The organism is Cytobacillus sp. Hz8 (assembly GCF_042263505.1).
In the GTDB taxonomy this organism is placed as follows: Bacteria; Bacillota; Bacilli; order Bacillales; family Cytobacillaceae; genus Bacillus_BE.
Genome location: NZ_JBHKFI010000014.1, coordinates 1 through 115,343, shown reverse-complemented (window position 1 = coordinate 115,343; position 115,343 = coordinate 1). Strand labels below are relative to the sequence as shown.

Here is a 115,343-nt window from a genome sequence, read left to right as displayed (position 1 = left end):
GCCAATAATTGTATTTGCAAGCAATTAATTCATGTTAAAATCGACTCTTAATATTCTGGAGGATTTATACTATTAATCTTTCCAATTGATCTTCTGTAAACAGATTGTCTTATTTTCAAGAGAAGAAAAGGGAGTCCTTCAAGTGAACTCCCTTTTCATAACAACATTATTTCAATTCAACTTCTGTTAATGGCTCAGTACCAGTTGGATGTGGAACGTAGCCAGAAACGGACTTCTTACCTGCAATAACAGGTGTTGAGTGAACAAGTGGAATCCAAGGAGCTTCTTCTTTAATAATTTCTTGTGCTTTCTTATATAATTTATCGCGTTTTGCTTGGTCGTTTGTTGATTGAGCTTCAATAAGTAATTTATGCATTTCATCGTTTTTGAAATATGAATAGTTATTGCTTCCAATGCTGTCTTCATCTAATAATGCATAAAGGAAGTTATCAGCATCTCCATTATCACCAGTCCAGCCAAGCAAGAACATATCTGCCTCACCTTTACTAGCTTTATCTAAGTATGTTGCCCATTCATAAGAAACGATTTTCGTTTTCACACCAACATCTGCAAAGTTCTTTTGTAGAGCTTCTGCCACTTTTTGTCCATTAGGCATATAATCCCTTGGAACCGGCATTGCCCATAGCTCAAGGGTTTGACTATTGTCATAGCCCGCTTCCTTAAGTAGAGCTTTTGCCTTTTCAGGATCATATGGATAATCTTTAATATCATCATTATAGCCATCAATTGTTGGAGGTATTGGGTTTTTAGCTGGATCAGCAGCACCGGCATAGAATGCATCGATTAATGCTTTTTTATCAACAGCATAATTTAATGCTTGACGTACCTTTTTATCCTTTAAAGGACCACGAGTAGCTGTTAATCCTAAGTAACCAACATTTAAAGATGGTCGATAAAAAATTTGCAAATCTTTATTAGCTTTAATGGATTCAACATCACTAAAATTGACGCCATCAATTAAATCAACTTCACCAGCTGAAAGAGCATTTAAGCGTGCTGAGTTATCTGGAATTGTACGGAAGACAACTTTATCTAGCTTAGGAAGACCTTTTTGCCAATAATCTTTGTTTTTCTCTAGAGTAATCGTGTCATTGCGTTTCCATTCAACAAATTTAAATGGACCTGTTCCAACTGGGTGCTCTTTATATTTATCCCCATATTTTTCAATGGCAGCTGGACTTGAGATACCAAATGCAGACATCGCTAAGTTTTTGTAGAATGGTGCGACAACGCGGTTTAAAGTGATTTCAACCGTATAATCATCAACCGCTTTTACTTCCTTAATGTTGTCACCAAATTGGGAAACATAGTAAGGAAATTCTTCTGCGGGGCCTTTTTTCCAGCGGTCAAAGTTGAAAACGACAGCATCTGCATTAAAGTCTGTACCATCGTGGAATTTAATACCCTTTCTTAAATGAAAGGTATATTTTAAACCATCTTTGGTAGACTCATATTTTTCAGCAAGACCCGGTTCAATTTCGGTATTATCTTTACCAAAGCTAACCAAAGTATCAAATACATTGTCTGTAATTTTAAAGGATTCACCATCTGTTGCATTAATCGGATCAAGTGCAACAGAGTCTCCGCCTCTTCCAAAGATAAGCGTGCCGCCTGCTGTTTTTTCTCCAGAGCCATCTTTTTCCTTGCTATCGCTGCTAGTAGATTTGTTGCAACCAACCAACGCCATAGACAAAACTAAGACGAATGCTAGGAACCAAATACCTTTACTCTTTTTCATTATTTTCCCCCTTCTAATCTAGGAAGTATTTCTTCCGGTTTTTAACATTTATCGTCAACGCCAATCATGTACATATGTATTAAAGGGATTCATCCTTACGATACAAATGACATGCAGCATAATGACCAGGTTCAATTTCCTGTAATTCAGGTCTTTGAATTTTGCATATTTCCATACATTCCTTACATCTTGTATGGAATGCACACCCTAATGGCGGATTAGCCGGACTTGGCAGATCCCCGGTTAGGATTTCTCTTTCATGCTTCAAGTCTGGGTCTGGAATGGGTACAGCTGATAATAGAGCCTTTGTATATGGATGAAGCGGTTTATCGTAAAGCTTTTCTGCTTCTGTGATTTCAACTAATCTACCTAAATACATAACTCCAACTCGGTCGCTAATATGCTTTACAACCCCAAGGTCATGCGCAATGAATATATAGGTTAATTGAAAGTCCTTTTGCAAATCCTCAAGAAGATTCAATACTTGTGATTGAATAGATACATCCAGAGCAGAGACAGGTTCATCTGCGATAATTAGCTTTGGCTTTGTCATCAAGGCTCTTGCAATCCCAATTCTCTGCCTTTGCCCACCGCTGAATTGATGAGGATAACGTTTAATATGATAGCTGCTTAAGCCAACTACCTCCATCATCTCTTTAACTAATCGTCTTCTTTCTTCTTTATCAGAAACACCGTGTACGATGAGCGGTTCCTCGAGAATTTTTTCAACTGTATGGCGAGGATTAAGTGAGGCAAAGGGGTCTTGAAACACCATCTGCATTTCTTTCCGCATTTTTCGCATCTCTCGCTCATTTAATCTCGTAATATCTTTTCCCTCGAAAAGAATTTCCCCTTCAGTTGGTTCTATTAGGCGCATCAGCATTCTGCCAGTTGTTGATTTTCCGCAGCCTGATTCTCCAACGAGTCCTAAGGTTTCCCCTTTATTAACATGAAAGCTAACATTATCAACTGCTTTCACATCCCCAACATGCTTGCCGAAAAGCCCTCCTGTAATCGGGAAATACTTCTTAAGATGATTCACTTCTAATAGCACTTCAGTCATTTATTATTCCCCCTGACTCATGTAAAAAGCAGCGAACATATTGATCATGGCCATCTACCTTGTAAAGTGGAGGAGTATCCTTTTTACAGCGTTCTTGCACAAATTCACATCTCTCAGCAAACCGGCAGCCTTTTTTAACGGAACCAGGCTTAGGTACATTGCCCGGAATGGAGTAGAGCCGCTCTTTCTTTTCACTAATATCCGGAATAGACTTAAGCAGACCTAATGTATATGGGTGCTTAGGGTTTTTGAAAATATCATGGACGTTTGCTTCTTCAACCACTTTTCCGGCATACATAACGATGACACGCTGACATAGCTCGGCAACAACCCCCAAATCATGAGTAATCATAATGATGGCTGTTCCTAGCTTTTCATTCAGTTCTTTCATTAAAGAAAGGATTTGTGCTTGAATGGTAACATCTAATGCCGTGGTTGGCTCGTCTGCAATCAGAACCTTAGGCGAACACGATAAGGCCATTGCAATCATGACCCGTTGCCGCATACCACCTGAAAGCTGATGCGGATACTCCTTCATAATTTGTTCTGCTCTTGGCAAGCCTACAAGCTTAAGCATTTCAACTCCTCGATTGAAAGCTTCCTTTTTGCTGACCTTTTTATGTATGTTAATCGCCTCAATTAACTGATCTCCTATCGTAAATAAGGGATTAAGTGAAGTCATCGGTTCTTGGAATATCATGGCTACTTCGTTTCCACGAATTTGTCTCATTCTTTTTTCAGGGGCCTTGACGATATTTTCTCCGTTTAAGAGAATTTCACCGCCAACAATTTTCCCTGGAGGCTGCGGAATGAGCTTCATAATGGATAAGGATGTTACGCTTTTTCCACACCCTGACTCGCCAACAATTCCTAGGATTTCCCCTTTGCTAACAGAAAAACTGATTTCATCGACAGCAGGGACTTCTCCATCTGAGGAAAAGAAAGAGGTTCTCAGCTGCTTTACGTCCAAAATTGGTGCCTGAGTCATATTGACCCTCCTCTCTTCGTAGTTATAAGAAAATTAAATACTTTCAAAAATGTATATTAATTATTTTAGTAAAAAAGATTGTATCCGTCTACTGATTTTTCTAAATAATTTAATTATATAAAATATTTTCTATATTTAATCCCTTATACATCAATGATTTAAAGGACTAACGGAATATTTATGAATCAATTTAAATAAATATTAACAACATTCAAAATAATCATAAATATCAGGATGTTATATTTCTAATATAGTATTTTCTTAAAATATTATTTTTCGTAAAAAAAACACCTACTTATTCAACATATCGAATAAGTAGGCGTTTTTTATTTGCTTATTGGATCTTCCGTATTAAACAACAGGATATTTTTCCTAATTCTTATGATCTATTTGCTGCACTTGGAACAATTTATAGTAGTTTCCCTGCTTAGCCATTAATTCATCATGTGTTCCAACTTCTATGATTTGGCCATGCACAATTAAGACGATCCGGTCTGCATGTGTAATCGTTGAAAGTCGATGGGCAACAATAAAAGTTGTCCGATCCTTAGCAAGTCTTTCAATGGAATCTTGAATTAGTGCTTCGCTTTCTAAATCGAGTGCTGACGTAGCCTCATCAAGAATGAGAATAGGTGGATTTTTCAAAAATACCCTTGCAATCGCAATTCTTTGTTTTTGCCCTCCGGATAGCTTGACTCCCCGTTCTCCAACTCTAGTATCATATCCATGAGGAAGATTCATGATAAATTCATGGGCACTAGCAGCTTTTGCCGCTTTTATCACTTCTTCATCTGAAGCGTAAGGATTCCCCAATAATATATTTGATTTCACTGAGTCACTAAATAAAATTGTATCTTGTAAAACCATCCCTATTTTATCTCTTAAAGTGCGAACCTTAAAATGACGAATATCAACCCCATCAAGTCGAATTTCACCATTTGAAACATCATAAAATCTTGGAATAAGACTTACTAAAGAAGACTTTCCTCCTCCACTCATTCCAACTAAAGCAATGGTTTCTCCTTTTTGAACATGCAAGGAAATATCCTTTAGAACTTCTTCTTTCTTCTCATCATTATAAGAAAAAGAAACATGATCAAACACAAGATCCCCCTTTACATTTTTACATTCTATGGAATCTGGACCATCTTGAATATCATATTTCTCATCAATTAATTCAAATACCCTATCCATGGAAGCAAAGGATTGTGTTAATGTGGTGGATGAATTAACGAGTCTTCTTAATGGATCATAAATTCGATCGATATAGGAAATAAACGCAACCATTGCTCCAATTTTCATATCCCCATATATGACTTGATAAGCGGAATAACTGATAACAATGAGTGGGGCAATATCTGTAATTGTATTGACAACGGCAAAGGATTTAGCATTCCATTTCGTATGATCCAATGCTCTTTTTAAAAAGTTTTGATTGTGGGTATCAAATTGTGTTTGCTCATAATCCTCAATCGCAAAGCTTTTAATAACAGACATTCCGGAAACTCTCTCGTGTAAATAGCTTTGCACTTCAGCAAGTGCCTGGGATCTTTTTCTTGTTAAAGATCGTAAATTTCCAAAAAAGAATTTTACGGAAAAAGCATACAACGGTAGTAGGATTAAGGAAACAATGGTTAATTTCACATCCATGGAAAACATAATGACAACGGCGATGATAATCGTCGATACATCAAGCCATAGATTCATCAGTCCTGTCACGACAAAGGTTTTAGTCTGCTCTACATCATTAATGACCCTTGAAATAATTTCCCCCGTCTTTGTATTAGAGTAATATTTAAAGCTAAGCTTTTGGATATGAGTAAAAAGCTGGTCGCGAATATCATATAATACTTTACTGGAGGTCCATTGGGCAAAATATTGTCGATAATATTCTACTGGTGGTCGAATAATGACAAATATGACCATGATGATAGACATCACCCAGATAAGATGATTTATTTTCGCATGGTTTGTTAATGAATGATTTCCAATAATATCATCGACCACATATTTGATTAGCAGTGGGATAATAAGTGGAATCGCAAACTTAATTATTCCAATAATGATCGTTCCGATAATTTGCAGACGATATGGCTTTACAAAGTGAAGATATCTTCTTATGCTACCCAATGCTGCACTCTCCCTCTAATTTAGTGTCCAATACTAGTATAGAGAATCTATCATGATTTTTGTACTAAGTTACCTTTTCAAAATAGGTTGTTTTCTCAAAGTTTGTTGATTATTACACAAAACATTGTAATAGTAAGATTTCACGACAACTATACGAAAACAGCTCCAAAAAAAAAAAAGAGACTCATGTCATGAATAAGACTTTGAGTCACCTTTTTTAATCTAGGCAATTCAGATCTCCAATTTCTAGCGTCTATACGTTAAATAACGCTCATACCATATGTCAATAAAATCTGGTGCAAAGGGACCTTTTCGTTGACGAATCCAACCAATAAGGTTATCAACATTTGTTTTTAAAATCTTATCGATTACATCTGGATAATTCATTTCCTGTCTGTGTCGTTCATATTCATCCTCATCTAATAAATTAAATGTCATATCAGGAAATACCTTGATATCCAAATCATAATCTATATACTTTAATGCTTCCTCATCACAGATAAATGGGGAACTTAAGTTACAATAGTAATATATACCATCTTCTCTGATCATTCCAATTACATTGAACCAGCATTGAGTATGAAAATAACAAATAGCCGGTTCCCTCGTAATCCAAGTTCGCCCATCAGACTCTGTTACAATGGTTCGATCGTTTCCACCTATCACTAGACTTTGAGTCCCTTTTAATACAGTTGTTTCTTCCCAGACGCGATGGATGTGCCCATTATGTTTATAGCTATGAATTTGAATTGGTTCACCTACGATGGGTACGCCCATATCTCTCCCTACTTTCTGTTCGAAAGCTTTGTAACCTAGCGGGGTACAGAGATTTTTTCTCCTTAACTAAAAATAAGTCTAACCAAGGCAACAAAGAACATTTCCTATTTTCTACTATTATAACGGTAAAAGGAAAAATTTAAAACAAAGAGCCATTGAAAAATCAATGACTGTTAAAAAAGAAATTTAAATTTTCCTTTTAAAAACTGCTAGAAAATTTCAAAGCCCCAGTTTATACTGGAATATTCCACTGCTGATAGGATCGGATCACTTCTTCTGTTTGATTCTCAAAGGTTTTGTGAATAGCTAATAACTCTTCTTTCATTTTCGTTATTTCCATTTGAATCGTTTCTAATTCTGTTTCTTGTTGGATAAGCATTAATTCCTTCTCTATCTCTTGACATCGCTCAAGCTCTGACTGTAAAAGTAATAGTTTTTCCATCGTTTTCATTTGTTCGCTTACTAATTGATTAAAGTTATTCAGCACAATCACCGTCCCTTTTTTTACTCATTAACTTATTCGAGATTGCACTATTTTTTCCTTTGACAACATATGTAGACTAAATAGAGATTTTGTCGAAGCACAAAAAAACAGGTGTTTTCCCCAGTTTGGAAACGAATACTTTCCTCCTAATCAGACACCTTAGGGCAAAAAGAAAGACACTCAACCGAATATGAGTGTCTTTCTTATCATTTATTAACCTTTGAAGCCAGAATTTTGGCTTTTGCGAGCTTCTGCTTGTTGGTTTTGTTGTTTTACTTCTTGAGCGCTTGTTTCGCTAGCAAATTCAGTACCAAATTGACCTTGGCTACCTGCAGATGCAGATTGTGAATTTTGTTGTCTCACTTGTTGGATGTTAGTTCCAGATTGAGATTGGTTTGGTTGTTTTGCCATTGTTATCACCTCCACGATATTAATGTTACCGAGAGGGGTGAAAACTATCCTGTATTTTTTTTCCAAATTAATTTTTTGAGTGACCACTACTATGTCAATCTTTTTGAAAGGCTTCTCCTATTGAGATGAGAAAAATCCACTTTATTTTATGTAAAAATTTTAAACCAGAAGTGAAATACCGCCATCTACAATAATCGTTTGCCCGCGGATCATACTCGCTTGATCGCTTAAGAGAAACATGATTGTATTGACCATATCATCAATCTCGACCATTCTTCCTGCCGGTGTTTTTTCCTTGGCCTCCGCTAAAAGTTCCTCTCGATTAGGAAAATGCGTTAAGGCCGCTGTATCAATGGCCCCACCTGATACTGCGTTTACCACAATATTCTTTGGTGCAAGCTCAATGGCCAAATACCTTGTGAGTGCTTCAACCGCTGCTTTGGAAACTCCAACTGTCGTGTAATTTTCCAAGTACCGAATAGCCCCTAAAGAGCTGATACTCACAATTTTCCCTCCTCCATTAAGCTCCATTAATTTGGCTGCTTCTTGAGCACAGAATAACAAAGCTTTACTATTAATATTCATTGTCCAGTTCCAATGAGATTCTTCAAGCTCCATGATAGGTCGCAGCACTCCTGATGCCGCATTGCTAACGAAAACATCAAGTCTTCCAAAAGTTTCTTTAATCTCCTCAAACATGGATTTAATCTTTGCAACATCCCCGACATTGGCTTTCACGACTAACACCTTTTGTCCAAGTGCCTCGATTTCGGCCGCTGTTTCCATTGCTTGTGATTTGCTTCTTGCATAATTAAGAACGATATCATAGCCTTCCTTTGCTAAGCGAAGTGCTGTTGCCTTCCCAATTCCACGACTTGAACCTGTAATTAATGCTACTTTTTGTGTCATAAACCCTTTCCTTTCCTGATTATCCTCTTCATTTTAGCTTTTCTAGGAATAGTTCGCAATTGAAGGAAAAAACTATCCTTATATTAACGAATAAAATAAGCCATAAATCACGAAAGGAAGTTCCATATGTATAATGGCCGAGATATGACAGAGCTTTCAATGATTTCAAAATCAGAATGGTCAAAGGAGGAATTAGCCTACTATCATCATTCCTTGCAACAAATGACTCCCTATTTAAATGTAGAAGGTCAAACAATCCATCGGGAAATTATAGAGGAAATTATGAATCGGGGAGGACTTACCCCATAACTCTCCAATAAAAAGGGACTTTTCCTCAAGAAGAAGTCCCTTGTTCAATCATTTTTATCATTTTTTGATGAGAAACTGGAAAAGCAAATTGTTCCATTTCTGTTCGATTTACAAGTCTCAAATCCGGCTTTTCTAAGACTTGATTTTGGATTATTCCTTTATAAACATGTATGAACCATTTTAAATGAGAAAAAACATGTTCAATTTGGCCAACCATTTCGGTTAATTCGATATCCGCACCGTATTCATTTTTTATATACCTACAAAGCTGATTTTTTTCACCTACTTGCTTAAGGTTAATTTCTGTATTGGGAAATTCCCATAAATTTGCTAATAATCCATTCTCAGCTCTCTTGTGAATGAGATATTGCCCTTCCTGATTGACTAAAACGACTGCAGCAAGATGGACATTTTTTTGCTTCTTGTTTTTTGTTTTTACTGGCAAATCTTGTGTCGTTCCCTCATGAAATGCCATACAATGCTCTCTAACAGGACATAAGAGACATGAAGGAGAGGTAGGCGTACAAACGATTGCGCCTAATTCCATTAATGCTTGATTAAAGAATGAAGGATTTTCTTGAGAAATCATTTCACGAATCGCTTTTTCAAAGATTTTTCTTGTCGCAGGTTTTGCAATATCATCCCAAATTGATAAAATGCGTGAGATGACACGCATCACATTTCCATCAACAGCAGGTTCAGGCAACCCGTAGGCGATGGACAGAATCGCTCCAGCCGTATAGGGACCAACTCCTTTCAAGGAAGAAATCTCATCAAGGCTATTCGGAACCTTTCCACCATATTTCTCATTAACCTCTTTCACAGCAGCATGTAAATTTCTCACTCTTGAGTAATAGCCTAATCCTTCCCAAAGCTTTAAGACTTTTTCTTCATCTGCCTCCGATAAATCCCGTATTGTCGGATACTGATCAATAAAACGATTAAAGTAAGGGATTACCGTATCAACTCGAGTTTGTTGGAGCATTGTCTCTGATACCCAAACTTTGTATGGATTCTTATCCTTTCTCCATGGCAAATCTCTTTGTTCGACTTCAAACCAAGTAATTAGATTACGTTGAAATTGCTCAATATCTAGTTGTTCAAGATTGCGAAGCATTACTTTTTCCAAAATATTTCCTCCAACTGCGTATTCTATATGTTTAGTACACTAAATTTTAATGAGAAATATATCCATATTATTTTTCATTAATCCTTCTTAAATAGGGAATACTATGAGATAAACTTTCATAAATAAAACCCTTTACTGATTTATCTCATTAATATGAACAATATGTTTCAATTATCGGAACTCTTATCCATTAAACCACTTTTTACTGTTAATACAAGGATTTAATTGATAAAATGAAGACGAATCAGATATAATTTTTTTCCTGATGAAGGAGGTCCTTCCTTTGGATACTGGAACTCATGTTGTAATGGGGCTAGCATTAGGTGGACTTGCTACGCTTGATCCGGTCGTAGCCAGCAGCTCTGTGACAGCAACGAGTGTATTAATTGGCACCATTATCGGGTCACAGGTACCTGATATCGATACTATCCTAAAATTGCGTAATAATGCTGTATATATAAGAAATCATCGGGGGGTAACTCATTCTATCCCTGCTGTTTTACTTTGGCCATTAGGGATTCTTGCCGTTTTGTATCCATTTTTTCCTGAAGCAAATTTATTTCATTTATGGATATGGACCTTTGTTGCTGTTTTCCTACATGTGTTTGTTGATATCTTTAACGCATATGGCACCCAAGCTTTACGCCCTTTTACTTCTAAATGGATTGCCTTAGGAATTATCAATACATTTGACCCGATTATTTTTGGGTTACATGTGATTGGCTTAGTTATATGGGGCTTAGGGGCAAACCCAGGATACATTTTCCTTACGGTCTATGCCGTATTAGTTGCTTATTATATCATTCGCTTTATTACTCAGCGAAAGGTTTTAAGTGCTGTTAAGGAAATCATTCCGGACGCAACAGATATTATCATTGCACCGACTCTGAAATTCCATCAATGGAAGCTGGCGATCATGAATAAAAACCAATTCTTTGTGGGGCGTGCAACCAATAATCAAGTAGAAATCCTTGACCAATTTAATCGAAAGCCCATACCGGAGACTCCAGTAATAGAAGCAGCGAAAAAGGATAAAAATCTTTCGGCCTTCTTGTCCTTCTCTCCAGTCTATCGCTGGGAAGTCGATGAGTATGATACGTATTATGAGGTCCGATTTATCGATTTAAGATATCGAAGCAACGGACACTATCCTTTTGTTGCAGTTGTGCATTTAGACCATGAATTAAATGTCAAAAACTCATATACTGGCTGGATATTTAGCGAAGCAAAGCTACAAAGGAAACTGAACGAACTGCCAAATTAAAAGCGATGCGCCATTTGCATCGCTTTTTCTAATGAAGCTTGGATAAATCTTGATCAAGTAAATGCTTATACTTCGGATTATTCGAAGAAAATTCATGAAGCTTTTCCCCATAATGATTGATCCACTGTCGAACAACCTTTTCAGTCATTTCGCTGCCTCTGTATTTCTCTCCTGCCTTTGCATAAGTTGTTTCAAAATCATCCCATAATAATTCCACCCAGTTTTGAGCTTGGCTATAAGAAATATTGTGGTTTTTTTCAAGCAGCAATTCAATCAGTCTTTTTTGATATTCATTCAACATTCTTCCCTCTTTTCCAGTCGATTTAAGCAAGCTGATGAACATAGTATCAGCGAAAAAGTCTGATACTAAATATTGTGAAAGACCAATTAAGGTTTTTCCCAAAGATTCTTTTCTTTTATCCTTCAATAGGGTGGTGTTTTTCTTGCGAAATAAAGTAAAAGGATTTCCATATGGTCATGATAATAAGCTTGAGGGCGAGCCTCGAGCTAAAACGGAATTTACCTCGAGACGAGCTGATGGAACAATAAACACACATCCTCAAGAACGAATGTATGCCTCTTCCCATAGAAACAAATAGTGCAAAAAGTCGGAAAGGAATTCTAAAGGATAACTACTTTAGAATTCCTTTAATTTTTTTAACATAGAAATTGGCAGTGCCTCTTCCTTATCCTTGCCTTGCAACCGGAACCCCCATGCAAATACGCCATTTATATAATCAATTTTGAAATATGCTAAAGGATCCCCTTCAACTTCATATATTTCACCTGACTTAAAATCAGCTGGATTGAGCAAATAGGACTTAGCCATTACTGCCTTTCTTTCCAATACAGAAAATTCATTAACCATCCCCATTTGCTCTGCCTTACGGGCCTTTTCATTTAGCTTTGCAATTTCTTGTTGAAGTTCATATGGTGTCATTTCACTAAATCTTTTCTCTTGTTCCATCCATTCTCACCTTCATATCTAGATTATTAAGGATGATTTATTCCTCTGAACTTATTAACTCATTTAAGTACCGTTCAACTAATTCTAAGGAAAAACCTTTCCTATATAAAGTCTGCTTCATTTTTTGTTCAAATTCATAGCCACTAAGCTTTGAAAATTTTCTAACTGCCTTCTCCCCTTGAACCTGAATAGCTTGGAAGTCACTGTCTTCCTCATCATCTTTTTTGATCTCTTCAAGCACTTGCGCTATTAAATCTAACCCATACCCCTTTCTTATAAGGAGCTGTTCAAGCTTTTGCTTCACAATCCTTAAAGAATCCTTCTTATTTTTTTGATAAAATTTCGCACTAATTCCTTTAGCCTTATCAAATTCGAAATCAGAAGAGTACTCTCTCATTGCAACATCGATATTAGCTTCAGATATGCCCTTCTCCTTCAATTCTCGTCTTGCTGACACAGAGCCTTTATCTGTCGTATTCATCAAAGTGCGAACATAGGCTTTCGCGTATTCTTCATCATCTAAGAATTGAAATTCATATAACTTATGAATAACTTCTTGAATGATTGGTTCATCAGTTTCTGCTTTATGCAAATACATTCGAACTTCATGCTCAGATCGGATTCGCCTTGCTAAGTATTGAACAGCAAGATTGTAAGCCTTGCGGATATCATCCTGATAGGTAATCTCTGTTATGGAAAACGGGTCCAGTTCTAATCCCTTTTTCAGATGAGATTTAATTAAAACATCCTCATCCAGACTAAAGGCATATTCTTCGCCTTTCCCATAATCCATAAAAATATTATAGCGGTCACTTTTATTTTTCTGTACGGTGATCTTTGTAATAATAGCCAAACGATTCACCTCCATTAATAATTTAGCATATTTTCTTTCAACTTGCTGATTTTAAAGACCATTCATGTTTTTCTGTATGAATTGTACCATTTAGGGAAAAATGTGCATGACTAGTTTCGATTTAAATCACGAAAGGATGTTTTAAATGGAAAAGAAGAAGAAGGAAAAAAGAAGAAGAAATTTATCTAGTATGCAAGAGGTTACATACAGCAGGGAATTCAGAAGAGCCGATCAAGCTGGGGGATTTAAGACTAGAGAAATTAAATAAGTTTATCAGTCCTTTCCAGTCAAACAATTTGTTCTTTAATACCCAAGAAACGAAGTGAAAAACATTTCCAACATATATCAATGTGTTAATGTGCACTATAAAATTGCGGACCTTTTGGCATTCCGTACTTTTTCAAGTGAAAGGGGTTTTTCTCTTGGGTCGTGCTCAAGGACAAAAAACGCGAGATCGCAACAAGGCATCTCTTCCACAAGTTCCAAAAAATTTAAAATCTGACGGTTTAGATGTGGAATTTGATCGGGATTTGGCAGATCATGAGGATCTAGAAGCTATGGCACGTTCTAAAGCAGCGGACGAAAGAGGAAAAAGGAATAAACGATAAGTAAAGGTATTCTTCACATAAAGCAGCAGTAAATTTTTTCTGCTGCTTTTATGTGAATCTGTGAATAACATTATCCACAGAACTGTTGATAATGTGGATAATATCAATAAACCCTATTAATCCAACTATTAAAAAAATCTAATTTCACGTAAGTAATTCGTCGTAAATCTGTGGATAATGTTAATAAACCTGTGGAAACTTTATATAATAACGTTTGAGCTTGTGGATAATTACCACTACTTATTCACAATTTATTCGATTTATTCAGAAAAATAAAAGAAAAGCACACTATTCCATATTGAATCGATGCTTTAAAGAACGAACAATATCCCCTCTGCTTATCATTCCTGTTAAAATTTTATTCTTCACAACAGGTACTTTTTTAATTTTTTTTCTTCCTAAAATTTCTGCAACTTTTTCAATTTCCATATTTTCATCAACGGTAATGACATTTTTTCTTGCCACTTCCATGACATTTTTGCGGATTAGTCTTTTAAATTTATCCTCTAAGCTTTCTTCATCTTCAATCACCGTTGTAAAATAAAAATAATCAATAATAACTGGATCATGTTTTCCTAACCACTTCATAATATCTCCGTCACTTACATAACCAACTAACTCATTTTGCTCATTGACTACTGGTATACCACTAATGCGATACTCTACAAAGCGATCAAGTACATCTTCGATTAACTGATTTTCTTTCACTTTGATGACATTTCTGACCATGATATCTCTGGCCTTCATTCCCCTCACTCCTTTGAACTCGATTATAATTTCATTTTACCCTTCTATTTTCCATTTGTTTATACTCTCATGAAGTTTAGCTGATTATAATTATAGAATACTCCAATTGTGTCATAATTCCTATATGAAAAGGACCTATCCAAAACGATTGATGAAATATGATTATTCATCAAGAATCATTTTCGATAAGCCCTTTCTTTTTTATACTTAAATAAAGCATAAATTGGCATCAATGATGAAAATTCGACGTAGAAGCCAATTTTAGGAATTACGTATAAGCGCAACTACGCCTAATCTTCGCCTGAAGGCTCGCCAATCAGCGAGTTTTCTTTATCCTTCTATTTCTGTGCGCTGATTATTTGCACTTTCATTAGTAGGTAATTCTTCATTTAGAGAATTTTGCTTTGGTTTTTGTAAGAAAAATGATAAAACCGTTGCAACAAATGCTAGAATAGTTGCGATTAAAAAGGCATCATTAATCCCATGTATCGTTGATGTTTTTGCTGCTTGCGCATAAATTAAACTTGTAGAAACTGTATCAGAGGCACCTGATGGTATACCTAGAGCCGCGGAAACCCCTTGACCAATTTGGTTAAAACTATTGGAAAGAATCAAATCTGTTTTCGTTAAGGCATGACCATAATCATCCAAATGATTAGTGGTTTGTTGCGTCATGATCGTTACGAGTAAAGCTGTACCTATTGAACCAGCGACTTGGCGAATCGTGTTTGAGAGAGCCGTTCCATGTGAGATTAATTTCATTGGCAATTGGTTCATCCCAGCTGTCATAATTGGCATCATAATCAAAGACATTCCAAAGGAACGAATGATATAAAACGTCAATATGGTTTTATATGGTGTTTGACCGGTAAGCTTTGTAAATTCATATGTGGCAATCGTCGTAATGGATAAGCCTACAATGGCCAGAACCCTTATACCATGCTTGTCGAAGATTTTCCCTGCAATTGGACCCATAAAGCCCATCACAAGTGAGCCTGGCAATAACAACAGCCCTGATTCAATAGGTGTAAATCCGCGGATATTCTGCAGATAAATCGGTAACAGAAGCATCCCGCCATACATGGCCATCGTAACAATCGAGTTAATAATCAGAGTGAAAGTATAAATATTAAATTTAAAAACATGCAAATCTAATAACGGTTTTTCTATTTTTAATTGTCTCCATGTAAAGATAACTAAAAATATAACCCCAATAATTAATGAAACTATAACTTTTGCACTGCCCCAGCCATCCGTTCCTGCTTCACTAAAACCATAGAGCAGGCTTCCGAATCCTAGACTTGAATAAATAATCCCAAGTATATCAGGGGTAGGCTTTGACAATTGGTTGTATATTTTGAACCATCTAATGGCAAATAAAATATCAATAACGCCAAAAACAACCATTCCATAAAACATGATGTGCCAATCAAAATTTTGCACAATCCATCCGGAAAGGGTTGGCCCAAGAGCTGGTGCCAAAATCATCGCAATCCCCATGGTTCCCATTGCCGCACCACGCTTTTCTGGCGGAAAAACAGTCATAAAGATATTCATTCCGAGTGGCATTAATATCCCAGCACCAATTGCTTGAACAACACGGCCAACCATGATAAGGACAAAGGTCCCAGAGACTGCACAAATCAATGACCCAAGCGTAAAAGAAACCATTGCAGCAATAAAAAGTTTACGAAAACCAAATGTTTCAACCAAAAATGCACTAATCGGAATTAACATCCCATTTACGAGCATAAATCCTGTCAATAGCCATTGTCCTGTTGTTGCACTTACATTTAAATCCGTCATCATGACCGGTAACGCAACATTCAAAACCGTCTGATTTAAAATTGCCACAAACATCCCAAATAGGAGAACAAACATGATTTTTCCAACACTCATCTGTTGTTCTTCAGATGGTTCCTCATTTTCAATCGCTCTTTTAAATTTTGGCTTTTTTATATAAAAATAATTAATCGTTGACAATACAATTATGGCGAATATGATATAACTGACTAGATAGGTTGTGGACATGAAACCACCTTCTTTATTTATGAATTCTTACGGATACATTCATTCCTGGTAAAATATCATATCCTTCAGCATCGTCAATCGAAATTTTTACAGGTACTACTTGAGTGACTTTTGTATAATTGGCGTCAGAATTTCCTGTTGGCAGTAATGAGAATACACTTGCAGAGGTTAAGCCAATCTCATCTACTGTTCCTTTTAGCGTGGCATTTTCATACGCATCCACATAGATGTCAACCTCTTGCCCTTCCTTAATATCCTGTATGGCAGTTTCCTTAATATTGGCGGTTACCCATAAATGTTTAAAATCATAAGCATAGGCAAGTGGAGTTCCGGCTGCCACTAAATTATTCGCAATCGCTTTATTGGCAACAACTGTTAAATTTGTAGGTGCTTTAATATCCACTTTAGTTGTATTCGTTGGATCCTGTGGTGTTGGAGCAGCTACTTGAACCTTTCCAAGAGAACCGTTTTTCGCAAATGAATGATTGGAGAATCCCTTCCAATCCACTAATTTTCCTGTTGCAGGTGCAGAGATGGCAATTTGCTGTCCATCGATTTTCGCATTATCCGTTTTTACATAATTAGATGCCTGATTTATGAAATAAAAGCCTCCAAATCCAGCTCCAACTAAAATAATCAAGGTAATGATATTTAATACGACCATTCTTCTCATATTCATGATTCATCCTCCATTCAAAACTCCAAAGTTTATAGCCTTCACATCACAAATAACTACTTTACTTCCTCCCTAATCCCAAAATAGTCATTCCCAATCTTAAATAAGATTAATAGTTCACTATATTAACTATTAATTTAATGAAGGTAATTTTAACTAGTTTTTTAGATAATGTCAATCAAAAACACCTTAGTTAGGAGATAACTAAGGTGTTTCTATTGGAAATATTTATCATAATTAATGAACCAATATAGCAAGAGTATTTAGGATACCGCTCCAATTCAAAGCATCAAATAGACAAAACATAATTGACGCTTAACTAAACTCCCGTTTTTTATATATAATTAACGAAATAAAGATGGAAATAATCATGAGCACCATGGTTGGCACCATTAATAATAAATAGATTTCATTCGAACTCATACCAGCAACAATCCATTTTTCCAGCCATTGATGGTCCTTCAAATAGCTGACTAAATTTCCTCCTCCAAAGAAAAAGAGAAAATAAAATGCAATACTAACAAATCTTGATTTGACATAGCCATACTTAAAAATAATCGGAAAATTTATGGAAGATAATAAAGCAACAGCTATTATCGATCCCATCACTCCTTCCACTGTAAATGGAACCACCTCAACATGCAATTCTAATGTTTTTACAATATAGTAAACTAGAAAGCTTGCAAGTAAATTTATGACCGTATAAAAAAACATCGCCACATATCTGGATAACACAATCATCGATCTTTTTATAGGGAAGCTATTAAGTAAGATTTCAACCCCATATTTATCTTCAATTGCGCTTGCGCCAAAGGTAATAATGTAAGATAACGCTAAAACACCCGCCGTTAATCCTCCTGGACCTAAAGAATGAAAACTGAATACGAAGAATATAAAGAAAGCAAGTGCGATTAATACCATTCGTTTTTGAATGACGATATCCTTCCAAATTAGTTTAAACACTTTGACCACCTCTTGTATAAAATAGCATAATATCCTCAAGATTCGGTTTTTCTAAAATAATATTAGAACCAAACATCTGCTTACATTGATTTATATCCTGTATGAGCCCTTCAAAACCAAATTCATTCTCCTTAATACCTATGAAAAATGGTCTGGTTTCAGCGGTAAGAAGATCTTTCCTGCCTTTAAATACTCTATATTGCTCAAAAATATCATCCTTTTGCTTACTAAAAATCAATTCGCCATTATGAATGAGTGTAATAAAATCCGCAACTTTATCTAAATCAGAAGTAATATGAGTGGAAAAGAGAATTCCCTTTCGCTCATCCTGAATAAATTCCATCAAAATATCCAATAGTTCATTCCTCACCAGTGGATCTAAGCCTGATGTCGGTTCATCCATGATTAATAATTCAGGATGATAGGATAGAGCAACAGCTAAAGAGAATTTCATTTTCATCCCTTTTGACAAATCCTTAATTTTTTTTGAAGTCGGGAGATTGAATTTTTGAACATATGCATAAAAAACGGTATCATCCCAATTTTTATAAAATAAGCGAACGGTATTTTTCATTTGCTGAATAGTGAGATCCTCATAAAAATGACTGGAATCATAAACGATTCCTATTCTCTCCTTGATTTCCATTTCATGCTTGAGATGATCCATACCAAAAACTTTAATTTCTCCACTATCCTTGGCAATTAAGTTCATAATTAATTTAATCGTAGTACTTTTCCCTGCCCCATTTGGACCAATAAACCCCATAATAAATCCTCGATCTAAGGAAAGATTTAAATTTTTCAAAGAAAAATCCTTATAGTGTTTACTTAAATTGGTGATTTCAAGAATTTTGTCCATTATTCTCCCTCCTCATATAAAAGAATAAGTATGTCCTTTAACTCATCGAGGGTGATTCCAACCAATTTAGCTGTTGAAACTGCCTCGCCCATTTTTTCCTCCACTTCTTTAATCCTTGCTTCACGAAAGAGTTCTTTATTTTGTGCGGCAATAAATGACCCTTTCCCAGGAACCGTCACAATAAACCCTCCCCTTTCAAGCTCATCATAGGCCCTCTTAGTCGTTATGACGCTTATTTGAAGCTCCTTAGCTAAATTTCGAATGGAAGGTAAGGCTTGGTCTGGAGTAAGTTCTCCCCTCATTATTAATTGTTTAATTTGACTCACAATTTGCTCGTAAATAGGTTCTTGTGCCACATTCGAAATAATGATATTCACAAACAAACCATCCCCTAAAATATTTGTTAGATGAACATGATAACAGGAGACTATTTTTCATCACGGTTCATACTGTTCATATACAGTATATACAGTATGAACAGACAAGTCAACCTGGCTTTTTATGTCCATTTTGCAACAAAGTGAAAAATTCAAATTATCACCGAACTTTTCTATTTTCCTTTTTCATAAATAGGATTAAAATGAGTTCATGTTAAGAAATGATTGGTAGGACTAGTAAGAGGAGACTTATAAATTGACAGAACAACCTAATAACTATCAGGAGCAAACTCTTTTTAATATTACTTGGCCTCTTTTTATCGAATTGGCCCTTCATATGGGCTTGGGGATCATCGCCACCTTCATCCTCAGCCATTATTCTGATGATGCGGCAGCAGGAGTGGGGGTTGGGAATCAGTTATTAAATATTTTTATACTTGTGTTTAATGTCACGGCAGTTGGAGCAACGATTTTGATCGGTCAAAATTTAGGAGCGGGGCATTTTCAAAAAGCCAAACAACTAGCTCAGTCTGCAGTTGGCCTTAATTTTTGGTTTGGTCTTATCATTGCTCTTGTTGCTTTTACTTTTGGTAAACCGCTTTTAAGCTTGTTTGATATTCACGGGAAGATTTTAGAATACGGTTTAATCTTTATGCGAATTTGTGGTCTGTCACTCCTCCTTGAATCTCTTTCACTTGCATTAAGCTCAGTGCTTCGAAGCCATGGGTATACAAAGGAATCGATGATTGTCACGGTTCTTATGGATATCATAAGTGTTAGTGGAAATATGATTGCCATATTCGGATTATTTGGTCTGCCTGTCACTGGGGTAACTGGAGTTTCGTGGGCAATCGTCGGAGCAAGAATTTTTGCTGTTGTCAGCCTCTTCTTTTTAGTTCATCGCAAACTTCATTTAAAAATTAGATTCATAGATTTTTTTACGATTAGACGAGAAAATATTCGTGGATTGCTTTCGATTGGCATTCCATCTGCTGGCGAAAATTTATCCTATCAGTTCTCGCAGTTGATTATTACTGGATTTGTTGCCTCAATTGGCGCTGCTTCTCTTGCAGCAAGAGTCTATATTCTTAATATTTCGATGGTGTGCTATTTATTTTCGCTTTCCATTGCGATGGGGACTCAGCTCCTTGTCGCTCGCTATATTGGAGGCCGGCTATTTAGCCGGGCATTCCAACGTGGACTTCGGACATTAAAAATTGCGATACTTGCCTCTTTTGTTACTTCATTAATCATTGCTTTCATTGGAGAACCGGTTTTAGGCTTTTTCACTGACAGTAAGGACATTATTTCGATTGGACTGCCGGTATTATGGGCGATTGTATTTATCGAGCCAGGCAGAGCGATGAATCTTGTCTTAATGAGCTCCTTAAAATCGGCTGGTGATGTTCGCTTTCCTGTAATGATCGGCATTATCTCGATGTGGGGCGTTAGTGTCATCCTTAGCTATTTTTTCGGCATTCATTTCGAGCTTGGCTTACTAGGGATTTGGATTGCTCAAGGACTTGACGAATGGCTAAGAGGATTATTTGCCCTCAGACGTTGGCTGAAAAAGCCTTGGGAAAGAAAAGTAAGGGTAAAGATGGTTTCTTAAAAAATGGGCTCCAGCTATCCCACCTTCCTTGGTGAAATCTGGAGCCCATTTCTTAAACTTTAATTCTTTTCTATCTCTCTTTTCACCTTTTCAAGCCGTTCTTGTATTTCCCGCATTTTTTTAAGCCTTTGCTCATCCTTTTCCAGCTCATTTGTCTCCTCACTCATAAGTTCCATGAGCGCTAATTCTAATAACTGTTGTTCGTTTTTTAAGGACTGAACATAAGGGGATACCTCTGAATGCTGTTCCCATTCCCTATATCCGCCTAAAAATACAGTTGCTTCCCCATTTTCAATATGAATCACCTTATTGGCAATTTTTCTTAATAAGAAAGGATCGTGGGAAACCATAACAACCGATCCAGGATAAGATGCAAGGGCATCTTCTATCCGCTCTCTTGTCATTATATCGAGATAATTGGTTGGCTCATCCAGAACTAATAAATTAGCATCCGAAAAATAGAGTTTCACAAAGGCAACTCGGCATCTTTCCCCCATGCTCAACTGCCCGATTTTCTTAAAAACCTCCTCTTTTCGGAATAAAAAACAGGCTAATATCGTTCTTGCATCCGATTGCTTCATATTGGGAAGGGTTAAAAGCTCATCTAAAATAGAATTTTCATTATTTAAGTTTTCCAATTCTTGAAAAAAGTAGCCCATTCGTAATTGTGGATTATGGATCACTGTACCATGTAATGGAGCCAATTTTCCGGTCATTAGCTTTAATAAAGTGGTTTTTCCACTCCCATTTTTGCCAACAACCGCAACTCGATCACCTCGATTGATTTCAAACTTCACATTTCGAATCACAAGGTTAGTATTTTTTTCATAGGTAAAATCCACTTCCCGCAGCCCCAGCATTCTTCTTCCTTCAAAGTCATTAGTCTCAAAGCCCGCTTGAATCACAGCCTGCTCTTTAGGTTTCTCAATTCTCCCTTTTTCCAAACGCTCCAGTGCCTTTTCCTTCACCTTATATTTTGTCGCTTGCTTGGCTGCTTGCTTTTGTGCATACGGATTTCTTACACTTGCAGTTGCACTCGCCTGCTGATGCCAATTCTTATAGGTTTGAATTGTTTCAAGCAATTTTCTTTTTTCTTGTTCCTGCTTTTCATATAACGCCTGCTCCGTCTTCATTTCAAGTTCCTTTTGCGCTTTATAAAAGCTATAACCTCCAGCATACTTCTTCGTGCCTTTTTCCGTTAATTCATACGTTATATTAGCGACTTTATCGATAAATTCACGCTCATGAGAGATGAATAATACACTTCCTTTAAAACGATTTAACCATTCCTGAAGCCATTCGACCGTTTCAAAATCTAAATGATTGGTTGGTTCATCAAGCACTAACAGCTTGGGTGAATCAATCATCACTTGGGCAAGCTTGACCCGCGTTTTCTGTCCTCCACTTAAGCTTGAAAATGGCTTATCCCATAAATGATTGGGGATGCCAAGCTTGGACAATGTCCGTTCCACCTCAGTTTCCCATTCATAGCCACCAAGATCCAAATATTTTTGTAAAACCTCGTTATATGGGGAAATAAATTCATCGCTCTCATAAATCTTTTTTGTTAGATCACTTAATTGTTTTTTTAATTGATATTTCTCTTGATTATGAGCCTCCACCCATTCACGGGTATTCCAATCATCCCGATTAGTACTTTCCTGTTCCATCCATCCAACTTCATCAGGATTAATTCCAAACATAATATTTCCTTCTATATAAGGTGCTTTTCCAAAGATGGCTTTTAAAAAGGATGTTTTTCCTACACCGTTTTCTCCAATGATGGCAACTCTTTCTTTTGGCTTTATTTCCAATGAAGCTTCCTCAAATAAAATGACGCCGTTATATTCCATTTTTAAGTGTTCCACTTTTAATAAAAACATCTATATCACTCCATTTTTGCATACAAAAAGGGCACAGGAATCAAACCTGTGCCCATAATTGAACCGTAAAAAAGAAAGAAAAAATTCATCTATGCCACAAATTAGGCATAAATGTCTCCAAATTCACATTCATTATTTCAAAATGGCATCATAAAATTAGACACAGGTATCCTGTTCTTTGCATATGCAAAGTTATTTTTTTGCACTCAATTAGCGAAAAAAAATTAGCGGATATCCATTGTGTTATTTATTGATGCCTCCTTAGCTTTATTGATACATATTCTAACAATTATTATGGGAATCTGCAAGTAGGTATCCGATAACGGAATGATGTATTTTGCTGTAAGCAATTGCGTCTTCCCAATTAGATTTTTCCACAGTCTAATTCATATAAATGGCGGTATCTTTCATTTTTCACCAGCAATTCTTGGTGATTTCCCTTCATCACCATTCTTCCCTTTTCCATGAATAGAATGGTATCCATCTTTTCCATGCCAATTAAATGATGGGTAATCCAAATAACCGTTTTATCCTTCAGAGTATGAAATATTGTAGCAATTAAATCATTTTCTGTTAACGGATCGAGTCCAACTGTTGGCTCATCTAAAACAACGATTGGAGTGTTTTTCAATAGTATCCTTGCAAGGGCAATTCTTTGCCTTTCTCCTCCAGAAAATCGCTGTCCGGCTTCTTCCATTTGCGTGGAAAGTCCGTAAGGTAATGAATGGATATATTGATCAAGCTTTACTTGTTTAATTACCCTTTCTATATCTTCCTTCGCAGCATCCTCATTTCCTAGGCGAATATTGTTTTCAAGCGACGTTGCAAATAAATATGGTTTTTGGTTCAGTACTCCCATTAGGGAATAGATCCCTTCCCCCCAATCTTTAGGTGAATGCCCATTAAGAGCAATCTCCCCTTTTAATGGAGTCAACGCTCCTATCATTAATTGGAGAAGAGTTGATTTTCCCGCCCCGCTTTTTCCTAAAAGGGCAACCTTTTGACCTTGGTGTACATGCAAGGTAAGCTCATTAATAGCATCCATCCTTTTATTTGGATAACGAAAAGAAACCTGGTGAATCACAATTTCACCTTTAGATAAAGGTAATGGAGTGCTTTTTATACCGGTGGATGGAATGGGAATGAATTTTTGAATTTGATCAATCCTTTTCCATGATTCTGAATAGGTTGGAATTCTCTCAATCGCTCGGGAAACAGGAATTAACCCTTCTATTATCGGTAAAATCACTAAAGTAAAGGCCGCAATATAAGCAGGAGCAATCCTTCCACTTTGTGCCATCCCTCCTGCCCATACTCCGATGGAAATTAAAATAACACCCGAAAGGAGGCGCATTTGAAACTCACGTGACTGATTCCAATCATGCATCTTTCGTTCAATTTCTATGTTCTTTCTGCTCTCTCTATTAAATTGATGAAGGAAACTGGCGTACTGCCCGCTAATCATCCAATCCCTTATCCCAAAAACCGCATCAGTAAATGTTGAGTACAGATTGCTTCTAATTTTCTTTTGCTCCACTTGTCTTTTCTTTAATAAATAGAGGGAGAGAAGTGGATACATGATCAATATCAAACTTAAGCAAATCACCATCCATAAAGCAAACAAAAAATCAAAATAGGCAATGGATAGGATGGAAGCAACAAAGATACAGAAAGCAACCACTGATGGAAAAATCGTGCGGACATAAACATCCTGCAAATGTTCAATATCATCTGCTAAAGTCCCCAATAAGTCACCCGTTTTAAAGCGGGAACGTATAAATAAGGCTTGCGGTTCAAGCATTTGGTATAGTTGAACACGCATATTAGCCAATATTTTCAACGTTGAATTGTGTCCAATCAATCTCTCTAGATAACGTGTAACTGCCTGGGAGATTCCGAACGTCCGTACCAAAACGATTGGGACATATAGCATCAAAATATTAACTGGCATGAGGGAAGCACTTGAAATTAAATACCCGGAAGTAAAAGTTAACATTGCGCTTGCTGCGACGGTTAATATTCCTAAAAAAATGACTAATAGAATAGAACGATAATATTGCTTTATATAAGGTATTATATGGGTTTGAATAAGCTTCATTCTATCATTTCTCCTCTATTAGCTTGGAATAGATGATAGTAAGCATCCTTCTTAGCGAGGAGCTCCCCATGAGTTCCCATTTCAATAATTCTCCCTTCCTCGAGAAGGAATATGACATCCATTGCTTCCATCCAATGCAAGCGGTGGGTTGCAAAAAAGACAAGCTTATCCTCGAGCACTGGAAGAATCAACTTTTTCAATTCATATTCTGTTTCAATGTCCAAGTGTGCGGTTGGCTCATCAAATAGCATGATGGGACGATTCTGTAATAAAGATCGGGATAAGGCGATTCTTTGTTCTTCCCCACCGCTTAGTTCACGTCCCCCCTGACCAATTTTCTCATCCAACCCATTGGGAAGCTCCTGAATTAATTCTTTCAGCCCGACAATTTGCACCACTCTTTCAATTTCTTCCCTTGTTGAATCGGGAGCGTACCAGCTGATGTTCTCGGCAACACTTCCAGAAAAAATATATGGATGCTGGGGAATATAGGTGATTTGTTCTTGCCACTTTTCATTACATAAGCTTCGCTGCAGAGCCCCATCCATCATAATGGATCCACTTGAAGCTTCTAAAAATCCCGATAATATATCAATTAAAGTAGACTTACCTGAACCAGATGTACCGATAATCCCCACCTTCTGATACCCTTTTACTGAGAAGCTAATATCCCTTAGCATCATGATTTTCTCCGTTTCAGATTGCTTTGATAAATGTTCAATTTGAAGAACGCTCTCCTGATTCCATTTTGGCATTTCAAGCTCCTCTCTCGGAAGGATGAGATCTGCCTGATCTAAAATTTTAGAAATTCGCTTCCCTGCCTCCTTGCCATTCATTGTTGCATGATAGTCATTTCCAAGTGTCCTTACTGGAAGAAAATATTCAGGTGCAAGGATTAAAATGATTAATGCCGCCTCTAAGCCTGTTTTTCCATCCACTAGTCGTAAGCCTAACTCAACTGCTAAAACCGCTACGGAAAGACTAGAGAAGAAATCTAAGGAAAAGGTAGACAAAAATGCCATTTTTAATGTTTTCATAGTGGCGATACGATATTGATTGCTTACCACCTCAATCGCTTTTTGATGAGATTTGCTTTTACCTAAATATTTTAAAGTAACAAGCCCTCTTAAAGAATCAACAAAATGTCTAGAAAGTAAGAGAAAGCTTCCCATTTGTGCATTAATTTGTTTTTGGGCAGCACTACCTAATAATATGAGAAAAATAATCATGATTGGCATCGTGATGATTAATACAATTCCTGATAAAGTATCTGTCATAAAAATATAAGCCAACAAAATAATTGGAATATAGATCATAGTGAGAAAGCGAGGGATAAAAAGCTCTATATAGGTCCGATAACTAGGAATTCCTTCCATACATAAAGTGACAAGATTTCCTGAACCAAGAATCCCTATCCCTCTTGGTCCAATATGAATTATTTTTTCCATTAGCAAGGATTGTAATTGATCAGAGGTTTTCTCCGCAAAACGATAGGAGATTCTCTCTTTTCCCCATTGAAAAAGATACCTTAAAAAAAAGGCGCAAAGAAAACCAAAAAAGAAAGGAAGGACAGCGTTTGATGCTGCCCCGTGAAACATATCTGATATGGCCTTGGCCAAGAAAACAGCTTGAAAAATGATGGCAATCCCTTGCCCAACTGTCAAAATACTGATCAATAGGATTGTCCATTTGCTGCCCTTATATCGAAGAAGATGTTTATCCATTAGTACTCAAGATGCTCCTTATCTGTAACCCGTCTACGAAATACATAGTAACTCCATATCGTATAAGCTAAAACAATCGGAACCATAGTTAGGGCAACAATCGTCATTAATTTTAGAGAATAGTGACCAGATGCAGCATTATAAACCGTAAGATTATTGGTTATATCTGTTGAACTAATCAATACATTCGGGAATAATGCAATAAAGAACGATACTGTTACCATAATCATAATAATACCTGTGGTTGCAAAACTAAATCCTTCCTTACTATTCCGCAAAAATCGAAATAATAGAAGATATAGGAGGATCGCAACAATATATAAAGGAATAAGAATAGTTCCCCTATCTGTATAAGCATCCGTAAAGAAGGCAGTTAATCCGACAAACAAAACAATTACAACAGCGGTCGCGATATACATTTTCATCGCCATTTGTTTAGCTCTATCACGTAGTGAACCGTCTGTTTTTAATGAGATAAACATCAAGCCATGCATAAAGGCTAACATTACAAATGCAAGTCCCCCTACAACTGTGTAAATATTCACAACATCAAAGAAGCCAGCATGCATATTCATATCTGCATCAATCGGCAAGCCTTTAATTAAACTTGAGAACAATACTCCTAATAAGAATGGAGGTAATAGGCTGCCAAGAAAAATGGCCCAATCCCAAACCTTTGTCCATTTTTCCGCTTGAACCTTGCCTCTAAATTCAAAGGATACACCCCGAGCAATCAAACAGAGCAATAAGGCAACAAAAGGAATATAGTAACCGCTAAAAAGAGTCGCATACCAGTGTGGGAATGCCGCAAACATCGCTCCACCTGCCGTTAATAGCCACACTTCATTGGCATCCCAAAATGGTCCAATGGAATTAATCAGCACTCTTTTTTCGGATTCATTCTTAGCGAGAAATTTCGTACTCATGCCTACTCCAAAATCAAATCCTTCTAGTAAAACAAAGACCGCAAATAATACAGCCACTAAAACAAACCATAACTCACTTAATTGCATCTTTTATCCCCCCTACATGGAATGGATCAGATGTGGTTATTTCATCATTCGTCTTTTCATAAGGTCCATGTTTTATGACTCTTATAAACAAATAAACCATCGCAATTGCTAGTAATGTATAGATCAGTGAAAATGCAATAAGAGAAAATAACACAGAACCTGATGAAACATTTGGTGAAATACCATCCTTTGTAGTCATAAGGCCATATACTACCCATGGTTGACGTCCAAATTCAGACATAATCCAACCAAAAGTATTTGCAATATATGGGAAGAAGATGGCTGCAATCATCCATTTTAAATAAGCGGAATGGACCTCAATTTTTCCACGCCACTTCATGATTAAACCGATCAAGGTTAATAAAATCATTAACCCCCCTGCTACTACCATAATACGGAAGCTCCAGAATGTCGTTTTTACTGGTGGAATATAATCTCCTTTTCCATAATCCTTTACATACTGATCTTGAAGAGTATTCATTCCTTGAACCGCACCACTAAATTTTCCATAGGAGAGGTAGCTTAGCAAGCCTGGAATTTCAATCCGTGATGTGGTTTTCTTTTCATCCGTATTAATCTTCGCAACAACTGTCCATGGAGCAGGGTCGCCAGTATCATTCCACAATCCTTCAGCTGCTGCCATCTTCATTGGCTGCGCCTTAATTAAATAAGTAGCCTGTGAATGACCAGTAAAAGCAATACCTAAAGTGGAAATTAATCCAACAATTAAAGGTACCGTCATGGATAGTTTAAATAATTCCACATTTCTCTTCTTCAATAAATTCCAGGCACTGATACCTAAAATTAAAAATGAAGCTGTTGCAAGACTTGCAAAGATCGTATGTGGGAAGGCGACTAAAAGCTTTTGATTTGTAATCACTGCTAAGAAATCATTCATTTCTGCCCTTCCATTGTGAATGGCATATCCCACTGGGTTTTGCATAAATGAATTAGCAGCCAATATCCATAAGGCAGATATGGCGGTTCCCAGAGAAACGAGCCAAATACAAGCTAAGTGCAATTTCTTCGGTAGCTTATCCCAACCGAAAATCCACAATCCAATAAAAGTGGATTCAATAAAGAATGCAAGCAGTGCCTCAATTGCTAATGGAGCGCCAAACACATCTCCAACAAATCGGGAATAATCAGACCAGTTCATTCCAAATTGAAATTCTTGAATAATTCCTGTTACAACTCCAACCGCAAAATTAATAAGGAAAAATTTTCCCCAAAATTTTGTCATGTCCTTATAGATTTCTTTCTTCTTCACGACATACATTGTCTGCATAATCGCGATGAGAAAAGCTAAACCTATTGATAATGGAACAAAAATGAAGTGAAAAATCGTTGTCGAAGCAAACTGTATTCTAGCTAAAATCAGTTCGTTCATTATTAACCCCCCTTACTGTATTTATCATAATTATTATATAAAAATAATAAGAAGATACTGTGAAATCAAAAAGGATAATCCGTTACATTTTTCCTACATCTTTACAAATTGAAAAATGCTGCAATAATTCAAATGTGACTTTGTTCAATAAAAAGTTAAGCGTTATCATTTTCTCTGTCCTTTATAAATCGTAATATTTTCAACAGACCTTCCGAAAAAGCCTGTCAATACAGTATTTTTAAGGGATTTAAATTAAAGCGTTTTCATAAAAATATTCATACTTTGTTCAATATTTCACAATCTATTTCACATAAACCTGTGATATCTTTAAATCAAGAAAGGAACAAGGAGGGATGAACATGATCATCTGTGAATGGCAAACTTTCTCTACTGACTCTGAAACTTATACAAAAAAACTTTTTGAAGAAACTGTTGGTGATGAATTCGAAGCAATGTTGATAAAAGATGGCGAGGAAATTCCACGTTACATCTGGACAACAAATTTTGTTATCATCGTTCAAAAAAATTCAAAACTCTTTACCGATATTTCTTTTGAGAAACTTCCTAGAAATCCTTATTGTGAATAATTTTAAATGAAAGAAAGACACAAAATCAAGAACTACTAAGTTCTACCTTAGTTTGTATATATTTTTTTAAAAAATCATGTGAAATATTTCACATATTATAATCAATGGAGGGTTTAACATGGCTGTAACAGAAAAAACGTTAAACGAAAAAGAATCTGTAACAAAAATGATTGACAAACTTGTTGAAAAAGGTAGACAGGCCTTAAAAGAATTCCGTACTTTCGACCAAGAAGCAATTGATAAAATTGTTAAAGAAGCAGCTCTTGCTGGTCTTGATCAACATATGCAACTTGCTAAACTTGCTCATGAAGAAACAAAAAGAGGAGTTTATGAAGATAAAATTATCAAAAACATGTTCGCAACTGAATATATCTACCATAATATCAAATATGATAAGACAGTAGGAATTATCAGCGAAAATGAACATGAAGGAATGATTGAAATCGCTGAACCAGTTGGTGTTGTTGCTGGGGTTACTCCTGTAACAAACCCAACTTCAACTACAATGTTCAAATCATTAATTTCTCTTAAAACTAGAAACCCAATCATCTTTGCTTTCCATCCATCTGCACAAAAATCTAGTAGTGAAGCAGCAAGAATTTTAAGAGATGCAGCTATCAAAGCTGGGGCACCTGAAAATTGTATCCAATGGGTTGAAACTCCATCAATTGAAGCAACTAAAGCACTTATGGGTCATGACAACATCTCTATTATTCTAGCAACTGGTGGACCTGGAATGGTGAAATCAGCATACAGTTCTGGTAAGCCTGCCCTAGGTGTTGGAGCTGGTAACGTACCTTGCTACATTGAAAAAACAGCTAACATTAAGCGTTCTGTTAATGACTTAATCCTATCAAAAACATTTGATAACGGAATGATTTGTGCATCAGAACAAGCTGTGATCATCGATAAAGAAATTTATAATGAAGTAAAGAACGAATTAATCGCAAACAGCGTTTACTTCTTAAATGAAGAAGAAAAGAAAAAAGTTGAAAAACTAGTAATTAACGAAAAATCTTGTGCAGTAAACCCTGATATCGTTGGGATGCCTGCTTTTAACATCGCTAAATTAGCTGGTGTTTATGTACCTGAAGAAACAAAAATCCTAGTTGCTGAAATCAAGAGTGTTGGACCTCAAGAACCACTTTCAAGAGAAAAACTTAGCCCAGTCCTTGCTTGCTTAAAAGCGAACAGCACAGACGAAGGAATGAAGTTTGCTGAAGAAATGCTTGAATTTGGCGGACTTGGTCACTCAGCAGTTATCCACACAACAAATGAAGATGTAATCAAACGATACGGTCTTCGTATGAAAGCTGGAAGAATTATCGTTAATGCTCCATCTTCTCAAGGGGCTATCGGTGATATCTACAATGCTTACATGCCTTCATTAACTCTTGGTTGTGGAACTTACGGAGGAAACTCAGTTTCAACAAACGTTGGAGCAGTTAATTTAATTAACATTAAAAAGGTTGCGAAAAGGAATGTTAATATGCAATGGTTCAAACTTCCACCAAAAATTTACTTTGAAAAGAATGCTGTTCAATATTTAGCAAAAATGCCTAACATCACAAAAGCTGTTATCGTTACAGACCCTGGCATGGTTAAATTAGGATACGTTGACAAGATTCTTTACTACTTAAGAAAACGTCCAGATTATGTTCATTGCGAAATTTTCTCTGATGTTGAACCAGATCCATCAACAGAAACAGTTCGCCGTGGAGCAGAATTAATGCACCAATTCCAACCAGATGTCATCATTGCTTTAGGTGGAGGTTCTTCTATGGACGCTGCCAAAGGAATGTGGTTGTACTATGAACATCCAGACAGTGAGTTCTTTGGATTAAAACAAAAATTCTTAGATATCAGAAAACGCTTGGTGAAATATAGCCCACTAGGAAACAAAGCGAAATTTGTAGCAATCCCTACAACTTCTGGTACTGGTTCTGAAGTAACACCATTTACAGTTATCACTGATCAACATGCTAACTTGAAATATCCATTAGCAGATTATGAGTTAACTCCAGATGTTGCAATCATTGACCCACAATTTGTTATGACAATACCAAAAGGCATTACTGCTGACACTGGTATGGACGTATTAACACATGCGATTGAAGCCTATGTTTCTTGTATGGCAAATGACTTTACTGATGGTTTAGCAATGAAGGCAATCCAATTAGTATTTGAATACTTGCCAAAAGCTTACCATAACGGCAGCGACCCAGTAGCTCGTGAAAAAATGCATAACGCTTCAACTCTTGCTGGTATGGCATTTGCCAATGCATTCCTTGGAATTGGCCATAGCTTGGCACACAAACTTGGTGCTGAATTCCACATTGCTCACGGACGTGCAAATGCAATTCTATTACCACACGTTGTTCGTTACAATGCAACAAAACCTAAGAAATTTGTTGCATTCCCTAAATATGAACACTTTATTGCTGATGAAAAATATGCTGAAATTGCAAGAACTCTTGGATTAAAAGCAAGCACAACTGAAGAAGGCGTTAATAGCTTAATCAAAGCGATCGAAAAACTTGCAAAAGAACTTAACATTCCAATGAGTATCGAAGCAAACGGTGTATCAAAAGCTGATTTCGAGAAAAAAGTAGATTACTTAGCAGACAAAGCATTTGAAGACCAATGTACAACTGCTAACCCTAAATTACCTTTAGTAACTGAATTAGCTGAAATTTATCGTCAAGCATTCAAAGGAATCTAATTTAGTAATATGAGTAAAAGACCCAAAGGCAGAGGCTTTTGGGTCTTCTTTTGAAAATGCAAACAGCAACTTCATTGGATTCTATCATTCTCTTGTTTTTATAACCTCATCATTGACGTTTATGTTCCGTTAAATAATACAAAAAAACCTTGAACAAAAAGAAGTAATGTTCAAGGTTTTTACTTTTATTCATAAATTTATGGCTCTTTATTATAAATTCATCAAATAATACACTAAAATCCCTGAACCTGACCCAAGAACTGCTCCAGCAAGGACATCAGAAGGATAATGCAATCCCAGATACATTCTGGATACTCCAATGAGCACACCTAAAGGAATTAGCAGATAACCAAGACTTGGCATAAAGAGAATAAAGGGGATCATTACAGAAAAAGCAGCTGTCGTATGGCCGGAAGGAAATGAATGATCCTTTAAGGGATTGGAATGAAATTTCGTATCCTCTAAGATTAAATAAGGTCGTTTTCTTGGATATAGCTTTTTCAAAATTTGAACTGGTAAATGACTAACAGCCAACGATAATGCACTACATAAGGCAATGCTTTTCACAGGCTGCTTGCAAAAAATGAACAAAAGAAGCACGATTCCAATTGCAAAGGTCGCCCCTCCCATCCGGGTGAGGATCCGAAAAAATAGGTTCATATGCTTTTTATCAAAATGACGATTTACCTTTTTAAATATTTTTTGCTCGAATTGATAATAATTTTGCAACAATCTCATCACGATCTGCTCCTTATCATTTTGGCATCTTATCAGATCTGATTTTTTCATGATTGTCTACATAAATGGTGATATTTTCCTTGTTACAGATTAGCTTTATTCATTTAGTTATATACAATATTATACCACTTTAATAATGTTTCCTCTGTGGAAACCTCCACATAAAGTTTGAAATTAAATAATTTGTCAAATTTTTCTAACATTTCGATGAACAATACCTCTTCATCCGTTTACATCATGATATTCCTGCTATACTTATTTAGTGGTAATAATAAATCACATTGGGAGGATGATTCAAATGCCAGCACTTCATGATTTACTACCAAAAAGTTGGGGTAAAAGAGGTCAGGAACTAGAAGAATTCTTTGAAAAGCCATGGTTTTTCAACACAGCTTTCGATGTGGATGTTAAAGAAACCGAAAAATTGATTACTGTGCAAGCTGATTTACCTGGTTTCAAAAAAGAGGAAATCAATGTTGAGTTGGATGACTATTCCTTAAGAATTATTGCAACTCGTAATGTCGACTGGGAAGAAAAGAATGAAAAATATTTTATGCAAGAACGTCAATATGGCAAAGTAGAACGGACCATTCCTTTACCAATTGAAGTAGTACGCTCTACTACTAATGCTAAATATGAAGATGGTGTTTTAACAATCTCATTAGAAAAGAAACACCCTACCCTTCCTTCACGCCAATCTATTACGATTCAATAGCCTATGTGTTACTTCTATACAGCTTATAACCTCAAAAAATTAACAAGGGTATCAGAACGGAAGAGACAAAATCTTTTGCGTTTTGATACCTTTTATTATGGTTTGCTGAAGTCAAGTTTTTGTAGTCAATCCGAATACAGTATGTTATTATTTAGTTAATTAACTAAATATCAAACGGTGATAGGATGAATAACACTTTTAAAGCATTATCGGATCCCACACGCAGGAAAATTCTCGAATTATTAAAGGAAAAAGACTTAACGGCAGGCGAAATTTCTGACCATTTTAAAATGACCAAGCCAAGCATCTCTCAACATTTAAAGCTCTTGAAAAATGCAAATCTTGTCCAAGATGAAAAAAGGGGACAATTTGTTATTTATTCCCTCAATGCTACTGTCTTCCAAGAACTAATCAGCTGGGCTCTGAATTTTACAGATAATAAAAATGAGGAAAACAAGAAGGGAGATTTTTAATGAAGAAGCATATTTTTCCATTAGTTATGATTTTCTTAACCATCATTTTGTGGGTCCTATTTTACCCGCAACTTTCCGAGCAATTACCAACGCACTGGGGTCCAAATGGGAAAGCAAATGACTATTCCCCCAAACTAGGGGCCATGCTTTTATCGATTGGATTGATGGTCCTAGTGTATTTCATTACCGTGTTTATTCCAAAAATGGATCCTAAAAAAGAAAACTATCCACGGTTTACAAAAAGCTATCATATTATCAATATTTCATTAATGATTGTTGCATTTGCCATTAATATCATCATCATCCTTTCCGGATTAGGTTTTGACTTAGATACTGGAATTTATATAAATTTGATACTTGGGGCACTGTTTATTGTGATTGGGAACTATTTACCTCAAGTAAAACCCAATTATTTTATGGGGATTAAAACACCTTGGGCATTAAATGATGAAACCAATTGGAAGAAAACCCACCGATTTGGAGGTAAAACCTTTGTTATTAGCGGTATCATTTTTATGTGCTCTATCTTTCTCCCTAAGACTATTGCAGATTCATTTCTCTTTCCAATTGTTTTGATTATCATCTTATTGCCTATCGGCTATTCTTATTGGCTATTTCGTAAAAATGTATAAAATAAAAATAAGCAAATGGTAAAAGCCGAAGCTTGCTATTACAGCGAATTCCGGCTTTTCCTTTTCATATATGAAATTTTCAGTAACCAAAATGGGTTAGCTTGATTTTCTGCCAAGGTAAGCATCCATAATACGTGGATCACTTAATAAATCATGAGCTTTTCCTTCTGCCACAATCTTCCCCGTTTCCAGTACATATCCATAATCAGAAATCTTCAAAGCTTGTCTAGCATTCTGCTCCACTAATAGCACTGTTGTTCCTGAATCCTTGATTTCCTTAATTATCTTAAAAATATCAGCCACGACTAGAGGGGCAAGTCCCATGGAAGGCTCATCCAATAATAGTAGCTTAGGGCGGCTTAGGATGGCTCTGGCAATCGCCAGCATTTGCTGTTGTCCACCAGAAAGAGTTCCGCCATGCTGCTTCTGTCTTTCTTTTAAGATGGGAAAGCGGTCCATCATTCTTTCGATGTCCTGTTCGACTTCCTTATCCTTGCGGTGGTAGGCACCCATTTCAAGATTTTCCAATACCGTCATTCCGGAGAGAATTTGTCTACCTTCAGGTACAAGTGCCAATCCTTTTCGTAAAAGCTGATCAGATCTAAGCCCTGTTACGTCTTCCCCTAAAAACTCAATTTTCCCTGCTTGCGGCTTAAGAAGCCCTGCCAATGTTTTCATCGTTGTAGTCTTCCCGGCACCATTTGCCCCAAGTATCGTAACAATACTGCCTTCTTCTACATGCAGATTAATATTTTTTAATACTTTAATTTTCCCATAGGATGTTGCAATACCTGATACTTTAAGCATGAGCTTCATCCTCCTCTCTGCCGAGGTAGGCCTCAATCACTTCAGGATTATTTTGGATTTCTTCAGGTGTTCCTTCTGCAATCTTTTCTCCAAAATTTAACACCGCAATACGATCACATAGATTCATGACAAACGGCATATCATGCTCAATTAATAAGACGGTAATTCCACGGGCTTGAATTTTCTTAATGAGTTCAAACAAATCACTGGTTTCTGTTTCATTCATCCCTGCCGCTGGTTCATCAAGAAGAAGAACCTGTGGATTGCTCGCCATTGCTCTTGCAATTTCTAGTCTTCTTTGTTGCCCATAAGATAAATTTTCCGAAGTCACTTCTTCATATCCGGATAAACCGACAAATTCAAGTAATTCAGCCGCATTCTTACGAGCTCTTGCTTCCTCCTGACGTTGAGACTTCGTACGAAAAACACTGCGCAAAACACCAGCCTTTCCTCTGCAATGCTCCCCAACCATGACATTTTCAATCGTCGTCATTTGTTGGAAAAGACGAATATTTTGGAAAGTCCGACAGATTCCCTTTTTAGTAATGATATGAGGCTTTTGATCACTAATTTTCTCACCTGAGAGAAGAATTTCTCCTGAGGATGGTGGAAATATTGATGTAATTAAGTTAAACATCGTCGTTTTACCAGCACCGTTTGGTCCGATTAAGCCAAATATTTCTCCTTTATTGATGGAAAAGGAAACATCCGTTAATGCATTGAGTCCTCCAAAATGCTTACATACTTTTTTGATTTGAAGTACCATGTTTTTGCCCCCTTTTTGTAAATTTCCCTTTGATCCATTGGAGCAGGTAGATGTCTAATAGTCCTTGAGGGCGAACCGCCATCATTATGATAATAATCGCACCATAAATCATATAGCGATAATCACTGATAAACCTTAGTACTTCCGGCATCAGGGTTAAAAAGGATGCTCCCAAAACCGGTCCCCAAATGACTTCACTTCCACCAAACACAGCAAAAATTAATATATCAACCGCCCGATTATAGGAGAAATCTGCAGGGCTAATATAACCTAACACATGGGCAAATAATGCACCGGCAAATCCAGCTAATAAAGCACCTTGGGCAAAAGCAAGCACCTTATAATACGTGATATTAATTCCCATCGCCTCAGCTGCTTGCTCATCCAATTTAATCGCGGAAAACGCCCGACCGACACGGGAATGATTTTGTCTACGGAAAAACCAAATGACGAAAATCGTGATTACGAGCAATAGAAAAAAGATTACAAGAAAAATAAATTGATTGTTTTGAAGGCCTACATCCATTGGATTAAAGCCCATTTCTCTTACTTTTTTTAGAATTTCTCTGCCCATATGAGGAATGCCGGATAACCCAACAGACCCACCTGTCAGTGATTCCAAATTAATAAAGAGAACGCGAATAACTTCACCTAGACCGAGTGTAACAATCGCCAAATATACCCCTTGAAGCCTTAAGGTAGGCAGACCAATAATAATGCCGAGAACTCCCGACATTAAGGCGCCACCAATAATCCCTACATAAATAGGAAGCCCAAAATGAATGGTTAATAAGGCAGACGTGTATGCTCCAATCCCCATAAACCCGGCCCCGGCCAGTGATAATTGACCAGTTGATAGAGTAATATAAATACTAATCCCTAATAGGACATTGATTAAAATAAAGGAACCTACTTGTAAGTAATACGGATTAATATATTCTGCAACCAAAAGGCTCACCTTCTAACCTCTGAAATTTTCTGTCCAAAAAGCCCCTGTGGTCTAATGAGCAGAATGACTATGATGGCAATAAAAGCAATGGCATCACGATAGCCTGAATCGCCATAGGCAACTAAAAATGTTTCAGCCAGTCCAAGAATTAATCCTCCAACCATTGCCCCTTTTACACTTCCCATACCACCAAGGATAATGATTGCCAGTCCCTTCAGTCCGATGGATAGACCCATTTGCGGGGTAACGGAATTAAAGGCCATCCCAACAAGAATGCCCGCAATCCCTCCCATAGCAGAAGCAATTATGACTGTTAGCGTGATAATTTTCTTTGTATCAACCCCAAGAATACTAGCTGTTTCTAAGTTCTCCGCTGTTGCCCTTAACGCTCTTCCAGCCCTGGTCTTTCCTAGCCATGTAGAAAGAGCAATCATTAGGATAACGGCAATGACAAAAATAGCAATTTGGACAATATAAACCGTAATTGAACCTATTTCAAAATGAATATCGGCAAAAGGAGTTCGAAAAGGATGATTTCCTGGTCCGAATAAATGATGAGTTAAGTTTTCTAGAAAAATAGAAACACCGATTGTACTAATAAGTGGGGCAAGATGCGAAACGCCTTGCTTGTTGCGAAGAGGTCGCAAAGCAACTGCCTCTAATAAATATCCTAATAGACCTGTAATAATGATAGCAGCTAAAAATGCGAGCCATAGAGGTGCGCCAAATGTGCTCGTGACCAAAACCCCAATAAAAGCTCCAAACATGAAAATTTCTCCATGAGCCATATTGATGATGCCAAGAACACCAAACACAAGCGTAAAACCTAAAGCAACAATCGCATAAATGCTACCAAGAGTGATTCCATTAATTAACTGTTCAATAAACATGATGCATCACACCTTCTAACATTTTTGTAAAAAGCCCTGATAACGACATTGTTTGATCCCCCTTCTATTAATGAAGGAGTACGGATCTAACAACACTCATTAACAGAGCCTTTATCATTTAATCTTGATTATTCAAAAATTTGGAACTTCCCATCTTTAATCTCAAGAACAGTAGGTTCCATCACAACATCTCCATCTTTATCAAATGAGATATTTCCTAATATTCCATTAAAGTCTTTCGTTTCAGCTAATGCATCACGAAGAGCATCACGATCTGCTTCTCCAGCCCGTTTTAAGGCATCTGCCATTAAATACAGTGCATCATAGGCTTGAGCTGCAAATTGGTCTGGTACATTTCCAAATTTTTCTTTATACGTACTAACGAAGTTTTGAACCTTTTCATCCTCTTTTTCTGCATACCAAGGTGTTGCTACAATGAGTCCGTTAGCAGCGTTCCCTGCAATTTTGATTACCTCTGGAGAATTAAATCCATTACCGCCGACAAACGGAACAGTAATCCCCATTTTACGAGCTTGATCCATAATGACAGCGCCTTCGTTATATAAGGCAGAGCAAAGGATTAAATCTGGTTTCAGTCCTTTAATCTTTGTTAATTGAGCATTATAGTCTGATTGTCCTTTTTGGAAGGTTTCCGTCGCTAATACTTCAAGTCCCATATCCTTGGCAGCCTGCTTCATAGTGTCATAACCTGATTTAGTAAATACATCATCATTTCCATATAAAATGGCGACTTTTTTCGCCTTATATTTATCCACAGCTTTTTTAATAGATGCTGGGATTGCTAATGATTCTGGAATCGAATTACGGAATACATAGTCCCCAATTTGTGGAATTCCTTGAGCTGTCGTAGATGTTCCCATAATAGGTACACCATTTAGATCTGCTTCTGGTCCTACGACATTCATTTCCGTGCTTAACGTTGGTCCAATAATGGCAGTTACGTTTTTGGAGTTCATTAGCTTTTGGGCCGCAGACAAAGCTTGATCCTGCTTACCCGCAGAATCCTCAATTTCGAGGTTGATTTTTACTTCACCTTTTTTATTAATTTCTTCTTGAGCAAGTTTTAGACCATTTGTTATTGCTTCCCCATAAGCTGCACCTGAACCAGATATAAATGAGACGACACCAATATCGGCTGTTATAACACCGCTATTCCCCTTACTATCTTTATCGCCCGATGCTTTTTCTCCTCCACCGCTACAAGCCGATAAAACTAGTAGACTAGAAAGAGCAGAAAACTGAATGATTCTCTTTAAATTTGTTTTCATTCTTTCGGTTAACCCCCTTTGATTTTTAAATGTCCAAATTTTCAAAACTAAATATTATTAAAGTACAAAACTATAAAAATGTAAATACTTTTTAGAATATTTAAAATATATAAATCATTCTGAACGGAAGTAAATTAGATGGCCATTATGACAGCCACCATTTTTTCTCATAGTTCAAAAAATTTTTTTCTAAAACCCGTTGTTGATTGTCAAAATTTTCATTATAATACTCTACTAAATAGATTTACTAGGAGGGTCCTAAATAATGGAGATCACAAATAAAGATGTAAAATCCACCTTTAATCACCACGCATCACAATACGACCATCAAAGAAAAAAACTAATCCCATGCTTTGATGACTTTTATTCTATTCCTATATCCTTAATTGAAGCAAAGCACGATACACCCACCATCTTAGATGTTGGAGCAGGGACGGGTATTTTTTCAGCCTATGTTAAAGAAAAATATCCAAATGCCCAGATTTCCTTAATTGATTTATCTGAAAACATGATTGAAAAAGCGAAGGCCCGTTTCCAAGACGATTCAGCGATCAGTTACATGATTGCTGATTATACAAGCTATGATTTCCAAACAAAATTTGATTTTGTGATTTCCTCTTTATCCATTCACCATTTAACGGATGCGCAAAAAGAAAAATTATATAGGAAAGTTTACAATCTACTAAATGAAGAGGGAATTTTTATTAATGCTGACCAAGTTTTAGGTTCCACACCATTTATTGAAACCATGTATAAAAACGATTGGAATTTGAAAATTGAAAGAAGTGGATTAACTAGTGAAGAACTAAAGGCAGCTCATGAACGGACGAAACTTGATAAGATGGCGACACTAGAAAATCAACTAAAATGGTTAAAAGATGCTGGTTTTAGCGAAGTTGACTGTGTCTATAAATATTTTAATTTTTCTGTACTTTATGCTCGCAAATAGAATCGTTTTTTATTATGAGGAAAAGAGATCACCGCTCCATTTCGAGCATTTTTAGCAGACTGAATTCTTAGTTGAATGGTAATCAGCAAAAGAACAACTGTACACTTTTTTTCTATGTACAGTTGTTCTAATCTCTGACAAAAAATCAAGTTTCAACTATTCAAGTTATTTCGTATAAATCAGAATCGCATCCCGTAAAAATTCCGCTGCCCCTGGTTGGATTTTATCGTAATACGCTTTGAATCGTTCATCATCTGCATACATTTGAGCAAGCCCGGCATGAGCTTCTTTACTGTACTCACTCCAATAAAAAGTGAGCCATTGTTTATGCAGTTCTGCTGCTTTTTGCGCCAACTCGCTTGCTGGATTCCCTGTCTTCATCGCTTCGGCTAAAGTAGAATTTACCTCCTCTGAAAGCTTTGTAACCCTTTCATATTCTGCTTCGGTCATATTCAGCATTTTTGCATTTGATTTATTAATCGTTTCTTCGCCATATTTTTCACGGATTTCTTTGCCATATTTTTTCTCATTATCCTCAATTAGCTTTTTCTTAAATCCTTCAAATTTTTCTTTATTAGACATGGTTCTTCTCCCTTCCATTGAATCAATCGTCTTATTAACATTTTCAATCAGCAAATCAAGCTGTTTTCTTTTTTCAAGGAGCTTTTCACGATGTTCTTTAAGTGCAATTGCTCCATCAAACGATGCTGAAGTGATGACTTCTTTAATGGTCTCTAAATTAACGCCTAGCTCCCGATAGAACAGAACTTGCTGCAGCCTATCGACCTCAGCCTGCCCATAGATTCGATATCCTGATGAATTGATTCTTGCCGGCTTAAGAATCCCGATTTCATCATAATATCTTAATGTTCTGGTGCTTACTCCAGCTAATTTTCCAAGCTTCTGCACGGTATATTCCATCTGATCACCTCCCTACCTCAGAAGATACACCTTTACGCAACGTTAAGGTCAATAGTATTGACAAAAAAATTTTTCCGAATCAATTTCTCCGTATTCAATCTGGATATAAAGTGAAACTTCCATCAGTGGGGGTTTTCGACGCACAGGACGTGAAGTGTGCAGACTTATGTGTTGACGTCGCGCTTTTAGTCTGCCATTCATCCCCCACTGATGGTTAGTCACGCAGAGCCTGATTGATTTTTCTAAGGGCTGAAGCCCAAAGAAAAATCTTATTTCACTTATCACGCTCATAACGCCACATCCTGTGGCTTCGCCTGACTAGGACCTCCTGTCCGTCGTCGGACCTTTACGGACAGTTGATCTCCCACTTATCTTCTTCGTATTCTCAGAATCTTGAAGTGGGAGTCAAAATGTCCGTTAAGAGTGGGATAAAAAAATCCAATGACCTCCTCGTCATTGGATTCTCAAAATCTATATCAACAGATTTTTACAAATCTGATATTTTATTAAATTAATTAATAAGTAAAAATACCAGAAAGCTATAATTCTAACCAAAAGTTTCATGCCGCTTTGCGAGAGCTTATATTCTTCATTCTTTCTCTAATGACAGACACTAGAATAGAGCTGCCAAGCCATAAGAATAATCCTAAGATAATACTAAACATCCAATTGTTCGTTACCTTCAAGACCAAAAGGACCGTTGCTACACATACTACGCCGCCAATCATCCCATAAACGGATCCATTGGCTATCTTTGCTGCCTTTTTTGAGCCTGAAGCTATTCCCACCATCAATACGGCTGTAAGCATCACCGCTGGAAATGCGGCAAAGATCCCTGCTAATAGCTTCCAGGGAGAAATGACTGTCACAATATAGCTGAGCATGACAGCTGTACCACCTAATAAAAAACGAAGAATTAAATCATGCTTATTCAAGAGAATCACCTTTTCTTCATTAGTGAGATGTGACGATTGCAACAACCATTGAAACAACAAACCAACATACGGTCGCTTGAATTAATCCAAGCTTCCAGCCCTGTCTTGGTAAAAGATAGCCAGTGGCAATAGCCACAACAATATTAATGACCATCCCAATGATTGCTCCTTTTGAAAGCAATATCGAATGCGAAATCAGCTCTGCTCCGCTTAAATCTAAATGAGCAGTAAGTAATGCCGCTAAGTATACAGCTGGAAATGCGGCAAAAATACCGCCAGCTCTCTCACCTAAAAGCTTTGCAATCAACGTTGAACCAAGGACTGCGGTTCCACCCAATAAGAATCGTATCACCAAGGCACTTATGGAAATCTCGGCCATTACATACCACCTCTATTAACCATTGGCTCAGCCTGCTTAGAAGATTTAGAACTATCGAGGACTGTATGCTCTTTCTTTTTATAAGCTAGCCAATAGGCCATCGCGATAAATAATGCGCCGCCAACCGCGTTTCCTAAATACACTGGGACGAAGTTTCCTAAATAATCTAACCAAGTAAAATACCCTGCTAGTATTGCAGCAGGAATGACAAACATATTAGCTACTATATGCTGAAAACCAATTGACACGAAGGCCATTGTTGGGAACCAGATTCCCGCAATCTTCCCCATCATATCTTCTGATCCATAAGAAAGCCATACAGCTGCAGCAACAAGCCAGTTACAGCCAATTCCTGAAAAGAACGCTTGAATAAAAGAATCTCCAAGCTTATGCTCAGCAAGGTCTACGGTTTTCGCTAAAAACGGACCCGTTTCTGTTAATCCAATTACATGACCAAAAAAGTAAGCCACAAAAATAGCTCCAATAAAGTTACTAATTGTAACTAGTAACCAGTTTTTTAATAACTGACTCGTTCTCACCCTTTTAGCCATTCTAGAAAGTGCGACGACCATCATATTTCCTGTAAGAAGCTCTCCCCCTGCAATTAAGGTAAGAATAAGTCCAATTGGGAAAACAGCTCCACCTAATAAATTCGTAAATCCTGCTGCAACACCTGTTAATGGAGCGGTAATTCGAATATATAACAAGTAGCCTAATGCAATAAATGCACCTGCTTCAAAACCCAAAATCATGGTTGTTAAGGCAGGATAGGACGTTTTTTTGATTCCGTTTTTAATCGTTACGTCTACTATTTGCTCCGGTTTGTAGAATGATGACATGTTGATCATTTCCTTTCAAAAAACATTCCTTTTCTTTTTTTCTATGGAATATTTTTATTGTGCACTAATTCACAAAACAACATAGTTTATTTTAACCCATTTTCTTACCAATCCATGTGAACATTTCTTTAAGGTTTTCGAAGCGTTTTCATAAATGATAGGACTTATTAAAGAAAGTCTTCCTATCTGTTTCTCTCTATTAGACGATTCTGTTATTCTTATGATAAACCGATCAATGAAGGAGAGATTCCATGTATGACCATCAACAATATATAAGAAAAGTCGAAGTCAAACGGGAGGCTGTTCCCTCCTTTCATACCTATCCTTTTAACCTCCCTTGTATCAAGAATCTTCACGATCTGCCCCTGCATCCAAAGGTAACCTATATTGTTGGAGAAAATGGCATGGGAAAATCCACATTACTTGAAGCCATTGCGATTGCCTATGGCTTTAACTCAGAAGGAGGTAGTTTTAATTTCAACTTTTCAACTTTTGATACTCATTCACAACTAGACCACTATATTAAACTTATTAAGGGAGTTGAAAAACCAAAGGATGGCTTCTTTCTTCGTGCAGAAACCTTCTATAACCTAGCCACAAATATCGAAGAACTGGATAAAGAACCAGGAGGAGGCAGAATCATTGATTCCTTCGGTGGTCTCTCTCTTCACGAGCAATCACATGGGGAATCCTTCTTTGCAGCATTTATGAATCGTTTTTGGGGGAATGGGGTGTATATATTAGATGAACCGGAAGCAGCCATTTCTCCCCTTCGCCAATTATCAATGATTTCAAGAATGCACGAACTAATTCATCATCATTCACAATTTATCATTGCTACCCATTCACCCATTTTGATGGCTTACCCAGATTCCATCATTTATGAATTAACTGAAAATGGAATCCAAGAAACCACACTTGAGGAAACGAATCACTATAAGATTATGAAGCATTTTTTCGAAGATAAGGAACGGCTTCTTTTCCATTTATTTAAATAAGAATAGGATTTACGTTGACGTACGAATTATCTCGATTCACGATAATTGACAGAGTATTGACAATGTGACTTTGTCACTGAATCACGATGCCCTTTTACCTTATTTTTTAATTAGCTAACTAAAAGATTAGACTAAATAATGTGCATTATTTAGTCAGAGAAGTTAATAATTTTTCGCTTGGTTAGCCAAATAAGTACAAAGGGGCTGGTGGTTTGAAGAAAAATATTGGAGCGACCGACAGAACGATTCGATTCCTATTAGGCATAGCATTTATCTCATTGTTTTTCCTATTGGATGGGGGAATGAAATATATTAGTTTAATAGGTGTAGTGTTAATAATTACTGCTTTCCTAAAGTTTTGTCCATTGTATCCACTGTTGCGAGTGAATACGTGTGCAAAAAAGAATTCTCTAAAAATGTAGCATTAATCATCTATCTTTCCCAATTCAGAAAGCCCCTAGTTGTTTCAACTAGGGGCAACTTGTCTTTCCCTGCCATTTACACTTGAACTTGATCCAGTAACTGCTTCACATTTTCCGTTAGTTTATATTGATTTTGAACACTTTCTTCTACTTCTTTAATCGCTAATGATACTTCTGAAACATTATCTAATATTTCTTCCGCACTAGATGCATTTTGCATAGTCGTGGCTGAAATTTCTTGAATGGCCATGTTGACCTCTTTTATCGAACTCGCCATTTCACTTGAGGAATCTGCAATATCAATAGACATTTGATTTATAAAATCAGCATCCTTTTCGTACTGAATTCCTATTTGAATAAATTTTTCATAATCTGGCTTCACTTCCGTATTCATATAATGCAAAATGTCTTTTGAGTTATTGGTTAGGTTGCTAAAGGAACTTTGAACTTTTCCAATGACATTTCGAATGTTTTCCACAGATTTTGAAGATTGTTCAGCCAATTTTCTTATTTCATCAGCTACTACAGAAAATCCTTTTCCTGCTTCACCAGCCCTGGCAGCTTCAATTGAGGCATTTAATGCTAAAAGATTCGTTTGCTCCGCAATACTTCCAATTGTATCAGCCAAAATAGTGATTTCCTGCACTACTTTTGAGTCCTCAATAGCTTTCATTATCTTTTCTTCTTTTTCCACATAGATTTCTTCCGAAGAATCCACAGAATGCTTAGCATCTTCCATGACCTTAGAGGCTCTTTCTTTAATTTGTTCAGCTAAATTTCCTGCATCTTTTGCTTTTTCTGCTAATCTATTAGTAGAGGAATCTATACCTTCAATAGCCGCACTTATTTGCTGAGTTGTAGCACTTAATTCCATCGATCCTTGTGTCATGACATTCATCGTATCAATAACATCTTGAATAATATAAGTAAGCTCTGTTGCTGTTGCAGATAACTCCTCTGAATGACCTCCAACCTCATAAACTCCCACTTTTAAATTAGCAACGAGATTGCGGGTTTTATCGGTTACTTCATTTAGCGCAAGCATTAATTCACCAAGATGTTGATTTTCCTTAGTGGTAATTTCCGTAAAATCACCTGATTTTATTTTCTCTGATACTAATTCAAATTGAGAAAGCTTATTAGCCAAAAGGAGCGCGGACCAAATGCCAAAAATAATAACTGCAATGGAACCAACTATCGCGATCCAAAATTGAATTTCTTTATTGCCCCATAAGGTCCCTCCCATAATGATTACACCAATGATGATAAAGGGAAAGATTTGTTTAATAAAACCCATTCTATAATTCTTCATTTTGACCCACCTAATTTTATGTATTATTTCCCTGCTTATGACTCATCTAATATTTATAAAGCATTGCACAGGCTGTTGAACCTGCTCCAACAGACCAAAAAACAACGTAATCGTCCTTTTTCACTTGACCAACATTAACGGCATGTTCAAATGCCATAAAAGGACTGGCAGCCCCTGTATAACCATACTTCGTTCCGACAATAGGAAACTTTTTAACATCCTCATGAAATGCTTCCTGGACTTTATAAATATTTTTCCTTGAGAGCTGGGAGAAGCAAAAGGCTTGAATATCTGAAGGCGTTAATTGATTCCTATTCAATAACTTTTCAATCAGCTCTACAGTAGTCTTAAAAGCATTGTCATTACTTACATTTTCCCATTTTACACGTTTTTCATAGAGATCTGTTTTATGGTCATATAGTTTAGATAAACCGCATGCTGGCAACGCTATTTTTTCAAGAGATTCTGTATTTACTTTATAGACCGAATCAATAAAACCTCGATCCGTATTATGCTGCTTTTCTAATATGGCAGCTGATGCCCCATCACCAAAGCTAGCATAGGTTAATTCGTCTTCTTTGCTTGCATAACGATGCAACTGTTCTGATCCAACAATTAAAGCCCGTTCCATATTGGGATTAGCCAGCATATTACGGCTAATTTGCTCCACTGCCACAATCATCCCAACACAAGCCGCATTCATATCGTACACGATGGACTCTTCTTTCCCATTTAAAGCATGGTGAATTGCAACGGAGTTTGGAGGTGCAAGATATTCAGGTGTGGCTGAAACAAAAACAATCATATCTAGATCCTCACCTGTTAATCCCGTTTTCTTTAATACGTTTTTAGAGGCCTCAATCGCCATGGTTAGTGTTGTTTCAGTCTGGTAATCAGCTACAAATCGATTCTCTCTCCCAAGTGCTTCAAGCAAACGATCGATTTCCTTACCTTGACGACTAAAATGATCAATATAATAACGATTATTTACTGCTTTTTCTGGATGGTAGACAGCTACATCTCTTAATGTAATACTTGTTGACATTACTAACTTAACCCCTTATCTTTATGTTTTTCTATAATCATAATTTCTTCCTATCCCTAAATACTTGCAGCTACCTCTAAGGCCTCTTGTAAACTAGAAATAAATTCTCCTGTAAATCCAACATTTTTAGCAATTCGTTTACATTGTAGGCGAGGTGTCACTCTTTCTGGATTAACAATAAATACTTTTTTAAAGCCTAAGCTTGTATATAAGGCATAGCTTTTCTCAAGAATCGGCAAAATTTCTGGTTTAAAGGTTTTTAACTGAGCCCCATCTGCAATCAAGGTGTACTCACTTGGATTTAGCTTTGAAACTTCATTCTTTAAATTTCCCACAAAATTTGCCGCACTTTCTGCACCAGCAAAACCATTAATGGTAATAATAAATGCCCTATGTCTTGTGTCTGTTTGAAAATCTGTAATTGAAGACATTTCCATCCTCCCTTTCCTTAACACTGTTTCTTTAAATAATTGGTCCTAGTTATTTTTTCATACAAACCTTATATCGGAATATTTCTTCTAATCTTTTATAAATCTTAACAATTGATTCATTTTTTCTCAAAAATAGATGTGCGATTATCCAAGCGATAGATTAAAAATCTCTCATATGGATTATGATCGTATATTCTAGGCAAAATGATTTCTTGTTTCAGCTCAAACAATGTTTGATTTTCTAGAAAATAGAGATAATCATCTGAACAATAATATAAAATCAATTCTACCTCTCGCTCAGATTGTTCCATTGAAATCAGAATATTTTTGACAATATTCATAAAGATTTGAATAGAAAAGGGATTAAAGAAATAAAATCGATTGTCTAACGGATCGATTGGATACTCTTCCGCAATACCATGAAAAAATCGGATTCCTTCCCCACCCTTTCTCATTTTCTTAAGATACCCTTTACGATTCTCAAGCGCTTGTTGATACAAATCTCCGCTCATTTCAACGCCAACAGTGGAGCAGTTAGATAAATAATGAAGGTAAAAAACTAATCTGCCTTTCCCACAACCAAAATCAACAATATGATCATGGCTCTTTAATTCATATTGTTTAAACAATACCTCTAAGGCACTATATGGAGTTGGCTCATACCGATAATAGTGAAAGGAATGATGAGTTTCTTCCTGTTCCCCTCTTGTCCGAATGTTTAGAAGGTCGTCGTAATAATGTTCTTTCATGAAATCTCACCTTTTCTAAATAGTAATCACATGAGCATAATTACCATATAATTTTGTAAGCATAATTTTTCTACAATAATTTTTATAAAAAAGCGTAAAAGACTACTACTACTTATCCTATCTTTTCACATTGAACAAGAAAAGAGTAAATCATTCGAAATGATTTACTCTCAGAAAACTGAATCTTCCACCTACAATCAAATAATTGGGGTGATGGAATAATCGCCATAAAAATACTTACATTTAATGAATAAACAGGGCCTGAAGAAAGCGCTTTATTTTTTGAGATAATTTTATTGACATCAACATTTAATTCGTGATAATATAAATATTTTTAATATTTTTTCAAACTTATGATATACTATTATATGTAAGTAATTTTGGAGGTGAAAGGGTTGTTTCAAGTCGGTGATAAAGTTTTTTATCCAATGAATGGAGCAGGTATCATTAAGGCGATCGAACAAAAGGAAATTTTGGGAGAAAAGCAGGAATATTGTGTGATTACCATCCCCATTAATAATATGGATGTGATGATTCCCCTAAAAAAAATGGATCAATTAGGTGTTAGATCAATAGTTGATCCGAAAACATTAAACCATATCTTATTTGATTTTCACCATAAAAAACCAAATGCTTTCCTTCCCTGGAAGGAAAGATATAATGTAAATATGCAGAAGATAAAAACAGGAAGCATGCATGATTCCACGGAAGTGATCCGTGATTTATTATATCGCAGTATGGAAAAATCACTTAATTCAACAGAAAAACAAATGTTGCACCAAGCCCAAAAAAATGTCATCAGTGAAATGATTCTTATTAAGGATATTACAGAGAACCAAGCTGCTGAACTTTTAAAACTAACTAGCTGAGTATGATCTGCCACCATTCTTTCATCAGGTGGTTTTTTCATTTTCCCACAAATCAGCCCTCATATATGCAGGAAAGCGTTCTGCTGCATGGGCAGCAAAACGCCATCCTCTTTGATTCTTTCATAATGATTATGCGACATTCTATTTAATCGCACCATTTGTAACGCCACTGATTATTCCTTGCAATCTCTAAAGGCAGCCATTGAGTTCGTTAATAGCGTTAATATAACCACACTTATCGTAATAAAAGCACTATTTCTTAATGTTGCAAAAAAAGTTTTTCCGTCTGATGCCTTTTTATCATCACCATTTTCACAACCTGCTAATAAAGAAGCACCAAGAGTCAAAGCCATTTACTCCGCTAACTATTTTTTTGTCGTATTCTTCATCATGAATTTCTCCAAACAAATGGTTATTTAGTAAGTTTATAAACGCGAGTTTCATAAGGCTTTAAAGAAAATTTATTCAAATCATCCTCATTTGAAGGGTAATTGTGAATCAATAATTTTTTCTCAGCAAAGTGGATATCCTCAGGTAAAACAAAATCCGGTTGATTTTCTGAAAAATTGCAGATGACCAAGAGCTGCTCCTGCCCCAAAGTTCGGATATAGGCGTATATTTCTTCATGCTCATCTAATATGAGATCGTAGCTACCATGAACAACGATGTCATTTTCTTTTCTTAATTGAATCAGCCTTTTATAAAAGTGAAATATTGAATCTGGATTTTGAAGGGCATTCTTAACATTCACTTCTTTGTAATTTGGATTCACCGATAGCCAAGACTCTGCCGTTGAAAACCCAGCCTGTTCAGAATCGTCCCATTGCATCGGGGTTCTTGCATTATCCCTGCTTCTTGCATGAAGGGCCTTCATCATCTCTTCAGGCTTTTTCCCATTTTCCAAGACGAATTCATTATATGCATTGATAGATTCAATATCACGATAATCTGCAATGCTATCAAATTTTACATTGGTCATTCCAATTTCCTGACCTTGATAAATAAAAGGAGTCCCTTCCATCATATGAAGACAAGTGGCAAGCATTTTGGCACTTTGTTCTCGATATTCTTGATCATTTCCAAAACGCGAAACACTTCTTGGCTGATCATGATTTTCCCAGTAAAGACTGTTCCAGCCTTCAGATTCAAGGCCCTTCTGCCATCTTGACATGATTTGCTTTAATTCTGTTAGCTTCCAAGGTAAATTACTCCATTTCCCCTCAGGACCGCTGCCAACATCCATATGTTCAAATTGGAAAACCATATTCAATTCATGGCGATCCTCACTTGTATAAAGCTTTGCTTCCTCTGGAGTAACACCAGGCGTTTCCCCGACGGTCATAATATCATAATACTGTGAGAGCACTTTCTTATTCATTTCTTGTAAAAATGCATGAACTTTTGGGCCATTCATATAGTTCTTTGCCCCATCACCATATTTCTTTCCTGGATTTACTTCTCCCTGTAAATACCGCTGGTCCTTTGAAATAAGATTAATAACATCCATACGGAAGCCATCTATTCCTTTATCAAGCCACCATTTCATCATGCAATACACTTCTTGCCGAAGTTTTGGATTTTCCCAATTCAAATCCGGTTGCTTTTTGCTAAATAAATGCAAATAGTATTCCCCGGTATTTTCGTCATATTGCCATACCGATCCACTGAAGAAGGATTCCCAATTAGTGGGCTCTTTCCCATTTACTCCCGGTTTCCAAATATAATAATCACGCTTATCATTATCTTTTGAGGACTTGGACTTAACAAACCAAGCATGTTCATCAGAAGAATGGTTAACCACTAAATCCATAATAATTTTGATTCCTTTTTGATGTGCTTTTGCAAGGAGTTCATCAAAATCTTCCATTGTTCCAAACTCATCCATAATGTCTTGATAATCACTAATATCATATCCATTATCGTCATTTGGAGATTTATAGACGGGAGATAGCCATATTACATCAATCCCAAGCTCCTTTAAATAATCAAGCTTTGAAGTAATTCCTTTTAAATCACCAATTCCATCTCCATTACTATCTTTAAAGCTGCGCGGATAAATCTGGTAAATGACACTATTTTTCCACCAATTATTCATCTTTTACCTCCGATTAGTAAACGTTTACTTTTTTGTAAAAAAAATAAATTCTACTTTTTTTTCTATTTTTAAAGGCTTTTATAAAATTCACAAGGAGTAAAGCACCATATTTCAAGTTAAACATTTAAAACAAAGGACTTATTATTTTCCTATGTTTTTTACTGTTTTTCTTTCTATTATGTTATGCTGCAAAATTCTACTGCTAACCATTTTTCCTGTTTGCAGCATTTCATACAGCATTTCAGCTCCCTCACACCCCATATCATATAAAGGCTGTGCCAATGTGGTTAGTGGAGGGTTTATCATTTTTGCTAACTTCGTATTATCATAACCAATTATGGATAATTGATCAGGAACCTTAATCCCTAATTCATAAGCTCTTGATAATACTCCAGCGGCCAATTCATCACTACTTGCAAAAATGGCTGTCACATCTATGGCTCTATTGAATATCTCAGACACGCCTTTGTAACCGCTATCAAAATCGAAATTAAGATAGCTAATAAACCATTCTTCCTTAAAGTGAATACCATGATTTTGAAGAGCTTTTTTATAACCTGAAATTCTGGGAATCCCTGCAATCGGATCTTCTTTATTCCCGCTAATCATTGCAATGCGCTCATGCCCATTATTAATCAAATACTGAGTTGCATTGAAGGCTGCTTGAAAATCATCCACCTTAATATAAGGAATTTGAAAATCAGTCGATAAGGTAGAAAGTAAAACTACCGGAACCTTCATTTCAGCAAGAGTTTTATAATATTCTTCTTTTAAAACTTCACTAGCAAAAATAATGCCGTCTACTCTCTTCTCCGATAATAGCTTTAAATAGTCCATCGTCCGTTTTCCGTTGCAGTCCGTATTGCAGACAATTACGCTAGAACCTTGCTGATGAGATACATCCTCTATCCCTTTTATCACCTCTGAGGCAACCATGGATGAAAGCTCTGGAAACAACACCCCAATCGTTTGGGTTCTTTTGTTAATTAATCCTCTTGCAACACCATTTGGTTGGTATCCTAATTCTGCGATTGCCTTTAGAACACGATCCTTCGTTTCCTCAGAATATCCAGGTTTATTATTCAAAATCCGCGAAACGGTTGCAATCGACACATTAGACTGTCTAGCAACATCTTTAATTGTAGGATTCATCTCATCACCTCATTTTCCAAGAAAACTCTTTCTACACAATAGGACCAAAATCATTTCATTGGCTTCTACTCATTTTCAACTTAGAATACCTTACGCAAAACGTAAACGTTTACGTTTCGAATGCGTTTTCATAATAATTTATTTTTAGTCTTCTGTCAATTATATATATAAAAAGATCCGACCTTACTACTCTAGTAAACAGCCGAATCTTATTTTAGCACACAAGGAATTAAACATTTTTTAAAACATACTAGCCAATCGATTCCACTACGATAACAGACCAGCCTTTTCCTTTATAGGCATTATAACCTTCTGTTAAACAATAAGCATATATCTGATTGTTTTCTACAATATAACCTCGCTTATCCTTTCCTGATAAGACATTTTCTACAGCCTGCAAATGGTTAAGCTTAGTATCAAGAATTTCTGAGCGATCTTTAGAAGCGATCACATAGCCTTCTGAATTGATCACATAAAGCTTACTCTTTTCATCAATTTTCACTCTTTCAATAATATCAAAGATATATTCCCAATTAAATCTCGTTGTGAAAACACCAATCATCTCACCCGCATCATTTCGCACAGGGCAGGAAAAACCGATTGTATATCCTCCAACCACAGAAGAATTATACATATCTGTCACATAGACTTGATTAGTCCTAATGGTTTCTTGGAACCATTTTCGATCGGACATATCCTTTCCTACTTGATATTGATTTTGTGATGCAACAAGAATTTCTCCTGATAAATCAACAACAAATAAATCAAAATACACTTCATAAATCTGATAAATATTTTGAAGAAGTTCTTGAGCAGCCTTTCTCGATTCTTCTGTTGGATTCAGTAAACATTCTTTAATCGCATCAAAAGTTGCCCACGCCTGCACATCACAATTTCTTTCAAATAAGTTCCGGTCAATTTTATCAATCGTATCATAAGCCACATCAACTGTCCGAACGGCAATTACTTCATTTGCCTTATTTTGAATGCTTTTAATAAGCAATTCACTTTCTTTACTAGCTTTTAAACTTTCCTCTGCAAATTTCTTTATTTCTGTTGCAACCACCGAAAAGCCCCTGCCTGCCTCCCCAGCTCGGGCCGCTTCAATACCGGAATTCAATGCCAGTATATTAGATTTCATTGATATATCGCGAATTTTCTTCATGACCCCTTGCATTTCATGATTCTCGCGCTTTAAATCATTCATTAATAGCGAGACATTTAGATTATTTTCTATTGCATTTTTCAATGAGATTACCCCTTCAATTGTAATATGAATTCCCCAAGTTTTTTTTCCTATTAGATCCATTCTATCAAATTATCAAATCGGTTTAAATCATATGTGTTTCATAAATTTTGAAAATTCAGCAAATAACCCATATAAAGTTCAACTAACCATCAGTGGGGGGTTCGACGCACAGGACGTGCTAGTGCAGACGTTGTGATTGACGTCGAGCTTTTAGTCTGTCATTCATCCCCCACTGATGGTTAGTCACGCAGAGCCTGATTGATTTTTCTAAGGGCTGAAGCCCAAAGAAAAAATCTTATTTCACTTATCACGCTCATAACGCCACGTCCTGTGGCTTCGCCTGACTAGGACCTTAATCCCTCGTCGGACCTTTACGGACAGTTGATCTCCCACTTATCTTCTTCGTATTCTCAGAATCTTGAAGTGGGAGTCAAAATGTCCGTTAAGAGTGGGATAAGCAAAAGCAGGATATTCCTCTATAATCATAAAATCAATATCAAAAAATAGGTATAGAATGAATAACCATTCTATACCTATTCTTATCGAACGATTTATTAATTTTCCGCTAATTTATTTACTACTTGGTGTTGTTCAGAACGACTCCCCACTGAAGGATCCTCTGCTTGCTTTGCTCTTTTAATGAAGAAGGATAAGACTAGAGCCACGATGGAAATACCTACTGTAACAAGAAAAGCATCATTAATTCCTTCAAGCATTGCTTTCATGGCAATATGCTGTTTCATTTCTGCTAATGCCGCCGCAGTTGGTTGACCCGTTAGATGTTTCATTGCACTCGCTGCAAGCTCTGTTGCATGGGTTTTCGTACGATTTGTCATCACTGTCACTAATAAAGCTGTACCGATGGCTCCAGATACTTGAGACATCGTATTATTCATCGCTGTTCCATGTGGATAAAATCTTGAAGGTAGTTGATTTAATCCATTTGTTGTAATTGGCATATTAACCATGGACATACCAAACATCCGTACTGAATATAAAATAATTAACTGAGTATAGGTGGTATCAAGTGATAATTTACTGAAATAGTAACTCGTAACAGCTGTAATCGTTAATCCAATAATCGCGAGCACCCTTCCGCCAAATTTATCAAATAGCCTTCCTGTTATCGGCATCATGATTGCCATAACAATTGCACCAGGGAGCATCATTAAACCGGCATCTAAAGGCGAAATTCCTCTGATCGTTTGAACGTAAATTGGTGTAAGGATCATACCTGAGAACATTGCCATCGTGACAATCATTGAAATTGCAGATGATAAGGCAAACATTGGATATTTATAGATTCTGAAATTCAGCATTGGCGAATTCTGATTTAACTGACGGAAAATGAAAGAAATCAGAGAGATTACCCCAACAGCTAAACTCCCATATACCTCCGGGCTATCCCATCCTTTATCACCAGCAGAGCTAAAGCCATATAAAATTCCGCCAAAGCCAATGCTTGATAGTATCAGAGATAATATGTCAAGACGTATTTTTACTTTATCCTTCTTATCTTTAAGGAGGAAGAAGCCAATTAATACGACAAGAATGGCAATCGGTGAAACAAAATGGAAAAGCATTCTCCAATCATAATGTTGAATTAACCAACCGGATAGAGTTGGACCGATCGCAGGAGCGAACATCAATACTAGACCAAAAACTCCCATTGCCGTTCCCCTTTTTTCAACTGGAAAGCTAGTTAGCATCACATTCATTAATAATGGCATTAAAATTGCAGAACCAGAAGCCTGAATCATCCTGCCTGCTAATAATAGTGGGAAAACATAAGCAAATCCTGCTAATAGAGTCCCAAGTGTGAATAAAATCATCGCTGTTAAAAACAAGCGTCGAACAGAATACTTTTGGATTAGAAAGGCTGTAGCCGGCACTAATATACCATTGACCAGCATATATCCCGTGGTCATCCACTGAACAGTCGAAGCTCCAACGTCTAAATCCTTCATAATGGACGGAAGTGCAATATTAAGTAACGTATTATTTAACATTGCTATAAATGCCCCTACCATTAAGACAGCAATAATGCCATACGGTGGGCGTTTATTTGTATTCACAGCCTTATCCATTTTACCCCTCCTAAAATTATAGTCCATTTTTTTATACTGCTATTTCATATAGACAGTATAATATACCAATGGTTCAAATTTTGCAAATAAAAAATCCCTTATTTTACCCAACTTGAATAATGCAGAAAAATTTTGTACTATAATATTAGACAGGAAGTCCAATAAAAATTATAAGGTGAAAATAAAATGAACGACAGAAAACAGCATGTCATTAATATAGCCCATCAGCTATTTATCAATAAAGGGTTCCAATCCACGTCTATTCAAGACATTTTAGAGTATAGCGGAATCTCTAAAGGGACCTTTTATAATTACTTTCCGTCAAAAAATGAATTGTTGAAGGAAATTTTTAAAACTATATTTGAAGAATTTGAAATGGAAAGAAATCAATTATTAATCGGACAGGATCCATCAGATATAGAGATTTTTATCAACCAAGTAGAGCTTCAAATGAAAACGAATCATAAGAAAATGCTCATTCCTCTATTTGAGGAACTCATCGTTTCAAACGATGAGGATTTAAAGGGATTTATGAAACAGGGACAGTTGAAAATGTTACGTTGGGTTTATAATCGCTTTATTGATATTTATGGTGAAGAATATGAACCTTATTTATTTGACATGGCCATCATGTTTATGGCTACCCTCCAACATAATCTTAAATTTTATGCAATGGCACATCCATCAAATTCAAATATTAAACCTGTCATTCGCTATTGTGTAAATCGAATTAAAAAAATAGTTAAGGAAGTATCGGAAGAAAAAGTTCAATTAATCCAACCGGAGTTTTTAGCTGATTGGTTGCCAGGTTGTAAGAGAAAGACAGATTCACTTAAAGAAAGCATTTCTCAATCCGTCATTATTCTTAAAAGAACGATTAAAGAAAAGGATGACCAATTTAAGTTTTTTGAGCTGTTGGATTTTCTTGAGTACGAACTTGTTAATTCAAAAATTCCCCGTAGATTTTTGATTGAAAGTACATTGGAAACTTTAAGATCAAATATCTTTTCTCCAAGCTGGAATAAAGAGCTCAAATCACTGGAACAGCTAATTGCTGAATATTATGTGCAAATTAATGAATAGGGATTAAAATTTGCTTATTTGAAAAATATCGTGTACGATTTAATCGTACACGATATTTTTATGTATTTTAACTTACAGGAAAAAATCAGAATCCAAGGAGGAGAAACAGGAATGACAACCGTTTATGATTTCACCGTAAAAATGACAAATGGGGAGCAAAAAGCATTATCTGAATATAAAGGAAAGCCTCTCATCATTGTCAATACGGCTAGCAAATGTGGTCTTACCCCTCAATTCAAAGGTCTTCAGGAATTATATGATAAGTACAAGGATCGCGGATTGGAAATCCTCGGTTTTCCTTGCAGCCAATTTAATAATCAGGAATTTGCAGACATAGAAGAAACCACACAATTTTGCCAGCTGAACTACGGTGTTTCCTTTCCTATTTTTGCAAAAATCGATGTCAACGGAGAAAATGCAGATCCTCTTTTTACTTTTTTAAAGGAGCAAAAGAAAGGAATACTTTCTAAAAATATTAAATGGAATTTCACTAAATTTCTTATCAACGGAAATGGAGCAGTAGTAGAACGCTATGCCCCTACCACTGAACCAAATAAAATAGAAGAAGATCTCTTGAAATTATTATCATAGAAACGGCCACACGCTATCAATGTCATTCCACAGGAGGTTGTCGTGAAAGAACCATTACAATTAGAGAAACAACTATGCTTTGCAGTCTATGAAACAGCAAGCGAATTCAATAAGCTTTATACAAGTGTCCTTCAACCATTCGGTTTAACCTATCCGCAATACCTCGTTCTTCTTGCTCTTTGGGAGCAGGATGGCCTCACTTCAAAGGAATTAGGTGAGAAGGTCAATCTCGGAACTGGAACATTAACACCAATGATAACAAGAATGGAAGCAAACGGATGGCTACAAAAGATGCGAGCAAAAGAAGATGAAAGAAAGGTATATATTTTTCTTCAAGAGAAGGCGGAGAATGAAAAAGCTGCCATCGTAGAAAAGGTTAGCGAAAAAATAAGATCCTGCCAAATCGAACTGGAGGAATATCAAATCCTGATGGCAAATTTGAAAAGCTTGCGGGGAAAATTGAGGAAACGATAAATTGAAAACAAATGATGTTGAAATTCCTAAAAAGGTTTAGTAAAGCAAAAGAGACAGGGAATAATTTTCTGTCTCTTTTTGCATCTATTAGGTTTAAAAAACCTGAGACCTTACTTAAAACCACTCGTGCTATTTAAAAATATCCGGATAAAAACCATTTATTCGTGAAAAATGATAATCACTGGCGATTCTTTAATAATGTACATAATCCTTTCCAGTTGTTCGCATTATTTTATCCTTATCCGCGAACAAATGCGATTTAACCGCTATTCTCTTAATGATTTCAATATCTTTCATTAGATCATGATATATTTTGCATGTATTCTCAAAATCTATGTAAAATCCCAAAAATCTTCTAAACTATTCAAAAAAAACTCCACCAACTAACACCATTCAAAAATCACTACCCAGTATCTTGGCTAAATTTCCATCCCCACGTCAGCAAAGGTCGCCATGTTTTTCATCATGCTGCATGCCGCCTCTACGATTGGGAATGCTAGAGCTGCACCTGATCCTTCCCCTAGGCACATATTCATATAGAGCATCGGTTCAATTCCCAGTAATTCACTCGCTCTTTTCCCACCTGGCTCCGCGGAGGCATGAGAGGAAATAAGATAATGTTTCACTTTTGGCTCAATGGTCACAGCAATTAATGCCGCTACTGTTGATATATACCCATCAACAATGACTGGTACTCTTGCTGCCGCAGCTCCAAGCATAACGCCGGCCATTCCGCCAATTTCCAATCCTCCCACTTTAGCTAAAACATCAATTCCATCCTTTGCGTTAGGTTGGTTTATTTTAATCGCCTTTTTAATGACATTTGCTTTATGCTCTTTTCCACCTGTCCCAAGACCGGCTCCCCTTCCTGTTACCTCCAAAGCATCAATATTTCCGAGTACCGAAAGAATAGCTGTACTTGGTGTTGTATTGCCAATCCCCATTTCTCCAGTTGCTAAAATATGGGCTCCCTGATTAATTTCCCTATTCGCCAATTCAATACCAATTTCAATTGCTTTAATGGCTTCTTCCCGACTCATTGCAGGACCTTTTGCCATATTGTCTGTCCCATATTTCACTTTTTTAATCAGAACACCAGCATCACTTGGTAAATCCACCTTAATGCCAATATCTACTGGGACAATTTTTGCACCAAAGGCATGACCAATCGTGCATACACCAGTTAGGCCCTTGGCAAAAAGAAGAGTCTGTGCAAATGTGACCTCTTGAGGATTACTCGTCACCCCTTCTTCATATACACCATGATCACCAGCCATGACGATCACTACTTTATTATCCATAACCGGATATAGTTTTCCCGTAATACCCGCTAACTGAATGGCTATATCCTCTAATTTTCCCAAACTTTTTGGCGGCTTAATCAGACTATCCACCCGCGTCTTTGCCACTGTCATGATTTCCTCATTCAACCCTTCAATACAACGAATCGTGTCCTTCAATAATTCCATTTGATCCACTCCCTTTAAAATTCAAAAAGAAAAGCCTACAGTTTATTTCAGACAGGCACATGAAATAAACCGCAGACTTTTCCATCATCTACAATAATAAAGCTAATAGGCAGGTCTCCTGGCTCTGGTTCATTGTTCCATCATCCCTTCCCGGATTTCACCAGTGGCATCTATAATGAAACTCCCCATTACAGTGGCGGGACCGCTGAAGACTCTCACTTCATTCCCTATTCTCCCAAAAAAATTGGGCACCTACTGCTTTTATTCACATTTTAATAGTTTTATCGTACAGCAAATACAATTTTTAGGCAATGAGGTTTTTCTAATAGATTTACAAATGAAGAATATCCTAAATTGCAGGAAATCTACTGCAGACTGCAACACGGATTATTAAAATGTCAAAAAATTCCTATTTTCAAAACAATTCATCTTGAAAGTCAATCGAAAGCTCAAAAATTAAGTGCTAAGGAGGAGGGATTGCTACAAAGCAGATCCTGCTCACGGTGAAGGAGTAGCAAAGGGCCCTTAAGATCCCACTCGATGAAATAGAAGCTGCAAGCAGTAAAGAATAAGGCCTTAAAGATTCCCTTGGCTACAAAGTTCCATAAAAAAAAGGTCAGTTCCCGCTGCCACAAAACGGGACTGACCTTTTCCTATCCATTTATTCTTTTGTTAAAATCGCCATAAACTCTTCTCCGGTAATAGTCTCTTTCTCAAGTAAATATTTTGCTAATTCATGGAGCTTATCTTTATTTTCCCCCAAAATTTGAATCGCCTTTTGATGGCATGTTTTTATAATTGTTAGAATTTCTGTATCAATTTTAGCAGCCGTTTCTGATGAAACTAAAAGGGATGCATCCTCCCCTAAATATGGATTATTTACTGTTTCAAGTGCCATCATATCAAATTCCTGACTCATACCAAATCGGGTCACCATGCTTCGGGCAATCTTTGTTGCTTGCTCAATATCATTGGACGCACCTGAGGTTACGGATTGGAAAATGATTTCCTCAGCAGCGCGTCCTCCCATAAATGTTGTGATTTTATCTAATGCCTGCTCCTTCGTCATCAGTACTTGTTCGCCTTGCTCCACCTGCATCGTATATCCTAAAGATCCTGATGTTCTTGGAATGATCGTAATTTTATGCACAGGAGCCGAATGACTTTGCTTTGCCGCAACTAAAGCATGTCCAATTTCATGATAGGCAATTTTTAGCTTATCCTTCATTGGAATAACTGCATTCTTTCTTTGATATCCTGCGATAACCACTTCTACTGATTCCTCAATATCATTATGACTAATCTGTTGATGGCCAAGTCTAACTGCCCGAAGAGCCCCTTCATTGATAATATTGGCTAAATCGGCACCACTTGCCCCAGGAGTCGTCTGGGCTATCGCATGTAAATTAACATCATCGCCAAGCTTTACATTTTTAGCATGAACTGCTAAAATTGCCTCCCGTCCTAATAAATCAGGAAGCTCCACTGGGATTCTGCGGTCAAATCTTCCTGGTCTCAACAAAGCTTTATCCAGTGTTTCCGGCCTATTGGTTGCAGCAAGAATCACTACACTTTTATCGGCATCAAAGCCATCCATTTCAGAAAGAAGCTGGTTTAATGTTTGCTCTCTTTCATCATTTCCACCCATGACGCCAGAATTTCTGCTTTTTCCAATCGCATCAATTTCATCAATAAAGACAATACACGGGGCTTTTTCCTGGGCTTGCTTAAATAAATCTCTTACTCTAGCAGCCCCCATCCCGACAAACATCTCAACAAACTCTGAACCGGAGATTGAAAAGAATGGAACCTTAGATTCCCCTGCTACTGCTTTTGCTAGCAAGGTCTTCCCTGTTCCTGGAGGTCCAACAAGCAGAACCCCTTTTGGAATTTTCGCGCCTACTGCCTTATATTTATCAGAGTTATGAAGGTAATCGACTATTTCTAATAAAGCCTCCTTCGCTTCCTCCTGTCCGGCAACATCAGTGAATGACTTTCCAGTTACTGCTTCAACGTAAATTTTCGCATTGCTTTTTCCAAAGGAAAGAGCGTTGCCTGGTCCTCCCATTCCTCTGGTCATTCTCTTTGTTAAAAAACTTCCAATCCAAATAAATAGAAGTATCGGAACAACCCAGGTTAATATGAAGCTCATAATCGGCGAATTTTCCTTTGGAATCACCTTTGTAAATTTGACATTGGCTTCATGCAAGCGATCAACTAATTTTGGATCATCGACCACTCCTGTTTTATAGGTAGTATCCTTGCTTTTATCCTTCCGAATGAACGCAATATAATTATCTTGAATCTCAACCTCTTCTATTTTCCCTTTGTCGACTAAACTCAAAAACGTCCCATAGTCCACCTCTTTTTCCGATCGACTATTCAGGCTCGGAAAAATAAAGGCATTTAATAGCACCACTAGCAGTGCGATTAATAGATAGGAATAAATCCGCGGCTTTTTCTCTGGTTCTGGCTCTTTCATAGCAGTTCCTCCAAAAATCAATAAAATTTAACGACCTGATTGTTTTATTATATTTTATTTAATCATTTATGAATAGGAATAACACTCCCCCATCCTTATTCTCGTAACAGATATTGACAATTTCCCGACATTTTTTTTGCGGAATTTAAGCAATTGATTCCCCTTCTTATAATTGTTATGGTTATTAGCGAAGATAGTTCTATAGAGAAAGAAGCTGAAAATCCGTGAGCATAAATATTCTTCTTGTAGATGATGAACATGAAATTGCTGACTTAGTTGAGGTTTATTTAAGAAATGAGAATTACCATGTCTACAAGTGCTATACATCAAAGGAAGCCCTCGATTATATTGATTCAGTAAAGCTAGACCTAGCTATCCTAGATGTTATGCTGCCAGAAATCGATGGATTTACACTTTGTCAAAAAATCCGTAAAAACCATACCTTTCCAATTATTATGCTAACGGCGAAGGATTCTGAAATTGATAAAATATCAGGATTAACATTAGGTGCTGATGATTATATCACAAAACCCTTTCGCCCATTAGAACTGATTGCCCGCGTTAAGGCTCAGCTTAGGAGATTCATGCAATATAATCAACTTGAATTGGAGCAACGGGAAGGAATGATTTCATTTTCTGGTCTTGTTCTTGATCAAAACACACATAAGTTTAGTTTAAATGAAAAAACGATTTCCTTAACACCAATCGAATTCTCCATCCTCTGGTACCTATGCTCCAATCGTGGACGTGTTGTCAGCTCGGAGGAGTTATTTCAAGAAGTGTGGGGGAATAAATATTTCAGCAATAATAACACGGTTATGGTCCATATTAGACATTTGCGCGAAAAAATGCATGAATCAGCGGAGCATCCTAAATATATCAAAACCGTATGGGGAGTAGGTTATATCATTGAATAAGGAATTTAGTAGACTAAAAAGAAAGATTCTATGGCAGATTGTTTTCATCTTAATAATCGCTGCCATCATTGGGATTATCATCAATTTCACTTTAATCGATGGTGTTCTTCAAGCACCTTTTGCTGATCTTTTTATTAGCTTCTTTACTAAAGTGATTCCACTTGATTATCAAAACGCACAATTAATCTATATGACTCTCTTTCAATACAATAAAAGCTTGTGGCTCGCAATCGGCTTTATGATTCTACTTATCATTATTTTTTACATCGCCCTTTCTCGCTTTACTCGTTACTTTTATGAAATAAGCAAGGGAATTGATATGCTTGCCAAAGAATCAAAAGAAGAGATTTCTCTTCCCGAGGAGCTTGATTTTGTTGAAAAAAAGCTAAATTCTGTGAAAAGCACGTTAGAAAAACGTGCAAGAGAAGCACAAGATGCAGAACAAAGAAAAAATGATCTTGTCGTCTATTTAGCACATGATATTAAAACACCACTCACCTCCGTCATTGGATACTTAAGCTTACTTGACGAGGCGCCTGACATGCCTGCTCCTCAGAAGGAGAAGTATGTTCGAATCACATTAGAGAAGACATATCGCCTAGAGGAACTGATTAATGAATTTTTTGAAATTACACGATTTAACCTCCAAACAATTATGCTTGATAAAAAAGAGATCAATCTCTCTTATATGCTTTTGCAAATGGCTGATGAATTCTATCCATTACTAAGCCCTCAAAAAAAGCAAGCTGTTGTACATGCCGGAGAAAATTTAAAAATCTTTGGTGATCCGAATAAGTTGGCAAGGGTCTTTAATAATATCTTTAAAAATGCAATCAACTATAGTTATAAAAAAAGCTCTATCATCATTGAAGCAAAGCAACAAGATGGAAAAACTATTATTACCTTCACCAATCATGGTGACACGATTCCGCCGCATAAATTAAATACGATTTTTGAGAAATTCTACCGCCTCGATGTCTCCCGCTCAAGTCAAACAGGTGGAGCTGGTCTTGGACTGGCAATAGCAAAAGAAATCGTGAAAGCACATGGAGGAGAGATCTCAGCTGAAAGTCATGATACCTATACTATCTTTACTGTTACTCTTCCAATAGAATCTTAAGAAAATCTTAAGGTTTTAATAATAGAAAGTTAAAAATAAACTCCTTTCAATATGTTTCAATAGAAGCATATTGAAAGGAGTTTTTTATTATGAGAAAGAAAAGAAAAAAGAATAGAGGCATTTTAATTATCTCTTTTTTCATCGCCATTTTTGCTTTTTATTTTTTCATCCCAAGTCATAAAAATTTCATATCATTTCATGAAGATCACAATCCATCTCTCTCAGAGCTTTTCCAACAAACAAAAAATAAACTGAGTCCAATAAATCGATTTCGTAACCATTTATATAGCTCTAATGCCATTCTGCTTAATAATACGACCGGAAAAATCCTAATGGAAAAAAAGAGTGAGGAAAAAATCTACCCTGCCTCCCTGACAAAAATAATGTCAGCTATAGTCGTTATTGAACACATCACAGATTTACAAAAGACCATTGTCCTGCAACCGGAAATGTTCCATTCACTTTATGCTGAAGATGCTTCAATGGCAGGATTTCAGCCAAATGAAAAAGTCAGCGTTATGGATTTGCTGTACGGAGCATTACTCCCTTCTGGAGCAGAAGCCACGATTGGACTTGCCAACTACGTCTCCAGTTCAGAAACAGAATTTGTTCAATTAATGAACGATAAAGCTCGTGAGCTTGGAATGAAGCATACCCATTTTACCAATGCAACAGGACTTCATGATGTAAACCACTATTCTAGTGTCAGGGATATCGCAAAGCTTTTACAGTATTCCCTTAATAATGAAGTATTTCGGAAAATATTTACCACAGAAAGATATTCCGTTTCACCCACTAATCAGCACCCAAATGGATTTACCTTTGAAAATAGCATGTTTAAAAACATTGAAAGCAATGAATTTAGTAGCAGAGAAATTATTGGGGGAAAGACGGGATATACCGAAGAAGCTGGATTATGCTTAGCAAGTCTTGCAAAAAAAGAAGGTGAAGAATATATCCTTGTTACAGCAGGTGCAAGAGGCGATCATAAGACAAAACAATTTAATCTATTAGATGCTCTCACAGTCTATAATGACTTATAACGAACGAGCAGAAAGAGATTATGGAAAGATTTCTCCTTCCATAATCTCTTTCTATCAGTTTTTCGCTAATTCAGGCTTAACTTGATTCGCCATTTTTTTTTCACCAATCGTGGTTTCATCACTTTGCCTTGCACGTTTAATAAAGAAGGCAAGGATGAATGCTACAAGTGCAATCCCTGTTGCAACTAAGAAAGCATCATTGATTCCTTCAAGCATTGCTTTCATCGCAATTTGTTGTTTCATCGCTGCTATGGTTTCAGCAGTTGGTTGTCCAGTTAAATGCTTCATCGCTTCTTTACCCAGTTCAGTAGCATGAGTTTCGGTCCGAGTGGTCATAACGGTAACCAAAAGAGCTGTCCCAATGGCGCCTGCCACTTGGTTCATAGTATTGTTCATCGCTGTACCATGTGGATAAAGACGTTTTGGCAATTGATTCAATCCATTCGTTGACACAGGCATCATAACCATGGACATTCCAAAACTACGAATAGAATAAATTAATATTAATGTCACATAGCTTGTATCAAGCTTTAATTGACTAAATAAATACGTTGTAATCGTGATAATCGCTAAACCAATAACGGCTAATATCCGACCGCCAACACGGTCAAATAATTTACCTGTAACAGGTGACATCCCGGCCATGATTACTGCACCCGGTAAAAGCAATAATCCTGCATCCATTGGAGAGATTCCACGGATATTTTGTACATAAATTGGTAATAATAACATCCCTGCATATAATGCCATATTCACCACCATCGTGATGGCTGATGAAAGAGCAAACATAGGATACGTATATACCTTGAAATTGAGCAATGGTTCCTTTTGCTTTAATTGACGCAAAATAAACCAGAATAAGGATAACACGCCAACGATAATGGTTACGTAAACATGCGGGCTACCCCAGCCTTTATTTCCAGCTGAGCTAAATCCATATAGGATGCCGCCAAAACCGATGCTTGACAACACAAGTGAAAATAAATCCATCCGCATCATGACTTTTTCTTTCTTATCTTTCAATAAGAAGAAGCCAATGATCACTACAACCATTGCAATTGGTGTGATGAAATGGAATAGCATTCTCCAATCATAATGTTCAATAATCCAGCCGGATAAAGTTGGTCCAATTGCAGGGGCAAACATGAGAATTAATCCAAATACTCCCATGGCAGCTCCACGTTTTTCAATAGGAAAGCTTACAAGCATAACGTTCATTAATAGAGGCATTAAGATGGCAGAGCCGGAAGCTTGAAGCATGCGTCCTGCTAATAGAATAGGAAATATGTGAGCAGTACCTGCTAAGATGGTACCCACTGTGAATAAACTCATCGCCACTAAGAAAAGCCTGCGAACAGTGTATTTTTGAATTAAGAAAGCTGTTGCCGGAATTAGAATTCCATTTACTAGCATGAAGCCAGTTGACAACCATTGAACAGTGGATGCATTAACATCCAAGTCCCTCATAATCGAGGGCAATGCAATATTTAATAAGGTATTATTTAAAAATGCAATAAAAGCCCCAATCATGAGGACCGCAATAATACCATATGGTGGACGATTATTCTTTGTTTTTAAATGGTCCATTGTTGTTCCTCCTAGACGTATAGTTCATTATTTTATACTATCGTTTTTTTTTAGCACAAAAACCATCATATACCCCTAATTTAAATATTGCAACGAAAAAGTATGTGAATAGCCCTATTTTTTTTTCCTCTGCTAGAGGCATATGTCTATTTTTCCTGATTTTCATCTATTTTGGTTTTATCTTCCTTTTTCCTTAAGATCTAGTTATTCATTAGTATGGACTACTTATAAAGTAATATGAGAAGGTTTTAGAGAAAGGGAAAAGCCAATGCAACCTTTTTACGTGGCACTGGCTTTATTGATCGTTATTTAATTTCAGAAGAAACAAAAATACTAATCGATTCATTTTTAATGCGAAGTTCACGATAATAATAGGTACCCGTCTCAGTTTCGGCAAGGCCCGTTTTTCTGAGGAGTAAGATGACATTTTGGGGATCCTTTATTCTTAATGGAATCGTTCCATTATCTTTAATCAGAAAAAAATTAATTGTCTGCTCCATATTTTCTCTACCCTTTTATACACTTTTCGACATTCTTTCCATTGCTGAGTATATTATTGAAATAAAACTGAGCTAAACTAGAAAGCTGGAAAGCACTTGTAGCCTGATTAATATCCCATTTCTTTCAGGATTCGTGACAATGTCCGTAATCGTTCTCCAAGTAGCTCATCGTCATTACTTAATTCTTGATTGAACAGTTGAATATCCTCATCGATTTTTTCATTATCTGTACAAACAGCAACTGTCATTGCGTCCCCTTGCAAGCCCACTCGATCAATCACTGGATTTTCCGGATTATACAATTTTTCATATTGATACGCTTCTCGAAAATGAAGCTTAGCTCGGCAAACAAGAATGGCAAGATCTAAGACGCGATGAAGCGGCAATTCTTCAGACTGTCTCGACCATTTTTCGCCTGTATATCTCCAAACCTTTGCCGAAATATCAACTTTTCCCCGATCGTTCCACTGAGCAAGTCCTAAAGAAAGCCCTTTAGCATCTGTATGGTATGCATTTCTTCCATCGACATTTTCGTAGTTTTCAGAGACGATAACTGGTTTATGTTTTAGATTGGTTGGGATTTTCATCAATAAACCTCCATTACTGCATATTACTGAATTACTTATGTACTAATTACTCGAAATCAGTATAATTGTTCTATTCAGGAATAGCAATAACTCCTTAGGAAATCATTAACTTAAAAGCTCATTTTAAGAAAGGACGTTGTAAAAAGAGGACACTACCATTCAAAGTATACCACTCTCTTTAACTAGGCTCCCTTCTATTTTTCTTAAAAAATTACCATTTCCTTTTAAAACTTTTAACAGATTCTTCATATTTCTAAAATATAATGAAAATATCAAAAGATTCATCCACACAATTTTTTGATCAAAACAAAGGAGGGATGCAAAATATGAAAAAAATCATGTATGTGAAATTCATACTAGACCTCCTCATGGGGACCACCTTCGCACTTTTTTATAACAAAAATGTCCTAGGGGGTCTTCCCTTTCATGAAATTGCAGGGTTAGTGATTTCTGGTGCTTTTTTAACTCATATCCTATTGAATATGAAATGGATTAAAAATGTCACCTTAAAGCTATTTAATCGTGAGCTGCCACGGAGAACTAGATTTAGCTTTCTATTAAACTTATTATTACTCGTCACCATGACAACCATCATCCTGACAGGAATTTTTATATCAAGAGTGGTATTTCCTAATCTAAATATTGGTAATGAGCGTTGGCTTCGGGGTCTACACTTAATTGCCTCCTATTTCACTCTAATTATTTTGGCTATCCATATTGGAGTCCATTGGAATTGGGTAATCAATGTTTGCAAAAGACTATTCAAGATAAATACTCAAAAGCCTGTGTTTAGCTATATCACGAAAATAGCGACCATTATTATCTTAATATTCGGAGTTTACGAAATCTACTCATCCGGTTTTGGTTCAAAACTAATTCGTTCGGCTAATATGTTTACAAGCGGAAATCAGCAAGAACCTTTTGATCGATCTGCTGAAGGATTTAAGCAGCATTCATTTGACCAAGATGAACAGCCACTTGAGGACTTTAATAGGGGAAAATTTAATCAAGACCAATTTCAAAATGGCAAAAGTCCTGCTCCTCCTAGTGATAATTATCAAAATAAAGGGGATTTTCCAAACCATCTAAACGGGGGAGGATTTGGTGAGCACGGTGAACAAGCTGGTGTCATGAAAGCACTTTTAACTAACCTTGGGATTATGTCAGTGTTTATTGTAGTTACTTATTATTTAGGGAAAATTAAGCGAAGGATTATTATTTCAAAATAATTATTTTAATAACTCAAAAAACTTTTGAATGACAGTACTTTTGAGTTATTTTTTCTTTTATAGGGGTTATAATCCCTATTCAATCACAAGATTTTTTAAGAAAGATTTTGAAATTTAAGTTATATCAATCCACCATCCATAGACTTCGGGCAATGACAATGCACCGAAGCTATGGGGGATATAATTAAATATTATTCATTATCATCCTCTTCACTTGCCCTTGTTGTTTGCGTAGGAAGAGTATCCCAGAAGCTTGTATCTGCTGATTCAATTGATCCATCTGAAATCGCTCTTACTGTTGCATCTAATGTAGTAATCGTTTGCTTAATTAAATATCCATTACTTTTTTGACCTATGGCATATGACTCAATATAGTGATCGGACATTCCACGCATTTCAAAAAGAAGTGTTGAAATATCATAACGAATGGCAGCACCATTACGTCCAATATTTGCACCATTTCCTCCATTATATTTACCTACATGGCCCCAACCTGTATTTTCAAGTGTGCCATATACAACGGCCCCAAGCTTTTTTGATCCTTCTAAAACTTCAGGTTTTACTTCGGAATTTGTTGGATAAAGGATGGATCCAGAAACAAGTTCACCTTCCGTCTGGCTCATTGCTCCTTGATGATGTAAATCAATCATGTAATCAATATCGTATTTTTCAAAAACATTTTCATGCAATGCTTTCACTTCAACTTCCATTTTCTCAGTTGGTTTATCATGTTCACGGTTTAAGTCAACCTCATTTGCATTGTAACGTGTTAGATGGCGATCCCCATCTGCTAAGTAGTTATCGAGTGAAAAATTTACATCTCCCATTGCACCGTCGGCATTTAGCATTGGAATCACAAGTACGTTTACATTTTCCAAAACACCTTTTGTTTTGTTGGTACCTAAGTGTTTGATAAATTCAAGAGCTCCTTCAGTAGTAAGCTGTTCGTTTCCATGCTGTTGAGTTAAAAATAAAATAGTTGGATTTTCTGGATTAGAAATGTATTTTGCTAGATAGATATCTCGTCCTTTTACAGTTTGTCCAATGACTTCAAGTTCCAATGCTTCTTGCTTCGCATCTTGAGTTTTGAGGTAGTCTACCATGCCTTCATACGTATGTAGGATCGATGTTTGGATGGAACCATGACCAGGTTCTGGACCATTTCCAACTGCACCTACTGGAAGAGCAACAGCGGTAACAGTTCCTAATGCCATTAAACCAGATAAAGAAACGGATAAGACTTTCTTTTTCAAACTCATCAAATATCCCTCCACCTTATTTTTATTTTCAAAAAATAACCTAATATTATTATATAGTTTATTTTCAATGATATTAATAGAATATTCTTACTATTAATTAGACATATTTCGATAAACGAAATATAGGAAAATAGGCATATATATTTCGTTTTATAGCAGTCAAATGGGTATTCAGTTATAAGTTATAATTGGAATTTAATTTCTAATAATTGTAATACTATATTTAATATGCGAAAATTTACCAATCCAAATCTATTAAAACTAACATTCCACTAAAAAAGATAGGCATTTTTACATTATGGTGTGCAATTTCAATCCACGCATCCATATAGGATGCGACTCGGTTCAAGGTCACTAAACACCTCCTGGACAAAATTTCAATCCACGCATCCATATAGGATGCGACTGATGGCGATGGCCGTTCATCTAAATGGGGATTAATTTCAATCCACGCATCCATATAGGATGCGACAATGATAATATTTCTTTCTCTTGTTTAGTCAATATTTCAATCCACGCATCCATATAGGATGCGACAGTTTTCTGTTCTATCGTAAAATGCTACTTGATAATTTCAATCCACGCATCCATATAGGATGCGACAGTTTGTTCGCCAAAAACATTCTTTATATTAATAGATTTCAATCCACGCATCCATATAGGATGCGACTTTAGAAACAGGATTTCCATCTATTTTCACTATTATTTCAATCCACGCATCCATATAGGATGCGACTCAATTTACATGGAGTCAGAAACGAATCATGGAGAATTTCAATCCACGCATCCATATAGGATGCGACTTAATGGCATTAGAAAATAAATGTATCACGATGATTTCAATCCACGCATCCATATAGGATGCGACCCAATCATTAGGCGATATGTCTAAGTCGTTTTTTATTTCAATCCACGCATCCATATAGGATGCGACCAAGCGGTCCAGGAGCTTACTGGGTTGGTGAAGGTATTTCAATCCACGCATCCATATAGGATGCGACGTGGTTTTTATTTTTGGGTCAGGAATTTATCGAGATTTCAATCCACGCATCCATATAGGATGCGACGCTGAACACATATGGTCATATGTCAAAGCGTTCTATTTCAATCCACGCATCCATATAGGATGCGACAAAGAGAAGCTGAACAAGCTATTTCAGACCTTGAATTTCAATCCACGCATCCATATAGGATGCGACAAAGCTAAGGACAAGGTGGACAAGTCGCCGAACATATTTCAATCCACGCATCCATATAGGATGCGACTATGAATTACGTCGAAAATGCTGCAAGCGCTGCCGATTTCAATCCACGCATCCATATAGGATGCGACTGTCTTCCAACTAATTGTTCATGTTCTTTGTGTATTTCAATCCACGCATCCATATAGGATGCGACGTGACTTTTAATTGGACTGTATGCTGACCAACAGATTTCAATCCACGCATCCATATAGGATGCGACAAATTCATCCGGATTTAAAAATGCCTCCAAATCAATTTCAATCCACGCATCCATATAGGATGCGACATTATTTTGGTCAAGAACATATCTTGATGGAAGGATTTCAATCCACGCATCCATATAGGATGCGACTGTTGGTCTTGCCAACTAACCCCTTTTGTATCAAATTTCAATCCACGCATCCATATAGGATGCGACTCATTGGACATAATGAGTCTATAAGTCTATTATACATTTCAATCCACGCATCCATATAGGATGCGACCGTTAGCGGACGAATTGAAACACGATCATTTGAGGATTTCAATCCACGCATCCATATAGGATGCGACGGTTTATAGAGTGTCAAATATATGTGCCTGAAAATATATTTCAATCCACGCATCCATATAGGATGCGACTTTAAAGCGTCAATATTGGAGGGGCAGGAAACAATTTCAATCCACGCATCCATATAGGATGCGACGATACTGAATTTAAAATAAGGAGGGAAATAAAATATTTCAATCCACGCATCCATATAGGATGCGACCTACCTCCTATGCAAGACCAAGAGCAAGCACGGGAATTTCAATCCACGCATCCATATAGGATGCGACAAATGTATTGACATGTCATGACAAAATGATATAATATTTCAATCCACGCATCCATATAGGATGCGACCATACACCCCCACAACAACAGCATCATTATCGATTTCAATCCACGCATCCATATAGGATGCGACATCATTTGATTTATCCTAACAAATGGTATAACCAATTTCAATCCACGCATCCATATAGGATGCGACTCGGAACTCGTATATTCCTTTCCTAATTTCTTTATTTCAATCCACGCATCCATATAGGATGCGACCAGGTGCTATTAATGCCTCAACTGCATCAGGAGATTTCAATCCACGCATCCATATAGGATGCGACATTTGAAATCGCAGCTGAAACACTTGGAGTTCTAATTTCAATCCACGCATCCATATAGGATGCGACAGCGAAAATTGATAAAAAATAACATAAATCAGCTTATTTTTTAGTAAATATCGCTATTTTCTTTGTTTAAACAAAGAACCACATACCAAAAAAAATCAATTTTGTCAAAAAAGTGCAAAATATACGGTGCGAATCTATCTGAAAAATCATGTTCACATCACATTCGCACTAAATAATTAATGGACCCTCAACATCAATAGATTCCTTAACACCTACATGTTCCACTTTAGTTTTGTAATTATTACCTAATCGGTAATATCTTAAACTATCCTGCTTTTTATCAATTATTTCTAATAGTTCAATTTTTAATGAAGCAAATTGAGTGGAGTCTACCACACATTCAAAAACTGAATTTTGAACTCGCTGACCATATTTTTGGCACACTTTTGCGACTTTTCGCAACCTTTTCTGCCCTCCAATACTTGAAGTGCTTACATCATAGGTAATTAAAATCAGCAAATGATTCACCTACTTCCACAAAAATGGTGGGTATTCGTCTAGGTCATTTCGCAGGAATCTAGCTAATAATAATGCCTGAACATGGGGAACTAAGCCCCAAGGTATTTTTTCTCCAAGAAAAGGATGGGTGATCTTTTCCTGCTTTTTATTTTGCCAGGCGGTTAAAAAGCTTTTTCTTGCTTCGTCTGTCATAATGACTGCACCGTTTTCTTTTTTTAGAAAATCATCTTTATTGAGGACTTTCTTATTAATTAAGGACAGGACAAATCTATCAGCATAAACTCCCCTTAATTCTTCCATCACATCTAACGCTAATGAAACCCTTCCTGGGCGGTCACGGTGCATAAAGCCGACATATGCATCCAATCCCACCCCTTCTAGTGCAGCTGCCATATCATTTGCCAATAAAGTATATGCAAATGATAACATCGCATTTACATTATCCAATGGTGGTCTTCTAGATCTTGAATGAAAGGAAAAACTATCTTTTTGTTGTAAAATCATTTGATCAAACAAGCTATTGTAATGAATATCAGCATGGCCTTCTAACCCTCTTAATCTTCCTAAATCCTCACATATACGAACATCCTTGATAATAGAGGATAAAAGTTGGGAGACTTCCTTAAATTGAGAGACATCCACTCTTAATGGATAATCTCTGGTCATTCTTTCAATCATCCATTTTTTATTATATATTTTCCCTATAATAAAATTACGAGCTATTTGGGCTGACATCTCAACATCGTCCGACACACGATATTGTTTCTTTCTAAGAACAACATTTCCTTTACTTTTCCCAATCACTCTTGCAAGAAATCTGCCGTTCATTGTCAAGAAAACTAATGAAATATTTCGTTCCGCACAGAATCCCATCAGCGCCGGACTGGCTCCTGTATAACCAAAGCTAACGATTGATTCAAGATTATGAAGAGGCAATCTCCCCACCTTTTCCTGATTCTTAAGAAGAACGATATTCTCCCCATCCAACGATAAATACAAATCAGGCTGAGTTATAAATAGTGTATTTAGAAGTTTTTTCATTCCCGAATCTTCCCATCAATATAACTTTTTACCGATTGCTTATTCATTAACTTAGGTAAACAAATATTTTGCAGGGAGCAATTGGTACAATAAGTACCTGTTTTCACCTTTGGTGTGTGTCTTCTCAGATAAAAATCATACATTTCCGTAACAATTTGTTTTACTTTACTTTTTTCGATTTCTGTTATAGGGACTTCTATTCGATGTTTTATTTCATTGTAAAATAAATATCCTAAATCTATTCTACAAAGCAACATCTCCTCAAGACACATCGCTTGTGCAGTTAATTGCAAGACATCAATATCGTTCACCTTAGGCTTCCCTCGTTTATATTCTACTGGATAAGCCATATATTTCCCTTCAAGACCATTTATCTCAACACCGCTTGCATCCTTCATAAATTCTACAACGTCACATATTCCCGTTATTCTTAATTCTCTTGATTTGATTGGCATGGCACGAACAATCAATTTATTGCCACGTTTCTCCCGAATAAATGGCGTATCAGCTTTCTGATGAAGAAATTGTCCTTCGACTGTCCTTACATTTTCTTCCCATTGCTGCTCTATATGTATTAGAGCCCATTGCCGTTTGCAAAACTGAAAATGTTGAATTCCAGACAGCATTAGATATTCTTCTTCATCACTTTCCATCAATGACTTCAACGCTAAGACCTTCTAACTCATCTAATGTGATCTTATAATCCTCAAATGTCCTTGGATTTTCCACTTTTGGTGCTAGTGCTACATTTAATAATCGATGTACTTTTGCAGATGAGTATTGACCAAGTTTGGTGTTATGTTCCCACCAATAAACCTTGTGCACTTCCATACTCCCTTCTGGTCTAGCAGATGATGTATCATTTTCAAATAAGGTGACAAGAGCTTGTTTCATTTTTTCAGCATCTTCATTCGTAAATCCCGTTTTTTCAGCTAATTGTGTATTAATGCTGCCGTAAAAAACATAGACTCCAAAATCAACGCGGTGTTTCATCCCCATCGTGTCAGAGCCTTTATCCTTTCCAGGTTCCGAATTGACACTTTTAGTAATTTGCATACTTGTAATATCAATTGGGTCTACACTGGTTGCTGTATGAATGGAAACGGGTCCTCTTACGCCAACGGAAACACCAGACCCTGCACCTGAACTTTTAAATGCAAAAACTTGACCAAAACTACGCACATCCATCCATTCTTGACAAGCGATGCTTGCAAATTCATCGTTGGAACTATTTTTGGACTTAAATATTTTCACAAGTTCTGGTTTTGCCTCTGCTCTTTCTCTTAAACTATGGTATTCATCTACTTTTCTATCATTAGATTGCACAAAAATAGATTCCCCCATATCCTGAAGGCGATTTCTAATTTTCCGTTTTATCGCAACATCAGAGATTTCTCCATAACCTTCGTAATTTTGTCTAGGCCGATTTCCATTCAATGGATCCCCATTTGGATTAGCCTTCGTTACAGATAAAACAACAGCAAAATCAATCTTATGATCTAAAGTATTCATTTTAATTTCCCCTTCCTATTTTTATAATTCATCTTTCACATCAGTTTTTTCTTTCTTTTGATACAACTCATGCCGTTGACTATAAAATCCCAATAAATACTTTCCAGACAAAGGTCTATTATTAAAATTCTCAAATGAGATTCTTGAAGCCACTTCATCAATTAATCCTGATAAGAAGGAGCCTTTTTTTCCAAGTTTAACTTGATATGGCTGTAAACTGTCCTGAATCGTGATCCATGTCCTTTCAGGATGCTTGGAAAATGCATTCATATAACGAATGGCATTGGTCGACCTTGATTCCTCTGGTCCTAAAGCTCGTCTCTCTAATACATCGGCTATTGCCAATAAACGGCCAAATAAATAATCACGATCATTATTTTCTAAATCTAATGCCACTTTGTATTCCTCCTTTTTGTTAATTAATGCACATGTAATGCTCAAAGTTTTTTCCCATTCCCATCTTTCCATAGAGACGGGATTTGAAGCACGATACAAAGCACTTCTAATAATATCTAAAGGGATTTTACGCTGATCAATTACACAAGGAAACATCCGTTCCATTAACCCTTTTACGATTTTATCGCTTGCATTTGGTCCATAGGCCGCAAAAGCAATGTCTTTCATAGATGGAGCACCATAAAATTGGACCCGCTCCCCTTCCCTGTTTTTTCGATAACGGTGCAGCCAAACACAAGTTGAATGCCAATTTACAAGTCTATCTAAGTAAAGCTCTTTCTGGATATTGCGATAGTAAAGAACAGCCAGCCTTCCTGTTGTTGCTGAATCTAGGATTAATATATTGATTTTAGACTTAGTAGATAAATTGTTGCGGTACCCAGCTAATGCCTTTGCAAATTCAAAAGCAAATTCTTGGTTGGTAAATGATTGAGTTTCCCCTGCATCACTTACATTTTCATTAAACATAAAAGTGTCATAAGCATCTTCTGTTAGATCAGGCACCTTGTGGCCATCAATGCTCCACACTAGGAACACTCTTTGGTCAATGATTTTTGCTTGACGGTTAATTAGCCACTTTAAAGCATTATGTGCTTTTTGTGAAACATCATAACTGATGCTTGCCACTTCATTGCTTTTATTAAAGCGTCCTCTAAAAGTAAAACCGCTTGTATCATTAGCCGAAATTAATTTAGCTTTGTCAGCAGCATTTCGAATTTTATTAGCATGTCTTTCTGTACCTGGCAATCTTTCCCCTGTTACATAGCAAAAGTCTTCTTCGCCTAATGAATCATTATAATAATGAATAAAGGATTCATACATGTCTTGATCCTTCCAAACATTAGTTAAAATTTCATTAGGGGAATAGACATCAAATCGAACGAAAGCGCTTTCTTGGCTGCCGTTAATAACTGAAAATATTTGTGGCTTTTCCCCATATAGAGCCTCTGCCTTTTTGTCCCATTTATCTAATAATTGTCCTTCTTCATCAAGCCATAAGATGTTAGATGCCACTAAATCCTGAATTAATTGCCTTTTGCTTAAATATTTGTAGATACTATTTACCTTAGGTGTACTATAAGAAGATTTGGCCCAATCCTCTAATTGCTTAATATAATAGGAAAAGGGTTCTTCCTTTTTAATTTTCCCACCATATTTTACAAAATCTCCTGCAACATAGCTCAATTTATCATGAAGGGGATAAGGGGCTATTTTGGAACCCGCACGGCTTGATGAATCCTCTGTACAAGGAATTAGTGTGCTTGCACTGCTTTTATCAATCACTTGTGCTGAATGGAAATCACCATTTTCCGTTACTAATACTTCTATATGGGCATTTTGCGTCGTATGAGAAATAGGTAATAGAGTAAATTCTTGGTCATTTGTTTTCTTCTCTATCTTGCCTACTTGCTCCAAATTCTCCTCATATGTTTCATATAAATCTAGTAACCAGCTCATTCATTCCCTCCCTCCTCTAATTGGTCGAATAAATCATCTACATTTTCTACATTTTGATTGCTAAAATATTTGGGTTCCATGGCTGCTACTTTCCTTACTTGCGTACATTCATCAGGTCTTATAAATTGAATAATCCCATCCTTCATCACTGGGTTCCAGAGACGTACTTCCATTTCATTTCTTCCTGTTTCGTCGGGATAATTAATGCCATGAACCATCGTTCCTAAATGAAGTTCACCATAATGATCATAGAATCCATCTCCAGACCCAAATTCACATGGTTCAACATAGCCCTGGCATTCTCTCGTACCAAGAAAAATGTCCCTTCGCCCACCAGCATTAAGCGAACGTTTTAGGATATTATGGTGCTTATTTTCATTGCGATCAAAAGCCAAATCTGGTCGATTAGGGTTAAATATAAAATGAGCCCTGACCTGATATTTCACATCCTTTAAATACGTGTAATTGGCTAGCGTATTTCCTCCGCCATATTCAATGGGTCGGATTCCTTTTGATTCCATCTGAATGGCTTTCATCACACGGACCTCATCTACAATCATTAGCAGAGCAGGCTTCCAATAAATGGATTCTACTATTCCTTTGAGAGACTGATAGGTCGGTACATTATAGGTCATTTTTTCTCCGCCCATTTTTGTCAATGGATCCGTAAACAGTGCATACTTCCCATACACTTGAAATTCAATCGCATTTCTCATAGTATCTCCTCCCTTCTCAAGAGTTTTTCATTATAATTTCACTGTACTCCTTTCGAAATTTTCATTCAATATTTGAAATATATCCCTTTCATTTTGATAAAATAAATTGTCGCCTATTTTTTTAGGTGTGGATTGAAATAAATATACATTATATTATTTGGGAACCTATCTTTCTCGAAAGATAGGTTTTAAAATATATTGGTATCCAGCCCACTTTCATTATCAAGATCAAAACCAAACTCCTTACTATAAGCTCCTTCCCTTAGTGCCAAAATATTGCCATCCAAAAATTGAACGAGTCCCTCATTTTTTTCTAACTGTTTTAATTCATGGGAATAGACATTAATGGTATATTGCTGAGACTTCCTTAAAAATTCTGAAAGATCCTGAATGGAACGATCGCTACTTAAATCAGCAATGATTTCTTTTCCCTCCTCAAATGGAACAATAATGGAGGTCGTAATATTATCAATTACCTTAAAGTTTTCAGCGCAAGTATAGTAACTATTTGCCAAAAGCAAGGGGAGTTTTTCTCCCTTATTATGAGAATAAGCTTTGAGGAGTTTGTTATTCCCTCTCGATACCATAAGAAGTTCAATTATATTTTTTCTAATTTTTGGAATTTCATAGTTTAAGTCTGATTTAAATTCGATAAAATACTCTTGAAAATATCTTTCCATTGCTTGTCTAGACAAAATATTGCCGCCATGATTTTTAGGATTATCATGAATATCAATCAGAATTCTTTTTGAAATCTTTTTTCCCTCGCTAATTTCTTTTAAATGATTAAGGTTTTCTTCGGCATGATCAATGACATAAACATTCTGTATTTCATTTTCCCCATGTCGATTGCATCTCCCCGCAGCTTGGGCAATAGAGTCTAAGCCGGCAAGTGAACGAATCACACATTGAAAGCTGACGTCCACCCCCGCTTCTATTAATTGTGTACTAATACATATTATTTTCTCTCCTGCAGATAAATGGTGTCTTATTTCCTCCAGTATTTGATTACGATGAGCAGCGCACATTGACGTACTTAAATGATAAATTGGAATACTAGTAAATTGATCTTTTAATAGCTTGTATAGGTTCTTAACTACTTGCTTCGTATTTAAAATCACCAGGATACTTTGAAGGTCTCCCAACCGATCCGAAATAAAATCAGACAATTTCTCATTATCAAAGGTTTCAGTGGTTGCCCGGTCGATTATTTGGACTCGTGTAAATGCTTCAATTACTTCATCAAGATTCTTTATCATTTCTCCATCTGTATTGATTTCTAATTTATGCTCAACGAAATCCAATGCCGGCTGTGTTGCCGTACATAAGACAATGCTCGCATGACAATAGGTTTTCAAGTAATTTAACGCATGGTTAAATAAGGATACACAATGAATAGGAACTTTTTGAACCTCATCAAAAATAATTACAGACTCACTTAAATTATGAAGCCTTCTTATATTTCTGCTTCCTTTTGCATAAAATACATTTAAAAACTGCACCATTGTTGTGAAAATAATCGGAGCATCCCAATTATCTTTGGCTAATTTTAATTTTTGCTTTAGATTCATCATTCCGGATTGTTTCTCATCATCTTCATTTACATCATTAATCACATTGGAATGATGTTCTAAAATATTTTCCCGATCATGTAATATATTTCGCACTTCTTCAGCATTTTGTTCAATTATAGTAGTATATGGAACAACATAAATAATTCTATTTTTATTAAAATATCTTGCATGCTTCAGAGCATATCTTAAACTAGCAAGCGTTTTCCCGCCCCCTGTAGGAATTGATAAAGTATAGATTCCCGATGGCTGTTCAGCAAATTTTTTACACTGTTCCGACATTTCGGAACGCAATTTATTAATCGGATTTTGAGCATTGGTCATATCTTTAAAGGAATTAATTTTCCTCTCAAGGCTTTCATCATATTGATGAAATAACTCCTGATTTCGATTGGGTATCTCATTCTTCTTATTTTCCTCAAATAATCTTGTATTTGTTCGATCTGCATCAATCAAGCAACTAAAAACAAATTTCGTTAAAAACATGGCTTTTTCTTCTATATTCTTTGTAGGATCCTTAGCTATATATGATTCTAATTCAGAAGCAGCCAGATCGATATATTGATTAAATTCCTTTTCACTCATGACTTCGGAAAAAAACTGTTTCTTACTTAGACTAAATTCTTCTATTACTTTTTCTCGGACTCTCTGTAAATATTTTGATTCTAAATCGGGGGTTAAAAAATCCTGAAGGTAGGAATGATGAGATATAATTGAATTACCAACAATTTCAGCAAGCAATTGCTTGTAGGGGGGAACTTTACTGTTGGAATGAAAATATTCGAATAAGAGCTTTCCACCAGCTGTAGAGTGATCTACACTTCCTCTTTTAGGTGGAGATAAGGGATTCTTAACTGCTTCCACAATATAATCTCTAAAACGATTTGTGTATTTTCCTAAATCGTGGAGTAAACCAGCCAGTCCAGTGATATGCATAATTCCATTCTTTTCTCCATATAATTCTGCTAATTCTTTCACCTCCATTAAATGCTCTTTCACAGTTTGCATCTTCTTGTCATTTTCACGAATATGAGCAACAAAGTCCATTATGAGCCCCCATTTCCATTTTATTTTGGCAGATAATAATTAGGAATATTTTACAATTCTATTTTAGAATTATTTAGACTAAATGACAATAATCGACATCTATTTATTTTTCATCTACACTTCTAAAATATTTAGCTCTCTTAACAGAATATATAAATAAAACTATGTTAAGATAAGAATAGATGTAATTTTCAGTAATTTATCATACTACTTAACAAGCGGGTGAACCCAATGGACATTAAGCACCTCCAATATTTTCTGGAAGTCGTTAAATCAAATAGCTTTTCACGGGCAGCGGAGCGCTTGTTTATCTCTCAACCAACGATAAGCAAAATGATTAAGAATATGGAACAAGAGCTAGGTGTGGAACTATTTGACCGTTCTCGGAAACAGCTTACCTTAACAGATGCCGGGCAAATTATTTTTGAACAAGCCAAACTAATTGACTTAGCCTTTAAAAATCTAGGAACGGAACTAACTAATCTATTAGAATTGAAAAAAGGGCATATTCGCATAGGACTCCCGCCATTGTTCGATGCCCGCTTTTTACTAGAAATAGTTGGGAGCTTTCATGAAATATACCCTGGAATTACCTTTCAGTTAATTGAACAAGGATCAAAGAAAATTGAAGAAGCAGTCGAAAATAATTCATTAGATGTGGGGATAGTAGTGCTTCCGACAAACCTTGAGCTCTTCCATCATTTCTCCCTTATTGAGGACGAATTAAGACTTATTGTGCAAAACACGCATCCCTTAGCTGCCAAAACTGAGGTCCATTTGAACGAGTTAGAAAATGAATCATTTATTCTATTTAATAAAGATTTTGTTCTTAATGATCGAATTATCTACTCCTGTAATAGTGTTGGCTTTCAGCCGAAGGTCGTTTCAGAAAGTACGCAGCAATCCTTTATAGCTGAAATGGTTGCCTGCAATCTTGGAATTGCTTTACTGCCAGAAAGTGTTTGTCATCATTTAAATGAAAATATTACGACGATAAAGGTGGTAAACCCTGTTATTAACTCAAACTTAGCGATTATTTGGAGTAAAGACCAGTACCTTTCCTATGCGGCAAAGGAATGGATTCATTACATTAAGGAGCAATATACAGAAAACAAAAATAAGCCCCAGCTATTCGATTAGCCCTAATTAAAATTCATTTTTGAATATTCAGGTAGCGCTTACATAGATAAAAACTATAATACTAATAAAATTTAACCATTTTACATGAAGAATATTCGGGCGTACAATTTTCTATAAATAAAATATCCTTTTTATATCAAGGATATAGTAATAATTCATTAGAGTTAAAAATAGGAAGGAAGCAAAACATGACAGTAAAAAAGGCAAGTGAAAGCCGTGTAGTTAGCACTTCACAGGTCTTATCTTGTGATTTGAATAACTATAATACTCTTTTTGGCGGTATCTTAATGAAAAAGATTGACGATGTGTCGTCACTTTCTGCAAGAAGGCATTCCAGAGTCAAAGAGTGTGTAACGGCTTCAATGGACTCAATTGATTTCTTGTGTCCAATTCATCAATCTGATTCTGTATGTGTCGAATCATTTGTCACTCGGACAGGAAGAACATCTATGGAGATTTTTTGCAAAGTAATTGCAGAAGATTTAATTACAGGGGATCGCAGAGTGGCAGCAACAGCATTTTTAACCTTTGTTGCTCTCGATGAAAACAAAAAGCCTGTCGAAGTACCCGGCATCCAACCGGAATCAGATGAAGAAATATTTTTGTACAATACCGGGAAAGAAAGAGCTGATACGCGGAAGCTACGTAGAAGAAAAAGCAAAGAATTAGCTGAGTATATTACATTAGAAAAGCCTTGGGAAAAATAAAAGGGGGAAATTTTTATTTATGATCACAGTTTCAAGCATTAACGAGTTAACTACCGCGAAACAGGCCCTTAAAGACCTTAAAAAGGATTATCCGAGTCTTTATGAAAAATTTACTGATATGGTTAATCTCACACGTGCACTTGAATTTAAGTATTATTACATGGGTCGCCTCTTAATGGATGAGGATCCTAGCGAATGTTCACCACATTATGTTTATCATTCTGTACTTCGCGTATATAAGAGGGAATTAAAAAAATTAAAAGAAGATCCTAACTTTCGGAATTTAAGAACCTTATTTTTTAAATATAGAAATGGAATTGGTTATGCCAATCTTTGCTTATTAGGACTCGATAAGAATCCTGAAACACTTGTTGGTCCTTCCGTGATGAAATAACTTTTCAGAGTCAATCCGTCAAATGAGTACAGCGATAGTGGCCGGGTACATGACTCTAGCACCCCACCACTATCGCTTTTTCTATTCTATTTGTTCCTCCACCCAACAAATTCTCTTATATATTCAACGTCCGTCAATTTAAAATCGAATGCCCTTATATTATCCACTGCTTGTTCACATTCTTTGCCCCAGGTATCGGAATCACATGGGAATCTGTCCTTGGACTTGCTTCAAACGATTTGGTGTATAGCGGCAATAAAAAAATGCTAAGACCCATTGTCAAAAAATAAAACCTTAACATTTTTCCCTTGCATAGTTATTTTTATGAAATATGACATTAAACAAGCTAAAAATGGCTTTCAATTTCTTTGATTCTCTCATAAAGCATCTGATTGGTTGGCGTTGGAATTCCATGCTTTCTTCCCAATTCAAGTACAGCCCCCGAAAATAATTCAACCTCACTGAAACGTTTCGCCTCTATATCTTGAGCCATTGACGGTTTTCCGTCAGCACTTAAAGTGGAAAGAACCTTTAGCCAATATTGCAGATCCCGTTCACTTAAATGGATTCCTTCCTTTTCTGATAGAAGAATCACCTCCTTCATAGCGGAAATCATCGCAGTTCTTGCTTCGCCATCTCTTTGGACAATTCCATAGTTACTTTGATAAACAGCAACGGTTTGATTGACACCAACATTTAGCATAAACTTTCCCCATTGCCTTGTATTCATATTCTTATCTAGTTCATAAGGAACTTCCATTCTAGCAAAAAAGTCAGCAACCTCTTTTGCTTTTTGCGAGATTTCCCCTGGTTGCTGATCTCCAAAGCAAAGCATTCCCATGTGGTGATAGATTAATTGGTTTCTCTCCTTTACCGCATCCATCCCTTGAGCGACACAGTAGAGGATTTTATCCATCCCATATGCTTCTCCAATAATAGCTTCACTCGTGATGCCATTCAGTGCGGATAGGATAATAGTGTTTTCTCCTACATGATGCTTAGCTGATTGAATTGCCTCTTCCAATCCATTAAATTTAACGGTAAAAATCAGTAAATCAGCAGGTTCACATTGGTCCTCCGGTGTCACATATTGAAACGAACATTCTTCTCCATTGCAAAAAATTTTTTCACGTTGATATTTTTGAATACGATTTTGATCAGCAATAATTCGTAAATCTGCTTTTGGCATTCTCTTTGATAAATGATGCCCAAATAAAATTCCCAATGCTCCTAATCCAATAATTGATACCGTTTTCAATACGTTTTCCTCCTATCCTTTATAATAAAAAATCTTATAAGTAAAAGTATTAAAAGCAGATTCGCGGCATTTATGAATCTGCTTTTATTATTTCTTTCACATATTATTATAATTTAAGTGTCCAGCCAAACGGATCAGGTTTAGTACCTGTTTGAATCCCGGTCAAAGTATCATAAAGCTTCTGCGATAACGCACCAATCTCTCCGTTGTTGATTAGGAGCCTTTCATTTTTCCAGAAGAGCTCGCCAACAGGAGAAATGACTGCGGCGGTCCCTGTTCCAAATGCCTCCTCTAATTGCCCATCGCGATAATATTGCTCAATCTCTTGGATTGAGATTTTTCTTTCAGATACTGGAACATTCCAATATTTTAATAATTCAATGATTGATTTTCTTGTAATTCCTTCAAGTATACTTCCATTTAAGGATGGTGTTACGACTTCCCCGTTTATTTTGAAGAAGATATTCATGCTCCCAACCTCTTCAATATATTGATTTTCTTTTCCATCGAGCCATAAAACTTGCGAATAACCATGCTGGCTTGCAATTTCTGAAGCCTTTAAGCTTGCAGCATAGTTTCCAGCGGTTTTGGCATCACCCGTTCCCCCAGCAACTGCACGGACATATTCACTTTCAACAGCGATTTTAACTGGATTAATGCCTTCTTTATAATAGGCCCCAACTGGTGAAAGTATGATCATAAAGGTATATTTTTTAGATGGCGCAACCCCTAAATATGGCTCAGTGGCAATCATAAATGGACGAATGTAAAGGGATGTTCCCTCTGCGGTTGGAATCCAATCACGATCAATGGCAATAAGTTGTTTAAGTGCACTTAATGCTAACTCTTCATCAATCGCTGGCATACAAAGTCGATTATTTGATTTGTTCATTCTTTTCATATTTTGATCTGGTCTAAATAATAACACCTGCTCATCCTTTGTAACATAAGCCTTTAATCCCTCAAATACGGTTTGACCATAATGAAAAACAGTAGCAGCAGGATCCAACTCAATTCTTTGATAGGGGACAATCCTTGGATCGCTCCAGCCGATTCCTTCAGTATAATCCCATATAAACATATGGTCGGTAAAATGTTTTCCAAACTCCAGACCATCAGAAGAAGGCTTCTCTTTCTTGTCTGTGCTTAATGTTATTGCAATCTCCAATTCCTTCATCGCCGTATGCTCCTATCTTTAATAAACTATGTATTTGCCTTTTTCCGCTTTAGCTGCGGTTTAAATAACAAATACATTGTGATGATTTAATTATCAATATTTTAACACATGAAAGCACTAAGACGTTGACTGAATTTATGCAAAAGTTTGTAAATTTTCTTATGATCAAAATATCTTGTATCAATCAGGTGTCTTGAAAATACCTACATAGAAGATGAGTTTGTCTTTTGGCTTGCTAGAATCCTAGATGGGATTGGACATTACCTTCATCTAAAAAATATGTAAATCGGTAAGACTTCGATAACCGGCCCTTCAAATTCTATGCATTTTTTTTAAATACACGGGGAATATATGATTACGCTATTAAATGGAAACAGATTCCACTTGATAACTAGATATAAACCCGGAGGTGTACCTATGCGTTATACAAGGCTGTGGATTAGCCTAGCAATCGTATTTATCGCTTCATTCGCAATTCTCGGATATTATGGTGGACGTCTTTATCAATCCATGCCCCCAATACCGGATCGGGTCATTTCAACTGATGGAACAGTCCTCTATACAAAGAAACAGATTGAGGATGGGCAAAATGTATGGCAATCCATTGGTGGACAAGAACTTGGAAGTATTTGGGGACATGGCGCCTATGTGGCTCCGGACTGGAACGCTGATTGGCTACATCGTGAGTCAATATGGCTATTAAACATCTGGTCAAAAAAAGACTATGGCAAAAACTATTCAAATTTAAATAATGAGAGAAAGGCTGCCCTTCGTGAAAGACTAAAAAATGAAATTAGGCCTAATACTTACAATAAGGATACAGAAGAAATTTCCATATCCCCAATAAGAGCACAGGCCATAGCGAATGTAAGCCAACATTATATGTCTTTATTTACAGACGATCCAAGGCTTGATAAGCTTCGCGAAACCTATGCGATGCCAAAGAATGTCATTAAAGACCCTGATCGTCTTCGTGCATTTATTAGCTATATTTGGTGGACCACTTGGGCGACCGAAACAAATCGTCCCGGTGATGATGTGACCTATACAAATAACTGGCCAAATGAGAATTTAATTGACAATAAGGCCACTGGGGAAATGCTGGTTTGGTCTGTTATCAGCTTCGTCTTGCTACTTGCGGGTATTGGCGCATTGGCATGGTATTACGCCTCCCAAAAGGGACATGAGGGAGAAGAAGATTCTCCAAAACATGATCCATTACTAGCCCTTTCAGCTACTCCCTCTATGAAAGCGACGCAAAAATATTTTTGGGTTGTTGCGGCTCTTTGGCTTGTTCAGCTTTTACTTGGAGCCATCACTGGCCATTATCAAGTAGAAGGAAGTGGCTTTTATGGCATTCCGATTGATAAATGGATTCCATATTCGTTAACTAGATCCTGGCATACACAATTAGGAATTTTGTGGATTGCCACCGCTTGGCTAGCAACCGGCTTATTCATCGCTCCTGCCGTTTCTGGACATGAACCAAAATTTCAACGCTTTGGAGTCAACTTTCTCTTTGTATGCTTAATCATCATCGTAGCAGGATCCATGATTGGACAATGGTTTGCTGTTCAACAGCGGCTTGGCCATGTATCTAACTTCTGGTTTGGGCATCAAGGCTATGAATATACGGACACAGGTCGGTTTTGGCAATTATTCCTAACAGTTGGATTATTCTTATGGCTATTCCTCATGGTAAGAGCTATTTGGCCAGCGTTTAAGAATTTAAAGGAAAGCCGTCATCTGCTTGCTTTATTTTTAATTGCGTCTACTGCGATTCCAGTTTTCTATATTCCAGCATTATTGTGGGGACAGCACAGCAATTTAGCGATTGCAGAGTATTGGCGTTGGTGGGTCGTTCACCTTTGGGTAGAGGGATTCTTCGAAGTTTTTGCTACCGTCGTCATGGCTTTCCTATTTACAAGAATGGGGCTACTCGGAATCCGAACTGCCACCACTTCGGTCCTCTTCTCAACGGTTATCTTTTTATTTGGAGGAATTATCGGTACATTCCACCACTTATATTTTAGCGGAACACCTACAGGAGTTATTGCCTTTGGTGCAACCTTCAGTGCCCTAGAAGTCGTTCCGCTCGTCTTAATCGGCTTTGAAGCTTATGAGAATTTAACTCGAAGTCGAGCTCGCCCGTGGGTAAGTGCCTATAAATGGCCCATTTACTTCTTTATTAGTGTCGCCTTTTGGAATTTAGTTGGTGCGGGTTTATTTGGATTCTTTATTAATCCGCCAATCGCCTTATATTATATGCAAGGACTTAACACTACACCTGTTCATGGTCATGCGGCCTTATTCGGTGTCTACGGCATGCTTGGAATTGGCTTAATGCTCTTCTGCCTACGCGGCTTAACTGTAAAACGCGAATGGAAGACGGGTTCCTTAAAATTTGCCTTTTGGGCCATTAATATTGGCCTTTCTCTGATGATTCTCATCAGTCTATTACCAATTGGTCTCATGCAGACTTGGGCCAGTGTGCAGCATGGAATGTGGTATGCAAGATCTGCTACCTTTATGTCTCAGGATATCGTCCACCTATTCGTCTGGCTACGAATTATTGGAGATTCCATATTTGCTATTGGAGGACTTGCCTTAGTTTGGTTCATTATCGGACTAAAAACCGGATGGTCCCTCAAAAGCAATCGGCTAGACTACGTAGAAACTTGAAGAAACTGCCTAGCACTACCCGGTTTATGTTGAAAGATTCTTTGGGCGGTGCTAGGCACCTCTACACATTTCCCAAGTAGGTTATCGTTGTATTAGGATATAGGATGATTCCATTATGGTTATATTTTACAAAGAGATCGGATAAAGCCTCAACAAATGGGACAAACTGTTTGTCATCTTTTTTAGGTGAATAGGAAGCTGACAAGTTTCTTCCCAAAAACCCTTGATAATCTAACTCAAAATGATTGGGATAAGACTGAAATTCATATTTGCCATCCTTAAAAAACTGAGCGAATACCCCTGGTGTTCCCGCAATACCACCACTAAAACCGCTAAAATCAGGACAAAGTCTTCTACATATTTCCTCATTTTCTTTTATAATTTCGTTTGATAAATCCCGACTATTCCATACTAGCGCCACCTTACGAGCTGGCTTTAAGATTCGCTGACATTCTTGCTTGAATTTCTCCTTATCAAACCAGTGAAAGGCTTGAGCAACTGTTACCAAATCGATACTGCTATCCCCTAACTTTGTATCCTCAGCCTTCCCTCCAACTGAGTGAAAACCTTCAAATTGGCTTAAGGATTGCTCTGCCTCTTTTCGCATATCTGCATTAGGCTCAACTGCCATTACCTTCAATCCCCTCGCCAAAAGAAGGTGACTAAATATTCCTGTTCCTGAACCAATATCCGCGACAAGACAATTTCCTGTAGCATGACTCTTAGAAAGTAAATCATCGATGCATTCCTTTGGATAGCTCGGACGATATTTCGTATATAAATTGGCTTTATCTGTGAAATGATTGATTGTGTCCATTCGGTCACCCGCTCTCTATAAAATTTCCTTCAGCAAAAAAAGAGTTACTCCCCTTTTTATTATGAAAAGGGAATGACCCAATTATAATTCAATTTAATATTTTTTTCCTTCCATCTTACGGTTTATGAAGCCTCTGCTCTGGAACGTTCCGAAAGGATATCTTGTGGAATCCTAGAAAGCTGAATCCATTTAATAATGGAAGTAATCATGATAATGAGTATTAACATGATAATGGAGAACCCCATTTAAGGGATATGTTCTAAAAGTATGCTAAAATAGCTCCTTGACATTTTTTATCTCAGAAATATATCCAAAGGTCTGTGGAAATATATGTTAAAATTATAATATTAAACATAAAAGGGGTGAGGAGCGTTGGTTACATTCAATTGGATTGTTTTCCTTTGGCAGGTCTCCTTCGGTGTTTCGATAATTGCTTTTCTATTTGGATTATATAATCGGTCTTGGGTTTCAATGTTTATCAGTTTTGTGACCTTTCTGCCAGTCTCTTTTTACTTTCTAGGTGCGGAAAACGGATTAAAGTTAATTGGTTTTATACCCATTCTCTTGCTTATACTCACAATAGTATTTTGGAGAAATAAGAAAAGAGTTAAATAACATTAAAAAGGGATGGTTTTCATAATGGGATTCAGTTTTAAGGTTGTAAAATAAATTAGCGATCCAATTAGGAGTCCAATCCGCATATAAATTGGACTCCCTTTATTTATTAATATATAAGGATAAAAAAGGAAATCTATACTGTCAAAACGAATTATAATTTTTAAGTTGGTGAATTCTATTGAAACAATTATTTTTAATTCGACCTTCGATGGAATATGAATCTGAATATCTTTTTTTTTATCAAGAATGGAAAGAAAGTGGGGAGGATATGGTACCTTGGGTTATAAGTAAAGACCCTTCAAATTTTCAAGAAATGGTTATATCCTTACTTGATTCCGAACAAGGGAAAAATATCCCTTCAAATTGGGTACCAGACTCCACCTTTTGGTTAGTAAATGAAGATAAAAGAGTAATTGGTGCTGTTAATATCCGACATCGATTAACTGACAAGTTATTTAATTGTGGGGGACATATTGGTTATGGCATTCGTCCGTCTGAGAGACGAAAAGGATATGCAACAAAACTTTTATCATTATCTTTGGAAAAAGCAAGAGAATTAAGTATATTAAAAGTTCTTGTTGTTTGTGATGAGGATAACACAGGTTCGAAAAAAACAATATTGAACAATGGTGGAATTTCAGATACTGACTTTATCGAGGAAGATGGAAATATTGTAAAAAGGTATTGGATAATTCTTTAAGCATTTAAGTTTTCACTTCACTGTCATTTAGCCAAAGTGGACAAAGGTTAATTATTATTGCTACAAAAAAAGCAATAGAATTAATTTCCCATTGCTTTTTCTAATGCTAATTTAATGGTAATACCTTTATCTTTTTTTGTGAAATAGGGTGTAGTTTCATTTTCAACTTCAAAACCGAACCCGTAGACGTTTAATCTGGCTCTGCCTTAAGATTTTTGAATCCTTTAAATACTCGGTTAAACACAAAACCTCCAGCATAAAAGAGAAGCAAAAATCCAAGGAGAATGGTTGAGATTGTCAGTAATCTTGAAGAATTTATTCCACTTATAATCATTCGCAGTCCTTCCACCGTATAGGTCATTGGAAAATAAGGCGAGATGGCGCGAAAAAATTTTGGGGATGTTTCGATTGGAAACGTTCCTCCTGAAGAAGCGAGCTGCAGGATAAATAGCACAAACACAATGGGCGTTCCAATTAAGCCAATCGCATAGGTAATTCCATACATGATACTGAAGAAAACAACCGATACAAACATATTTCCAAGATAAAATAAAGGTAAATTTACGGGTTCCAAACCTAAACCCTCAACAAGAATTAGGCTTAATATAATGGCTTGCAAAATGACTAAAATAGAACCTGAAATAAAAGTACCTGTATAAGTCTTAAGAAACTTTGATTGAACGGTATTGGAAAGTTTGATTAACGAAACGATTAAATTCATGAACATGGTTCCAAGCCATAAGGATAACGAGATAAAATAGGGAGCAAGACCTTCCCCATAATATTTCACCTTATTAATGGTCTCATCCTTCATTCTTAGAGGATTTTTTATATAGTTTGAGATATCTTGGACGGTAAAGGTTAAGCTATCGTTTAATTTCTTATAGCCATTCATTAAACCACCCTGCAAATCAAAAGCACCCAGACTTACCTTATCGATTCCGTTATCAAGTTTCTCTGCACCAGCACGTAGCTGAGTTAAACCTGACGTTAACTCTCCATTTTTTTGAACAGCTGTATTTAAACCCTTTTGTAAATCCCTGCTTCCTTTTTGTAATTGTGTTGCTCCGCCAAGCAATTTATTTACTCCTGAAGCAGCTTGACTTTGGGTCGCAGCCAAACCGGCAGTTAATGCCTTTGTCCCATCAGATACCTGCTTCGATCCGCTATTTAATTTTTTTAGATTAGCGGTGAGTTCACCGGCATCGATAGCAGATGATCTTAATTTATCTTCGAGATTTTCGCTATTTATATTGGCAACCAGTTGAGTTAATATTCCTCTTGCCTGTTCGATACTTTCTTGATCAGTAGAAGTAGTCAAAATCGAAGATACTTGGCTGATTGCTCCTTTTATTTGAGCAATGCTATCAGCAGTAGTAGTTAACCCCGTTGAAAGATTAGCGCCTTCTGTCTTTGAAGTGATCTCTTGTAGTCCTGCTGATACTGAGCTTGCTCCAGCAGATAGAGCTGAAATATTTTCTGTATTTTGCGTGAAGCCATTCTTAAATTGCTGAAGGCCGTTTACCAATGAGTCGATTTCGTTCTTAATATCCGTCTGACCTGTTGCTGCAGACTTTAAGCCTGCTTGAAGCTGATTTGATCCACTTGCAGCAGCTTTTAATCCAGTTGAAAGGGATTCGGAGCCCTTTGATAAGGCTATTGTTCCATCGTATAGTTTCTTTGCACCGTCTCCTGCCGTCTTAAGTGAATCTCTTACATCAAACAAGCTTTTAGCTAGTGCTCTGGTTGTTTCCTCTTGAATGATGGAGGATATTTCTGATTTTATATTTTCTGCTGCTCTTTCAGAAACCTGTGCGAAAACATAGTTTTTCCCCTTATTTCCTTCATAAATAATCGTCGGTTGTTGGATTTTTCCACTGCTTGATTCAGCAATTTTTTGTGAAAAATCAGATGGAATAATAATCAAGGCGTAGTAGGCTGTTCCTCTAATTCCTTTTTTGCCTTCATCATAACTAACAAAGTGCCAGCCAATCTGCTTATCGTCTTTTAAATTATTTTGAAGATCCTGGCCTACATGATAGGTTTTTCCATCTTTTACTACCTGTTTATCCAAATTCACAAAGGCAACAGGTACTCGATCAAAATGTCCATATGGATCCCAAAAGGCACTGAGATAAATACCGGAATAAAGTAATGGAACAAAAATAACCGCAATAATAACAATAGCTATAACTCTAGTTATAGACCTTTTTCTGTATTTCTCTTTCCTTCCCTCCAAGAAGCTCCTCCTTTCATCATCCAAATTTACGGACACCTTCCAGAGTACTTTTTCCTAGAGAGAAGAGGATTATGCAAGGAAAAACCTTAAACAAAAACACAAATATTATTTTTGGGATTCATAGGATGTTGCTTTGGCATAGCCTCTCCGATTAAAGGAAATAAATGCCCCAACAAGAGCGATGGACATCGCCACGAGCATGACAATATGATACGCAGACATAAATGCATCAGTCTGACTGGGCTTCGGATTGGTAACCCCGCCCAAAGCATCAAATAAAGAAACCGAAAAAGCAATCCCTGTCACCATTCCTAGATTTCTTACTAAGCTATTAATTCCCCCGGCAATTCCAAGCTTTTGCTTCGGCACAGAACTCATGACACTGCTGTTATTAGGTGATTGAAACATCCCTGACCCTAAACCAATGAGGATTGCTCCAGGAATAACTTGATAAAAATGGGCAGAAGCAGATAGCATGGAATAATAAAATAAACCTAACGCCGTAATAAGCAATCCACCCGTTGTTAAAGCGATAGGTCCGTATTTATCGGAAGCATGACCACTCACAGGAGCCACAAATGCCATCGTAATTGGGAATATTGTCATCAAAAGGCCTACTTGGGTCGGACTGTAATTCAGGATATGTTGAAAATAAAACGGTAAAAGCATATTGTTGGCAAACATGGCTGTAAAAGATAACCATCCTGATAAGTTCCCCATTAAAAATGGACGATTACGAAATAAGGATAATTCAATAAGAGGATGCTTTACCCTTCGCTCCGTCATGACAAAAAGAAGTAGTAATCCAACACCTATGACAAGACTGGTCAGAACAGGAATACTACCCCAGCCCCAATCTTCCCCATTATTGATGCCAAGTAAAAAGAAAATCATTCCAGCTGTAAAAGCTAAAGCCCCAATAAAATCAAAGGTTTCCTTTTCTCTTTTTCGTTCATCATTCGGTAATATCCAGCGAGCAACAAAATAACCGATAATTCCAATTGGTAAGTTAATATAAAATATAGCACGCCAATTTATGAAGCCGATAAGCAATCCGCCAATCGCAGGGCCGGTTAAGCTGCCAATTGCTACTACCGTTCCCGTTAATCCAAGAGCTCTTCCCCGTTCCTTCGGTGGGAAAATGGAGGTAATAATGGCAGAGCTATTAGACATTAACATAGAGGCTCCAATCGCTTGGATGACCCGTGTCCCTACTAAAAACCAAATATTTTCTGCAAGCCCGCAAAGAATAGATCCAAGGGTAAAAATTAAAAATCCAATTGAGTAAACTCGTTTGCGGCCAAGCATGTCTGCTGTTCGCCCAAAAACAGGAAGCAAACTAGAAATCGTTAATAAATAAGAAGTTACCACCCATTGGATGGTTGATAATTTCGTATGAAGATCTCCCGAAATGGTTGGTAATGCTACGTTTACAATACTGCTATCCAAGGTTGCCATAAATGTTCCTACTGAAACCGTTGCTAGCACATACCAACGGTAATTAGGTGCATTCTTTATATTGTTAAACATTTGGCTCCCCCTTTCAATCACTTAAATTATTGATAATTCTACTTAATAAACCTCTAAGCTCCGTCTTTTCTGATTCTGAAAACCCAGATAAGGCTTTTTCCAAAGCCCTTTGTACTGAAACTTTTAATGGATCTTTCATTCTTCTTCCTTCACTCGTCAAATAAATCAAAAATGCCCTTCGATCATTTTGATCCGCAAGTCGCTTAATCAACCCCTTACCTTCTAGTTTGTTCAAAATCCTTGTTGTTGTCGGTTGATCTTTAAAACATTTATCTGCCAATTCTTTCTGAGTGATTCCATCCTGCTCCCACAATCGCTGCAATAAAGCCCATTGATCAGGAGTAACATGAAAAGGCTCCAATTCTCTCGCCAAATTATTCTTCATCTTTAAACTCGTCAAACTTACGATAAATCCTAAAGAATGATTGCAACTCATTTGTTCAACTCCATTACATATCTTTATTAATAATTGTCGAGACAATTATTATATATAATAACGATTAAAAAAGCAAAGGAAAGAGAAAATACAGGATTTGCCTTCAGTAGCCTTTAATTTTTCGAACCAGTCCCCCGACACACATCCACCAAAAATAGGAATGACCACAAAATTAATTCCCACACCGCAATAATAATTTCGGAAAATACTGAAATTTTACGATTCAACTTCAATAAGATTGCATGCTAAAGTAAAAATAGATTGAATTCCCTAAAGACAACTCTTTAGGATTATTCCCATATTGACAGGTACCTATCATGTTTTCATTCAACTTTTAACGATGAATAAAGAAACACGAACAAAATAGGAGATGAGTTTCATGCAGAAAATTAGAGTTGGAATAATTGGTACTGGTTTTGGAGCAAAGGTTCACGCTCCTATCATGCGCTTCCACGATGGTTTTGAAGTGGTCGCCATTGCCAGTGTCACAAGGAGGGATATGACAGATATAAAAAGAATCAGTGGGATTGAAAATGTTTATACAGACTGGCGTCTTATGCTCATGGTAGAGGATCTCGATTTAATTGTGGTTGCTTCAGCTGTTCATTTGCATCACGAAATGGTTATAGAAGCATTAAAATATGGAACTCATATTTTATGTGAAAAACCTATGGCCCAATGTTTAGCAGAAACAGAGGAAATGATTGCAGAACAGAACAAAGTGCAAACATTCGGATTCATCAATCACGAATTTCGTTTCCTTCCTGCGCGAACTAAAGTCAAAGAAATTCTCAACAGTGGAATCTTAGGACCCATTTTCCATATCCGCTATTCCGGCACCTTTTCCAATTATTCATCCCTTGTATCCACTCAACGTGGATGGCTTGGTCAAAAAGAAACTGGAGGAGGAATGCTTGGTGCGATTGGTTCTCATATGATTGATTCGCTTCACTGGTGGTTCAATAGCCATTTCCAAGAGGTTTTCGCAAATTTACCCATTCATATTCCTGTTCAAATAGACAAACATGGAAATTCGGAATTTCGAACAGCTGATGATGCCTTCCAGGTAATCGGTACATTAGAAAATGGAGCAACAGTTACCATGGAACTTATTTCTGCAGCCCGAAAAATTAAAAATAATTGGAGTTTGGAGATCTTTGCAAAGGAAGGAACTTTGATCATGTTAAATGACTCCCAGGTCTTTTTTTCCTATGAAGATGAACCATTGGAAGAAATCGACTTAGCAGAAGATCTTACAGTTCCTTCGACAATTCCAGCCTATGCTGCCCGTTATTATAATGGATTTCAGCGAATGTTAAATGCATTATACGAATCATTAACATCCGGAAATCAACATTGCCTACTAGCGGACTTTGAAAATGGAAGGGATACACAAAAAGTTCTAGACGCCATCCGCCAATCATCAAAAAAAGGAAAACGAGTAAAGGTGGAATATTAATTTTACATATAAAAAAAGGGATTCCGTTCTGATGAAACGTGATCCCTTTTTTTCAAAATGAAATACATCTCTATTCTCTAACTAAAGTAAAATGAATCAAATTGTTTTCCGATAATAATCAAAAGAAGAAACAACATCAAATCCGAATTTTGAATATAAGGAAAATGCGCGATGATTTCTGCTATTCACTTCTAAGGAAATATTTTGTACACCGCGATTGTAAATTTCATTTAGAATCAAAAGCAATAATTCCTTACCAAAGCCTTTTCCTTGTTCCAATTCTGATATCCCTAGGCCAAAAACTACTGCCTCATTCTCCTTGAAAAGAACGGACCCAATCCCAATCACTTGATCATGATAAGTAGCAAAATATTGAGTCCGATTCTCTGAATCAAGTGTTTTCGATATCATACTTTTTGCATCTTCATACTCCTCATGGAAAGCTTGCTGACTAACCGCAATGATAGACTCCAAATCCTCATCTTTTGCCTGAAGTAACTTCATTTCCATACCATGACGCCGTGGAAAATCCTTGATTAAACCATTAAATCGCATCGTATATTCAGTAAAATCCAAATAAGCTCTATTCTTTTTGATTACTTCTTTTCCGCTGGAGGATTGGGGCTCACAAATGAACAAAAGATCTATTGGGCTATATTTTCTTAACTCAGTCAGAGCCTCCTTTAGTAATCTTTGAAAATATCCTCTTTGTCTAAATTCAGGTAAAGTATACCCAGATATCTCCGCTTCTTGTTTAGTCGGCATAAAAACAGAAAGGGCGCTAACCATCTGATTTTGTTCATTATATAGTAGGAAAACATTCTTCATACTAGAATCAAAGTTTAAAGGTGAATTAAGTGTGATTGTGCCATGAAGATGATCAAAAGTCTTACAAACAACTTCTAATTCCCTGATTTGTTTCATTGTTTCTGAATTTACTTTGTTAAAAGATTGTATGATTTCCAAATGGATTCCCCCAAATTATGTTCTTATTTAAATTGATTTTCCCTTAAGGATCTTTTCGTAAACTTTGTTGTTTAGTTTGAGACATCTCTAGATGAAGTAACGGCATTTGTAACGGAATCAAGAGTCTACTTGAAAAAATAATGCCTCATTTTCGCGAATATTTTTATCATTTCGCGAATAACCCAATTTTTCCGCGAGCATTTCATGGATATCGCGAATATTTTTTTGAAATTCCGAATAAAAAAGGCGTTCGCGAATAAAATGACTGTTTTCGCGAATAAATTTTAAAAATCGCGAATAAACCTTGAAGTTTCGCGAATAAAATTCTTTTTTCACGAATATTTAGGTTCTCGCCTCTTTTTGAATAAATTCCAAGACCATTAAGTCCGAATAAAGAGCCCATTCAGACAGCTTGAATGAATTTAAAAGCATTCAAGTCTGGACAGATGTAACGATATGAGATTAAAATGCTGCTCCTAAACCTTAATTTTGAGAAAACGGTGCCCTTTTATATGGCCGATTTTATTCCCGATTATCTCGAGGAACCAAAGTGCGCCATCAGGTCCATTGGTCAATCCAACAGGTCCTGAAGCTACAGTTGGCAGCGAATATTCCCTTATCTGCCCTGAAGAGGTTATTCTTCCGATTGCATTATTTTGATTTTCCGTAAACCACATCACTCCGTCATTTCCTAATACAATAAAGGACGGATACGAATTTTTATTCGATAGGTCATATTCCTAATTCCTCCTTCATGTAAAAAAACTCCTGCCTTCATTGCTGAAGCAGGAGTTTTGCGCATGAATAAAGACAGAAAATGCCCAAACTTGGGTATTTCCTTACTCAAATCTAAAAAAGTCCATGCTAATCCTACTTCAAAAAATGAATCGAAAACAATCCAAACAACAAAAATAGCCATTTGAATTTCATTCATAATCGATCATTTGGAAAGTAAGATTAGAAAATCATAGACCCTTCATCCTTCCATCTATTGTTAATTTCATTTAATCACTTTCACCCATTGCTTGTCAAATCGCTATTATTTAAATGTTTACGCCGCCAAAAGCCGAAAGCAACGGTAATCACACATATAAATCCAAAGGCAGCATAAAAGCCCATCCGAAAATCATGAACTTTAAGACTCATAATAAAAAGGACTAGAATAACGAAAAGTGTGCTATATGCCCCTGGAGTTCCCCAGATCAATTTTGATTCATAGGTTTCCGTTTTCTCACGCTTTTTCTTCCATATTAAAAACGTAATCACATTCAATGTCCAATTTAAAAATGTAAAATAGGATGAGGCAGATACTAAATAATTATACAAATTCGAAGGGAGTAAAAAGGACATCCCCACTACCAATAAAACTCCGATGGCCACAGCCAACCACGCATTTCGATAAAACCCTCTGGTAGAATGTTGCAGAAATAAATGAGGCCCTTTTTTAGCAACGGAAAGGGAGACAAGTAATTGAATAGATGCAAAATAACTAGCTGCCATGACAGAAAAGGCTGCTAGCAAAATGATAACATTTAAGCCTGTTGCTGCCCAATCCATCCCAATCACATCAAAAGCATGGACAAAAGGAGATTTTTTTGTTGACACCGTATTCCAAGGTGAGAGCAAAACCAAAACGAACATCGAAAAAATGTACAAACTAATCGATCCAAATGACATGTACCTTGTTGCCCTTGGGACTTCCAATTTTGGATTTGAAACCTCATTCGTTGCCATAGCGACAGCACTGATTCCCGAATAAGAAAAAATAACCACAAGCATTGACTGAAGCAGACCCGAAAATCCCATAGGAAAAAAGTCAGCAACACTAGAAATAGATTGAGAGGGAATATCTCCCGTTCGGGTTAAAAACGCATATCCTCCCAAAAAAATAAATAACAAAATGGCTAATGCCTTTACTGCCGCCATCCCGAATTCAATACGTCCAAAATTTTTCATATTCATTGCATTAATGAAAATGATAACGATTGAAAAAGCAATAGATAAGATAGAAAGCGAAAAATGCGGAAACCATAGATGAACAAATATCCCCATCGCAATGGCCTCTGAGCCAATCCCAAGTACGCTTGAAATAAATACAGCCCAGCCAACCAAAAATCCTGCATAACTACCGAGAAATTGCTCGATATAAACCCGAAATGACCCCCGCTCCAGACGATTCACATTAATGCTAGTCATGGCTCCTAGAACCTGCATCATGATAAAACCACCAAATAAAAAAGAAAGGACAACAGCAGGACCTGCCTCACGCACCGCTAAGCCGGAGCCAAGAAAAAAGCCCGCTCCAATCACACCACCAATTCCAAGTCCTGCAAGGCTAAAAGCATTCAACCCACCTGGATGATCCTTTTCTGGCTGTTCCCCTTTTGGCAAATTGACTCCTGTTTTCGAAGACTTTAAGATAAAACCACCCTCTTTTTTCTAAAATCCATGGTTTTATCTTGCTGCATCGAGAAGAAAACTATGCTACAAATGGGCACTTATCAAAGAAAAAAGAGCAAGCATGTAAAGCTGCCCTTTTCAAACTATTATTTAATTCCTTGGTGCAAAGAGCATAATAGATACTCCCAAAAGACATATCAACGCTCCAATCCAATCATATGTATCTGGTGTCTTTCGATCCACACCCCAACCCCATAAAACTGAAAGAATAATAAATACCCCACCATAGGCTGCATATACTCTGCCAAAAGAAGGGAATTTTTGCAAGGTTGGAATAATTCCATAAATAATTAAAACAAGAGAACCTAGAATTCCGTACCAGTATGGCTGATCTTCACGTAACCACAGCCACACCAAATAGCCTCCCCCTATTTCGGCAAGACCAGCTAAAATAAATAAAAAAATCGTATTAATCATGATTCACCTTTCTAATGCAATTTTACACAATAAAGCTTCATCGCCTTTTGTGTCCATCGTAGTTAAAACAAACATTATTGTCAATATTGCATCAGGATGAATGCTAATACCATCGGGAAAAACTTGATAGAAGTCAAAACATGGAGAAAGAACAGATAAATAACGAATTTAATGATCATATTGAAGTGTTTTATCATAACCACACTTTAAATTTCATTGTTCAACTCTAAAAAATTCACAATTCTTATCATAAGGTTAATAAAATATGAGTTTAACCGTATTTCGAAAAAAATAGTTATTCACCATAAAAAAGGTACAGCCTCTGACACTGCACCATATTTCACCGGATTTTCGCCAAATAATTATACACATCCGACAGATTCTTAAACCCTTGTTCCTGAATTAACTGAACTCCCTTCGCCCATAGTTTTGCTGTTCCAATTGCATCATATAGAGCGTGATGTCTCTGATCGATGGAAATACCAAAGTGTTGACAGCATTCATCTAAAGTAATAAGCTTTTTTTCCGGCTCTACGACCTTTGTTAAAAAGGAAGTATCCATTAGACGATGCTGAAAATTCATTTTTAATGTTTTCCATGTGACATTTTGCATAAAGCTTTTTTCGTGATTCGCATGGTGGGCAACGAGAGGGCGGCTTTCAATAAATTGATAGAAATCCCTTAATACCTGTTCTAACGGTGGAGCTTCTTTAAGTTCCGATTCACAAATTCCTGTTAAATCCTTGATCTCTTCGGAAATGGGTTCAGATGAATTGATTAATGAGTAAAAAGTCTCCTGCTCCATTACTTGATCTCCAACCAACTTCACTGCACCGATGGATAAAATCTTATCTCCATTTTGTGGATAAAAACCCGTCGTTTCTAAATCAAAGACAATCACCTTTAATTGTGAAAAAGGGACTTGCAAGACATCTTCTTTTCTTATTTCTTTTTGAAGCTGTCTTAAAAAAGCAATACTTGCCGCATCCGTTTGGTTAGCCACAGATGTATACATACTCGGATTTAGTCTTCCAGATAGTTGTTTAACAAAATGAATCATCTGACTCATGTCCATGAAGAACACCCTTTTTGGATAATTTCCTTCGTTTCCTCAAAAAGCTTATAGCCATTTTTCATGATTTCTTTTATCTCTAATTTTTCTGATTTTGATAAAGAGTGAATATTTAAGAAATGAACATTCTCATAGTTTTCTGCCTTTTTTTTATGATAAAGACGCAAGCGTAAAAGTTTTTCAAAACTTGATTGATAATCTTTTATGTGATAATAACTTTCAGGTAAAAATCGAAAACGTTCTAAAGTAGATGGTGCTAAAATTTCCTCTTTCAGCGAAAGCAATCGGAGTGAGTTAACATAAGGAAAAAGGACCACTTCCTTCATATTGATACTGCCCGCTTCTTTACCAGAAGTATTTGGCAACAGCTGGCCAAGGACTCCAAGACCTTTCCTTATATGACTGATATTCTCTAACAAACGAGTTAATAAAAATGGGTTTTCTTTTAATATTTTAAATGCCCCTTCTTTTAATTTTATTAAACGGGACTCACTTCCTAGTAGAACACGAGAATCAAAAAAAGTAGAAAAATAACGAAGGGATTCCCAACTTGCCTCATCCAGCCAATCGTAAATTTGCTTTTCCCAAGCCTCCAAAGAATTACACCACTTCGGGTTGGAGGACATAACCTTCCCATCACAAAATGGATAGCCCACCTCACTAAGCCCTTGTGAAATTTCGGTTCCTAACTGCAAAAAATAGAATTTCATTTCCTCCTTTCCGCTAAAAATTATTCCATGATCCTGGTCACTCCATATCGACTGTTCAAGTCTTCCGCCACTTCCCATCAAAAAGAAGGTAAAGTGAGCAGGGGCTGGCCCCAACTCACTTTCTACATTTTTGATTGCTTTTTGTACAGTTGCTTCAATGAGCTCATCATGAAATTGATTCAAAGCGATGGGATCATCCCAAACTAGTTGAATACGATGATTTCGCCATTTTCTTAAAGCCTTATAATCATCTATCGGTTCTTCCAGCTCACCGCGATCTAAATGGTCGGCAGCAGCCATTTTATGCACCTGCTTTTTCTTTATTATTAGGCATGCTTTCTGGGTATCCATAACTTCCGTGTTCACTAATATCAAGACCAATGATTTCTTCTTCTTCTGTAACACGGATACCTTTCATCACAGCATTCATTACTTTTAAAATAATGAAAGATACAACGAAGGCATATAAACCAGATGCTGCAACCCCTAATACTTGAACACCTAATTGATGGAAGCCGCCTCCATAGAATAATCCTGCTTGCCCCCAATCAATGTCAGTTGAAAGGGAAGGAATCGCGAATAATCCATTTGAAAGTGTACCCCAAACGCCGACTGTACCGTGAACAGATAGGGCAAAAATTGGGTCGTCAATTCGAGCTTTATCAAACATCTTCACACTAAAGAATACGATTAATCCTCCTACAATCCCAATAACAACTGCTGCCCAAGGTTCTACGAATCCACAGGATGCGGTAATTGCAACCAAACCAGCTAATGCACCATTTAAAGTGGTCGGAACATCTGCCTTTCCTGTAACTAACCAAGCTACTAATGCAGCTGCTGCTGCACCACCGCCTGCTGCCAATTGAGTATTAAGGGCAACATAGCCAAAGAATCCATCTGTAACACCAAATGTACTACCTGCATTAAATCCAAACCAACCAACCCATAATAATAAAACACCTAATGCTGTATATACTTGGTTATGACCAGCAATATCATTGGTAGAACCATCTTTATTATATTTTCCAATCCGTGGCTTTAAGACAATCGTTGCCGCTAATGCTGCCATAGCACCTGTTAAATGAACAACAGTTGAACCAGCGAAATCCTGCTTTCCATGTTCAGCTAACCAGCCACCGCCCCAGATCCAATGAGCTACAACTGGGTAAACCAATGCGGAGAATAAAACAGCAAATATGACATATGCGGATAATTTCGCACGTTCAGCAAAACCACCAAACGCGATCGTTAAGGATACTAACGCGAACATCACTTGGAACATGAAATCAACAGAAGGTGTTAATCCCTCTTTAACCGTTGAAGCATCACCATAAAAGAAATTAGATAAACCTATAAATGCATTTCCATCACCATAAATAAATCCATAACCGACTGCCCAAAAAACTAATGTACCAAGTCCAGCTGCCAAGATCGTCTTACCTGAAATATGACCAGCATTTTTCATTCTTGTAGAACCAGCTTCGAGAAGAATGAAGCCACCCAGCATTAAGAAGACTAATACAGCGCCAACCATAACCCACAGGTTATCCATTAATACTGCAACATCCATTTCAATTTCAGCCCCTTTTCTTTTTTATGTTTTTGTTGTTCTTATTATAGCTGGTAAGAAAATCTCACAACAACAAACATGTTAGATTATCTGACATAGTATTTTCTTTTTCTTATTTATATTACTCCTTGGTTGATGAATCTTAGCATAAAAGGATATGACAACACTGCCTGTTAAACCATTATTTCAGGTATTTGCATAAGTTTAAAAATCAAAAAATGCAGATAATTTTATTCGAATGTTAGTTTTTTTAACATTGGTCGTTATATTTCAAGCACATTTCATGTATAATTACTTTTAATGAGGCCACTATTTACTTTTGTGAGGTGAAAATATGGCAGACATTTCTTACAAAGACAAAAAAGTGATTACAATCGGGACGGTGTGTGAGTTAACTGGGCTATCAGAACGAAAAATTCGCTATTATGAAGAAAGACAATTGGTGTTTCCAGAAAGGTCTAATGGAAAGAATCGAAAATATTCTTTTTCCGACATAGAAACTCTTATGGAAATTGCAGATATGCTTGAAGATGGAGTTCAGACCTTTGAAATACGAAAAGAAATGGCAGCAAAAAAGAACGAAGCGGATCAAAGATCAGCACGCAAGGAAATGATTCGAGGACAAATTAATGCAAGATTCGGTATCCAAAATCAACCACGTTATCGGAACTAGGGAAAGTATGTGTTAAAGAAAGGACAAATTTAATCGTCACCCCGAATTGCTTTTTGCTTTCAATTGAAAGTGGTAAAAAAGAACATAGCTCCAGAATCAAAAGGCTGTTCCTTCCATATCTAAAGCACAGGAATAACTGTGTATATCCTGCGTTTTGAATAAGGGTTATATTCTTCCTTTTTATTCAGAAAATTGAATCTTTTTTTGGCTTAAATGTTGAAATTCCTCCATACAAAAAAGCATACCAGGAAATTTAAGCAAATTAATTTCCCAGTATGCTTTTCTTCTATATTATTAATCACATAATCTTTTAGATCTTAAATTTCGTTAACAATTCTTGTAAATCCTGTGCCAATTTGCTCAAGGACTCGGTAGAGGTTGAAATTTCTTCAATGGAAGCTAATTGCTCCTCAGAAGCTGCCACTACATTTTGTGAGCCAGCCGATGCATCCTTAGCGATGGAAGCTAGTTGCTCAATTGTCGCTGTAACTTGTTGTGTATTGGCTGATATTTGTTCAGAGGTGGCTGATACTTCTTGGATTTGTGCACCAACATAGGCTATAGCCTTTGTAATTTGTTGAAAAGCTTCACCTGTCTGATCAATAATATTTCTCCCTGACGTTACTTCCCTAACACTTCCAAGCATCTCGTTATTAGCCATTTCCGTATCATTTTTAATTCCATTGATTAATGTAACAATTTGTGCTGCTGAGTCACGAGATTGTTCCGCTAATTTTCTAACCTCATCTGCTACCACAGCAAATCCCTTTCCATGCTCACCAGCCCTAGCTGCTTCAATCGCAGCATTTAAAGCTAGCAGATTGGTTTGATCAGCAATACTTGTGATGACTTCAATGATTTTACTGATTTCTTGAGATCGTTCAATTAATTGGAAAATGGCCGCCGTTGTGTTTTCAGTTGCTAAACTAATAGACTCCATTTGAAGCATGGCTTTTTGGATCAATTCATTTCCTTGCTCAGATAATGCAGTCGTTTTCTCTGCTGAATCTCTAACTGATGAAGAGGATTCAGCGATTCTTTGCATTCCTTGGGAAACCTCCTCCATCGCCAAAGAGCTCTCTTCTGAACTAATCACTTGACTCTCTGCTCCTTCAGCAACTGTTTGTATATCAGAAGCAATCTGATTGGTGGCTTGAGTGGTTTGTTCCGTTGTAGCATATAGCTCCTCAGATGCAGCCGCCACTTGTCCAGCACTGCTATTAATTTCCGTAATCAAATGGCGAAGATTTTCTGACATCTCATTGAAGGCACCTGCAAGTTCGCCAATCTCATCATTTGTTTCAATCTTAATTTCGTCTGTTAAGTCGCCGCCGCTTATCGCTAATGCCTGATGTTTTAATTTTTTCAACGGAGAGATAATAGATTTTGTGATTAGATAAATAGCTATTGCCCCAATGATCAGCGCAATGGCCATAATGAGAATGGTATGGTTAAGAATAGGTGAAGCTTTTTGGCTTACTTCAGAAGAATCAATCATTCCTCCAATTTTCCACCCCGTTAATGAATTGGTCTTAAAGCTCATGATTTTGTCGAAGCGTTTTTTATCTGTATAATTAAAATGTCCTGTTTCTTGCTTAAACATTTTATCAACATAGTTTTCTTTTGCTTCGCTTCCACCTTTCTGCGTTGGGTGAGAAACATATTTTTTATCTACATCAATTAAAAACGCGAAACCATGGTTACCGATTTTTACTTGATTCGTTAATTTTTGAATATAACCTAAAGAGATATCGACTGCAACAACCCCTGAACCATCCTTTGTAGATTGCGAAAGGGTTAACACCATTTTTCCTGTGTTTGCATCTGCATAGGGGGACGAGATAACAATTTCCCCTTTTTTTGCCATTGCTGCACGGTACCAATCTCTCACTCTTGGATCATACCCTGCTTTAGTTTCCATTTCAGGTTTTCGGATAAATTGGCCTGTTTCAGTACCAACATAAATCATCTCGACTTCAGGGTGCAGCTTCGTATATTGCTCAAAGGTTGTGGTTAATTCTTGCAAACTCTCTTTTTGATAAGTTTGGCTTGTAATTTTTTGAGCAAAATACCCGACATCATTCATTTTTGGCTGAATGGTATTATCAATGGTTGAATTTAGCAAACTTAAACTTTCTCCAAATCCATTAAGCATTTCCTCTTGAATAGCATCCTTTGCCGATAAAAAGGAAAGATATCCAATCGAAATTGTAGGAACTATTAAAATTATAGCAAAGGACAAAATCAATTTCGTCTTCATATGCTTAAAATATCTTAAGATGTTTTTCATTATTTCAACTTACCTTTCTTTTTGTATATTTTTATTTTTAAAACTGGTTAATCCCTATTAATCCTCTCCTTTACCCAATGATTGAGCAATTTTCCCATAAAAAAACTATTCTACACAAGATAAAATAGCCAAATAATTGGCAACCGGGCGATCTTAGTTCTTTGAGCTCTTGTGTCCCATAAACCGTAGACCCTTGGCTCCTGAGTCCTATCCTTTCGAATAGTTTGCCTTTATACATTTGTTTTCCAATGAATCTTAATGCTAAATTTGTCGAAAAATGCCGACTAAGATTTTATCATATCCACTTTTGGTATTTTATTCAAGCAATTTATTATTCATTTCACATTTTTGTAATAAGAAAACCTTGCTAGGATTTTATCCCAACAAGGTTTTCGCAAATTATATAAATAATGAATGATCTTATCTATTTTTGCAACTCTCTCCATTTCCTTATTGCTTCAAGACTCTTTTTTACCTTAGATATTAGTTCTTAAGTTTGTTAGCCATTTCAAACATTTTCGTAAATCGATTTTCTACTTTCGCAAAAATGGTTCCCTCTGGATATTGCCCTTTTTCATTTCGAATATTGCCAGCATCTACGCCAGTCAATATTTCAATACCTTCTGCAATATGACTAACTGCCCAAATATGGAAGTGCCCTTCTTTAATCGCTTCGACTACTTCCGTTTCCAGCATCAAATTTTGGATATTTTGCTTTGGAATTATAACACCTTGTTTGCCAGTCAAAGCACGACTTTTACAAATATGGTAAAAACCCTCGATTTTTTCATTTACTCCACCAATTGGCTGAATTTCTCCCCATTGATTAACGGAACCTGTTACGGCAATCCCTTGGTAAATCGGGACTTCTGCTAAGGAAGAGAGCAACACATATAATTCTGTGCTTGAAGCGCTGTCACCATCAATGGAATTATAGGTTTGTTCAAAGGTAATGCTTGCTGATAATGGAATTGGCCGGTTTTTCGCAAATTCTCCAGAGAGGAACCCTGTTAAAATCATCATGCCTTTATTATGAATTTGCCCGCTGAGCATCGCTTCTCGTTCAATATTCATAATTCCGTTTTTACCGACATAGGTTTGTGCGGTGATCTTCGTTGGAATTCCAAATATAGAATCTCTGGTTCCCATTACAGCTAAGCCATTGATTTGTCCAATCCGATATCCATCGGTTTCTAACATGATTGTGCCGTTTCGAATCATTTCTCGATATTGCTCTACGATATGATTGGATCGATGTGCTTTTTCTGAAAGAGCTTTTTCGACATGCCGATCATCTACAACGGATTCATGCTCTAGTTTCGCCCAATAACTTGATTCCACCAAAACCTTTGTTATCTCTTGAAAATCTGTAGAAAGTTTAGATTGCTCCTCTACTAACCGGGATCCATAATCAATAACTTTTGCAATGGCGCGACGATGGAAGGGAAGAAGCCCCTCCTTATCCACATAATTTTTGACAAAGCGTGCTAATTTCCAGCTATTTTCTTGATCCTTTTTCATGATTGCCACAAATTCTACTTTTACCTTGAAAAGCTTATGAAAATCTTCATCATATGCAGAAAGAAAATCGTATAAATAGTAAGAACCAATAATTATCACTTTAAGATTTAACGGAATCGGCTCTGGTCTATTCCCATTAGAGGGAATAACACCATTCATCTCATTCAAATTTTCAATTTGAATACTTCCTGTTTGCAAAGCCATTTTTAACCGCATCCATACTTGCGGCTGCTGCAACAATTCTGTCGCTTGGAGAATTAAATATCCCCCATTTGCCAAATGAAGGGCTCCAGGTTTAATTAAAGTAAAATTCGTAGTCCAGCTGCCAAGCGAACCTTGATATTCAACCTTGCCAAATAAATTATAATAAGTCGGATTCGTTTCATAGATCACGGGAGCCCCTGCGAGATTTTTATTGTTCACAAATAAATTCACCGTGTATCGATGATGAAAATGTTCATTGGAACCACCCATAAGCGCCTTCATGATATTCTCTTGACCATTATTATTCGTATCTAGAAAAAAGGTATAATGCGATACGACATCATGAAAATAGGATTCTAAATACTCGATTACCTTTTTGTTTTCTTGATACTTATCGCGAAAAGGACTAAAAAGATCCTTAATCGAATTAGCCGCAACCTCCATCATAAATTGATTGACCTTTTTCTTAAGCAGTTCTTCGATTTTTAAAGATTGATAGACGGTCTCATCAATTTTTTGGCCTACTATCTTTTCACAATTCTTCATCATTTCCTTATCCGTCTCAGATAATTTTTCAAACTCCTCTACAGCAAGTGGTCTACCATTAAAGAGCGGGACAAGTTCAATCCCTTCCGGTGTCCGTTCAACCTTCATATGCTGTTGAAGTGCAAATTCATCTGTCTCCTGCCAAATTGCTTCAACTCTAGCACGGAAATCTTCAATAATCTTCCGCTTGTCCTTTTCAAATACCTCACTTGAAAAAGTAGAACGGATTTGTCTTTCAATATCGATTAATAGTATCTCAATTTCCTGTTGAAACTTCTGCCCTGTTCCTGCTGGAAAGTCAATAACCAATGGCATATCCGGGTTTTCAAAATTATACACATAGCAAATATCCTTTGGGACTGCCCGTTCTTTCGCTTGTTTGGTCACACTATCAAGCGTATAAGTCAAACGTCCAGTACCTGCAGTCCCAACTACAAATAAGTTATAGCCTGTTTGCTCAACGGAAAGCCCAAATTCCATCGCTTTTTCCGCACGCTTCTGTCCGATCATTTCATTTGAAACATGTTCCAGATCATCTGTTGTTTGAAACGAAAAATGATTGGCATCAAATTCTGAGCGCAATTCTGAAACAGGGACTCGATAAATGGATAGGACATTTTTGTATTCTTCCTCATTCACTTTCATTCACACTCTTTTCTCTTAATCGATTATGAGTCTCAACCTCTCTAGCATCTCTTATCTATGTGAAATGGACTTTTGAAAATATTTATCTACTTAAATTTTATCAAAATTTTACAAAAATAGTTTAATAAATATTTTAAAAATAGTGAATATATTCTATAATCTCATCAAAATAAGGCAATGGCTAAAATGCTTTGCCCTATTCCTGATCTTTTCCTAGTAAATTAACTCTTTTTCTTCGCCCCAAAAAGATCTTTACAAATTTCTACTAAGAGCAACAAAGATTATGACCAAAATTAAAAAAGGATACCATTCTAAAATAAAGAATGGGACGATTCTAAAGCTTCATCTAAAAAGAAGCACAAGAATCGTCCCCTATTTTCACTCTTCATCAAATGCCCCTAATGCAATGGGCAGAGCTTTAATTACCTGATTTCCTACTGCTGGAAGCCCAAGTAGAACGGCACTTTTTATGTCATCCCTCGTTGCTCCGTATTCTTTTGCACTTTTCACATGAAATGGGAGCCCACTTTCAAACCCTACAGCAGCCATTACTGCAATATAAGCAATCTCTTCCGTTCGTTTATCTAGACTACTCGCCTGATCCAGTTTTCGAACAGCCTCCATCCAAGCATGAGAATGTTCAGTAGCCTCATTCAAAAAAACCTGAAATGCATTGCTTACAGCTTTCTCACCCATACTATCTTCTCCTTTTTTTAGCCTATTTATCCTTCTAAGCTGGAAGGTTTGCTAGCAATCCCCTTGCGACATTGCGTGCAGCATACAGATTAATAGAGTAGGTACTTAAAGATAAATTTTGTGTTTCTTATAAATGGAGAATGCAAATCATATTATTCTCTATTACTATTTAAGAATACACCTACACAGCGAATTAGTAAAAAAACCATTCTCACCAAAATTGGCTCGAATGGTTCCTTTTATAAACTTTAATAAGCCTTCTAAACTAAATCCCCGCTCTATAACACAATGACTATTCTAAATCATTTTGTCTTATATTTATCCATTTTAAGGTTTTTATTTCTCGACAACTTTTTTTAGGCAAGCTCTTCGCTTTCACTATCTTCTTCAACAAATCCTGAAGGAATGACGGAAGCAATGACCTCATCATCATCATGTTTCATTACAATATGACTATATTTATTTCTAATCGCGGCAATATTAATAGTATGACCGACATCGAGGTCAGTAATATCAACTTCAATTTCTTCAGGAATATCTTTAGGTTTAGCTGTAATATTTAACTCGTGAAGAGATTGTTGAAGGATTCCTCCATGTTCAATCCCTTTTGAAGTTCCTAGCAGTTCAACATGTACCTTTGCATGAATTTCAGAAGACATATTAACTTGTAAAAAATCAGCATGAAGAATTTTATGATTAATTGGATCAGCTTGATAGTCTTCTAGAATAACATCCTGTGTCTTTCCTTTAACCTTCAAAGATATAATTCCATTCCTTCCATGCTCCCCGATAATTTTAAGCAAATCTACACCTTTTACAGCAATAGACTTACTTGCCTCATGCTTTCCATAAACAACTGCTGGAATATCCCCTACTTTTCTTAATTTTGTTAAAGCAGACTTTCTAAAATCTTTGCGTTCCTCAGCCACTAACGTATTATTCATGGCTATTCACCTTCCTGATACATAAGAATTTTAGACATAGGTATAAAATTTCTTTCTAATATAGGAATGTCTAAGAATAATAATTAACATTTTTAAACTTAATTATTATATATATAAATATCCGTTTTAGCAAATATTTCGCATTATTAATTATTCATGCTCCCCGCATAGGGTCTCGCTTTTTACATTTTTGACTGCAAAATTCTAATTAAAGAATAGTTTTTTCGAAACCATCTACGGGATGTTAAAGTCTGCATAACTAAAAAAGTCGCTAAACTATCTTTAGATAGTTTAGCGACTTTTATTACCACATAATAATTATTTGAAAATATAAGCAGCTAAAGCACAACATCGCTTTTTAATCACTAATTTCGAATTAGATAATCGAATGCACCTAATGCGGCGGTTGCTCCGGAACCCATTGAAATAATGATTTGTTTATATGGGCTATTTGTACAATCCCCTGCTGCAAAGACTCCAGGCAAGCTTGTTGCACCGTGATTGTCAACCACGATTTCACCCATGCGATTACGTTCAATCGTTTCGCCTAACCAATCCGTATTTGGAACAAGACCAATTTGGACAAATACACCAGCTAATTCAACATGGTGCTCTTCCCCAGTTTTACGATCAACATAGGTAATTCCATTTACTTTATCTGTACCAGTAATTTCCTTTGTTTGAGCATTTTTCACAACAGTGACATTTGGAAGGCTGTATAAACGTTCCTGTAGAACTGAATCTGCTTTAAGCTCTGGTGCAAATTCAATGACAGTAACATGATTTACGACACCTGCAAGGTCAATTGCCGCCTCAATTCCAGAATTACCACCGCCGATAACCGCAACACTCTTGCCAGCAAACAACGGACCATCACAATGTGGGCAATAAGCTACCCCTTTGTTCTTGAACTCTGCCTCGCCAGGTACCCCAACATTACGCCAACGAGCACCTGTTGAAAGAATAACGGCCTTGCTTTTTAAAACAGCCCCATTTTCAAGTTCAACTTCAATGAAATCCTTCTTTTCAATATTTTTGGCACGCTGTAAATTCATGATATCGACATTGTATTCTTTAACATGCTCTTCAAGACCTGCAGCAAGCTTTGGACCTTCAGTATACTTAACACTAATAAAGTTTTCGATACCCAATGTGTCCATAATCTGACCGCCAAAGCGTTCCGCAACAATCCCTGTACGAATACCCTTGCGAGCTGCATAAATCGCTGCACTTGCACCTGCAGGGCCGCCGCCAACTACAAGGACATCAAATGGATCTTTATTTGTAAATTCAGAGGCATCCGGAGCACTACCCAACTTAGAAAGAATCTCTTCAAGGCCCATCCGGCCGCTGCCAAATGGTTCACCATTTAAGAAAACAGTCGGAACTGCCATAATGTTCTTACTTTCAACCTCATCCTTAAATGCAGCACCATCAATCATAGTATGAGAAATTCCTGGATTAAGAACGCTCATTACGTTCAAGGCTTGGACCACATCAGGACAGTTGTGACAGCTTAAGCTAACATAAGTTTCAAAATGATATTCTCCCTTAATGCCCTTAACCTGATCAATCAGCTTTTGCTCAACCTTTGGAGCTCTTCCGCTAACCTGCAAAAGCGCTAGTACTAATGAAGTAAATTCATGTCCAAGAGGGACACCAGCGAAAGTGATGCCAGTCTCTTCTCCAATACGATTGACACTAAAGCTAGGTGATCTTTCTAATTTTGTTTTCTCAACTTTAATTTTTTCTGGTGACATTGTTGCTAATTCATCAATTAGTGCCATCATGTCACGAGATACATCCCCAGTTCCTTCGCTAACTTTGAGTAGGATTTCTCCCTCCAACAATTGAAGGTATTGCGCTAATTGTGCTTTTATATCTGCATCTAATAACATCTAGAGCACTCCTTAAATTTTACCAACAAGGTCAAGGCTTGGTTTAAGTGTTTCAGAACCTTCTTGCCATTTTGCTGGGCAAACTTCTCCAGGATTATTACGAACGTATTGGGCTGCTTTAATTTTATTAATTAATATACTTGCGTCACGGCCAATACCGCCTGCATTAATTTCAAGTGCTTGGACAACACCATCAGGATCGATAATGAAAGTTCCACGATCCGCTTGACCATCTTCTTCAATTAAAACATCAAAGTTGCGGCTAACTGTATGAACAGGGTCACCAATCATTGTATAAGTAATTTTACTAATAGCATCTGATGTATCATGCCATGCTTTATGTGTAAAGTGAGTATCAGTTGAAACAGAGTAAACTTCAACACCTAGGGATTTTAATGCTTCATAATTGTTTTGAAGATCTTCTAATTCAGTTGGGCAAACAAATGTGAAGTCTGCTGGATAGAAGCAAACAACACTCCATTGACCTTTGAAATTTTCTTCTGTTACTTCAACAAATTCACCATTTTTGTATGCTTGTGCTTTGAAAGGTAAAACTTCTTTTCCGATTAATGACATAATGAAATTCCTCCTAAATTTTTTTGAGAATTATAAATAGCTTATTAATTAATGCTTATTTAACTATAATAATTCTAATTCAATAATTATTATTATATAAAAGTGATTTCGTGTCAAGGATATGATCCAACTTTTTTGATTTTTTTGGAACACTTTATGAATTATGCCCCTAAATAGAATTACTATTGAGGTTCCGACATGTTTTGTTATTTTCCCTTAATTGAATATTTCATCCTGATCACGGATAAAAATACACTGTTCACCATGTTCCAGAAACGTTTGAACTCGAAAAGGTGTACAGTTTTTACACATTATATGCTCACCTTCTCACTTTAAAAAATATGTACTTTGTTTATTCAGAAAAATGTATGTGTAAATTGATTTATCCATAACAAATTCTAAGACCGATAATAAAATGATAATCATTATTATTTGTAATAATTATAACAACTATATTTTTTTATTTCTAATAAAATGCACTATAAATTTCTCTTCAATTTTATTTTATCAAAACCAGCATCGAGATAATCAATTTATATCAAAAATGAAGTAAAATCTTAAACACAAAAGAGCCTTTCTCCATGAAAAAGGCTCTTTCAAAACACTCAACTGCAATTTTTTTAATTAATCATTTTAATAGAAATTAAAAAAGAGCTAACCAAAAATAATGGCTAACTCTCTAAGATTTTTATCAATGATTTTTTATATTACTCGTTTCGTTTTATTAACCTGAAACATGTTTTTTCGAACAAAGTTCATTTTAAACTCTCAGCTTATGGTTTCTGATTCGGACTCAGTTGTTTTGAAATTCATTCTAGCTTTCCGAAAGAATGAATTTCTAACTAAAATATGCACCTAAAGCAAAGAAATTTACGAAAAAAACTATAAAAAAAAGCACGAGTATAGGATTTGCATTCTAATTAATCAGCTTATTGTTAATTATCCTACTATTGGCTAAATATTATAATGATATGGTGAGCCATGAAGGACTCGAACCTTCGACCCTCTGATTAAAAGTCAGATGCTCTACCTACTGAGCTAATGGCTCTCTATTTTATTTTATTTAATATTTATTTCTTATTTCTAAACTTTGGCATCTACGACGTCCGCATTTCAGATAGCTTATTCAAGTAGCAACTCAATTCGTACTCTGAAGACTATTGAAGAAGCTTATTTGGTCGTGCTCTACCAATTGAGCTAGACTGGCTCGTCTAATTAGATAAATGGTGGAGGATGACGGGCTCGAACCGCCGACCCTCTGCTTGTAAGGCAGATGCTCTCCCAGCTGAGCTAATCCTCCAAAGCACAAGACGCGCTAGTATAGCGTCGCGACAGGCCGTCGCGCTTTTGCATGGCTACGCTAAAATGGTGACCCCTACGGGATTCGAACCCGTGTTACCGCCGTGAAAGGGCGGTGTCTTAACCGCTTGACCAAGGGGCCATTTGTTAATATATACCATTAAAGTTTTTCAAAAAAATATCCCCAAATTGGGGTATAGCCTGGCGGCGTCCTACTCTCACAGGGGGAGAACCCCCAACTACCATCGGCGCAGAGAAGCTTAACTTCCGTGTTCGATATGGGAACGGGTGTGACCTTCTCGCCATCGTCACCAGACTATGTATGAAAGAATTTATTCCTTCAAAACTAGATAACGTGCAACATTATTAAACTCATTTTGTCTAGCTCCGGCTCCTAGCTTCTCGGCCGTTTCGACGTTGCCACAGGATGTGGCGCTTTTAGTCGACCAACGTCTGTCGAAGCTGAACAGTCGCCACCGCTTTTCTATTTTGGTTAAGTCCTCGATCGATTAGTATTTGTCAGCTCCACGTGTCGCCACGCTTCCACCTCAAACCTATCTACCTGATCATCTTTCAGGGATCTTACTAGCTTGCGCTATGGGAAATCTCATCTTG

General features: G+C 36.7%; 103 protein-coding genes, 3 tRNA genes, 2 rRNA genes, 1 pseudogene, 1 CRISPR repeat array and 2 riboswitches. Of the genes and pseudogenes, 29 read left to right on the top strand and 80 right to left on the bottom strand.

Annotated elements, in window-relative coordinates; genetic code table 11:
- Positions 1-166 precede the first annotated feature (166 nt).
- The 8 genes from ACE38V_RS16460 to fabL all read right to left on the bottom strand — a co-directional run bounded on the left by ACE38V_RS16460 (position 167) and on the right by fabL (position 8,521).
- Positions 167-1,759, bottom strand: a complete 1,593-nt coding sequence (locus tag ACE38V_RS16460) for an ABC transporter substrate-binding protein (protein WP_375842883.1) — start codon at positions 1,757-1,759, stop codon at positions 167-169.
- Positions 1,760-1,838: 79 nt separating this feature from the next.
- Positions 1,839-2,822, bottom strand: a complete 984-nt coding sequence (locus tag ACE38V_RS16455) for an ABC transporter ATP-binding protein (RefSeq protein WP_375842881.1) — start codon at positions 2,820-2,822, stop codon at positions 1,839-1,841.
- Complete coding sequence (locus ACE38V_RS16450; protein ID WP_375842879.1) at positions 2,815-3,810, bottom strand: ABC transporter ATP-binding protein; 996 nt, start codon at positions 3,808-3,810, stop codon at positions 2,815-2,817. Before ACE38V_RS16450 ends, ACE38V_RS16455 begins: the two co-directional genes overlap by 8 nt.
- A gap of 372 nt (positions 3,811-4,182) precedes the next feature.
- Positions 4,183-5,940: an ABC transporter ATP-binding protein gene (locus tag ACE38V_RS16445; RefSeq protein WP_375842877.1), complete on the bottom strand. Its 1,758-nt coding sequence runs from the start codon at positions 5,938-5,940 to the stop codon at positions 4,183-4,185.
- 246 nt (positions 5,941-6,186) lie between these two features.
- On the bottom strand, positions 6,187-6,717 hold the full coding sequence (gene ntdP / locus ACE38V_RS16440) for a nucleoside tri-diphosphate phosphatase (RefSeq protein WP_375842875.1): 531 nt from the start codon (positions 6,715-6,717) through the stop codon (positions 6,187-6,189).
- A gap of 232 nt (positions 6,718-6,949) precedes the next feature.
- Positions 6,950-7,201, bottom strand: coding sequence for a YgaB family protein (locus tag ACE38V_RS16435; RefSeq protein WP_375842893.1), 252 nt, complete (start codon positions 7,199-7,201; stop codon positions 6,950-6,952).
- A 213-nt stretch (positions 7,202-7,414) separates the two neighbouring features.
- Complete coding sequence (locus ACE38V_RS16430; protein ID WP_375842873.1) at positions 7,415-7,612, bottom strand: gamma-type small acid-soluble spore protein; 198 nt, start codon at positions 7,610-7,612, stop codon at positions 7,415-7,417.
- 159 nt (positions 7,613-7,771) lie between these two features.
- A complete protein-coding gene (gene fabL / locus ACE38V_RS16425; RefSeq protein WP_375842871.1) occupies positions 7,772-8,521 on the bottom strand; it encodes an enoyl-[acyl-carrier-protein] reductase FabL in 750 nt (249 codons plus the stop codon).
- Between the two features lie 126 nt (positions 8,522-8,647).
- Between fabL and ACE38V_RS16420 the strand changes: the two genes are divergently transcribed.
- Complete coding sequence (locus ACE38V_RS16420) at positions 8,648-8,830, top strand: hypothetical protein (protein WP_375842869.1); 183 nt, start codon at positions 8,648-8,650, stop codon at positions 8,828-8,830.
- 25 nt (positions 8,831-8,855) lie between these two features.
- On the opposite strand, the gene mutY is transcribed toward ACE38V_RS16420, so the two are convergent.
- Positions 8,856-9,959 carry an A/G-specific adenine glycosylase gene (gene mutY / locus ACE38V_RS16415; RefSeq protein WP_375842867.1) on the bottom strand — a complete coding sequence of 368 codons (1,104 nt, stop codon included), beginning with the start codon at positions 9,957-9,959 and terminating at the stop codon, positions 8,856-8,858.
- Between the two features lie 283 nt (positions 9,960-10,242).
- On the opposite strand from mutY, the gene ACE38V_RS16410 reads away from it, so the two are divergent.
- Positions 10,243-11,223, top strand: a complete 981-nt coding sequence (locus ACE38V_RS16410; protein WP_375842865.1) for a metal-dependent hydrolase — start codon at positions 10,243-10,245, stop codon at positions 11,221-11,223.
- A gap of 28 nt (positions 11,224-11,251) precedes the next feature.
- Here ACE38V_RS16410 and ACE38V_RS16405 read toward each other — a convergent pair whose 3' ends face one another.
- Entirely contained in the window at positions 11,252-11,524 is a 273-nt protein-coding gene (locus tag ACE38V_RS16405; RefSeq protein ID WP_375842863.1) for a YfhJ family protein, read from the bottom strand.
- Positions 11,525-11,666: 142 nt separating this feature from the next.
- On the opposite strand from ACE38V_RS16405, the gene ACE38V_RS16400 reads away from it, so the two are divergent.
- Positions 11,667-11,822, top strand: a complete 156-nt coding sequence (locus tag ACE38V_RS16400; RefSeq protein ID WP_375842861.1) for a small, acid-soluble spore protein K — start codon at positions 11,667-11,669, stop codon at positions 11,820-11,822.
- Between the two features lie 38 nt (positions 11,823-11,860).
- Here ACE38V_RS16400 and ACE38V_RS16395 read toward each other — a convergent pair whose 3' ends face one another.
- Both ACE38V_RS16395 and recX read right to left on the bottom strand, forming a co-directional pair.
- Positions 11,861-12,190 (bottom strand): YfhH family protein, encoded by a 330-nt coding sequence (locus ACE38V_RS16395; RefSeq protein WP_375842859.1) that lies wholly within the window; start codon positions 12,188-12,190, stop codon positions 11,861-11,863.
- 37 nt (positions 12,191-12,227) lie between these two features.
- Entirely contained in the window at positions 12,228-13,052 is an 825-nt protein-coding gene (gene recX / locus ACE38V_RS16390; protein WP_375842891.1) for a recombination regulator RecX, read from the bottom strand.
- A 136-nt stretch (positions 13,053-13,188) separates the two neighbouring features.
- Here recX and ACE38V_RS16385 point away from each other — a divergent pair, with 136 nt between their 5' ends.
- Both ACE38V_RS16385 and ACE38V_RS16380 read left to right on the top strand, forming a co-directional pair.
- Positions 13,189-13,311 carry a YfhE family protein gene (locus ACE38V_RS16385; protein WP_375842857.1) on the top strand — a complete coding sequence of 41 codons (123 nt, stop codon included), beginning with the start codon at positions 13,189-13,191 and terminating at the stop codon, positions 13,309-13,311.
- Positions 13,312-13,465: 154 nt separating this feature from the next.
- On the top strand, positions 13,466-13,651 hold the full coding sequence (locus ACE38V_RS16380) for a YfhD family protein (protein WP_375842856.1): 186 nt from the start codon (positions 13,466-13,468) through the stop codon (positions 13,649-13,651).
- Between the two features lie 288 nt (positions 13,652-13,939).
- Here ACE38V_RS16380 and ACE38V_RS16375 read toward each other — a convergent pair whose 3' ends face one another.
- The 6 genes from ACE38V_RS16375 to ACE38V_RS16350 form a co-directional block, all read right to left on the bottom strand.
- Positions 13,940-14,398: a CBS domain-containing protein gene (locus ACE38V_RS16375; protein WP_375842854.1), complete on the bottom strand. Its 459-nt coding sequence runs from the start codon at positions 14,396-14,398 to the stop codon at positions 13,940-13,942.
- Positions 14,399-14,728: 330 nt separating this feature from the next.
- Positions 14,729-16,429 (bottom strand): DHA2 family efflux MFS transporter permease subunit, encoded by a 1,701-nt coding sequence (locus tag ACE38V_RS16370; RefSeq protein WP_375842852.1) that lies wholly within the window; start codon positions 16,427-16,429, stop codon positions 14,729-14,731.
- 13 nt (positions 16,430-16,442) lie between these two features.
- A complete protein-coding gene (locus ACE38V_RS16365; RefSeq protein ID WP_375842850.1) occupies positions 16,443-17,108 on the bottom strand; it encodes an HlyD family secretion protein in 666 nt (221 codons plus the stop codon).
- Positions 17,109-17,420: 312 nt separating this feature from the next.
- Positions 17,421-18,068: an ABC-2 transporter permease gene (locus tag ACE38V_RS16360; RefSeq protein ID WP_375842848.1), complete on the bottom strand. Its 648-nt coding sequence runs from the start codon at positions 18,066-18,068 to the stop codon at positions 17,421-17,423.
- Positions 18,061-18,927: an ABC transporter ATP-binding protein gene (locus ACE38V_RS16355; RefSeq protein ID WP_375842846.1), complete on the bottom strand. Its 867-nt coding sequence runs from the start codon at positions 18,925-18,927 to the stop codon at positions 18,061-18,063. Before ACE38V_RS16355 ends, ACE38V_RS16360 begins: the two co-directional genes overlap by 8 nt.
- Positions 18,927-19,304 (bottom strand): GntR family transcriptional regulator, encoded by a 378-nt coding sequence (locus ACE38V_RS16350; RefSeq protein WP_375842844.1) that lies wholly within the window; start codon positions 19,302-19,304, stop codon positions 18,927-18,929. The genes ACE38V_RS16355 and ACE38V_RS16350 overlap by 1 nt, the downstream gene beginning before the upstream one ends.
- 256 nt (positions 19,305-19,560) lie before the next feature.
- Here ACE38V_RS16350 and ACE38V_RS16345 point away from each other — a divergent pair, with 256 nt between their 5' ends.
- A complete protein-coding gene (locus ACE38V_RS16345) occupies positions 19,561-20,916 on the top strand; it encodes an MATE family efflux transporter (protein WP_375842842.1) in 1,356 nt (451 codons plus the stop codon).
- Between the two features lie 59 nt (positions 20,917-20,975).
- Here ACE38V_RS16345 and abc-f read toward each other — a convergent pair whose 3' ends face one another.
- The 5 genes from abc-f to ACE38V_RS16320 form a co-directional block, all read right to left on the bottom strand.
- Positions 20,976-22,799 carry a ribosomal protection-like ABC-F family protein gene (gene abc-f, locus ACE38V_RS16340; RefSeq protein ID WP_375842840.1) on the bottom strand — a complete coding sequence of 608 codons (1,824 nt, stop codon included), beginning with the start codon at positions 22,797-22,799 and terminating at the stop codon, positions 20,976-20,978.
- Positions 22,800-23,163: 364 nt separating this feature from the next.
- Positions 23,164-24,897: a thiol reductant ABC exporter subunit CydC gene (cydC, locus tag ACE38V_RS16335; RefSeq protein WP_375842838.1), complete on the bottom strand. Its 1,734-nt coding sequence runs from the start codon at positions 24,895-24,897 to the stop codon at positions 23,164-23,166.
- Positions 24,894-26,621, bottom strand: a complete 1,728-nt coding sequence (gene cydD, locus ACE38V_RS16330) for a thiol reductant ABC exporter subunit CydD (protein ID WP_375842836.1) — start codon at positions 26,619-26,621, stop codon at positions 24,894-24,896. The genes cydC and cydD overlap by 4 nt, the downstream gene beginning before the upstream one ends.
- On the bottom strand, positions 26,621-27,634 hold the full coding sequence (gene cydB, locus ACE38V_RS16325; protein WP_375842834.1) for a cytochrome d ubiquinol oxidase subunit II: 1,014 nt from the start codon (positions 27,632-27,634) through the stop codon (positions 26,621-26,623). The genes cydD and cydB overlap by 1 nt, the downstream gene beginning before the upstream one ends.
- The gene (locus ACE38V_RS16320) at positions 27,621-29,024 is read right to left on the bottom strand and encodes a cytochrome ubiquinol oxidase subunit I (RefSeq protein ID WP_375842832.1); all 1,404 of its coding nucleotides are present in this window, start codon (positions 29,022-29,024) and stop codon (positions 27,621-27,623) included. The genes cydB and ACE38V_RS16320 overlap by 14 nt, the downstream gene beginning before the upstream one ends.
- A gap of 359 nt (positions 29,025-29,383) precedes the next feature.
- On the opposite strand from ACE38V_RS16320, the gene ACE38V_RS16315 reads away from it, so the two are divergent.
- Both ACE38V_RS16315 and adhE read left to right on the top strand, forming a co-directional pair.
- Entirely contained in the window at positions 29,384-29,611 is a 228-nt protein-coding gene (locus tag ACE38V_RS16315) for a hypothetical protein (protein ID WP_375842830.1), read from the top strand.
- A gap of 118 nt (positions 29,612-29,729) precedes the next feature.
- Positions 29,730-32,333, top strand: a complete 2,604-nt coding sequence (gene adhE, locus ACE38V_RS16310; RefSeq protein ID WP_375842828.1) for a bifunctional acetaldehyde-CoA/alcohol dehydrogenase — start codon at positions 29,730-29,732, stop codon at positions 32,331-32,333.
- Between the two features lie 210 nt (positions 32,334-32,543).
- Here adhE and ACE38V_RS16305 read toward each other — a convergent pair whose 3' ends face one another.
- Positions 32,544-33,071: a phosphatase PAP2 family protein gene (locus ACE38V_RS16305; RefSeq protein ID WP_375842826.1), complete on the bottom strand. Its 528-nt coding sequence runs from the start codon at positions 33,069-33,071 to the stop codon at positions 32,544-32,546.
- Positions 33,072-33,369: 298 nt separating this feature from the next.
- On the opposite strand from ACE38V_RS16305, the gene ACE38V_RS16300 reads away from it, so the two are divergent.
- From ACE38V_RS16300 to ACE38V_RS16290, 3 genes are all read left to right on the top strand, one after another.
- Complete coding sequence (locus ACE38V_RS16300) at positions 33,370-33,786, top strand: Hsp20/alpha crystallin family protein (RefSeq protein WP_375842824.1); 417 nt, start codon at positions 33,370-33,372, stop codon at positions 33,784-33,786.
- Positions 33,787-33,971: 185 nt separating this feature from the next.
- The gene (locus ACE38V_RS16295; RefSeq protein WP_375842822.1) at positions 33,972-34,259 is read left to right on the top strand and encodes an autorepressor SdpR family transcription factor; all 288 of its coding nucleotides are present in this window, start codon (positions 33,972-33,974) and stop codon (positions 34,257-34,259) included.
- Positions 34,259-34,891 (top strand): SdpI family protein, encoded by a 633-nt coding sequence (locus ACE38V_RS16290; protein ID WP_375842820.1) that lies wholly within the window; start codon positions 34,259-34,261, stop codon positions 34,889-34,891. The genes ACE38V_RS16295 and ACE38V_RS16290 overlap by 1 nt, the downstream gene beginning before the upstream one ends.
- Positions 34,892-34,987: 96 nt before the next feature.
- Here the strand turns inward: ACE38V_RS16290 and ACE38V_RS16285 are convergent, their stop codons facing one another.
- The 5 genes from ACE38V_RS16285 to ACE38V_RS16265 form a co-directional block, all read right to left on the bottom strand.
- Positions 34,988-35,698: an ABC transporter ATP-binding protein gene (locus ACE38V_RS16285; protein WP_375842819.1), complete on the bottom strand. Its 711-nt coding sequence runs from the start codon at positions 35,696-35,698 to the stop codon at positions 34,988-34,990.
- Positions 35,691-36,464, bottom strand: coding sequence for an ABC transporter ATP-binding protein (locus tag ACE38V_RS16280; protein ID WP_375842817.1), 774 nt, complete (start codon positions 36,462-36,464; stop codon positions 35,691-35,693). The genes ACE38V_RS16285 and ACE38V_RS16280 overlap by 8 nt, the downstream gene beginning before the upstream one ends.
- Positions 36,436-37,413, bottom strand: coding sequence for a branched-chain amino acid ABC transporter permease (locus ACE38V_RS16275; RefSeq protein WP_375842815.1), 978 nt, complete (start codon positions 37,411-37,413; stop codon positions 36,436-36,438). Before ACE38V_RS16275 ends, ACE38V_RS16280 begins: the two co-directional genes overlap by 29 nt.
- A gap of 5 nt (positions 37,414-37,418) precedes the next feature.
- Positions 37,419-38,303: a branched-chain amino acid ABC transporter permease gene (locus ACE38V_RS16270; protein WP_375842814.1), complete on the bottom strand. Its 885-nt coding sequence runs from the start codon at positions 38,301-38,303 to the stop codon at positions 37,419-37,421.
- Between the two features lie 128 nt (positions 38,304-38,431).
- Positions 38,432-39,592, bottom strand: coding sequence for an ABC transporter substrate-binding protein (locus ACE38V_RS16265; RefSeq protein ID WP_375842812.1), 1,161 nt, complete (start codon positions 39,590-39,592; stop codon positions 38,432-38,434).
- Positions 39,593-39,857: 265 nt separating this feature from the next.
- Between ACE38V_RS16265 and ACE38V_RS16260 the strand changes: the two genes are divergently transcribed.
- Positions 39,858-40,541: a class I SAM-dependent methyltransferase gene (locus ACE38V_RS16260; protein ID WP_375842810.1), complete on the top strand. Its 684-nt coding sequence runs from the start codon at positions 39,858-39,860 to the stop codon at positions 40,539-40,541.
- 165 nt (positions 40,542-40,706) lie between these two features.
- Here the strand turns inward: ACE38V_RS16260 and ACE38V_RS16255 are convergent, their stop codons facing one another.
- The 4 genes from ACE38V_RS16255 to ACE38V_RS16240 form a co-directional block, all read right to left on the bottom strand.
- Positions 40,707-41,462, bottom strand: coding sequence for a MerR family transcriptional regulator (locus tag ACE38V_RS16255; protein WP_375842809.1), 756 nt, complete (start codon positions 41,460-41,462; stop codon positions 40,707-40,709).
- 560 nt (positions 41,463-42,022) lie between these two features.
- Positions 42,023-42,397, bottom strand: coding sequence for a DUF3147 family protein (locus ACE38V_RS16250; protein WP_375842808.1), 375 nt, complete (start codon positions 42,395-42,397; stop codon positions 42,023-42,025).
- 19 nt (positions 42,398-42,416) lie between these two features.
- Positions 42,417-42,776, bottom strand: coding sequence for a DUF3147 family protein (locus tag ACE38V_RS16245; protein ID WP_375842806.1), 360 nt, complete (start codon positions 42,774-42,776; stop codon positions 42,417-42,419).
- Positions 42,776-43,615 (bottom strand): formate/nitrite transporter family protein, encoded by an 840-nt coding sequence (locus tag ACE38V_RS16240; RefSeq protein WP_375842804.1) that lies wholly within the window; start codon positions 43,613-43,615, stop codon positions 42,776-42,778. The genes ACE38V_RS16245 and ACE38V_RS16240 overlap by 1 nt, the downstream gene beginning before the upstream one ends.
- Positions 43,616-43,866: 251 nt before the next feature.
- Between ACE38V_RS16240 and ACE38V_RS16235 the strand changes: the two genes are divergently transcribed.
- Complete coding sequence (locus tag ACE38V_RS16235) at positions 43,867-44,613, top strand: AAA family ATPase (RefSeq protein ID WP_375842803.1); 747 nt, start codon at positions 43,867-43,869, stop codon at positions 44,611-44,613.
- Positions 44,614-44,825: 212 nt separating this feature from the next.
- Positions 44,826-45,035, top strand: coding sequence for a YgaP family membrane protein (locus ACE38V_RS16230; RefSeq protein WP_375842802.1), 210 nt, complete (start codon positions 44,826-44,828; stop codon positions 45,033-45,035).
- A gap of 76 nt (positions 45,036-45,111) precedes the next feature.
- Here the strand turns inward: ACE38V_RS16230 and ACE38V_RS16225 are convergent, their stop codons facing one another.
- From ACE38V_RS16225 to ACE38V_RS16210, 4 genes are all read right to left on the bottom strand, one after another.
- The gene (locus ACE38V_RS16225) at positions 45,112-46,347 is read right to left on the bottom strand and encodes a methyl-accepting chemotaxis protein (RefSeq protein WP_375842801.1); all 1,236 of its coding nucleotides are present in this window, start codon (positions 46,345-46,347) and stop codon (positions 45,112-45,114) included.
- A 46-nt stretch (positions 46,348-46,393) separates the two neighbouring features.
- Positions 46,394-47,392, bottom strand: a complete 999-nt coding sequence (locus ACE38V_RS16220) for a 3-oxoacyl-[acyl-carrier-protein] synthase III C-terminal domain-containing protein (protein ID WP_375842799.1) — start codon at positions 47,390-47,392, stop codon at positions 46,394-46,396.
- A 56-nt stretch (positions 47,393-47,448) separates the two neighbouring features.
- Complete coding sequence (locus tag ACE38V_RS16215; RefSeq protein ID WP_375842797.1) at positions 47,449-47,823, bottom strand: hypothetical protein; 375 nt, start codon at positions 47,821-47,823, stop codon at positions 47,449-47,451.
- A 116-nt stretch (positions 47,824-47,939) separates the two neighbouring features.
- On the bottom strand, positions 47,940-48,572 hold the full coding sequence (locus tag ACE38V_RS16210; RefSeq protein ID WP_375842795.1) for an SAM-dependent methyltransferase: 633 nt from the start codon (positions 48,570-48,572) through the stop codon (positions 47,940-47,942).
- A gap of 395 nt (positions 48,573-48,967) precedes the next feature.
- Here ACE38V_RS16210 and ACE38V_RS16205 point away from each other — a divergent pair, with 395 nt between their 5' ends.
- Positions 48,968-49,441: a CarD family transcriptional regulator gene (locus ACE38V_RS16205; protein ID WP_375842793.1), complete on the top strand. Its 474-nt coding sequence runs from the start codon at positions 48,968-48,970 to the stop codon at positions 49,439-49,441.
- 173 nt (positions 49,442-49,614) lie between these two features.
- Here the strand turns inward: ACE38V_RS16205 and ACE38V_RS16200 are convergent, their stop codons facing one another.
- The 5 genes from ACE38V_RS16200 to ACE38V_RS16180 form a co-directional block, all read right to left on the bottom strand.
- Complete coding sequence (locus ACE38V_RS16200) at positions 49,615-49,788, bottom strand: hypothetical protein (RefSeq protein WP_375842791.1); 174 nt, start codon at positions 49,786-49,788, stop codon at positions 49,615-49,617.
- A gap of 65 nt (positions 49,789-49,853) precedes the next feature.
- Complete coding sequence (locus ACE38V_RS16195) at positions 49,854-51,536, bottom strand: glycoside hydrolase family 13 protein (protein ID WP_375842789.1); 1,683 nt, start codon at positions 51,534-51,536, stop codon at positions 49,854-49,856.
- 141 nt (positions 51,537-51,677) lie between these two features.
- Positions 51,678-52,688 (bottom strand): LacI family DNA-binding transcriptional regulator, encoded by a 1,011-nt coding sequence (locus ACE38V_RS16190; RefSeq protein ID WP_375842787.1) that lies wholly within the window; start codon positions 52,686-52,688, stop codon positions 51,678-51,680.
- Positions 52,689-52,938: 250 nt separating this feature from the next.
- Positions 52,939-53,937 carry a methyl-accepting chemotaxis protein gene (locus ACE38V_RS16185; protein WP_375842785.1) on the bottom strand — a complete coding sequence of 333 codons (999 nt, stop codon included), beginning with the start codon at positions 53,935-53,937 and terminating at the stop codon, positions 52,939-52,941.
- A 554-nt stretch (positions 53,938-54,491) separates the two neighbouring features.
- On the bottom strand, positions 54,492-56,024 hold the full coding sequence (locus ACE38V_RS16180; protein ID WP_375842783.1) for a DHA2 family efflux MFS transporter permease subunit: 1,533 nt from the start codon (positions 56,022-56,024) through the stop codon (positions 54,492-54,494).
- A gap of 186 nt (positions 56,025-56,210) precedes the next feature.
- On the opposite strand from ACE38V_RS16180, the gene ACE38V_RS16175 reads away from it, so the two are divergent.
- From ACE38V_RS16175 to ACE38V_RS16165, 3 genes are all read left to right on the top strand, one after another.
- Positions 56,211-57,107: a TetR/AcrR family transcriptional regulator gene (locus ACE38V_RS16175; protein ID WP_375842781.1), complete on the top strand. Its 897-nt coding sequence runs from the start codon at positions 56,211-56,213 to the stop codon at positions 57,105-57,107.
- A 111-nt stretch (positions 57,108-57,218) separates the two neighbouring features.
- Positions 57,219-57,698 carry a glutathione peroxidase gene (locus ACE38V_RS16170; protein ID WP_375842780.1) on the top strand — a complete coding sequence of 160 codons (480 nt, stop codon included), beginning with the start codon at positions 57,219-57,221 and terminating at the stop codon, positions 57,696-57,698.
- Positions 57,699-57,740: 42 nt separating this feature from the next.
- Positions 57,741-58,172 (top strand): MarR family winged helix-turn-helix transcriptional regulator, encoded by a 432-nt coding sequence (locus ACE38V_RS16165; RefSeq protein ID WP_375842778.1) that lies wholly within the window; start codon positions 57,741-57,743, stop codon positions 58,170-58,172.
- A 419-nt stretch (positions 58,173-58,591) separates the two neighbouring features.
- On the opposite strand, the gene cobT is transcribed toward ACE38V_RS16165, so the two are convergent.
- Positions 58,592-59,641: a nicotinate-nucleotide--dimethylbenzimidazole phosphoribosyltransferase gene (gene cobT / locus ACE38V_RS16160; RefSeq protein WP_375842776.1), complete on the bottom strand. Its 1,050-nt coding sequence runs from the start codon at positions 59,639-59,641 to the stop codon at positions 58,592-58,594.
- Positions 59,642-59,732: 91 nt separating this feature from the next.
- A riboswitch (cobalamin riboswitch) is annotated at positions 59,733-59,912 on the bottom strand.
- Between the two features lie 390 nt (positions 59,913-60,302).
- Positions 60,303-62,123, bottom strand: a complete 1,821-nt coding sequence (gene ftsH, locus ACE38V_RS16155) for an ATP-dependent zinc metalloprotease FtsH (RefSeq protein ID WP_375842774.1) — start codon at positions 62,121-62,123, stop codon at positions 60,303-60,305.
- A 224-nt stretch (positions 62,124-62,347) separates the two neighbouring features.
- On the opposite strand from ftsH, the gene vanR reads away from it, so the two are divergent.
- The 3 genes from vanR (at position 62,348) to ACE38V_RS16140 (ending at position 65,203) form a co-directional block, all read left to right on the top strand.
- Complete coding sequence (gene vanR, locus ACE38V_RS16150; protein WP_375842772.1) at positions 62,348-63,040, top strand: VanR-ABDEGLN family response regulator transcription factor; 693 nt, start codon at positions 62,348-62,350, stop codon at positions 63,038-63,040.
- The gene (gene vanS / locus ACE38V_RS16145; protein ID WP_375842770.1) at positions 63,033-64,160 is read left to right on the top strand and encodes a vancomycin resistance histidine kinase VanS; all 1,128 of its coding nucleotides are present in this window, start codon (positions 63,033-63,035) and stop codon (positions 64,158-64,160) included. Before vanR ends, vanS begins: the two co-directional genes overlap by 8 nt.
- 89 nt (positions 64,161-64,249) lie before the next feature.
- Entirely contained in the window at positions 64,250-65,203 is a 954-nt protein-coding gene (locus tag ACE38V_RS16140) for a D-alanyl-D-alanine carboxypeptidase family protein (RefSeq protein WP_375842768.1), read from the top strand.
- Between the two features lie 54 nt (positions 65,204-65,257).
- On the opposite strand, the gene ACE38V_RS16135 is transcribed toward ACE38V_RS16140, so the two are convergent.
- The 3 genes from ACE38V_RS16135 to ACE38V_RS16125 form a co-directional block, all read right to left on the bottom strand.
- A complete protein-coding gene (locus ACE38V_RS16135; RefSeq protein WP_375842766.1) occupies positions 65,258-66,790 on the bottom strand; it encodes a DHA2 family efflux MFS transporter permease subunit in 1,533 nt (510 codons plus the stop codon).
- 305 nt (positions 66,791-67,095) lie between these two features.
- Positions 67,096-67,290: a hypothetical protein gene (locus tag ACE38V_RS16130; protein ID WP_375842765.1), complete on the bottom strand. Its 195-nt coding sequence runs from the start codon at positions 67,288-67,290 to the stop codon at positions 67,096-67,098.
- A 107-nt stretch (positions 67,291-67,397) separates the two neighbouring features.
- Complete coding sequence (locus ACE38V_RS16125) at positions 67,398-67,877, bottom strand: DUF6530 family protein (protein WP_375842763.1); 480 nt, start codon at positions 67,875-67,877, stop codon at positions 67,398-67,400.
- Between the two features lie 326 nt (positions 67,878-68,203).
- Here ACE38V_RS16125 and ACE38V_RS16120 point away from each other — a divergent pair, with 326 nt between their 5' ends.
- Positions 68,204-69,106: a DUF4405 domain-containing protein gene (locus ACE38V_RS16120; RefSeq protein ID WP_375842761.1), complete on the top strand. Its 903-nt coding sequence runs from the start codon at positions 68,204-68,206 to the stop codon at positions 69,104-69,106.
- A gap of 191 nt (positions 69,107-69,297) precedes the next feature.
- Here ACE38V_RS16120 and ACE38V_RS16115 read toward each other — a convergent pair whose 3' ends face one another.
- From ACE38V_RS16115 to cas3, 8 genes are all read right to left on the bottom strand, one after another.
- Entirely contained in the window at positions 69,298-70,365 is a 1,068-nt protein-coding gene (locus ACE38V_RS16115) for a M14 family zinc carboxypeptidase (RefSeq protein WP_375842759.1), read from the bottom strand.
- 308 nt (positions 70,366-70,673) lie between these two features.
- A CRISPR array of direct repeats spans positions 70,674-72,821; the repeat unit is 32 nt; unit sequence ATTTCAATCCACGCATCCATATAGGATGCGAC.
- 168 nt (positions 72,822-72,989) lie between these two features.
- Entirely contained in the window at positions 72,990-73,280 is a 291-nt protein-coding gene (cas2, locus tag ACE38V_RS16110; RefSeq protein WP_375842757.1) for a CRISPR-associated endonuclease Cas2, read from the bottom strand.
- Between the two features lie 9 nt (positions 73,281-73,289).
- Complete coding sequence (gene cas1c / locus ACE38V_RS16105) at positions 73,290-74,321, bottom strand: type I-C CRISPR-associated endonuclease Cas1c (protein ID WP_375842755.1); 1,032 nt, start codon at positions 74,319-74,321, stop codon at positions 73,290-73,292.
- Positions 74,318-74,974, bottom strand: coding sequence for a CRISPR-associated protein Cas4 (cas4, locus tag ACE38V_RS16100; protein WP_375842889.1), 657 nt, complete (start codon positions 74,972-74,974; stop codon positions 74,318-74,320). The genes cas1c and cas4 overlap by 4 nt, the downstream gene beginning before the upstream one ends.
- The gene (gene cas7c / locus ACE38V_RS16095) at positions 74,964-75,833 is read right to left on the bottom strand and encodes a type I-C CRISPR-associated protein Cas7/Csd2 (RefSeq protein WP_375842753.1); all 870 of its coding nucleotides are present in this window, start codon (positions 75,831-75,833) and stop codon (positions 74,964-74,966) included. The genes cas4 and cas7c overlap by 11 nt, the downstream gene beginning before the upstream one ends.
- Positions 75,834-75,854: 21 nt before the next feature.
- Positions 75,855-77,747: a type I-C CRISPR-associated protein Cas8c/Csd1 gene (gene cas8c / locus ACE38V_RS16090; RefSeq protein ID WP_375842752.1), complete on the bottom strand. Its 1,893-nt coding sequence runs from the start codon at positions 77,745-77,747 to the stop codon at positions 75,855-75,857.
- On the bottom strand, positions 77,744-78,463 hold the full coding sequence (gene cas5c, locus ACE38V_RS16085) for a type I-C CRISPR-associated protein Cas5c (protein ID WP_375842751.1): 720 nt from the start codon (positions 78,461-78,463) through the stop codon (positions 77,744-77,746). The genes cas8c and cas5c overlap by 4 nt, the downstream gene beginning before the upstream one ends.
- A 188-nt stretch (positions 78,464-78,651) precedes the next feature.
- Entirely contained in the window at positions 78,652-81,081 is a 2,430-nt protein-coding gene (gene cas3, locus ACE38V_RS16080) for a CRISPR-associated helicase Cas3' (RefSeq protein WP_375842749.1), read from the bottom strand.
- A 231-nt stretch (positions 81,082-81,312) separates the two neighbouring features.
- Here cas3 and cidR point away from each other — a divergent pair, with 231 nt between their 5' ends.
- From cidR to ACE38V_RS16065, 3 genes are all read left to right on the top strand, one after another.
- Positions 81,313-82,221, top strand: coding sequence for a cidABC operon transcriptional activator CidR (gene cidR, locus ACE38V_RS16075; protein ID WP_375842747.1), 909 nt, complete (start codon positions 81,313-81,315; stop codon positions 82,219-82,221).
- A 188-nt stretch (positions 82,222-82,409) separates the two neighbouring features.
- Entirely contained in the window at positions 82,410-82,928 is a 519-nt protein-coding gene (locus ACE38V_RS16070; RefSeq protein WP_375842745.1) for an acyl-CoA thioesterase, read from the top strand.
- Between the two features lie 19 nt (positions 82,929-82,947).
- A complete protein-coding gene (locus ACE38V_RS16065) occupies positions 82,948-83,322 on the top strand; it encodes a hypothetical protein (protein ID WP_375842744.1) in 375 nt (124 codons plus the stop codon).
- Positions 83,323-83,668: 346 nt separating this feature from the next.
- Here the strand turns inward: ACE38V_RS16065 and ACE38V_RS16060 are convergent, their stop codons facing one another.
- On the bottom strand, positions 83,669-84,580 hold the full coding sequence (locus ACE38V_RS16060) for a ketopantoate reductase family protein (protein ID WP_375842742.1): 912 nt from the start codon (positions 84,578-84,580) through the stop codon (positions 83,669-83,671).
- Between the two features lie 106 nt (positions 84,581-84,686).
- A complete protein-coding gene (locus ACE38V_RS16055; protein ID WP_375842740.1) occupies positions 84,687-85,757 on the bottom strand; it encodes a branched-chain amino acid aminotransferase in 1,071 nt (356 codons plus the stop codon).
- Positions 85,758-86,174: 417 nt separating this feature from the next.
- On the opposite strand from ACE38V_RS16055, the gene ACE38V_RS16050 reads away from it, so the two are divergent.
- Entirely contained in the window at positions 86,175-88,439 is a 2,265-nt protein-coding gene (locus tag ACE38V_RS16050; RefSeq protein WP_375842738.1) for a nitric-oxide reductase large subunit, read from the top strand.
- Between the two features lie 61 nt (positions 88,440-88,500).
- Here ACE38V_RS16050 and ACE38V_RS16045 read toward each other — a convergent pair whose 3' ends face one another.
- The gene (locus ACE38V_RS16045) at positions 88,501-89,256 is read right to left on the bottom strand and encodes a class I SAM-dependent methyltransferase (RefSeq protein WP_375842736.1); all 756 of its coding nucleotides are present in this window, start codon (positions 89,254-89,256) and stop codon (positions 88,501-88,503) included.
- Positions 89,257-90,082: 826 nt separating this feature from the next.
- Here ACE38V_RS16045 and ACE38V_RS16040 point away from each other — a divergent pair.
- Positions 90,083-90,574 (top strand): GNAT family N-acetyltransferase, encoded by a 492-nt coding sequence (locus tag ACE38V_RS16040; protein ID WP_375842887.1) that lies wholly within the window; start codon positions 90,083-90,085, stop codon positions 90,572-90,574.
- Positions 90,575-90,764: 190 nt separating this feature from the next.
- Here the strand turns inward: ACE38V_RS16040 and ACE38V_RS16035 are convergent, their stop codons facing one another.
- The 3 genes from ACE38V_RS16035 to ACE38V_RS16025 form a co-directional block, all read right to left on the bottom strand.
- Positions 90,765-92,813 carry a YhgE/Pip family protein gene (locus tag ACE38V_RS16035; RefSeq protein ID WP_375842734.1) on the bottom strand — a complete coding sequence of 683 codons (2,049 nt, stop codon included), beginning with the start codon at positions 92,811-92,813 and terminating at the stop codon, positions 90,765-90,767.
- 105 nt (positions 92,814-92,918) lie between these two features.
- Positions 92,919-94,343 carry an MFS transporter gene (locus tag ACE38V_RS16030; RefSeq protein WP_375842733.1) on the bottom strand — a complete coding sequence of 475 codons (1,425 nt, stop codon included), beginning with the start codon at positions 94,341-94,343 and terminating at the stop codon, positions 92,919-92,921.
- Positions 94,344-94,356: 13 nt separating this feature from the next.
- Positions 94,357-94,779: a MarR family winged helix-turn-helix transcriptional regulator gene (locus ACE38V_RS16025; protein WP_375842731.1), complete on the bottom strand. Its 423-nt coding sequence runs from the start codon at positions 94,777-94,779 to the stop codon at positions 94,357-94,359.
- Positions 94,780-95,158: 379 nt separating this feature from the next.
- Here ACE38V_RS16025 and ACE38V_RS16020 point away from each other — a divergent pair, with 379 nt between their 5' ends.
- A complete protein-coding gene (locus tag ACE38V_RS16020; RefSeq protein ID WP_375842730.1) occupies positions 95,159-96,238 on the top strand; it encodes a Gfo/Idh/MocA family protein in 1,080 nt (359 codons plus the stop codon).
- A 96-nt stretch (positions 96,239-96,334) separates the two neighbouring features.
- Here ACE38V_RS16020 and ACE38V_RS16015 read toward each other — a convergent pair whose 3' ends face one another.
- The 8 genes and pseudogenes from ACE38V_RS16015 to ACE38V_RS15980 all read right to left on the bottom strand — a co-directional run bounded on the left by ACE38V_RS16015 (position 96,335) and on the right by ACE38V_RS15980 (position 103,436).
- Positions 96,335-97,204, bottom strand: a complete 870-nt coding sequence (locus ACE38V_RS16015; protein WP_375842728.1) for a GNAT family N-acetyltransferase — start codon at positions 97,202-97,204, stop codon at positions 96,335-96,337.
- 509 nt (positions 97,205-97,713) lie between these two features.
- Positions 97,714-97,944 (bottom strand): annotated as a pseudogene (locus ACE38V_RS16010) (Vgb family protein); the annotation flags it as partial.
- Positions 97,896-98,138: a hypothetical protein gene (locus ACE38V_RS16005; protein ID WP_375842726.1), complete on the bottom strand. Its 243-nt coding sequence runs from the start codon at positions 98,136-98,138 to the stop codon at positions 97,896-97,898. The gene ACE38V_RS16005 and the pseudogene ACE38V_RS16010, both read right to left, overlap by 49 nt.
- A gap of 80 nt (positions 98,139-98,218) precedes the next feature.
- Positions 98,219-99,595 carry an amino acid permease gene (locus ACE38V_RS16000; protein ID WP_375842724.1) on the bottom strand — a complete coding sequence of 459 codons (1,377 nt, stop codon included), beginning with the start codon at positions 99,593-99,595 and terminating at the stop codon, positions 98,219-98,221.
- Between the two features lie 159 nt (positions 99,596-99,754).
- Positions 99,755-100,081: a YnfA family protein gene (locus ACE38V_RS15995; protein ID WP_375842722.1), complete on the bottom strand. Its 327-nt coding sequence runs from the start codon at positions 100,079-100,081 to the stop codon at positions 99,755-99,757.
- Between the two features lie 340 nt (positions 100,082-100,421).
- Entirely contained in the window at positions 100,422-101,156 is a 735-nt protein-coding gene (locus ACE38V_RS15990) for an exonuclease domain-containing protein (protein WP_375842720.1), read from the bottom strand.
- On the bottom strand, positions 101,147-102,163 hold the full coding sequence (locus tag ACE38V_RS15985; RefSeq protein ID WP_375842719.1) for a DUF294 nucleotidyltransferase-like domain-containing protein: 1,017 nt from the start codon (positions 102,161-102,163) through the stop codon (positions 101,147-101,149). The genes ACE38V_RS15990 and ACE38V_RS15985 overlap by 10 nt, the downstream gene beginning before the upstream one ends.
- 1 nt (position 102,164) lies before the next feature.
- The gene (locus tag ACE38V_RS15980) at positions 102,165-103,436 is read right to left on the bottom strand and encodes an ammonium transporter (protein ID WP_375842717.1); all 1,272 of its coding nucleotides are present in this window, start codon (positions 103,434-103,436) and stop codon (positions 102,165-102,167) included.
- Positions 103,437-103,770: 334 nt separating this feature from the next.
- On the opposite strand from ACE38V_RS15980, the gene ACE38V_RS15975 reads away from it, so the two are divergent.
- Positions 103,771-104,109 carry a MerR family transcriptional regulator gene (locus ACE38V_RS15975; RefSeq protein ID WP_375842715.1) on the top strand — a complete coding sequence of 113 codons (339 nt, stop codon included), beginning with the start codon at positions 103,771-103,773 and terminating at the stop codon, positions 104,107-104,109.
- A gap of 310 nt (positions 104,110-104,419) precedes the next feature.
- Here the strand turns inward: ACE38V_RS15975 and ACE38V_RS15970 are convergent, their stop codons facing one another.
- From ACE38V_RS15970 to ACE38V_RS15920, 11 genes are all read right to left on the bottom strand, one after another.
- Positions 104,420-106,399, bottom strand: a complete 1,980-nt coding sequence (locus ACE38V_RS15970) for a methyl-accepting chemotaxis protein (protein WP_375842713.1) — start codon at positions 106,397-106,399, stop codon at positions 104,420-104,422.
- Positions 106,400-106,534: 135 nt separating this feature from the next.
- A riboswitch (cyclic di-GMP riboswitch) is annotated at positions 106,535-106,638 on the bottom strand.
- A 244-nt stretch (positions 106,639-106,882) separates the two neighbouring features.
- Positions 106,883-109,315, bottom strand: coding sequence for a Lon protease family protein (locus ACE38V_RS15965; RefSeq protein WP_375842711.1), 2,433 nt, complete (start codon positions 109,313-109,315; stop codon positions 106,883-106,885).
- Positions 109,316-109,693: 378 nt separating this feature from the next.
- The gene (locus ACE38V_RS15960; protein ID WP_375842709.1) at positions 109,694-110,011 is read right to left on the bottom strand and encodes a carboxymuconolactone decarboxylase family protein; all 318 of its coding nucleotides are present in this window, start codon (positions 110,009-110,011) and stop codon (positions 109,694-109,696) included.
- A gap of 356 nt (positions 110,012-110,367) precedes the next feature.
- Positions 110,368-110,955 carry a 50S ribosomal protein L25/general stress protein Ctc gene (locus tag ACE38V_RS15955; RefSeq protein WP_375842707.1) on the bottom strand — a complete coding sequence of 196 codons (588 nt, stop codon included), beginning with the start codon at positions 110,953-110,955 and terminating at the stop codon, positions 110,368-110,370.
- 365 nt (positions 110,956-111,320) lie between these two features.
- On the bottom strand, positions 111,321-112,853 hold the full coding sequence (gene ahpF, locus ACE38V_RS15950) for an alkyl hydroperoxide reductase subunit F (RefSeq protein ID WP_375842705.1): 1,533 nt from the start codon (positions 112,851-112,853) through the stop codon (positions 111,321-111,323).
- 12 nt (positions 112,854-112,865) lie between these two features.
- Positions 112,866-113,429, bottom strand: coding sequence for an alkyl hydroperoxide reductase subunit C (gene ahpC / locus ACE38V_RS15945; protein WP_375842703.1), 564 nt, complete (start codon positions 113,427-113,429; stop codon positions 112,866-112,868).
- Positions 113,430-114,401: 972 nt separating this feature from the next.
- A tRNA-Lys gene (locus ACE38V_RS15940) sits at positions 114,402-114,477 on the bottom strand.
- Positions 114,478-114,653: 176 nt separating this feature from the next.
- Positions 114,654-114,729: transfer RNA gene (locus ACE38V_RS15935), tRNA-Val, on the bottom strand.
- A gap of 66 nt (positions 114,730-114,795) precedes the next feature.
- Positions 114,796-114,870: transfer RNA gene (locus ACE38V_RS15930), tRNA-Glu, on the bottom strand.
- 57 nt (positions 114,871-114,927) lie between these two features.
- Positions 114,928-115,044, bottom strand: a 5S ribosomal RNA gene (gene rrf, locus ACE38V_RS15925).
- A 173-nt stretch (positions 115,045-115,217) separates the two neighbouring features.
- Positions 115,218-115,343 (bottom strand): 23S ribosomal RNA (locus tag ACE38V_RS15920); the annotation flags it as partial.

Coding starts and splice junctions, on each gene's coding strand:
- ACE38V_RS15965 (WP_375842711.1), bottom strand. CDS start 109,315: ATGAAAGTGAATGAGGAAGAATACAAAAATGTCCTATCCATTTATCGA.
- ACE38V_RS16315 (WP_375842830.1), top strand. CDS start 29,384: ATGATCATCTGTGAATGGCAAACTTTCTCTACTGACTCTGAAACTTAT.
- ACE38V_RS16065 (WP_375842744.1), top strand. CDS start 82,948: ATGATCACAGTTTCAAGCATTAACGAGTTAACTACCGCGAAACAGGCC.
- ftsH (WP_375842774.1), bottom strand. CDS start 62,123: ATGAAAGAGCCAGAACCAGAGAAAAAGCCGCGGATTTATTCCTATCTA.
- cydD (WP_375842836.1), bottom strand. CDS start 26,621: ATGGATAAACATCTTCTTCGATATAAGGGCAGCAAATGGACAATCCTA.
- cydB (WP_375842834.1), bottom strand. CDS start 27,634: ATGCAATTAAGTGAGTTATGGTTTGTTTTAGTGGCTGTATTATTTGCG.
- ACE38V_RS16140 (WP_375842768.1), top strand. CDS start 64,250: ATGAGAAAGAAAAGAAAAAAGAATAGAGGCATTTTAATTATCTCTTTT.
- ahpF (WP_375842705.1), bottom strand. CDS start 112,853: ATGTTATTAGATGCAGATATAAAAGCACAATTAGCGCAATACCTTCAA.
- ACE38V_RS16050 (WP_375842738.1), top strand. CDS start 86,175: ATGCGTTATACAAGGCTGTGGATTAGCCTAGCAATCGTATTTATCGCT.
- ACE38V_RS16370 (WP_375842852.1), bottom strand. CDS start 16,429: ATGTCCACAACCTATCTAGTCAGTTATATCATATTCGCCATAATTGTA.
- ACE38V_RS16235 (WP_375842803.1), top strand. CDS start 43,867: ATGTATGACCATCAACAATATATAAGAAAAGTCGAAGTCAAACGGGAG.
- ACE38V_RS16210 (WP_375842795.1), bottom strand. CDS start 48,572: ATGAAAGAACATTATTACGACGACCTTCTAAACATTCGGACAAGAGGG.
- ACE38V_RS16285 (WP_375842819.1), bottom strand. CDS start 35,698: ATGCTTAAAGTATCAGGTATTGCAACATCCTATGGGAAAATTAAAGTA.
- ACE38V_RS16405 (WP_375842863.1), bottom strand. CDS start 11,524: ATGTTGAATGAATATCAAAAAAGACTGATTGAATTGCTGCTTGAAAAA.
- ACE38V_RS16040 (WP_375842887.1), top strand. CDS start 90,083: ATGGAATATGAATCTGAATATCTTTTTTTTTATCAAGAATGGAAAGAA.
- ACE38V_RS16020 (WP_375842730.1), top strand. CDS start 95,159: ATGCAGAAAATTAGAGTTGGAATAATTGGTACTGGTTTTGGAGCAAAG.
- ACE38V_RS16300 (WP_375842824.1), top strand. CDS start 33,370: ATGCCAGCACTTCATGATTTACTACCAAAAAGTTGGGGTAAAAGAGGT.
- ACE38V_RS15970 (WP_375842713.1), bottom strand. CDS start 106,399: ATGAAAAACATCTTAAGATATTTTAAGCATATGAAGACGAAATTGATT.
- ACE38V_RS16215 (WP_375842797.1), bottom strand. CDS start 47,823: ATGTCTTCAATTACAGATTTTCAAACAGACACAAGACATAGGGCATTT.
- ACE38V_RS16295 (WP_375842822.1), top strand. CDS start 33,972: ATGAATAACACTTTTAAAGCATTATCGGATCCCACACGCAGGAAAATT.
- cas7c (WP_375842753.1), bottom strand. CDS start 75,833: ATGAATACTTTAGATCATAAGATTGATTTTGCTGTTGTTTTATCTGTA.
- ACE38V_RS16395 (WP_375842859.1), bottom strand. CDS start 12,190: ATGGAACAAGAGAAAAGATTTAGTGAAATGACACCATATGAACTTCAA.
- cas5c (WP_375842751.1), bottom strand. CDS start 78,463: ATGAGAAATGCGATTGAATTTCAAGTGTATGGGAAGTATGCACTGTTT.
- abc-f (WP_375842840.1), bottom strand. CDS start 22,799: ATGTTTTTATTAAAAGTGGAACACTTAAAAATGGAATATAACGGCGTC.
- cas3 (WP_375842749.1), bottom strand. CDS start 81,081: ATGGACTTTGTTGCTCATATTCGTGAAAATGACAAGAAGATGCAAACT.
- ACE38V_RS16245 (WP_375842806.1), bottom strand. CDS start 42,776: ATGGCCGAGATTTCCATAAGTGCCTTGGTGATACGATTCTTATTGGGT.
- ACE38V_RS16420 (WP_375842869.1), top strand. CDS start 8,648: ATGTATAATGGCCGAGATATGACAGAGCTTTCAATGATTTCAAAATCA.
- ACE38V_RS16460 (WP_375842883.1), bottom strand. CDS start 1,759: ATGAAAAAGAGTAAAGGTATTTGGTTCCTAGCATTCGTCTTAGTTTTG.
- ACE38V_RS16125 (WP_375842763.1), bottom strand. CDS start 67,877: ATGAAAATCCCAACCAATCTAAAACATAAACCAGTTATCGTCTCTGAA.
- ACE38V_RS15975 (WP_375842715.1), top strand. CDS start 103,771: ATGGCAGACATTTCTTACAAAGACAAAAAAGTGATTACAATCGGGACG.
- cas8c (WP_375842752.1), bottom strand. CDS start 77,747: ATGAGCTGGTTACTAGATTTATATGAAACATATGAGGAGAATTTGGAG.
- adhE (WP_375842828.1), top strand. CDS start 29,730: ATGGCTGTAACAGAAAAAACGTTAAACGAAAAAGAATCTGTAACAAAA.
- ACE38V_RS16135 (WP_375842766.1), bottom strand. CDS start 66,790: ATGGACCATTTAAAAACAAAGAATAATCGTCCACCATATGGTATTATT.
- ACE38V_RS16270 (WP_375842814.1), bottom strand. CDS start 38,303: ATGTTTATTGAACAGTTAATTAATGGAATCACTCTTGGTAGCATTTAT.
- ACE38V_RS16385 (WP_375842857.1), top strand. CDS start 13,189: ATGGAAAAGAAGAAGAAGGAAAAAAGAAGAAGAAATTTATCTAGTATG.
- ACE38V_RS16365 (WP_375842850.1), bottom strand. CDS start 17,108: ATGAATATGAGAAGAATGGTCGTATTAAATATCATTACCTTGATTATT.
- ACE38V_RS16045 (WP_375842736.1), bottom strand. CDS start 89,256: ATGGACACAATCAATCATTTCACAGATAAAGCCAATTTATATACGAAA.
- ACE38V_RS16055 (WP_375842740.1), bottom strand. CDS start 85,757: ATGAAGGAATTGGAGATTGCAATAACATTAAGCACAGACAAGAAAGAG.
- ACE38V_RS16240 (WP_375842804.1), bottom strand. CDS start 43,615: ATGTCATCATTCTACAAACCGGAGCAAATAGTAGACGTAACGATTAAA.
- fabL (WP_375842871.1), bottom strand. CDS start 8,521: ATGACACAAAAAGTAGCATTAATTACAGGTTCAAGTCGTGGAATTGGG.
- ACE38V_RS16175 (WP_375842781.1), top strand. CDS start 56,211: ATGAACGACAGAAAACAGCATGTCATTAATATAGCCCATCAGCTATTT.
- ACE38V_RS16195 (WP_375842789.1), bottom strand. CDS start 51,536: ATGAATAATTGGTGGAAAAATAGTGTCATTTACCAGATTTATCCGCGC.
- ACE38V_RS15995 (WP_375842722.1), bottom strand. CDS start 100,081: ATGATTAATACGATTTTTTTATTTATTTTAGCTGGTCTTGCCGAAATA.
- ACE38V_RS16320 (WP_375842832.1), bottom strand. CDS start 29,024: ATGAACGAACTGATTTTAGCTAGAATACAGTTTGCTTCGACAACGATT.
- ACE38V_RS16375 (WP_375842854.1), bottom strand. CDS start 14,398: ATGAAGGCCAGAGATATCATGGTCAGAAATGTCATCAAAGTGAAAGAA.
- ahpC (WP_375842703.1), bottom strand. CDS start 113,429: ATGTCATTAATCGGAAAAGAAGTTTTACCTTTCAAAGCACAAGCATAC.
- ACE38V_RS16130 (WP_375842765.1), bottom strand. CDS start 67,290: ATGGAGCAGACAATTAATTTTTTTCTGATTAAAGATAATGGAACGATT.
- ACE38V_RS16005 (WP_375842726.1), bottom strand. CDS start 98,138: ATGAATGAAATTCAAATGGCTATTTTTGTTGTTTGGATTGTTTTCGAT.
- ACE38V_RS16180 (WP_375842783.1), bottom strand. CDS start 56,024: ATGGATAAGGCTGTGAATACAAATAAACGCCCACCGTATGGCATTATT.
- ACE38V_RS16025 (WP_375842731.1), bottom strand. CDS start 94,779: ATGAGTTGCAATCATTCTTTAGGATTTATCGTAAGTTTGACGAGTTTA.
- ACE38V_RS15985 (WP_375842719.1), bottom strand. CDS start 102,163: ATGGCTGCTGCCGACCATTTAGATCGCGGTGAGCTGGAAGAACCGATA.
- ACE38V_RS16225 (WP_375842801.1), bottom strand. CDS start 46,347: ATGAAGAATTATAGAATGGGTTTTATTAAACAAATCTTTCCCTTTATC.
- cas1c (WP_375842755.1), bottom strand. CDS start 74,321: ATGAAAAAACTTCTAAATACACTATTTATAACTCAGCCTGATTTGTAT.
- ACE38V_RS16265 (WP_375842812.1), bottom strand. CDS start 39,592: ATGAAAACAAATTTAAAGAGAATCATTCAGTTTTCTGCTCTTTCTAGT.
- ACE38V_RS16115 (WP_375842759.1), bottom strand. CDS start 70,365: ATGAGTTTGAAAAAGAAAGTCTTATCCGTTTCTTTATCTGGTTTAATG.
- cobT (WP_375842776.1), bottom strand. CDS start 59,641: ATGGAATTATTGAAGGACACGATTCGTTGTATTGAAGGGTTGAATGAG.
- ACE38V_RS16070 (WP_375842745.1), top strand. CDS start 82,410: ATGACAGTAAAAAAGGCAAGTGAAAGCCGTGTAGTTAGCACTTCACAG.
- ACE38V_RS16280 (WP_375842817.1), bottom strand. CDS start 36,464: ATGGTACTTCAAATCAAAAAAGTATGTAAGCATTTTGGAGGACTCAAT.
- ACE38V_RS15960 (WP_375842709.1), bottom strand. CDS start 110,011: ATGGGTGAGAAAGCTGTAAGCAATGCATTTCAGGTTTTTTTGAATGAG.
- ACE38V_RS16255 (WP_375842809.1), bottom strand. CDS start 41,462: ATGGAATATACCGTGCAGAAGCTTGGAAAATTAGCTGGAGTAAGCACC.
- ACE38V_RS16030 (WP_375842733.1), bottom strand. CDS start 94,343: ATGTTTAACAATATAAAGAATGCACCTAATTACCGTTGGTATGTGCTA.
- ACE38V_RS16305 (WP_375842826.1), bottom strand. CDS start 33,071: ATGAGATTGTTGCAAAATTATTATCAATTCGAGCAAAAAATATTTAAA.
- cydC (WP_375842838.1), bottom strand. CDS start 24,897: ATGAAGCTTATTCAAACCCATATAATACCTTATATAAAGCAATATTAT.
- ACE38V_RS15990 (WP_375842720.1), bottom strand. CDS start 101,156: ATGGACATGAGTCAGATGATTCATTTTGTTAAACAACTATCTGGAAGA.
- ACE38V_RS16455 (WP_375842881.1), bottom strand. CDS start 2,822: ATGACTGAAGTGCTATTAGAAGTGAATCATCTTAAGAAGTATTTCCCG.
- ntdP (WP_375842875.1), bottom strand. CDS start 6,717: ATGGGCGTACCCATCGTAGGTGAACCAATTCAAATTCATAGCTATAAA.
- ACE38V_RS16430 (WP_375842873.1), bottom strand. CDS start 7,612: ATGGCAAAACAACCAAACCAATCTCAATCTGGAACTAACATCCAACAA.
- ACE38V_RS16220 (WP_375842799.1), bottom strand. CDS start 47,392: ATGTCAACAAGTATTACATTAAGAGATGTAGCTGTCTACCATCCAGAA.
- ACE38V_RS16190 (WP_375842787.1), bottom strand. CDS start 52,688: ATGAATCCTACAATTAAAGATGTTGCTAGACAGTCTAATGTGTCGATT.
- cidR (WP_375842747.1), top strand. CDS start 81,313: ATGGACATTAAGCACCTCCAATATTTTCTGGAAGTCGTTAAATCAAAT.
- cas4 (WP_375842889.1), bottom strand. CDS start 74,974: ATGGAAAGTGATGAAGAAGAATATCTAATGCTGTCTGGAATTCAACAT.
- ACE38V_RS15980 (WP_375842717.1), bottom strand. CDS start 103,436: ATGGATGTTGCAGTATTAATGGATAACCTGTGGGTTATGGTTGGCGCT.
- ACE38V_RS16260 (WP_375842810.1), top strand. CDS start 39,858: ATGGAGATCACAAATAAAGATGTAAAATCCACCTTTAATCACCACGCA.
- ACE38V_RS16170 (WP_375842780.1), top strand. CDS start 57,219: ATGACAACCGTTTATGATTTCACCGTAAAAATGACAAATGGGGAGCAA.
- ACE38V_RS16120 (WP_375842761.1), top strand. CDS start 68,204: ATGAAAAAAATCATGTATGTGAAATTCATACTAGACCTCCTCATGGGG.
- ACE38V_RS16355 (WP_375842846.1), bottom strand. CDS start 18,927: ATGGACAAAATTCTTGAAATCACCAATTTAAGTAAACACTATAAGGAT.
- ACE38V_RS15955 (WP_375842707.1), bottom strand. CDS start 110,955: ATGAATAATACGTTAGTGGCTGAGGAACGCAAAGATTTTAGAAAGTCT.
- ACE38V_RS16290 (WP_375842820.1), top strand. CDS start 34,259: ATGAAGAAGCATATTTTTCCATTAGTTATGATTTTCTTAACCATCATT.
- ACE38V_RS16450 (WP_375842879.1), bottom strand. CDS start 3,810: ATGACTCAGGCACCAATTTTGGACGTAAAGCAGCTGAGAACCTCTTTC.